Annotated in this window: 98 protein-coding genes and 1 pseudogene (1 of these 99 running past the window's edge); 21 read left to right on the plus strand and 78 right to left on the minus strand. The window is 60.4% G+C overall.

Annotated features, from left to right (window positions below):
• Positions 1-466 precede the first annotated feature (466 nt).
• From tyrS to ACMXX3_RS03590, 11 genes and pseudogenes are all read right to left on the minus strand, one after another.
• Positions 467-1771, minus strand: coding sequence for a tyrosine--tRNA ligase (tyrS, locus tag ACMXX3_RS03540; RefSeq protein ID WP_421083391.1), 1305 nt, complete (start codon positions 1769-1771; stop codon positions 467-469).
• Between the two features lie 194 nt (positions 1772-1965).
• Positions 1966-4266, minus strand: a complete 2301-nt coding sequence (locus ACMXX3_RS03545; RefSeq protein WP_421083392.1) for a HelD family protein — start codon at positions 4264-4266, stop codon at positions 1966-1968.
• 187 nt (positions 4267-4453) lie between these two features.
• Positions 4454-6934, minus strand: a complete 2481-nt coding sequence (locus ACMXX3_RS03550) for a MucBP domain-containing protein (RefSeq protein ID WP_421083580.1) — start codon at positions 6932-6934, stop codon at positions 4454-4456.
• 78 nt (positions 6935-7012) lie between these two features.
• Positions 7013-10312 (minus strand): annotated as a pseudogene (locus tag ACMXX3_RS03555) (MucBP domain-containing protein); the annotation flags it as partial.
• A gap of 1038 nt (positions 10313-11350) precedes the next feature.
• Positions 11351-11608, minus strand: a complete 258-nt coding sequence (locus ACMXX3_RS03560; RefSeq protein WP_421083393.1) for a Txe/YoeB family addiction module toxin — start codon at positions 11606-11608, stop codon at positions 11351-11353.
• A gap of 3 nt (positions 11609-11611) precedes the next feature.
• Complete coding sequence (locus tag ACMXX3_RS03565; RefSeq protein WP_237208296.1) at positions 11612-11866, minus strand: type II toxin-antitoxin system Phd/YefM family antitoxin; 255 nt, start codon at positions 11864-11866, stop codon at positions 11612-11614.
• A gap of 273 nt (positions 11867-12139) precedes the next feature.
• Positions 12140-12562, minus strand: coding sequence for a DUF4870 domain-containing protein (locus ACMXX3_RS03570; protein ID WP_421083394.1), 423 nt, complete (start codon positions 12560-12562; stop codon positions 12140-12142).
• An 8-nt stretch (positions 12563-12570) separates the two neighbouring features.
• Positions 12571-13839, minus strand: a complete 1269-nt coding sequence (locus ACMXX3_RS03575) for a hypothetical protein (RefSeq protein ID WP_421083395.1) — start codon at positions 13837-13839, stop codon at positions 12571-12573.
• A 709-nt stretch (positions 13840-14548) separates the two neighbouring features.
• The gene (locus ACMXX3_RS03580; protein ID WP_237189579.1) at positions 14549-15100 is read right to left on the minus strand and encodes an adenine phosphoribosyltransferase; all 552 of its coding nucleotides are present in this window, start codon (positions 15098-15100) and stop codon (positions 14549-14551) included.
• Between the two features lie 9 nt (positions 15101-15109).
• Complete coding sequence (gene argH, locus ACMXX3_RS03585) at positions 15110-16552, minus strand: argininosuccinate lyase (protein WP_421083396.1); 1443 nt, start codon at positions 16550-16552, stop codon at positions 15110-15112.
• A 121-nt stretch (positions 16553-16673) separates the two neighbouring features.
• The gene (locus tag ACMXX3_RS03590) at positions 16674-17876 is read right to left on the minus strand and encodes an argininosuccinate synthase (RefSeq protein ID WP_421083397.1); all 1203 of its coding nucleotides are present in this window, start codon (positions 17874-17876) and stop codon (positions 16674-16676) included.
• Positions 17877-18099: 223 nt separating this feature from the next.
• Between ACMXX3_RS03590 and ACMXX3_RS03595 the strand changes: the two genes are divergently transcribed.
• From ACMXX3_RS03595 to ACMXX3_RS03615, 5 genes are all read left to right on the plus strand, one after another.
• Positions 18100-18618, plus strand: coding sequence for a hypothetical protein (locus tag ACMXX3_RS03595; RefSeq protein ID WP_421083398.1), 519 nt, complete (start codon positions 18100-18102; stop codon positions 18616-18618).
• Positions 18611-20146 carry a sensor histidine kinase gene (locus ACMXX3_RS03600; protein ID WP_421083399.1) on the plus strand — a complete coding sequence of 512 codons (1536 nt, stop codon included), beginning with the start codon at positions 18611-18613 and terminating at the stop codon, positions 20144-20146. The genes ACMXX3_RS03595 and ACMXX3_RS03600 overlap by 8 nt, the downstream gene beginning before the upstream one ends.
• A 27-nt stretch (positions 20147-20173) precedes the next feature.
• Positions 20174-20836 carry a response regulator transcription factor gene (locus tag ACMXX3_RS03605; RefSeq protein ID WP_421083400.1) on the plus strand — a complete coding sequence of 221 codons (663 nt, stop codon included), beginning with the start codon at positions 20174-20176 and terminating at the stop codon, positions 20834-20836.
• Positions 20833-22350: an SLC13 family permease gene (locus tag ACMXX3_RS03610; RefSeq protein WP_421083401.1), complete on the plus strand. Its 1518-nt coding sequence runs from the start codon at positions 20833-20835 to the stop codon at positions 22348-22350. Before ACMXX3_RS03605 ends, ACMXX3_RS03610 begins: the two co-directional genes overlap by 4 nt.
• A 149-nt stretch (positions 22351-22499) precedes the next feature.
• Entirely contained in the window at positions 22500-23741 is a 1242-nt protein-coding gene (locus tag ACMXX3_RS03615) for a glycerate kinase (RefSeq protein WP_421083402.1), read from the plus strand.
• Positions 23742-23837: 96 nt separating this feature from the next.
• On the opposite strand, the gene ACMXX3_RS03620 is transcribed toward ACMXX3_RS03615, so the two are convergent.
• Positions 23838-25400: an AMP-binding protein gene (locus ACMXX3_RS03620; RefSeq protein ID WP_421083403.1), complete on the minus strand. Its 1563-nt coding sequence runs from the start codon at positions 25398-25400 to the stop codon at positions 23838-23840.
• A 167-nt stretch (positions 25401-25567) separates the two neighbouring features.
• Between ACMXX3_RS03620 and ACMXX3_RS03625 the strand changes: the two genes are divergently transcribed.
• Entirely contained in the window at positions 25568-25966 is a 399-nt protein-coding gene (locus tag ACMXX3_RS03625) for an ankyrin repeat domain-containing protein (protein WP_421083404.1), read from the plus strand.
• Between the two features lie 61 nt (positions 25967-26027).
• On the opposite strand, the gene ACMXX3_RS03630 is transcribed toward ACMXX3_RS03625, so the two are convergent.
• The 12 genes from ACMXX3_RS03630 to ACMXX3_RS03685 all read right to left on the minus strand — a co-directional run bounded on the left by ACMXX3_RS03630 (position 26028) and on the right by ACMXX3_RS03685 (position 39162).
• The gene (locus ACMXX3_RS03630; RefSeq protein ID WP_421083405.1) at positions 26028-26507 is read right to left on the minus strand and encodes an arginine repressor; all 480 of its coding nucleotides are present in this window, start codon (positions 26505-26507) and stop codon (positions 26028-26030) included.
• 56 nt (positions 26508-26563) lie between these two features.
• Positions 26564-27517 (minus strand): ornithine carbamoyltransferase, encoded by a 954-nt coding sequence (argF, locus tag ACMXX3_RS03635; RefSeq protein WP_421083406.1) that lies wholly within the window; start codon positions 27515-27517, stop codon positions 26564-26566.
• 109 nt (positions 27518-27626) lie between these two features.
• Positions 27627-28844, minus strand: a complete 1218-nt coding sequence (locus ACMXX3_RS03640; protein WP_421083407.1) for an acetylornithine transaminase — start codon at positions 28842-28844, stop codon at positions 27627-27629.
• Positions 28845-28853: 9 nt separating this feature from the next.
• Positions 28854-29801 (minus strand): acetylglutamate kinase, encoded by a 948-nt coding sequence (gene argB / locus ACMXX3_RS03645; RefSeq protein WP_421083581.1) that lies wholly within the window; start codon positions 29799-29801, stop codon positions 28854-28856.
• An 84-nt stretch (positions 29802-29885) separates the two neighbouring features.
• Positions 29886-31097, minus strand: a complete 1212-nt coding sequence (gene argJ / locus ACMXX3_RS03650; RefSeq protein ID WP_421083408.1) for a bifunctional glutamate N-acetyltransferase/amino-acid acetyltransferase ArgJ — start codon at positions 31095-31097, stop codon at positions 29886-29888.
• Entirely contained in the window at positions 31094-32137 is a 1044-nt protein-coding gene (argC, locus tag ACMXX3_RS03655; protein ID WP_421083409.1) for an N-acetyl-gamma-glutamyl-phosphate reductase, read from the minus strand. The genes argJ and argC overlap by 4 nt, the downstream gene beginning before the upstream one ends.
• Before the next feature lie 172 nt (positions 32138-32309).
• Positions 32310-32978, minus strand: a complete 669-nt coding sequence (locus ACMXX3_RS03660; RefSeq protein ID WP_421083410.1) for a hypothetical protein — start codon at positions 32976-32978, stop codon at positions 32310-32312.
• Positions 32979-33270: 292 nt separating this feature from the next.
• Entirely contained in the window at positions 33271-35823 is a 2553-nt protein-coding gene (pheT, locus tag ACMXX3_RS03665; RefSeq protein ID WP_421083411.1) for a phenylalanine--tRNA ligase subunit beta, read from the minus strand.
• Between the two features lie 3 nt (positions 35824-35826).
• Positions 35827-36954: a phenylalanine--tRNA ligase subunit alpha gene (pheS, locus tag ACMXX3_RS03670; protein WP_421083412.1), complete on the minus strand. Its 1128-nt coding sequence runs from the start codon at positions 36952-36954 to the stop codon at positions 35827-35829.
• Between the two features lie 214 nt (positions 36955-37168).
• Complete coding sequence (locus tag ACMXX3_RS03675) at positions 37169-37609, minus strand: hypothetical protein (RefSeq protein WP_421083413.1); 441 nt, start codon at positions 37607-37609, stop codon at positions 37169-37171.
• 174 nt (positions 37610-37783) lie between these two features.
• Positions 37784-38227: a (deoxy)nucleoside triphosphate pyrophosphohydrolase gene (locus tag ACMXX3_RS03680; protein ID WP_421083414.1), complete on the minus strand. Its 444-nt coding sequence runs from the start codon at positions 38225-38227 to the stop codon at positions 37784-37786.
• Positions 38227-39162, minus strand: a complete 936-nt coding sequence (locus ACMXX3_RS03685; RefSeq protein WP_421083415.1) for a TrmH family RNA methyltransferase — start codon at positions 39160-39162, stop codon at positions 38227-38229. The genes ACMXX3_RS03680 and ACMXX3_RS03685 overlap by 1 nt, the downstream gene beginning before the upstream one ends.
• A gap of 996 nt (positions 39163-40158) precedes the next feature.
• On the opposite strand from ACMXX3_RS03685, the gene ACMXX3_RS03690 reads away from it, so the two are divergent.
• Positions 40159-40824 (plus strand): NAD(P)H-dependent oxidoreductase, encoded by a 666-nt coding sequence (locus ACMXX3_RS03690; protein ID WP_421083416.1) that lies wholly within the window; start codon positions 40159-40161, stop codon positions 40822-40824.
• Between the two features lie 428 nt (positions 40825-41252).
• On the opposite strand, the gene rplT is transcribed toward ACMXX3_RS03690, so the two are convergent.
• The 3 genes from rplT to infC all read right to left on the minus strand — a co-directional run bounded on the left by rplT (position 41253) and on the right by infC (position 42796).
• Complete coding sequence (gene rplT / locus ACMXX3_RS03695; RefSeq protein WP_135011424.1) at positions 41253-41636, minus strand: 50S ribosomal protein L20; 384 nt, start codon at positions 41634-41636, stop codon at positions 41253-41255.
• Positions 41637-41751: 115 nt separating this feature from the next.
• Positions 41752-41946 carry a 50S ribosomal protein L35 gene (rpmI, locus tag ACMXX3_RS03700; RefSeq protein WP_135011425.1) on the minus strand — a complete coding sequence of 65 codons (195 nt, stop codon included), beginning with the start codon at positions 41944-41946 and terminating at the stop codon, positions 41752-41754.
• A 199-nt stretch (positions 41947-42145) separates the two neighbouring features.
• On the minus strand, positions 42146-42796 hold the full coding sequence (infC, locus tag ACMXX3_RS03705) for a translation initiation factor IF-3 (protein WP_421083582.1): 651 nt from the start codon (positions 42794-42796) through the stop codon (positions 42146-42148).
• Between the two features lie 335 nt (positions 42797-43131).
• Here infC and ACMXX3_RS03710 point away from each other — a divergent pair, with 335 nt between their 5' ends.
• Positions 43132-43557, plus strand: coding sequence for a DUF1844 domain-containing protein (locus ACMXX3_RS03710; protein WP_421083417.1), 426 nt, complete (start codon positions 43132-43134; stop codon positions 43555-43557).
• Between the two features lie 86 nt (positions 43558-43643).
• Here ACMXX3_RS03710 and ACMXX3_RS03715 read toward each other — a convergent pair whose 3' ends face one another.
• The 7 genes from ACMXX3_RS03715 to ACMXX3_RS03745 all read right to left on the minus strand — a co-directional run bounded on the left by ACMXX3_RS03715 (position 43644) and on the right by ACMXX3_RS03745 (position 48430).
• Positions 43644-44564, minus strand: a complete 921-nt coding sequence (locus ACMXX3_RS03715) for an SseB family protein (RefSeq protein ID WP_421083418.1) — start codon at positions 44562-44564, stop codon at positions 43644-43646.
• Positions 44564-45295 carry a bifunctional 1-(5-phosphoribosyl)-5-((5-phosphoribosylamino)methylideneamino)imidazole-4-carboxamide isomerase/phosphoribosylanthranilate isomerase PriA gene (gene priA, locus ACMXX3_RS03720; protein ID WP_421083419.1) on the minus strand — a complete coding sequence of 244 codons (732 nt, stop codon included), beginning with the start codon at positions 45293-45295 and terminating at the stop codon, positions 44564-44566. The genes ACMXX3_RS03715 and priA overlap by 1 nt, the downstream gene beginning before the upstream one ends.
• A 38-nt stretch (positions 45296-45333) precedes the next feature.
• Positions 45334-45507 (minus strand): hypothetical protein, encoded by a 174-nt coding sequence (locus ACMXX3_RS03725; protein WP_421083420.1) that lies wholly within the window; start codon positions 45505-45507, stop codon positions 45334-45336.
• Between the two features lie 6 nt (positions 45508-45513).
• Positions 45514-46191, minus strand: coding sequence for an imidazole glycerol phosphate synthase subunit HisH (hisH, locus tag ACMXX3_RS03730; protein ID WP_421083421.1), 678 nt, complete (start codon positions 46189-46191; stop codon positions 45514-45516).
• Positions 46192-46824, minus strand: coding sequence for an imidazoleglycerol-phosphate dehydratase HisB (gene hisB / locus ACMXX3_RS03735; protein WP_421083422.1), 633 nt, complete (start codon positions 46822-46824; stop codon positions 46192-46194).
• Between the two features lie 49 nt (positions 46825-46873).
• Positions 46874-47983, minus strand: coding sequence for a histidinol-phosphate transaminase (locus ACMXX3_RS03740; RefSeq protein WP_421083423.1), 1110 nt, complete (start codon positions 47981-47983; stop codon positions 46874-46876).
• A gap of 90 nt (positions 47984-48073) precedes the next feature.
• Positions 48074-48430, minus strand: a complete 357-nt coding sequence (locus ACMXX3_RS03745; RefSeq protein ID WP_421083424.1) for a LysM peptidoglycan-binding domain-containing protein — start codon at positions 48428-48430, stop codon at positions 48074-48076.
• A 323-nt stretch (positions 48431-48753) separates the two neighbouring features.
• Here ACMXX3_RS03745 and lexA point away from each other — a divergent pair, with 323 nt between their 5' ends.
• Positions 48754-49467 (plus strand): transcriptional repressor LexA, encoded by a 714-nt coding sequence (lexA, locus tag ACMXX3_RS03750; protein ID WP_421083425.1) that lies wholly within the window; start codon positions 48754-48756, stop codon positions 49465-49467.
• Between the two features lie 112 nt (positions 49468-49579).
• Here lexA and ACMXX3_RS03755 read toward each other — a convergent pair whose 3' ends face one another.
• Both ACMXX3_RS03755 and hflX read right to left on the minus strand, forming a co-directional pair.
• Positions 49580-51616 (minus strand): ATP-dependent DNA helicase, encoded by a 2037-nt coding sequence (locus ACMXX3_RS03755; RefSeq protein WP_421083426.1) that lies wholly within the window; start codon positions 51614-51616, stop codon positions 49580-49582.
• Entirely contained in the window at positions 51613-53217 is a 1605-nt protein-coding gene (hflX, locus tag ACMXX3_RS03760) for a GTPase HflX (RefSeq protein ID WP_421083427.1), read from the minus strand. Before hflX ends, ACMXX3_RS03755 begins: the two co-directional genes overlap by 4 nt.
• An 88-nt stretch (positions 53218-53305) precedes the next feature.
• Between hflX and ACMXX3_RS03765 the strand changes: the two genes are divergently transcribed.
• Positions 53306-53911, plus strand: a complete 606-nt coding sequence (locus ACMXX3_RS03765) for a class I SAM-dependent methyltransferase (protein WP_421083428.1) — start codon at positions 53306-53308, stop codon at positions 53909-53911.
• Between the two features lie 144 nt (positions 53912-54055).
• Here ACMXX3_RS03765 and ACMXX3_RS03770 read toward each other — a convergent pair whose 3' ends face one another.
• From ACMXX3_RS03770 to miaB, 4 genes are read right to left on the minus strand one after another with little or no spacing between them, the layout of a single operon-like run.
• Entirely contained in the window at positions 54056-54691 is a 636-nt protein-coding gene (locus ACMXX3_RS03770) for a class I SAM-dependent methyltransferase (protein ID WP_421083429.1), read from the minus strand.
• Entirely contained in the window at positions 54692-55651 is a 960-nt protein-coding gene (dapF, locus tag ACMXX3_RS03775) for a diaminopimelate epimerase (RefSeq protein WP_421083430.1), read from the minus strand.
• Between the two features lie 35 nt (positions 55652-55686).
• Complete coding sequence (gene miaA / locus ACMXX3_RS03780; protein WP_421083431.1) at positions 55687-56664, minus strand: tRNA (adenosine(37)-N6)-dimethylallyltransferase MiaA; 978 nt, start codon at positions 56662-56664, stop codon at positions 55687-55689.
• 3 nt (positions 56665-56667) lie between these two features.
• Positions 56668-58170: a tRNA (N6-isopentenyl adenosine(37)-C2)-methylthiotransferase MiaB gene (gene miaB / locus ACMXX3_RS03785; RefSeq protein WP_421083583.1), complete on the minus strand. Its 1503-nt coding sequence runs from the start codon at positions 58168-58170 to the stop codon at positions 56668-56670.
• 65 nt (positions 58171-58235) lie between these two features.
• Between miaB and ACMXX3_RS03790 the strand changes: the two genes are divergently transcribed.
• A complete protein-coding gene (locus ACMXX3_RS03790) occupies positions 58236-59369 on the plus strand; it encodes a hypothetical protein (protein ID WP_421083432.1) in 1134 nt (377 codons plus the stop codon).
• A 75-nt stretch (positions 59370-59444) separates the two neighbouring features.
• A complete protein-coding gene (locus ACMXX3_RS03795) occupies positions 59445-60653 on the plus strand; it encodes an aromatic amino acid transport family protein (RefSeq protein WP_421083433.1) in 1209 nt (402 codons plus the stop codon).
• Between the two features lie 97 nt (positions 60654-60750).
• On the opposite strand, the gene ACMXX3_RS03800 is transcribed toward ACMXX3_RS03795, so the two are convergent.
• The 11 genes from ACMXX3_RS03800 to dapB all read right to left on the minus strand — a co-directional run bounded on the left by ACMXX3_RS03800 (position 60751) and on the right by dapB (position 72790).
• Positions 60751-61734: a regulatory protein RecX gene (locus ACMXX3_RS03800; RefSeq protein ID WP_421083434.1), complete on the minus strand. Its 984-nt coding sequence runs from the start codon at positions 61732-61734 to the stop codon at positions 60751-60753.
• 95 nt (positions 61735-61829) lie between these two features.
• Positions 61830-62936 (minus strand): recombinase RecA, encoded by a 1107-nt coding sequence (gene recA, locus ACMXX3_RS03805; protein ID WP_421083435.1) that lies wholly within the window; start codon positions 62934-62936, stop codon positions 61830-61832.
• A 228-nt stretch (positions 62937-63164) separates the two neighbouring features.
• Entirely contained in the window at positions 63165-63392 is a 228-nt protein-coding gene (locus ACMXX3_RS03810) for a DUF3046 domain-containing protein (protein ID WP_421083436.1), read from the minus strand.
• A gap of 65 nt (positions 63393-63457) precedes the next feature.
• Positions 63458-63907, minus strand: coding sequence for a helix-turn-helix domain-containing protein (locus tag ACMXX3_RS03815; protein ID WP_421083437.1), 450 nt, complete (start codon positions 63905-63907; stop codon positions 63458-63460).
• Positions 63908-64123: 216 nt separating this feature from the next.
• Positions 64124-64636, minus strand: a complete 513-nt coding sequence (locus tag ACMXX3_RS03820; protein ID WP_421083438.1) for a CinA family protein — start codon at positions 64634-64636, stop codon at positions 64124-64126.
• Positions 64637-64643: 7 nt separating this feature from the next.
• Positions 64644-65252 carry a CDP-diacylglycerol--glycerol-3-phosphate 3-phosphatidyltransferase gene (gene pgsA, locus ACMXX3_RS03825; protein WP_421083439.1) on the minus strand — a complete coding sequence of 203 codons (609 nt, stop codon included), beginning with the start codon at positions 65250-65252 and terminating at the stop codon, positions 64644-64646.
• Positions 65253-65289: 37 nt separating this feature from the next.
• Positions 65290-68508 (minus strand): DNA translocase FtsK, encoded by a 3219-nt coding sequence (locus ACMXX3_RS03830; RefSeq protein ID WP_421083440.1) that lies wholly within the window; start codon positions 68506-68508, stop codon positions 65290-65292.
• A gap of 81 nt (positions 68509-68589) precedes the next feature.
• Positions 68590-70305, minus strand: coding sequence for a ribonuclease J (locus tag ACMXX3_RS03835; RefSeq protein ID WP_421083441.1), 1716 nt, complete (start codon positions 70303-70305; stop codon positions 68590-68592).
• Positions 70306-70413: 108 nt separating this feature from the next.
• Positions 70414-71346 carry a 4-hydroxy-tetrahydrodipicolinate synthase gene (gene dapA, locus ACMXX3_RS03840; RefSeq protein WP_421083442.1) on the minus strand — a complete coding sequence of 311 codons (933 nt, stop codon included), beginning with the start codon at positions 71344-71346 and terminating at the stop codon, positions 70414-70416.
• Positions 71347-71425: 79 nt separating this feature from the next.
• A complete protein-coding gene (locus tag ACMXX3_RS03845; protein WP_421083443.1) occupies positions 71426-72031 on the minus strand; it encodes a hypothetical protein in 606 nt (201 codons plus the stop codon).
• Between the two features lie 3 nt (positions 72032-72034).
• A complete protein-coding gene (gene dapB / locus ACMXX3_RS03850; protein WP_421083444.1) occupies positions 72035-72790 on the minus strand; it encodes a 4-hydroxy-tetrahydrodipicolinate reductase in 756 nt (251 codons plus the stop codon).
• A 352-nt stretch (positions 72791-73142) separates the two neighbouring features.
• Here dapB and ACMXX3_RS03855 point away from each other — a divergent pair, with 352 nt between their 5' ends.
• Entirely contained in the window at positions 73143-75119 is a 1977-nt protein-coding gene (locus tag ACMXX3_RS03855) for an acyltransferase family protein (protein WP_421083445.1), read from the plus strand.
• Positions 75120-75796: 677 nt separating this feature from the next.
• Here the strand turns inward: ACMXX3_RS03855 and ACMXX3_RS03860 are convergent.
• The 5 genes from ACMXX3_RS03860 to ACMXX3_RS03880 form a co-directional block, all read right to left on the minus strand.
• Entirely contained in the window at positions 75797-76219 is a 423-nt protein-coding gene (locus tag ACMXX3_RS03860; RefSeq protein ID WP_421083446.1) for an endonuclease domain-containing protein, read from the minus strand.
• Positions 76220-77354: 1135 nt separating this feature from the next.
• Positions 77355-78686, minus strand: a complete 1332-nt coding sequence (locus tag ACMXX3_RS03865; RefSeq protein ID WP_421083447.1) for a M16 family metallopeptidase — start codon at positions 78684-78686, stop codon at positions 77355-77357.
• A gap of 109 nt (positions 78687-78795) precedes the next feature.
• Positions 78796-81036: a polyribonucleotide nucleotidyltransferase gene (locus ACMXX3_RS03870; RefSeq protein ID WP_421083448.1), complete on the minus strand. Its 2241-nt coding sequence runs from the start codon at positions 81034-81036 to the stop codon at positions 78796-78798.
• 243 nt (positions 81037-81279) lie between these two features.
• Complete coding sequence (rpsO, locus tag ACMXX3_RS03875; protein WP_421083449.1) at positions 81280-81549, minus strand: 30S ribosomal protein S15; 270 nt, start codon at positions 81547-81549, stop codon at positions 81280-81282.
• Between the two features lie 245 nt (positions 81550-81794).
• On the minus strand, positions 81795-82097 hold the full coding sequence (locus ACMXX3_RS03880; protein ID WP_421083450.1) for a hypothetical protein: 303 nt from the start codon (positions 82095-82097) through the stop codon (positions 81795-81797).
• An 84-nt stretch (positions 82098-82181) separates the two neighbouring features.
• On the opposite strand from ACMXX3_RS03880, the gene ACMXX3_RS03885 reads away from it, so the two are divergent.
• The 3 genes from ACMXX3_RS03885 to ACMXX3_RS03895 all read left to right on the plus strand — a co-directional run bounded on the left by ACMXX3_RS03885 (position 82182) and on the right by ACMXX3_RS03895 (position 84307).
• Positions 82182-82664: an S-ribosylhomocysteine lyase gene (locus tag ACMXX3_RS03885; RefSeq protein WP_421083451.1), complete on the plus strand. Its 483-nt coding sequence runs from the start codon at positions 82182-82184 to the stop codon at positions 82662-82664.
• Positions 82665-83405, plus strand: a complete 741-nt coding sequence (mtnN, locus tag ACMXX3_RS03890; protein ID WP_421083452.1) for a 5'-methylthioadenosine/S-adenosylhomocysteine nucleosidase — start codon at positions 82665-82667, stop codon at positions 83403-83405.
• A gap of 77 nt (positions 83406-83482) precedes the next feature.
• Positions 83483-84307 carry an aldo/keto reductase gene (locus tag ACMXX3_RS03895; protein WP_421083453.1) on the plus strand — a complete coding sequence of 275 codons (825 nt, stop codon included), beginning with the start codon at positions 83483-83485 and terminating at the stop codon, positions 84305-84307.
• Positions 84308-84399: 92 nt separating this feature from the next.
• Here the strand turns inward: ACMXX3_RS03895 and ACMXX3_RS03900 are convergent, their stop codons facing one another.
• From ACMXX3_RS03900 to rimP, 9 genes are all read right to left on the minus strand, one after another.
• Positions 84400-85356, minus strand: a complete 957-nt coding sequence (locus ACMXX3_RS03900) for a bifunctional riboflavin kinase/FAD synthetase (RefSeq protein ID WP_421083454.1) — start codon at positions 85354-85356, stop codon at positions 84400-84402.
• A gap of 29 nt (positions 85357-85385) precedes the next feature.
• Positions 85386-85808, minus strand: coding sequence for a hypothetical protein (locus ACMXX3_RS03905; protein ID WP_421083455.1), 423 nt, complete (start codon positions 85806-85808; stop codon positions 85386-85388).
• A gap of 104 nt (positions 85809-85912) precedes the next feature.
• Positions 85913-86287, minus strand: coding sequence for a hypothetical protein (locus ACMXX3_RS03910; RefSeq protein WP_421083456.1), 375 nt, complete (start codon positions 86285-86287; stop codon positions 85913-85915).
• Between the two features lie 4 nt (positions 86288-86291).
• Positions 86292-87332, minus strand: a complete 1041-nt coding sequence (truB, locus tag ACMXX3_RS03915) for a tRNA pseudouridine(55) synthase TruB (protein ID WP_421083457.1) — start codon at positions 87330-87332, stop codon at positions 86292-86294.
• A 2-nt stretch (positions 87333-87334) separates the two neighbouring features.
• Complete coding sequence (gene rbfA, locus ACMXX3_RS03920; RefSeq protein WP_421083458.1) at positions 87335-87772, minus strand: 30S ribosome-binding factor RbfA; 438 nt, start codon at positions 87770-87772, stop codon at positions 87335-87337.
• 155 nt (positions 87773-87927) lie between these two features.
• Positions 87928-90774 carry a translation initiation factor IF-2 gene (infB, locus tag ACMXX3_RS03925; RefSeq protein WP_421083459.1) on the minus strand — a complete coding sequence of 949 codons (2847 nt, stop codon included), beginning with the start codon at positions 90772-90774 and terminating at the stop codon, positions 87928-87930.
• A gap of 233 nt (positions 90775-91007) precedes the next feature.
• Positions 91008-91283, minus strand: a complete 276-nt coding sequence (locus ACMXX3_RS03930) for a YlxR family protein (RefSeq protein WP_421083584.1) — start codon at positions 91281-91283, stop codon at positions 91008-91010.
• Between the two features lie 110 nt (positions 91284-91393).
• Entirely contained in the window at positions 91394-92422 is a 1029-nt protein-coding gene (gene nusA, locus ACMXX3_RS03935) for a transcription termination factor NusA (protein WP_421083460.1), read from the minus strand.
• Between the two features lie 136 nt (positions 92423-92558).
• Positions 92559-93158: a ribosome maturation factor RimP gene (gene rimP, locus ACMXX3_RS03940; protein ID WP_421083461.1), complete on the minus strand. Its 600-nt coding sequence runs from the start codon at positions 93156-93158 to the stop codon at positions 92559-92561.
• A 167-nt stretch (positions 93159-93325) separates the two neighbouring features.
• Between rimP and ACMXX3_RS03945 the strand changes: the two genes are divergently transcribed.
• Positions 93326-94222, plus strand: a complete 897-nt coding sequence (locus ACMXX3_RS03945; RefSeq protein WP_421083462.1) for a hypothetical protein — start codon at positions 93326-93328, stop codon at positions 94220-94222.
• A 127-nt stretch (positions 94223-94349) separates the two neighbouring features.
• On the opposite strand, the gene ACMXX3_RS03950 is transcribed toward ACMXX3_RS03945, so the two are convergent.
• The 5 genes from ACMXX3_RS03950 to ispG all read right to left on the minus strand — a co-directional run bounded on the left by ACMXX3_RS03950 (position 94350) and on the right by ispG (position 101557).
• Entirely contained in the window at positions 94350-96149 is a 1800-nt protein-coding gene (locus ACMXX3_RS03950) for a proline--tRNA ligase (protein WP_421083463.1), read from the minus strand.
• 196 nt (positions 96150-96345) lie between these two features.
• Positions 96346-97386 (minus strand): hypothetical protein, encoded by a 1041-nt coding sequence (locus tag ACMXX3_RS03955; protein WP_421083464.1) that lies wholly within the window; start codon positions 97384-97386, stop codon positions 96346-96348.
• 123 nt (positions 97387-97509) lie between these two features.
• On the minus strand, positions 97510-99027 hold the full coding sequence (locus tag ACMXX3_RS03960; protein ID WP_421083465.1) for a hypothetical protein: 1518 nt from the start codon (positions 99025-99027) through the stop codon (positions 97510-97512).
• Between the two features lie 187 nt (positions 99028-99214).
• Complete coding sequence (locus ACMXX3_RS03965; protein ID WP_421083466.1) at positions 99215-100369, minus strand: GNAT family N-acetyltransferase; 1155 nt, start codon at positions 100367-100369, stop codon at positions 99215-99217.
• 21 nt (positions 100370-100390) lie between these two features.
• Positions 100391-101557 carry a flavodoxin-dependent (E)-4-hydroxy-3-methylbut-2-enyl-diphosphate synthase gene (ispG, locus tag ACMXX3_RS03970; protein ID WP_421083585.1) on the minus strand — a complete coding sequence of 389 codons (1167 nt, stop codon included), beginning with the start codon at positions 101555-101557 and terminating at the stop codon, positions 100391-100393.
• A 203-nt stretch (positions 101558-101760) separates the two neighbouring features.
• Between ispG and ACMXX3_RS03975 the strand changes: the two genes are divergently transcribed.
• The gene (locus ACMXX3_RS03975; RefSeq protein WP_421083467.1) at positions 101761-102516 is read left to right on the plus strand and encodes a DUF3800 domain-containing protein; all 756 of its coding nucleotides are present in this window, start codon (positions 101761-101763) and stop codon (positions 102514-102516) included.
• Between the two features lie 418 nt (positions 102517-102934).
• Here the strand turns inward: ACMXX3_RS03975 and ACMXX3_RS03980 are convergent, their stop codons facing one another.
• Positions 102935-104245, minus strand: coding sequence for a M50 family metallopeptidase (locus ACMXX3_RS03980; protein ID WP_421083586.1), 1311 nt, complete (start codon positions 104243-104245; stop codon positions 102935-102937).
• Between the two features lie 427 nt (positions 104246-104672).
• Between ACMXX3_RS03980 and ACMXX3_RS03985 the strand changes: the two genes are divergently transcribed.
• From ACMXX3_RS03985 to pflA, 3 genes are all read left to right on the plus strand, one after another.
• Positions 104673-106790, plus strand: coding sequence for a pyruvate formate lyase family protein (locus tag ACMXX3_RS03985; RefSeq protein WP_421083468.1), 2118 nt, complete (start codon positions 104673-104675; stop codon positions 106788-106790).
• 210 nt (positions 106791-107000) lie between these two features.
• Entirely contained in the window at positions 107001-107252 is a 252-nt protein-coding gene (gene grcA2, locus ACMXX3_RS03990) for an autonomous glycyl radical cofactor GrcA2 (protein WP_083093496.1), read from the plus strand.
• Positions 107253-107261: 9 nt separating this feature from the next.
• Positions 107262-108143: a pyruvate formate-lyase-activating protein gene (gene pflA / locus ACMXX3_RS03995; RefSeq protein ID WP_421083469.1), complete on the plus strand. Its 882-nt coding sequence runs from the start codon at positions 107262-107264 to the stop codon at positions 108141-108143.
• 90 nt (positions 108144-108233) lie between these two features.
• On the opposite strand, the gene dxr is transcribed toward pflA, so the two are convergent.
• The 7 genes from dxr to ACMXX3_RS04030 form a co-directional block, all read right to left on the minus strand.
• Positions 108234-109538: a 1-deoxy-D-xylulose-5-phosphate reductoisomerase gene (gene dxr / locus ACMXX3_RS04000; RefSeq protein WP_421083470.1), complete on the minus strand. Its 1305-nt coding sequence runs from the start codon at positions 109536-109538 to the stop codon at positions 108234-108236.
• A gap of 40 nt (positions 109539-109578) precedes the next feature.
• Positions 109579-110595 (minus strand): alpha/beta hydrolase, encoded by a 1017-nt coding sequence (locus ACMXX3_RS04005; protein WP_421083471.1) that lies wholly within the window; start codon positions 110593-110595, stop codon positions 109579-109581.
• A 92-nt stretch (positions 110596-110687) separates the two neighbouring features.
• Positions 110688-112529 (minus strand): ABC transporter ATP-binding protein, encoded by a 1842-nt coding sequence (locus ACMXX3_RS04010; protein ID WP_421083472.1) that lies wholly within the window; start codon positions 112527-112529, stop codon positions 110688-110690.
• Between the two features lie 161 nt (positions 112530-112690).
• On the minus strand, positions 112691-112951 hold the full coding sequence (locus ACMXX3_RS04015) for a GlsB/YeaQ/YmgE family stress response membrane protein (RefSeq protein WP_421083473.1): 261 nt from the start codon (positions 112949-112951) through the stop codon (positions 112691-112693).
• A 202-nt stretch (positions 112952-113153) separates the two neighbouring features.
• The gene (locus tag ACMXX3_RS04020; protein ID WP_421083474.1) at positions 113154-114785 is read right to left on the minus strand and encodes a cation acetate symporter; all 1632 of its coding nucleotides are present in this window, start codon (positions 114783-114785) and stop codon (positions 113154-113156) included.
• 15 nt (positions 114786-114800) lie between these two features.
• The gene (locus tag ACMXX3_RS04025) at positions 114801-115175 is read right to left on the minus strand and encodes a DUF485 domain-containing protein (RefSeq protein WP_421083475.1); all 375 of its coding nucleotides are present in this window, start codon (positions 115173-115175) and stop codon (positions 114801-114803) included.
• A gap of 137 nt (positions 115176-115312) precedes the next feature.
• A protein-coding gene (locus ACMXX3_RS04030; protein ID WP_421083476.1) for a cell division protein DivIVA crosses the window boundary here: on the minus strand, positions 115313-115343 show its 3' portion. Its footprint extends 560 nt past the window's final position; only the last 31 of its 591 coding nucleotides appear in the window; its start codon lies beyond the right edge, outside the window; the stop codon is at positions 115313-115315.

A 115343-nucleotide genomic window follows, 5' to 3' on the forward strand; every position in this document is an offset into this window, starting at 1 on the left:
ATAAACACTGGCCGGTGTTTCGTATCGGTCATTCTCAGTTATCGTCGCCTCGTTTTGGCAACTTGAATATCTTATCTCAGCTTTCCACCGTCTCGCAAGTTATCAGAGCGTGACGATAGCCACAAGCTCTTTTCTTTAGTTTGAAACCTTGTTTCAATCCCCGAAAACCAGTTCATCAGAACTTGGAGCTTACTGCTCAACTTGTGGTGCGCTATTCGATTAGATTGCCTTGGCTTGGTTTCCCTTGCCGCGGCGACTCGTAATACTCTACGCAGGTTTTTATGGGAACGCAAGCCGTTTGGCATCATTTTTCGCTCAAATCCCACCAAAACACAGGTAAAAACCAGTATTTTCCCTAGTGAAAGCCAAGTAAATTTTTTCTAAACTTTTTTCAGATTCCCTGAGAACAGGCGTCCTCCATGGAAAAAGCGCTCCCCCACCACCGTGGGAGAGCGCTTTTTACAAGTTAGGCTACCTCAACAACAGCCATGTTCTTCTTGCCTCGGCGAATCACAGCGTACTTGCCCAACAGCAAGTCAGCCTCAGCCAAGACGGCGTCCTCGCCCTGAACCTTGACATTGTTAATGGCTGCGCCACCCTCCTTCAGGGTGCGGCGGGCCTCAGACTTAGAAGCCGACAGGCCGGTCTCGGTCAGCACGGTCACCATGTCCAGCTGATCCCGGGTGAGTACAGCATGGGGCAGCTCAGCGGTGGCAGCCACTAGGGTCGCTTCGTCCAGGGCAGCAAAGTCACCCTTACCGAAGAGAGCCTCAGACGCAGCAATCACCTTCTCGGTAGCCTCAACACCGTGAACCAAAGAAGTCACCTCGTAGGCCAGGGTCTTCTGGGCAAGGCGCTTGAAGGGTTCTTCTTCTACAGACTTCTGCAGGGCAGCGATCTCATCGCGGGTCTTGAAAGTAAAGACCTTAAGACGGTCCGCCACGTCAGCATCAGCAGTGTTCAACCAGAACTGGTAGAAAGCGTAAGGTGAGCACATCTCAGGATCCAGCCAAATAGCGTTGCCCTCAGACTTACCGAACTTGGTGCCGTCAGAATTAGTAATCAGCGGAGTGCCCAGAGCATGAACGGACTTGCCGGTGACCTTACGGACCAACTCGGTGCCGCTGGTCAGGTTGCCCCACTGATCGGAGCCACCACACTGTAGGGTGACGTTGTGGCGGCGGTTAAGCTCAAGGAAGTCATTGCCCTGCAGAATCTGGTAGGAGAACTCGGTGTAAGAGATACCCTCGTCAGAGTTGAGGCGCTTAGCCACGATCTCTTTCTTAATCATGGTGCCCACGCGGAAGTTCTTACCGATCTCACGCAGAAAATCGATAGCAGACAGCTCACTGGTCCAGTCCAGGTTGTTGACCATCTGGGCCCCGTTCTCGCCCTCAAAGGACAAGAAACGTTCAATCTGGCCACGCAGACGGGTTACCCAGCCCTCCACCACGTCGCGGGAATTCAGCACACGCTCAGAGGTCTGACGAGGATCACCAATCAAACCGGTTGCACCACCGACCAGGCCAAAGGGGCGGTGACCAGCCAACTGCAAACGACGCATGAGCAGCAGCTGCACCAGGTGGCCCAGGTGCAAGGAAGCTGCGGTGGGATCGTAACCGATATAGAAGTTCACAGTCTCTTCAGCCAGCGCCTTTTCAAGGGCCTCTTCATCTGTGCTGACATGGACAAAGCCACGCCACTTCAATTCCTGCCAGATATTCTCAAAGGAATCATCGTTGTGCTGAGCTGCAAGAGTCTCTTCAGACACGGTTACTCCTGGTTAGATACGAACAAATACGGTAAACCAATTACCACCTACAACCGTACCAGCTCCCCTCCACCACACAGATACAAGCCAACCCATGTTCTCTGATTGAGAGATAAGAGAAGGACGCCCCCCTCCCCTACCTGCCAGGAGGCAGGAAAGGAGGGGCGGCGTCCTGACGGATTAGACCCACGAATCTACTCGGTGGGAGTAAGACCGGCCGGAAGCTGACGGGAGGCCAGCAGGTGCAAACGCTGGGTGGGGCGGGTCATGGACACATACAAATCCCCCACCGAACCGTTGGCCGCCTGCACCAGGTCAGCAGGCTCAACGATAATTACGGTGTCAAACTCCAGGCCCTTGGCCTCCCAAGGAGTCAGAATCAGCACCTGGTGCTCCAGGGCAGAGGCCGAAGTACCCAGCTTGCCCCGGTGCTCAGCAGCAATCGCCAGGGCAGTCTGCCGGTAGCGCTCCTCAGACACAATCACACCAATCAAACCGCCGCCAGGGTGGGCCAGCTCCTCGCTGACAGTCTGCACCACAGCCGGGTAGAGGCCGTCCTCACCCACAACACGGACGGACGGCGCCCACTTGCCCTCACGCACCGCGCGGGGGGCAGAAATATCCAGGCCAGCAGCACGGGCAACCGCCACGGCCGCGTCCGAAATCTGGGCGGGGGTACGGTAGTTGACGGTCAGCTCGTCCAGGGTAAACCGCTCCCCCACGAAGGGCTCAAGGGCCTGGGCCCACGACCGGGAAGCAGCAGCCGACGACGCCTGGGCAATATCGCCCACAATCGTAAAGGACTTCATGGGGCAGCGGCGCATGAGCAGCCGCCACTGCATGGGGGAAAGCTCCTGGGCCTCGTCCACCACCACATGCCCGTAAGCCCAGGTACGGTCAGCCTGGGCAGCGCGGGCGGCAGTCATCCGTTCGCCGCGCTCTTCGTTCAGCTCAGCAATCTGCTCAGCCGTCACCACGCCGTCCACACCCATATCAGCCAACTGCTGGTCAACATTTTCCAGGGCCTTGCGGGCGTTCTCCAGATTAGCCTGGTGGTCAGCCTCAGCCCGGGCGGCAGCGGCCGCACCCGCCACCTGGGAAAAATCGCCCAAGAGCTCAGCTGCTTCATCCAGCAGGGGGACGTCCGCCTCGGTAAAGGGCAGGGAGGAAGGACGGGCCAGCAGATCTCGCTCAGCCTCGGACAAAATACCGGCAGTTGCACTCTGCAGGTACTGCGGCTTCGCAAAGAGGGACCGCACCAGGGTTTCCGGGGCCAGGGGCAGCCAGTGCAGGTTCAGGGCGCGGCGGACGTCCAGGGAGGCGCGGACGTCATCCTCCAGGTAGGGGCGATCCACCGGGCGGCCTGCCGCAGCGTCCAGCTTCTCGTTGAGCTGGGCAGTGAGTTCCTTCAAGAGGATCTTCACAAAGGTTTCCCGGGCCTCATTATGGGGTTTGCCCGTTGAACGCGCCGTGTTGCGGGCGTGCTTGACCATGCCGGGGGTCAAGACGATGGGCGTCGATTCAACGTACATCTTAATGGGTTGAGCCGGAATCTTCTGGCGGTCAGCTACAGCCTTTTTGATAACCTCGGCCATGCGTAAATCGCCCTTGACTTTGGCAACGGCGGGGTCGGTCTCGGCAACAGCCTTAATACCGGGGTAAAGCGTAGCCAGGGAAGACATGACCACGCCGGTCTCGCCCAGGGAGGGCAGCACGCGTTCGATGTACCACATGAAGGAGGCCGAAGGGCCCACCACCAGCACACCGGCGTTATTGAGCCGTTCCCGGAAGGTATAGAGCAGGTAGGCGGCCCGGTGCAGGGCCACAGCGGTCTTACCGGTGCCAGGCCCGCCCTGCACGACGCGGACGCCCGCCAAATCAGCGCGGATGATAGCGTCCTGCTCAGCCTGGATGGTAGCCACAATATCGCCCATCCGGCCGGTGCGCTTCCGGTTAAGGGCTGCGAGCAGGGCACCTTCTCCGTGCAGGCTTTCCTCGCCCTCGGTCAGCATGGTTGGATCAAGCACGTCATCCTCAAACCCGGTAACCTCCCGGCGCTCTAGCATGAGGTGGCGACGACGGCGCACCCCCTGCCGGTTAAAGGCGGTGGCCTGGTAGAAGGTGCCAGCCTCGGGGGCCCGCCAGTCAATCAGCAAACGCTCATGGGTCTCAGTGGCCAGGCCGATTCGCCCAATGTAGCGGACGACGTCTCCGTCTAGGTCCAGCCGGCCAAAAGCCAGGCGGTGGTCAACCGCATTGTACTGGGCTAGACGGTCCTCGTAATGCTGGGCGTAGGCGTCCCGCTCAGACCGGTTCTGGTGGCTACCGACAGCCTGGTTCTTGCGGGTACTCTTGAGCTTTTTTTCGTTAATGTCTCTCAGCTCATCCAGGCGGGCATAGAGCCTGCTCACATAGGCCCGTTCACCTGCAAGCTGGGCCTCGTAGACGCTATCAGTTGCGGTCTGGTCGCCGGTTGCGGCTGTGTTCTCGGACAAGAGGGCACCCTTCATCGCGGATAATTCAAGCCCTCTATTCTATACCCCAGGCAGCCCCCGGCGAAAGAAAGAGGCAAACACGACAAAGCCCCCGGTTCCCTCCCCTTCAAGAGGGGAAGAAACCGGGGGCTTCATACGTCACTGGGGCCAGCTAGCTACTAGCTAGGGCTTGCCCTGCGGAATCTGATTACTCAGAATCCTTCTTGCGACGGCCACGACGGGTCAGGACGGCGCCAAGGCCCAGCAGGAGGGCACCAGCACCGGCAAGGGCACCAACCTCAGCACCGGTGTTAGCCAGGCTACCGGAGTTGGCCTTGGGAGCAGGAGTGCTCTTGGTTGAACCGGTTGAGGTGCCGGTTGAACCACCGGTGTTGCCGCCGGTTGAACCAGTTGAACCGCCAGTGTTGCCACCAGTGTTACCGCCGGTTGAACCGCCGGTGTTGCCACCGGTATTACCGCCAGTGTTGCCACCGTTGCCGGGGTTAGCCGGGTCAGAGGGCTGGGCAGGATCGGTAGGATCAGCCGGGGTAATGGGCTGGTTGGGAATACCGGGATCAGCCGGGTTGGTGGGATCAACCGGGGTGGGCTGAGTGGGCTCAGTCGGCTGAGTAGGTTCAGTCGGCTCACCGGGCTCAGACGGATCTACCGGGGTGGGATCCTTGGGGTCATCCTTCACGTAAGGAATCAGGGTATCCACACCGGGGGTGGTAGTGGTCGGCGGGATGTAACCCTTTGAGGGATCCTCAGGATCGACAGGCTTCAGGGGCTCGCCGGTGATGGGATCCTCAGGGGTGTAACCGGGTACATAAGGAATGACCTGGCCGTCACCGGGAACCACAGGCTGACCCGGCTTGGTGGGATCGAAGGGGTAAGGAATCTTGGGCAGGTCCTCGACAGGTACGTCGGGAAGCTGCGGAATCCAGTTAGCAACCTTCTGGTAGACGTAGGTGACTACAGTTTCACCCTCGACAACCTGGCCGTCCTCAGCACCTTCAGTCAGGGAGGGAACCAGGACGTAACGGGTACCGTCTTCCAGGGTTACCTCGGTGACCTTGTGGTCCTTGGTGGAGTAGTCAGTACCGACTACGCCGTCCAGGGTGTCAGTGACGGGGTTCAGGCCGGGGATGGGGTTGCCATCAACGTCCTTGTAGGTCACCTTGACGGTACCGGTCTTGGCATCAGGGGTGCCAGGCTCGTCCTTGACGTAAGGAATGAGGGTGTCCACACCGGGGGTGTTAGTGGTCGGCGGGATGTAACCCTTTGAGGGATCCTCAGGATCGACGGGCTTCAGGGGCTCGCCGGTGTTGGGATCCTCAGGGGTGTAACCGGGAACGTAAGGAATCACGTTGCCGTCACCGGGGACAATAGGTGAATCCGGGTTGGTGGGATCGAAGGGGTAAGGAATCTGGGGCAGCTCATCGGCGGGAACACCGGGGATCTGCGGAATCCAGTTAGCTACCTTCTGGTAGATGTAGGTGATTTCGGTGGTGCCTTCAACAACCTCGCCGGTTTCGTTACCGATGGTCTTAGTGGGGACCAGGACGTAACGGGTACCGTCAGCGGTGATGATTTCCTCGGTCTTGGTGCCGGTGGTGTTGTAGTTACCGCCGACAGGGGACTCAGAAACCAGGGTGGTTGAGGACTTGAGGGTGTTGCCCTCGGTGTCCTGGAAGTGAACCACGACGCTACCGACCTTGACCTCTACCGGGGGCTCCTCATTCTTGACGTAAGGAATGAGGGTATCCACGCCGGGGGTGTTAGTGGTCGGCGGGATGTAACCCTTTGAGGGATCCTCAGGATCGACAGGCTTCAGGGGCTCGCCGGTGTTGGGATCCTCAGGGGTGTAACCGGGAACGTAAGGAATAACGTTGCCGTCACCGGGGACGATGGGGGCATCCGGGTTGGTGGGATCGAAGGGGTAAGGGATCACCGGACGCTCTTCAGCGGGAACATCAGGAATCACGGGGATCCAGTTAGCGACCTTCTGGTAGACGTAGGTGACGGTGGTGGTGCCTTCAACAACGTCACCGGTCTCAGCGCCCTGGGTCTTGGAGGGAACCAGCACGTAGCGGGTACCGTCTGCAAGCATGATGCTTTCGGGCTTGTTATCGGTGGTGTCGTAGGCGGTACCAACAGCAGCGTCAGCGGTATCGGTAACGGTTGCCTTGATGGTCTCACCAGCGGTGTTGACGTACTTGACGACAACTGAGCCCTGCTTCTTCACGTAAGGAATCAGGGTATCCACACCGGGGGTATTAGTGGTCGGCGGGATGTAACCCTTTGAGGGATTCTCAGGATCGACGGGCTTCAGGGGCTCACCGGTATTGGGATCCTCAGGGGTGTAACCGGGAACGTAAGGAATGACCTGGCCGTCACCGGGAACCACAGGCTGATCCGGGGTGGTGGGATCGAAGGGGTAAGGAATCTGAGGCAGCTCATCAGCGGGAACACCGGGGATCTGCGGAATCCAGTTAGCAACCTTCTGGTAGACGTAGGTAACCTCGGTCAGGCCTTCAACAACGTCACCGGTCTCAGCACCCTGGGTCTTGGAGGGCACCAGGACGTACTTGCTGCCATCGGTGGTGATGATGGTTTCAGGCTTGTTGTCGGTGGTGTCGTAGCCGGTACCAACCTCGGCGTTGTTGGTGTCCAGGACGGAGGTCTTGATGGCGTTGCCCTCAGCATCCTGGTAGTGGACCAGGACGTCGCCTGTGGCAACAGCGGGGGTGACCTCACGGTAGACATAGGTGACAACGGTTTCACCGTTGGTGACGGTGCCGGTCTCGTCGCCCTTAGTCAGGTTGGGGACCAGCTCGTAGACCTTACCGTCTGCGGTAGTAATGGTCTGCTTGATCTGGTCGGTGGTGTCGTAGGAGGTACCGGTACGGGTACCTGCTGCGGTATCAACCACAGGGGCAGAGATTTCGTTGCCTTCAAGGTCGGTGTACTTGACGGTAACTGAACCGGTTTCGACCTTGGTGTAGACGTAGGTGACCACGGTTTCACCCTTGACCAGGTTGCCGGTTTCGGCACCGATGGTCTTGGTGGGGACGAGCTCGTAGACGGTTCCATCAGCGGTGGTGATGGTCTCGGGCTTGAGATCGGTGGTGTCGTAGGAGACGGGGTTGCCGTCGGCGTCCAAGACGTCGGTGGTAGCGGTATCGGTGGCAGGTGCCTGAATCTCGATATCGGTATTGGCCTCATCGACGTACTTGACGACGACTGAGCCCTGGTCCTTCACGTAGGTGATGATGGTGTTTTCACCGGGGTTGGAAGGTGTCGGGGGGATGTAACCCTTTGAGGGATCCTCAGGATCGACGGGCTTCAGGGGCTCGCCGGTGTTGGGATCCTCAGGGGTGTAACCGGGAACGTAAGGAATAACGTTGCCGTCACCGGGGACGATGGGGGCATCCGGGTTGGTGGGATCGAAGGGGTAAGGGATCACCGGACGCTCTTCAGCGGGAACATCAGGAATCACGGGGATCCAGTTGGCTACCTTCTGGTAGACGTAGGTGACAGCGGTTTCACCTGCGACAACGGAGCCGGTCTCGGCGCCCTTGGTCTCTGAGGGAACCAGGACGTAGCGGGAGCCGTCTTCAGTAGTGATTTCGGCAGGCTTGTTGTCGGTGGTGTCGTAGCCAGCGCCGGTTTCGGTGCGGGGGGTGTCTTCGACCTGATCCTTGATGACGGTGCCGTTGGTATCGACGTAGTTGACGACGACGGTGCCGTACTCAACCTTTTCGTAGACGTAGGTAACGGAAGTTACGCCTTCGACGACTTCACCGGTTTCAGTACCTTCGGTACGGACCAGGCGGTACTCGGTTTCACTACCGTCAGGGTTGGTCACCTTGATGGTGTCCTGCTTCTGGTCGGTGGTGTCGTAGGGGGTGCCTACGTAGACAGAGTTTTCATCGGTCACGGGGGCCTGGATGATGTTGCCGTTGGTGTCGATGTAGTTGACGACGACTGATCCGCGGTCCTTCTCTACATAGGGAATGTAGGTGTCGTTACCGGGGGTAGTGGTGGTCGGGGGGATGTAGCCCTTGGACTCGTCGTTGGGGTCAACAGGAACGAGGGGCTCGTTGGTGTTGGGGTCAACGGGAGTGTAGCCGGGAACGTAAGGAATGACGTTATCCGGGGTGGGGGTGATGGGCTGATCCGGGTTTTCAGGATCGAAGGGGTACTCAATCTTGGGCTCTTCACCTGCAGGAACACCCGGAATCTGGGGGATCCAGCTGGCTACCTTCTGGTAGACGTAGGTGACCGCGGTGGGATCCTTAACTACGGTGCCTTCTTCGAGGCCTTCCGTCAGGGAGGGCACAAGGACGTACTTGACGCCGTCAACAATAATTTCGTTGGGCTTGTTGTCGTCGGCTGTGTTGTAGCGCGACCCAACAGAAGCATTTTCGGTGTCATAGACGGGGTCCTTGAGGATGTTTCCTTCGGTGTCAATGTAGTTGACTTTGACGGAGGACTTGACTTCCTTGTAGACGTAGGTCAGCTCCTGGACGGTGTTCTGCTGGACGGTGCCGGTCTCGCTGGTTGCAAGAGCGTAGGAGCGACCGTGTTCGTCTTTGCCCTCATTGCCTTCGGTGACAGGACGTAGGCCGTCGGTATCGACCTTTACGTACTCGTAGACCTTGCCGTCAGCTGCAGTGATGAACTGGGGCTTGACGGTGGTGGTGTCGTAGGCGGTGTTGGTGTCGTAGTAGTCAGTCTTGTCGCCAATGGTCAGGTCGCTCTTGGCCTGAATCTCGTTACCCTTTTCATCGACGTAGTAGACGTTGATGTCACCCTTGGGAGCGTACCAGTAGGTGACGTGCTGCTCGTTCAGGGCGTAGGGGTTGTTGATGTTCCATTGCTGCATACCGATTCGGAAATCATCAATCCCAACAGCCTTAGAGGGATTCTGGTCAGTAGCAACCAGAGCGAAATTCGGGTTTGAAGCTAAGCCTTTAGAAGTATCCAGAAGACCGAACTCAGGGGTATTATCGGCGCCACTGACGACTGCTCGATAGCTGTAGTCGACCCCGTTCAGCTTCCAGGAATGAACGATCGGATCTGAGGGCGTAGTATTCCAGTCGCCAGGGGCAAGAGGTTTTGATTCATACATCAAAATCCAGTCAGTACCCAACTCGCCGGCGTTATTATCGGTGGTTTTGTTCAAAGCCGCAGCATTAGGGCTCAACGGATTCAGATAGTAGACCGACATAACCATGGTGCCGTCAGGATCAACAATTGTGCGGTAACGACGGGTGTTATTGACCGTACGAACATCGTTAACACCAAGCTCATAGTCGTTGGCCAAAATTTGATTATCAGAAGAAGAGACCGGAGACTGTACCAGTTCGTATTTATCGAATTCTACAAATCCAGCGATGGAATAGGTATCACCGGTGTAGCCACCCTCCTGGGTGTAACGGGCCAGCAGTTTTTCTGTTCCTACAACCTTGTAGGAGGAGGTCTGGGTTGAAACAACAGGAATATTAATATTGATTTCGTTTGCAGTTCTTCCTGCTGCATTCAGAGAGGTACTGCTGAAAATAATTGTACTGAAGTTGGCTTCAGACTTTGCAGCAGGCTCAAGGAACATAGACGGAGAACCTGCTGTTCCACTAGCATTTGCAGACTTATAAGTAAGCGTGTAGAAATCATTTCCGTACGCTGGGTTAGTAGCATCGGCCAGACCCAGCGAGACAGAATCGCCTTCTTGGAGCGTAAAGGTATTTACAATTTCGTTGGTGTCTTTATTGACAACAGAAGCATAGACAGTACCTGAACCTACAGCGCGGTCAAATGAGTAAAGGACGTAGTAGTTAACGCCATTACGCTCATTGAAGTCAGCGTTATCGTCGTTCAGTTCATCAAGCAGAACAATGCCGAAGGTCTCACGGCCGTCCACTGGGTCAGTGATATACCCTGCAGGAACAACAGTCTCATTGATTTTAACGTAAGCCTGGCCTGCAGCAGCTTCCAGGCGTTCTTTGGTGGTACCTACAGCGCCGGTGTTTTCGGGCAGGTACCAGCTACCGGTGACACCTTCCATCGCCTGGGGGCTGGTGTAATCAATGTTCTCAACGGCATAGGCTTGAGGAACAGTTACGGGCACTGCAGAAATTGAAGCACCCAGGGCAAGACTAAACAGGGCAGCACCAGAAAAAACCTTCTGGCTAGCACGCTTCTTTGAGTTGCTCTTAGTCAAGGGTAAATAAACCTTCTCTAAAATTGATGTCGAGTTAATGCAGGAAGGGGGGACAAGCGAATGAGTTCCCCTAATGGAAAAGACCCCCGAGGGGCTGACCCCGCAGGGGGTCTTCCGGGTTCTGCTGCGACCGCAGAAACCCGACCATTATGATTCGCAAGATACTCCCTGCATGTTTCACCATACAGGTACCCCCCCCCCCCCCGCGGTCAACCCATACATGCAAAACTGCACCGTCAGTTTGACCACACGGTCAGTTAGGATTCCAGCCAGCATTTCCCCAAGAAAAGCACCCCTTGTCCGAACACGCTTAGGCAGGTGAGAAGCCACCCAAAGCCCTCCTCACCTGCCCATTTACCCTCCCCAGGGACGCGTCCGTCCGCCCCAAAAACCACAAAAACGCCCCCACCCACCAGCCCCACAGGAGGGGCAGGTAGACAGGAGCGTCCACAAAAAACCAAGCGCTCCCCAGCTACTAAGGCTGAGTCACGCCGTCAGGTGAAATGGTGAAGCCTGTACCTTTTTCTCCCACACATCGCATAGTGTCTGCCGCCTGAGGCTGACAGGAAAAGAAGAACTTCTCAGGTCATATCTATACCAGATCGTGTCCCACAAGCTAGATTGCCAGTTGTAAGGTCAGAGGACCACGCATAGTAGAAATCAGAATCCTCCTGCCCAACATAAAATGAATGAGGCTCAGCGATATAGCCAGGAATCGGCTCTACACCCAAACGTTCGTGAATATAGCCACCGCTTACCGGGTCAAAACACCTTACCGTCGTGCCGGTAACAGGGCTCATTCGTTCGTTTCCAGTACAGCTAAAGTTCCCAACACTGATAGTCTGCGTCCAGTCAGCATAGAGCCTGACACCGTCAAGCTCCCTAGGAGTAGTGGTATCTACAGGCGGCAATCAAAATGGAGGAATCTGTGATCGCATAAATGAGCCGGTGCTCATCTGTAATCCGCCGCGACCAAAACCCAGACCAATCATGCTTAAGGGCCTCCGGTTTGCCTATGCCCCTATGCCCGTTCCGGGCAATATCTTTAATCAGCAAATTAATACGCTTAAGGATCTTGCGGTCCTGCTGTTGCCACCAGAGGTAATCCTCCCAGGCGTTCTCATCCCACACAATCTTCATGGCTTACTCTTCAATCAGCTGATGCTCCTCCCCCAGCCCAGCCTTAAGTCGTGCAATCGACTCTGAAATTCTACGAGCGTTCTGGGGAGAGCGCGTGAGATAAGCAGCTTCTTTAAGGGACTCGTAATCTTCCAAGGACAGCATGACAACAGGATCATGCCCCACCCTCGTAATGACCACTTCCTCACGGTCATTGATAACAGATTCCATAACCTCTGCATAGCGGGCACGGGATTCTGAGTACGTCATAGTTTTCATACCGCACAACCTTTCTTGTACAACCCATTGTACAACTGGCAGGTCATCTTGAGCACTCAGCATATGGACAGCACACCTCACAGAACCGGACACTCAGATCTCTCATGAGGGCTGACAATCAACAGCCCGCCACAAGGCTTCGGTGAAGATTGCGCAAGGCAAGCTCCAAGTAAGCATCAAAAAAGAGCACAACTCAGCACATCTAAACAAGGCATAAAAATAGCCTGGCCTGGTTTCACAAAAAACCAGGCCAGGGAAACTCAGTATGCGCTTCTAGCTCAATACTGGAATCTTTATCGGAAAAGTTGCAATCATGCCACGCTTAGCCTCAGAGGCAGCCTTAACATAGCGAGTAATCGCAAAAATCCAGAAACCGAGAGCACATATCCATCCAACAAAGGGGATGAAGACAAGTACCGTATTTACGATCACAACAAGCAAAGCAAAGTTGAAAGTATTTGCAGCACTAACTCTCACAAATCCGTATCCAGGCTTATCCTTGTTGGAAAGCCAGTAAAAGAATGCCGGAATAATGCCAAACAAAATTGACAGGTAGTTCATGGTTGATACGCTTGACTTAGCATCAAAAGGAATCTGATTTCCAAAGGCGTCAACCATTGGTTCCTGAAACTGAGGAGCCTGCTGATTGGGATTAGGATGTGACTGAGATGAATTATTTTGATTTTGTTCAGACATAGGTTTCACTACTTTTCGATTGAATACTGATAGATTTCTGACCCACTAATAAAGTATTTAGAGCTTATAAAGCCTGCGCCACGAATTTCTGACGGCAAATCAATTATGGTTCCATCTTTTGTAATAATAACTGGCAAAGATTTACTCCCCTTACGCCCTAGCACCGTTCCATCCTCTGTAACAGCGTCACATACAACATCGCCATAGTCTAGGCTTTCACCAGTCGTTAGGTCATAAACCTTGCCAGCTTGATCGCACCAGTATCCATTCACGTAATCTGGCTGTGCCAAGGAAGTACGATTTCGAGGAATTGGCAATTCGCTCCCTGACGATGGATCTGCATAGTTAGCTTGATTTACCAGAAAATGGGTCAACTTTTTTAAGGTAATGTAGCTATCTTCGCCAACCTGAGTTGAGGAAACCATACCTGGCACCTGAGATTCGCTCGAAAGCGCTACTAAAGTTCCATCAACCAAACCGTGAGGCTGGCTAAACTCAGGTTCCTGAAGGTTCTGGAACCGAGGTTCCTTACCACCTTCAAAGATTGCCACGTTTCCCTGCGCAGCCCCATCCGAGAAATTTAGCTCAGTTGGAACTGTCAAAACGATGGATTCCCCAGGGACGCCTGCAACCCATGGGGCATTACCATAAGAAGGTGAAAGCGGGTTATCCCTAGTAAAGATAGTCTTTCCTACCTGCTTACCATCAGCAGAAAACTGGGCAACAGCGTTGATAAGTTCACCCGAGTTGTATTTATCGGCACCCTCATTTGCTTCGTATCTCAGCACGATGGAATCTCCAACGAACGCAGCGTCTAATATCTGAATTAGCTGATATCCCTCTGGAACTTCGGCATCAGAAATATCTATCTTCTGCTCTTCTGCGCCGCTATCCAAGGAAACCTTTGCTACATACGAAACAGAAGATTTATTATTTAGAATCAATACCTGGTTTTGATTAAAGTCGGTAATAGACCCTGACGCAGAAAATTTCCGCACGGCCCCGTTTGAAAGATTCTCCACTGATTCCACTGCAGTCAGCAAGCTAGACAAATTCCCATTTGAAGCAGTTTGGCCACCACTCGCTCCTGTAGAAGATGGAGACGCAGTACCTTCAGTTGATGAACCACTGGACGGAGAATTAGTGGAAGTAGCGGCTAGGCTAGTTGATGAAGAACTTGATTCTGCGCTGGAATTATTAGATTCCCCAGCTGAACATGAAGTTAATAATACCGCTGCAACAACAGCAGTGGACAATAAAGCCCTATATTGTTTCATAACAAGTTACCCCTCGTACTTTAATTATTTGAGCATAGCAGTCGGTTGAAACGCCAGCTTTTTCCATGTTTCCCCAAAACCATACTCAGCTTCTGAAAAGCCACAGTAATATTTGAATTCAATTATAAAAATCTACCAACCATAACCGAGGAAGCATTCAAAGAAATCATTTTCTTCAGTCGACGTTTTGATTGTTTCCTCTAGCTGAGAGGCGCTATTATTAAACTCAACAATATAATCTTCGCAGGCGATATCATCGAGTTTTCAACAGCACCTTTTCAAAAGGATTGTGGAGACAAAACCACCAGCAACAGAAGAAATATGATTCTGCATTGTTCCTCCAAAGAATACAATAAGCCTCATAGTTCAGCCCATTGGCAGTGCGATGATGTGTGATACTTCCAAATTACCCCCCCCCCCCCCCGACTTTGGCAAGGATATTTTCAGAAAAAATCCAGCGAGTCTACAATCGGAATCTTTTCCACCAACTGGACCGCTACAGAACGTCCTCCTCGCTCATTACTACCCCCTGCCCCGACCCGCATCCGCGAACCTTAAAGGCCCACCAAACCCGCTGTTTGCGCCAAAGACCCAAGGGGAAAACGTAGGGCCTCACGGGCCTGGCCAGCAGAAAAGGACACAAAAAAATCCGCACCGGCGGCAAGCCACCAGTGCGGATTCAGAAAAGATGAGGTAGAAAGGCAGAAACCTACTCAGCGACCAGAGACAGGGCCTCCAGGCGGTGGGGCTCAAGCAGGGCACGGCCACCCAGGCCGTCCAGCTCCAAGAGCACACCAATACCAGCCACCTCAAGGTCAGCCATCTTCATCAAATGGGTAGCCGCCTCCAAGGTGCCACCGGTAGCCAGCAGGTCATCCACCAACAGCACACGAGAACCTGCCGGGATATCGTCCTTATGGATCTCAATCGCAGCCTGGCCATACTCCAGGGAGTATTCCTTCATGTAGGTATCGCGCGGCAGCTTACCAGCCTTGCGCACCGTCATGACGCCGGTACCCGCAATGTAGGCAATCGCCGAAGCCATTAAAAAGCCACGCGCCTCAACGCCAGCGACAATATCGAACTGGCCCTCGAAACGGCGGGCAAGCTCCTCCATGGACGCCCGGAACACCTGCGGATTAGCAAAAAGGGTGGTCACGTCGTAGAAAAGGATGCCCTCCTTGGGGTAGTCCTGAATCTGCGCACAGGCAGCAGGAATCTGCTTCTCAAGGGGCAGGGAAGAATCAACGGGCTTAATCATGCTCTTAGCCTAGCTGATGACCTGGGGGCGGGCTGCGAAAGCACGCGCAGGTTCTAGCTCACTCTTAAGCACCTCCAGCTGGGCTGCAACAGCAGACGGGGCAGTGCCGCCCTGGGCGCTACGAGAATTCAGCGACCCCTCAACGGTGAGCACCTCGCGGACTCCCGCGTGCAGGGCCGGGGAAATGGCCAGGTAGTCTTCGTCGGTCAAATCCCACAGCTCGCAGTCCTTCTCTTCACAGACGCGCACAGCCTCACCGGCCAGCTCGTGGGCCACGCGGAAAGGCACACCCTCGCGCACCAGCCACTCGGCAACGTCCGTCGCCAAGGCAAAGCCCTGGGGGGCCAGCTCAGCCAGGCGGTCTGTGTTGAAGGTCAGGGTAGCAATCATGCCCGAGACTGCGGGCAGCAGGACCTCGAGCTGGTCAATCGCGTCAAAGACCGGTTCCTTATCCTCCTGCAGGTCGCGGTTGTAGGCCAGGGGCAGGGCCTTCAGGGTTGCCAGCAGGCCGGTCAAATCACCGATCAAACGGCCGGCCTTGCCGCGGGCAAGTTCAGCGATATCGGGGTTCTTCTTCTGCGGCATGATCGATGAGCCGGTGGAGAAGGAGTCATGCAGGGTCACGAAGGAGAATTCTTTGGTAGCCCAGAGAATAACCTCTTCAGAGATACGGGAGAGGTCCACCGAGATCATGGCGGCAATCCAGGCGAACTCGGCATAGACGTCGCGGGAGGCGGTGCCGTCAATGGAGTTGTGGGTAGCAGAGTTGAAGCCCAAATCAGCGGCAACGGCTTCGGGATCCAAGCCCAGGGAAGAGCCCGCGAGCGCCCCGGAGCCGTAGGGGGAGACAGCGGCGCGTTTGTCCCAGTCAATCAGGCGGTCAAGGTCGCGGGATAGCGCCCAGGCATGGGCCAGCAGCTGGTGGGAGAGCAGGACGGGCTGGGCGTGCTGCAGGTGGGTACGGCCGGGCATGGGGGCGTAAGGGTGGGCCTCGGACTGGGCGATGAGGGCATCGATCGTGTCCATGACGCCCTGGGCGATAATGGAGGCGTGATCGCGCAGGTACATGCGGCCCAGGGTAGCAATCTGGTCATTGCGGGAACGGCCAGCACGCAGCTTACCGCCCAAATCAGCACCGGCCCGTTCAATGAGGCCCTTTTCCAGAGAGCCGTGGACGTCCTCATCGGATTCAGCCGGGGTGTAGGCACCGGAGCGCACATCGGCTTCGAGCTGGTCAAGGGCTGCAATCATGCCGGTCAGCTCGTCCTCGGTCAGCAAGCCAGCCTTGGCCAAGACACGGGCGTGGGCGCGGGAGCCAGCAATATCGTAGGGGGCTAGACGCCAGTCGAACTGGGTTGATTTAGACAGGGCAGCAAGAGCCTCAGAAGGGCCACCAGCGAAGCGGCCACCCCAGAGGGCGCCATCATTAGTACCGTGATTGTCAGCTGACATAAGAGTTACCTTTGCGGGTTGAAAAAACGGGCGGGATACGGCAAAAGCCGCCCACCGGCGTCCTCCCCCTCAACCTAAGGGGCAGGACGCTCGGGGTTGGGCGGCAAGAGCGGGCTAGGGATTAGAGGCCCAGGCGCTGGTCGCGGGCTGAAGCGACCTTGGAGGACATACCGAAGATTTCGATAAAGCCGCGGGCCATGGACTGGTCGAAGGTGTCACCCTCGTCGTAGGTGGCCAGGTTGAAGTCGTAGAGGGAAGTATCTGACTTACGGCCGGTGACAACAGCGCGGCCACCGTGCAGGTCCATGCGGATATCGCCGTTGACCATCTTCTGGGTGTCGTTGATGAAGGCGTCCAGGGACTTCTTCAGGGGGGAGAACCACTGGCCGTCGTAGACCAGTTCGGTCCAGCGCTGGCCGACCATCTTCTTGAAGCGGGCCTGCTCGCGTTCGATGGTGACGTTTTCGAGTTCCTTGTGGGCTGCCATGAGGGCCATAGCGCCGGGGGCCTCGTAGATTTCACGGGACTTGATGCCCACCAGGCGGTCTTCGACGATGTCGATTCGGCCGATGCCCTGGGCACCGGCGCGGCGGTTCATGATCTCGATAGCTTCAAGGGGGGTGACAGCCTGGCCATCAATGGCAACGGGGATGCCTTCCTTGAAGGAGATGACGACGGTGTCGGGGGTGGGGGCGAAGGTGGGGTCGTCGGTGTAGTCGTAGACGTCCTTGGTGGGAGCATTCCAGATGTCTTCCAGGAAGCCGGTTTCAACCGCACGGCCCCAGACGTTCTGGTCGATAGAGAAGGGGTTCTTCTTGGTGGTGGCGATCGGCAGGTTGTTCTTCTCTGCGTAATCGATAGCCTTCTCGCGGGTCAGGGCCAGGTCGCGGACGGGGGCGATGCACTTGAGCTCGGGACCCAGGGTCTGAATGCCTACCTCGAAACGGACCTGGTCGTTGCCCTTACCGGTGCAACCGTGGGCAACGGTGGTGGCGCCGAACTGCTTGGCGGCAGCTACCAGGTGCTTGGTGATGACGGGGCGGGAGACTGCCGATACCAGGGGGTAGGCGTCCATGTAGAGGGCGTTAGCCTTGAGGGCGGGCATGCAGTAGTCGGTGGCGAACTCGTCGCGGGCATCTGCGACGTAGGCTTCAACAGCGCCGCAGTCGAGGGCTCGCTGGCGGATGGTCTCAAGGTCCTCGCCACCCTGGCCTACGTCTACCGCCACGGCGATAACTTCGGCTCCAGTTGCCTCGCCGATCCAGCCGATAGCAACTGAGGTGTCTAGGCCGCCTGAGTAGGCCAGGACGATGCGCTCTTTCATGGGTCTCCTTGGTGTAGGTTTACGCGGGTGCGAAAGCCGCCCGCACATTCAATAAATAATTATGCACCGACCAACATAATTATGCAAAACGGCCCGGTCGGCACACGTCACATTTCATCTTCCCCCGAAGCAAAACCCGCTTCAAGTAGGCCCCGCCCCCAACATGAAAAAACCTTAATGGAAAACTCACAGAACTTTTAAACACAACTGACAGACTAGAGTCATGCTCAAGAAATACATGTTCGGAATCCTGCTCTTTGCAGCCGTCCTCATCGTCGCAGGTCTCACCCTCATGATGAGTTTCCGGGGCCAGCTCGGCGACAAGGTCGAACCCATCGTCCTTGACCGCACTAGCTCCCCCACCACATCAGCCACCCCCAGCAGCGAACCAAGCTCCGCTGAACCCACCACCGAGGCCACCGCTGAACCCACCGAAGCGCCCGCTGAAGAAGCACCTGCTGAAGAAGCTCCCGCAGAAGAAGCGGCCCCGGTAGAACAGGCCCCCGCCCCTGTTGAGGTAGCCCCGGCACCGGCCCCCGTCGAAGTGGCCCCCGCCCCGGCCCCCGTAGAGGTAGCACCGGCACCGGCTCCGGCCCCCGTCGAAGTAGCTCCGGCCCCGGCGCCTGCCCCCGTCTACGTCCCGCCAGCCCCGGCTCCCGCACCTGCCCCCGTCTACGTCCCCCCGGCAGATGACGACGACGACTGGGACGACGACGGCGGAGATGACGGCAGCGATGATTAACAAGACAGCCGCCCCCCGCGCCCCCAAGCGCAAGGCCCCCAAACAATACTCCGGCTCCGTCCGCCTACGAATCATCGCCTGGATGGTCCTGGTCGTTACCATCATCGTCACCGGCCTCATCTTCGTTGTGCGAGGAATCCTCATCAACGAAGTAGGATCCAACGCCGACGCCAGCATCCAGTCCGAAATCAATGAATTCCGGAACTACTCCGACATCGGCGTTGACCCCGCCACCGCCCAGCCCTTCACCGGCCTCAACGACATGATGACCAGCTTCATCAACAGCCAGGCCACCGGCTACCGCGAAGAAATCATCGGCGTCACCCCCTCCATGGTCATCAGCCGCGATGAGAAAACCTACGCCCACGACGAGGGATACCACCCCAACGAGGACGTCACCCTCATCACCGCAATCACCGACAACCCCGAAACCTCCGGCATTGAACAGACACCGGCTGGCCCCGTCCACTGGGGCAAAGTCGACATCACCCTCAATACCGACGCAGGAACAGAAACCGGCCACCTGATCATTGTCGAATTCATCCAACCAGAACTCGACGCCGCCCAGCACACCATGATCACCATGATCTGGGTAGGCCTAGGAGGACTCGCCGTCAGCTTCGGAATCGCCTGGATCGTCGCCAGCCGCATCACCAAGCCCATCCGTTCCCTCCGCACCGTAGCCCAAGAAATCAACGACAAAAACTTCAGCGGCCGCGTCCACGTCCGCGGAGACGACGACGTTGCAGCCATGGGCCACACCTTCAACCAAATGCTTGACCGACTAGAGGAATCTGCCATGCTCGAACGCCAGTTCATGGACGACGTCAGCCACGAACTGCGCACCCCCATCACCATCGTGCGCGGCCACCTCGAACTCATGGACCGCAACGAAGAACAAGACCAAACCCTCAAACTGGTCGACGACGAACTCGAACGCATGGCCCGCATCGTCTCAGACCTGCTCACCCTGGCAAAATCTGAACGACCCGACTTCGTCACCCCCCACCTCGTAGACGTCGCAGACCTCATGATTACCCTCGACTCAAAGGTCCAAGCCTTCACCAGCCACCACTGGGCCATCTCAGAAATCGCAGAAGGCCAAGCCCAACTCGACGAACAGCGCGTCACCCAAGCCCTCGTCCAACTCTGCGCCAACGCAGCCCAGTACGCGCCCGAAGGAAGCACCGTCTCCCTCGGCTCAAAATTCGAAGGCAAGGGCGACGACCGCGTCCTCAACCTCTGGGTCCGCGACCGAGGCCCCGGCGTCACCCCCGAAGACGCAGCAACCCTCTTCGAACGCTTCAAACGCAACAACAAGAAGAACCCCGCCACCGCCACTAAACACTCCATCGGAGCAGGACTCGGCCTGGCCATCGTCCGATCCATTGCAGAAGCCCATAACGGCTCCGTCTGGATCGCCCAACCCGACGATGAAATCGGCAGCATCTTCGGCCTGACCCTCCCCGCCCCCGAAGGCACCACCAACCCCAAACACGACACCGAAATGAACACCTTCACCGCCTAGCGGCGGCCCACCACCCAAGGAAACATCATGAGCCATATCCTCATCGTCGAAGATGACCCGCGCATCTCATCCTTCATCGTCAAGGGCCTCAAATCCGCTGGCTACACCTCAACCCTCATCGACGACGGCCGCAGCGCCTACACCCTCGCCAAGGTCAGCGACTTCGACCTCATCATCCTCGACGTCGGCCTGCCCTCCATGGACGGATTCACCATCATGAAATCCCTCCGCGCCGATGGAATCACCACCCCCATCATCATGCTCACCGCCCGCGACTCCGTCTCAGACACCCTCGAAGGCCTCGAAAACGGCGCCAACGACTACATGACCAAACCCTTCCAGTTCGCCGAGCTCCTCGCCCGCATCCGCCTGCGCCTGCTCGACACCAACCGTGAAGAAACCTCCGCCAGCGCCCTCACCCACCGCGACCTAGAGCTCAACGTCCTCTCCCGCCAGGTGACCGTCGCCGGCCGCATCGCAGAACTCACCAGCCGCGAATTCGCCCTGCTGGAAACCTTCATGCGCCACAAGAACCAGGTGCTCTCCCGTGAACAGCTCCTCGGCCAGGTCTGGGGCATGGACTTCGACCCCAACTCCAACATCGTCGATGTCTACATTCGCGCCCTCCGCAAGAAAATCGGCGACGACTACATCGTCACCGTCCGAGGGGCAGGATACCGATTCGTATGATGAAAATTCTCTACACCTCCACCGCCCCGGTAGCAGAAGCCCCCGCCCTCTTCGAAGAGCGCGTCGTCACCAAACCCAGCTTCATCACCGGCAAGCTGCTCGTCAGCTTCTTCATCGCCCTCGTACTCATCGCAGGCGCAGCCTACACCGGTATGACCAGCGAAGCCCTCACCCTCGAAGGCGCCCTCACCCTAGCCATCTTCACCCTGGCCATCTGGGCCTGGGTCTTCTCCCCCCTCTCAGACACCTACGTCTCCCTGGCAGCGGCCGTGGCCCTGGTCCTCACCGGAATCATCACCACCGACCAGTTCACCGCCTCCTTCGGCACCAGCGCCGTCTGGCTCCTGGTAGCAGCCGTCGTCATGGCCCAGGCCCTCACCGCCTCCGGCCTCACCCGCCGCCTCACCGCCCGCCTGGTCTCCCTGGCCCGTACCCCGCGCCAGCTAGCCCACCTCTACAACCTGGCCCTCTTCCTCACCGTCTATCTGGTGCCCTCCCCCTCCGGCCGAGCCGCTCTGGCCCTGCCTATCTACCAGGCCATGGCAGAAGCCATGCCTGAACGCACCAAACTCATCAAAGCCCTCGGCCTTCTTGCCCCCTCCACCATCCTGGTCTCAGCAGTCGCTTCCTTCATCGGCGCAGGTGCCCACCTGGTCACCGCTGAAATCCTGGTCGCCTACGGGCTAGAAACCATTGGCTTCCTGGAATGGATGATCCTCGGCTCAGGCCTCGGCTTCGCAGCCTCCCTGCTGGTGACAGAACTGGTCTTCCTCCTCTTCCCCACCCGCGACGGCGACGACAAACGAATCCGAATCACCCTGGCCGACTTCGAAACCGAAGGCACCACCCCGGTGCGAGGCGCCCTCACCCAGGCAGAAAAGAACATCACCCTGACCCTGGCCATCGCCATCGTCCTCTGGTGTACTGAATCCTTCCACGGCCTAGACCCCGTCATTGTCGCTATCCTTGGCGCCCTGGCAGCCTCAGCGCCCGTCTTCGGATCCGTCAAACTCGGCCCCGCCCTGAAAAAGGCCCCCTGGCCCATGCTGGTCTTCATGGCCACCACCCTGGCCATCGGCACCGCCCTCTCAGAATCAGGGGCCGCCACCTGGCTGGCAGAAGCAATCTTCGCCCCGGTCTCAGGGATGGGACGCGGCGGTGCAGCAGCCTTCGTCCTGCTCGTCATTGCCCTCTCCACCGTTGCCCACCTGGTCATCCAGTCCCGCAGCGCCCGATCAGCAGTCCTCGTACCCCTGATCATCACCGCAGCGATCCCCCTGGGCGTCAACCCCGTCGCAGCAGCCTTCATCTCAACCGCAGCCGCAGGCTTCTGCCACACCCTGACCTCCAGCGCCAAGCCGGTCGCCCTCTTCGCCTCCATTGACGGGCAAACCACCTACACCTCAGCAGACCTCCTCAAACTCAGCATCTGGCTAGCGCCCCTGCACTCAGCCCTGATCGCCGGCTTCGCCTTCTACATCTGGCCAGCCATGGGTCTGCCCCTCTACCTCTAAAACTTCCACCTCATACAAAAACCCAAACACCGGGCGTCCTCCCCAAACAGGACCCAGGCTTCCCCTCCTGCACCCAAAAACCGACCCAAACCGGTGAGCAGGACCCCAAACACCGGAAGCGCCCACTTACCTTACAAAGGAGAAAAACCATGTCCATGACCATTCCCCAGCGCATCCTGATCGCCCCCTCCGGCTTCAAGGGCTCCCTCGAGGCAGACGTCGTCGCTGACGCCATCGCCGCCGGTATCCGCCGAGTCACCCCCGGTATCAACACCGTCACCATGCCTATCCCCGACGGCGGCGAAGGCACCGCCAAAATGCTGGCAGGCTCCACCGGCGGCCGCATTATCCGCACCCGCGTCACCGGCCCCGTCGGCCAGGAAGTAGACTCCCACTACGCCCTGCTAGGCGGCGGCCAGGACGGCGTCGCTGTCGTTGAAATGGCAGCAGCAGCAGGCCTCTCCCTCGTCCCCACAGACCTGCGGAACCCCGCAGAAACCACCACCTACGGCGTCGGCCAGCTCATCGCAGAAGCCCTCGACAACCCCGACGTCCACACCGTCCTGGTTGGCTGCGGCGACTCCGGCACCTCCGACGGCGGCGCAGGAGCCCTCGCCGCCCTCGGTGCCCGCATCCTCAACGAAGCAGGCGAAGAAATCCCCCTCGGCGGCGCCCACCTCACCGAAGCGGCCAGCATCGACTACAGCAACCTGCACCCCCGCGCCCGCACCGCCCGCATCGTCCTGGCCCTCAACCAGCACAACATTCTGACCGGCCCCAAGGGCGTCGCCCGGATCTTCGGACCCCAGAAGGGGGCAACCCCCGAGCAGGTCGAACAGCTCGATGCAGCCCTCACCCACTGGGCTAACCTGCTCACCACCACCCACGCCGAAATGACCGGTACCCCCGGCCAGATCGACTTCCACACCGGCGCAGGCACCGGCGCATCCGGCGGCCTGGGTGCAGGCTTGGCCTTCATCGGCGCAGAGCTCACCCCCCGCTTTGAAGCCCTCATCGACTCCGGCCTGGCAGGGATCAACCTGAACGAAGAAATCGCCCACGCCGACCTCATCATCACCGCAGAAGGCGCCATCGACTTCCAGACCCCCAAGGGCAAGGTTCCCGCCGAAATCGCAAGCCGCGCCCGCGCCACCGGCGCCCCCGTCCTGGCCCTGGCAGGTTCCATTGGCAAGAAGGCCTACAAGGTCCACGAAGCAGGCATTGACGCCTTCGCCTCCATCATCCCCCTGCCCATGGACCTGGAAGACGCCCTGGTCAACGGTGAAGAACTCCTCACCGACTCAGCCGAACGTACCTTCCGCATGATCCTGCTCGGTGCCTCCCTGAGCGCCAACATGCAGACCCGCAAGGCCATGGGCAAGGCAGCCTAAAGCCCAGCTTCAGGCCCCCTAGATGTAGTAAGCCCCTGCCGTCACCTTCTTGAGCATACTGGTGACAGGCAGGGGCTTACTCTTTTAATCTGTGCCTTAGGCGTTCAGACTTTCAGCAAGAACCCGCTTCAAGATTTTGCCGGTAGGACCCAGCGGAAGCTCGGTTTTGAGCAGGTAGCGGCGGGGGTACTTATAGGCTGCCAGCTGCTGCTGGGCAAGGCTGTCTAAGGACGCAACCAGCTCAGCTTGGCCCTCAGCGTCCAGCTCCTCGCGGGGCACCACCACAGCCACGACTTCTTCCCCCACCGACTCTGAGGGCTGGCCGATGACCGCCGCTAAACGCACTTGCGGGTGGGTGTAGAGAACATCCTCAATCTCCCGCGGGTAGACGCTATTGCCGTTTCGCAGAATCATGTCCTTGAGGCGGTCAACAATAAAGATATTGCCCTCAGAATCTAAGCGGGCAACGTCCCCGGTAGCGAACCAGTCGCCGTCCATCACGGCAGCAGTAGCCTCGGGGTTACCCCAGTAACCGGCCATGACATTAGGGCCCTTGACCCACAGCTGACCGGGCTCCCCGGCAGGAAGGGGGGTGCCCGCCCTGTCGCGGATCTGCACCTGAACCCCGGGCAAGGGGCGGCCAACAGAACCAATGACCAGGCCAAACTCCGCCTGGTTGAAGCTAACCACCGGCGCTGTTTCACTCAGCCCGTACCCCTCATAAATGGGAAAAGCCGCAAGGTTCTCAATATCAGCATGGACGGAGGCCGGCAGGGCAGCCCCACCGGAGATACCAAACCGGACCTGGCCCCTCAGCTTCTTAGCCAGGGCCGGATCAGTTGCAAGATAGCTGGCCAAGGCACTGTACATGGTCGGAACAGCTGCAAACACCGTCACCCCAGCACTAGCGCACAGCTGGGCAGCCCCACCCGGAGTGAACCGGGGCAAGAGGGCAATAGAAGCACCAGCAGCCACCACCGCATTCATCGACACTGTCTGGCCAAAAGCATGGAAGAGGGGAAGGCCCCCAAAAATCACATCAGAGGAGGAAAAACCAAAAACATCAACGCAGGTTGTAGCGTTAGACAGCATATTGGCGTGGGTCAGGGTCGCCCCCTTGGGGGCCCCGGTCGTCCCCGAGGTGTATAACAAAACAGCAGGGGCGGACGGCTCCACCGCCTCCGGCTGCCAGGGATCAAGGACGGCAGCCCCAAAGTCAGTATCTAGGGCCAGCACCTCAACGGTGGTAGCCTCCCCCACCTCAGCCTGCGCCTGCGGGGCTTCCTCAGCCACGCGCGTACCTGATCCCGCCAGCAGAAGCCGGGCACCGGCGTCCTGAACCTGGTAAGCAACCTCACGGGCAGCCAGCAGGGGGTGCAAAGGCACCGCAACCGCCCCCAAACTCAAGGTCGCATAATAGAGGGCCACCATAGCCGGAACATTTGGCAGGGCCAAAGCCACCCGGTCACCAGATTCCACCCCAGCCCGCTTCAAAAAATCCCGGGCAGAACCGGTCAAGGCAACCAGCTGCCGGTAGCTTAAGCAACCACCAGCCCAAGTCAAAGCAGGATTCTCATCAGCAAACCGGGCAGACAAGACAGCCGCAAGATTATGCTCAGGTGCAGCAGAAACATGTGCACCAGACTCAGAAACAGACATGGGAAAAAGCCTTTTCAACGGGGGAACAACACAGCCCATTGTGCCACACAGGTCACACCCGCACCGCTAGGTGCACAGTACAAATAAGCAAGCGCCACCCTCAAAGCCCACCCCGAAGCCACCCCAAAGGCTTGCTAACAACCGCTCATATCTGAGAAAGTGAAACCATGACAGAAGTACAAACCGGCCTTACCGACCAAGAACTCGACTTTCTCAACTCGGTATTTGACATGGCTCGTGACAACAAGCCAGTAGCCCTCAAATCCCTCTTTGACCAGGGGGTTCCCGTCGATCTGACCAACGCTAAGGGCGATACCCTCCTCATTCTGGCCGCCTACCACGAGCACGCCGACCTCGTGCAGCTTCTCATCAACGAAGGTGCCGACCTCGACCGCCTCAACGAACGCGGCCAAACCGCCCTGGTCTGCGCAACCTTCCGCAACAACCTCCCCATCGCCCGCATGCTCCTGGACGCAGGCGCCGACGAAACCCTCGGCACCCAAACCCCCGCCGACGTCGCCGAATTCTTCAATCTCGACGAGATGAAAGAACTCTTCGCCTCCTAAAACAGGTTGCCCAAAGCCCCCGACCTTCCCTCAGAAGGCCGGGGGCTTTTTCACAGAATTCTTAGGCAGCCCACTCCAAGAAGAGGTGGGCAACCTCCTGACCACCCATGGGATCGCGGGTAATCACCATAACCGTATCGTCACCGGCAATCGACCCCAGAATAGGCTCAATACCGGCCTGGTCAATGGCAGAGGCCAGGAACTGGGCAGCCCCCGGCGGGGTACGCAAAATCACCAGGTTAGCTGAAGCCTCAGCGGTAACCAGCAATTCTTTAAAGAGGGAGACCAGGCGGGCGTCGGGGCCGTCCTGGGAGCTTCGGCGGACCGGATGGTTGGGCACCGCATAAATCAGCCCCGATTTTTCATCCCGTACCCGCTCAGCCCCAATCTCAACCAGGTCCCGGGAGAGGGTCGCCTGGGTGACTTTCAAACCATCGTCCGTCAAAATCTGGGCAAGTTCAGCCTGCGAGCGCACCCGGTGGGTCTGCAGGACCTCAATAATGCGGGCCTGACGCGCGGTCTTTGTCGAAGGAATAGCCATTCTGTTCTCTCAGTTACACGGGGGTGGTGGGGTTCGTGTGGTTCGTTGGGGCCGGTCTAGCGGGCGGTACGTTCGTCGGTGGCCATGCCTGATTCGACCAGGAGGAAGGTGAGCAGGGCTTTTTGGGCGTGGAGGCGGTTTTCGGCTTCGTCGAAGACGACGGAGGCGGGCCCGTCGATGACGGCGGCGGTGACTTCGTAGCCCCGGTAGGCGGGTAGGCAGTGCAGGAAGATTGCTTCGGGGGCGGCCTGGGCCATGGCTTCGGCGTTGACGGTGTAGGGTTTGAAGACTTCTGCTCGGGCTTCTTTTTCGTCTTCTTGGCCCATGGAGATCCAGGTGTCGGTGATGACGACGTCGGCCCCGGCCAGGGCTTGGGCGGGGTCGGTGGTGACCAGGATGGATCCGCCGGTTTCTGCGGCGCGGGCTTCTGCTTCGGCGACGACGGAGTCAGCGGGCAGGTAGTCTGCGGGGCCGGCGACGCGAACGTGCATTCCGGCGGTTGCTCCGCCGAGTAGGTAGGAGTTGGCCATGTTGTTGGCGGCATCTCCCAGGTAGACCATGGTGAGGCCTGCAAGCTGGCCCTTGTGTTCCTGGATGGTTTGGAGGTCGGCTAGGATCTGGCAGGGGTGGTAGTCATCGGAGAGGGCATTGATGACGGGGACGCGGGAGTGTTCTGCCATTTCTTCAAGACCGGCCTGGGCGTAGGTGCGCCAGACAATGGCTGAGACCATGCGGGAGATAACGGCGGCGGTGTCTGAGACGGATTCCTTGTGGCCCAGCTGGGCTTCGCCGGGGTTGACGATGAGGGGGTTGCCGCCGAGGTCAGCGATACCGGCGTGGAAGGAGAAGCGGGTGCGGGTGGAGGTCTTGTCAAAGAGGACGGCGACGGTCTGGGGGCCTGCCAGGGGTTTGAAACCGTAGCGGTCGGCCTTCATGGCGGCGGCCAGATCCAGTACGCGGGCCTGTTCGGCCGGGGTGAGGTCTGTGTCCTTGAGGAAGTGACGGACCATGAGGTCTCCTTTGGTCTCAGGCGGTGGATTACCGCAGAAATCTCATTATATGCATAAGTTTCTGATATTTATGCATTGTGTGGATATGGGGCGCTTCTACCGCTCTCCCCTACTGCTTGCGGGCTTCAGCCAGGATCTGGGGGAAGGCAGCGGTAAACTCGGCAAGCTCGGCATCGGTGATGGTCAGGGCCGGGGCGATGCGGACGGTGCGGGCATCGGGGGCGTTGACGATAAAGCCAGACGACCGGGCGGCGGTGACGAAGGCAGGCGCCAGGGGGGCTCCGGCGTCCGTCGTGTCGCTCTCCAGCACAATGCCAATCAGAAGGCCCGCTCCCCTGGTTTCTGCCACACCGGCTACTTCTTCGATAGCCCGCCGGAAGGTGGCCCCCCGCTCGGTTGCTGCAGCCAGCAGGCCCTCAGTTTCTATGACGTTCAGGGTTGCGTTTGCTGCTGCGGTGGCCAATGGGTTGCCGCCGAAGGTGGTTCCGTGCATACCAGCTTCAAGGGTGCTGGCGTTCTCAGCGCCAACGACGATCATGGCCCCGATGGGGAAACCGCCGCCAAGGCCCTTAGCCAGGGTAATGGCGTCGGGCAGGTTCTCGCCGGTGAGTTCACGGGAGTGCTCAAACCAGCGGCCGGTGCGACCCATGCCGGTCTGGACCTCGTCGATGATGAGGAGGGCACCGTGGGCCCGGGTCAGTTCGCGGGCACGGGTGAGGTAGCCGTCAGGCAGGGGCAGGACGCCGGCCTCCCCCTGGATAGGTTCGATAATGAGGGCGGCGACGTCGTCGGTCAGGTGCTCTTCCAGGGCATCAAGAGTGGCCGGGATGTGTTTGATACCGGTGGGAAGCGGTTCGAAGGGTTCCCGGTAGGCGGGCTTCCAGGTGAGGGACAGGGCCCCCAGGGTGCGGCCGTGAAAGCCGTGGTCTAGGGCCAGGACGGTGCCCTTCCCCCGGGTGTTGCCGTGGCGGCGGGCCAGTTTGTAGGCCGCCTCGTTAGCCTCGGTGCCGGAGTTGCAGAAAAAGACTTTGCCGTCCTCAGCCCCCAGGTAACGCAGGAGCCGCTGGGCCAGGCCCACCTGCTGGGGGGTGGTAAAGAAGTTAGAGACGTGGGCCAGGGTAGCTGCCTGCTCAGCGACAGCCTTCACCCAGGCCGGGTGGGCATGGCCCAGGGCATTGACGGCAATACCGCCCAGAAGATCCAGGTAGACCTTACCGTCAGCGTCCGTCACGCGGGAGCCTGCCCCCTCCACCAAGACCAGGCTGGGGTCGCCAAAGACCCCGAGCAGGTCATTTCTGTAGTCGGTGAGGAAAGATTCTTGGGTCATGGTGGGCTCCTAGTAGGTGACCGGCTTGAGCTGGAAATCAGGGGCCGGGTGGTGCCAGGGGGCGTCGTGGGCGTCGTCAGGGGTTAGCTGGGTACCGATACCCTTATCGGTAAAAATTTCAAGCAGGGGCGAATGGGGCAGGCGGCCATCGACGATCGAGGCGCGAGGAACCCCGTGCTCGACCGCCTGCAGGCAGGCTGTCATTTTGGGGATCATGCCCGAGACCAAGGAGGGCAGCATCTCGCGCAACTCCGAGACGGTCAGGGAGGAAATGAGGGAGTCCTTATCGGGCCAGTTGGCGTAAAGGCCCTCCACGTCGGTCAGGACGACCAGCTTCTCAGCCCCCAGGGCCGCAGCAACAGCGGCGGCGGCAGTATCAGCGTTCACGTTCAGGATTTCGCCGGTGAGGCCTGCTAAACCGTGGGAGTGACCCGGGTACTTTTCGGGGTCGTGCATTTCCGGGGCAACCGAGGAAATCACGGGGATCTTCCCGGCCTCAATCATGGACATAATCGCGGTGGTATTCACCCCAACGACTTCACCGACCAGGCCCAGGTCGACCTCCTGCCCGTCCACCACGGTGCCAATCCGGCGGGCCCTCAGCAGGCCGCCGTCCTCCCCGCTCATGGCCACCGCAAAGGGGCCGTGGGTATTGATGAGGGACACTAGCTCGCGGGCCACCTGGCCGGTCAGCACCATACGGACGACGTCCATCGCCTCCGGGGTGGTGTAGCGCAACCCGCCACGGAACTCGCTCTCAATCCCCAGCTTATCCAGCATGGCAGTGATCTGCGGGCCGCCCCCGTGGACAACCACCGGGCAGATGCCAATCGTCCGCAAAAAGACCATATCTTCTGCGAAAGCCGCGCGTAGCTCGTCCGAAATCATGGCGTTGCCGCCGTACTTGAAGACCATGACCTTGCCCCGGAACTGCTGGATCCAGGGCAGGGCCTCCATGAGGGTTTTAGCCTTTTCTTGGGCGGTATCGAAGCGGGCTTGGGCGTTATTCTGCACTGCCACGGTGGGTCTCTTTCCTTGGGTTTAGCTGGAGTAGGCGGAATTTTCGTGGACGTAGTCGTGGGTGAGGTCGTTGGTCCAGATAGTGGCTTCGTGCTCACCTGCACCTAGATCGATCTCAACCGTGACCTTACGCTGGGCGGCTAGGTCAACCAGGGAGCGATCCTGGCCGATACCGCCGCCGGTGCAGACCTGCACCCCGTTGATCGTGACATTGACCTGCTCGGGTTCAAAGGTAGCGCTGGTGGTGCCCACCTCAGAGAGAATCCGGCCCCAGTTAGGGTCGTTACCGAAAATTGCGGTCTTGAAGAGATTTGAGCGAGCCACCGCGCGGGAGACTTCTTCAGCCTCTAGCTCGGTGGCGGCGTTGAAGGTACGCACATGAACATCGTGGCTTGCCCCCTCAGCATCGCCAATAAGCTGCAGGGCCAAATCCTGGCAGACGGCGGTGAGGGCTTCAGTGAAGGTGCCCAGATCCGGTTCAATGGCTGAAGCACCGGAGCTCATCAGAATCACGGTGTCATTGGTGGACATGCAGCCGTCAGAATCAGCCCGGTTGAAGCTCAGGCGGACGGCCTCCCGCAGGGCGGTATCGAGGTTTTCAGGTGACACCAGGGCGTCAGTGGTTACGACCACCAGCATGGTCGCCAGGCCCGGGGCCAGCATACCTGCCCCCTTGGCCATACCACCGATCAGGTAGGAGCCGCCCTCTTCAATCTCAACCTCAAGGGCAGCCTGCTTTGAGACGGTATCGGTGGTCATAATGGCCTCAGCCGCATCGGTGCTCGCCTCCGGGCTCACCCCCAGGGAAGCAACCGCGCGGGCTGCGCCGTCCTTCAGCTTATCCAGGGGCAGGCGCTGGCCAATCAGGCCGGTGGAGCAGACCAGAACGTCCCCGGCAGAAACATCAAGCAGCTCAGCTACATACTCGACACTCGCGTGGGCGTCCTGGAACCCCGGGGCCCCGGTGCAGGCGTTGGCCCCACCCGAGTTGAGCAGGACGGCATCGGCCCGGCCGTCGGTAATAGCCTGACGGCTCCACAGCACAGGGGCAGCAGCGAAGCGGTTGGTGGTAAAGACGGCAGCGGCGTTCTTGTTCGGGCCGTCATTGACGACAACAGCCACGTCCTTCTTCCCCTCGACAGAGCTGATACCTGCTGCAACACCGGCGGCGCGGAAACCCCGGGGGTAGGTGACGCCGAAGGTTGAGATTCCATCAATATGGTGCTGGGTCACGGTGCAAGTCCTTCCTGTAGCAGACCTGCATGTTCGGGCAGGCCCAGGGCAATGTTCATAGATTGGATGGCACCACCTGCGGTGCCCTTAGCAAGGTTATCGATGACGCTGGTGATAATGACGCGCCCGGCGTGCTCGTCCAAGGCCAGCTGGATCTCGGCGTGGTTGGAGCCCTGCACACTCTTGGTGGCGGGCCACTGCCCCGCAGGGAGCAGGTGGACGTACCTTTCGTCGGCGTAGGCGGCCTGCCAGGCTTCTCGAAGCTGGGCTTCGGTGACGCCAGGACGCACGCGGGCGGTAGCGGTGGCCAGGATCCCCCGGGGCATGGGGGCCAGGGTGGGGGTGAAAGAAATCTGGACCTGTTCACCGGCGACCATGGAGAGCTTTTCTTCGATTTCCGGGGTGTGGCGGTGGGAACCACCGACCCCGTAGGGGCTCATTCCGCCCATGACCTCAGCCGACAAGAGGTGGGGCTTGAGGCTCTTACCTGCCCCGGAGGTGCCGGAGGCGGCAACAATCACAACATCGGTGGGCTCCAACAGGCCAGCAGCAAAGCCGGGGGCTAGTGCCAAAACGGACGCTGTGGGGTAGCAGCCGGGCACAGCAACCCGTTTGGTTCCCACGAGGTTCTGGCGTTGCTTACCTTCGGGCAGGGGCAGTTCGGGCAGGCCGTAGGGCCAAGTGCCGGAATGTTCTGATCCGTAGAACTTAACCCAGGCAGCCCCGTCCTCAAGCCGGTGGTCGGCCCCGGCGTCAATCACCAGGGTGTCCTCGGGCAGTTGGGCTGCGATCTCGGCGCTGGCCCCGTGGGGCAGGGCCATGAAGACGACGTCGTGCCCGCTCAGGGCCTCGGCGGTGGTATCAGCGACGATCAGGTCGGCATAGGCGCGGAGGTGGGGGGCCAGGTCACCCAGACGGGAGCCAGCGGACGAGTGGGCGGCAACGGTTTTCACCTCGACGTCGGGGTGGGTTGCCAGAAGGCGCAGAATCTCACCACCGGCGTATCCGGTGGCACCTGTGACAGCTACGGTAATAGTCATAGCCCTATTTTTGCATGTTTTTACATTGCAGTAAATATTTATGCATAGCGTTTCGTTATATGAACCACATTCCGCTCCCCTGCCCCGCTCAAGAGGAGGTTAAACAGAAAAGACCACCCGGCAGGCGGTCTTTTCTACTCATATCAGCCCTACCAAAAAGAGCCAAGATTGCCTAGAAGTCTGCGGACTTTCGCTTCCGAATCACCATAAAGGTACCCACAACGCCAGCACCAAAAACAAGGATTGCCCCCACCAGGCGGAACATAGCACTGCGCTTCTGGTCCCCTACGGTATCGCTCGTCACCGGAACCAGGGTGCCCTCGGCGCCGGTGCGGGCAACGGTCAGCTCAGATTCCCCCACCTGAACCAGCAGGGCGTCCACCGTCTCGGGGAAGTCTGCCTTGACGGTGCCGGTCTGGCTGCCACGGAACTTCACCGAAGCACCAGGGCTGGCAGCGGCAGGGTCAGCAATGTCAGACACAAAGGTCTTGCCCGCCAGGGCTTCATCCTGGGGAAGGGTGCCGGTGTAAATACCGACGTTTCTATCCGACTGCAGATCGCGGGTTGCTTCTTCAAGGGTGCCGGTCATCACCCAGGAGCGGTTCTCGTAGCCTTCGTTGGCGCGGGCCTCATTGAAGGTACGGACGCCACCGACCAGGAGCACCAGGGCAATGATCGTTGCCACCAGCATCATTCCTGCAGCCGCCAGCTTGGGGCCGAGGGGGCCACGGGGTTCATCATAGATACCCTCTTCATCGCCCTCGGTAAAGGTGAAAAAGTCGTCGGTAGGGACGTCTTCCCCGTTGGGATACTGTTCATCGAGGTGTCGCTGGTCGCTCACGGTGCTTCTCCAGAAGTGGTGGGTTTAGTGCCAAAATCTTGGCCAGAAGACCGCCCTGAAACGGCCCGAGTAGGGCCCTTGCGCTAGAGCCGGTGGAATCTACCGGGGTTTAGTGGGCGGTCTTCCATACTACCGGTTTATCAGGCCTCTGAGTATAGGTTTGAGACAGCAATCAGGAAACCTTCAGGTCATATTACATTTTGCAACAGAACAAGGACGCCGCCCCCACCTCCCCTGCCCCAGGGGCAGGAGGGGTGGGTGGCGGCGTCCTCACCAGATTTAGCCGGGTTACTTAGGCTCGCTGGACTGCCCCGAAGCGTTCGGCGGCGAGCGCGACGCCTGCTTCGCGGGCGGCCGAGGCCTCGTCGGCGGTCAGGGTGCGGTCGGTGGCGCGGAAGCGCAGGGCGAAGGCCATGGACTTCTTACCTTCTTCGATACCGGTGCCGCGGTAGTCGTCGAAAACGCGGACGTCCTCCAGCAGCTCACCGGCGCCCTCAGCCAGGGCGGCGGCAAGGTCAGAAGCCGGGACGGTGGCGTCCACAATCAGGGCGACGTCCTGGTTAGCTGCCGGGTAGCCGGAGATACCGGTAGCCTGAACCGCCTCACCAGCCTGAGCGATGAGGGCGGTGAAGTTGAGTTCGAAGGCGCTGGTGCGCTCGGGCAGGTTCAGCTTGGCCAGTAGCTTGGGGTGCAGTTCACCGGCGTAGGCGATGACCTCACCAGCTGCGTCCTTGAGCACGGCGGTGCGGCCCGGGTGGAAGGCCTGGTGTTCGCCGTTTGCAACGGTGAGCTTCACGCCTGCGGCGTCAGCTACCAGCAGCACAGAGTCCAGGGCGTCGCGCCAATCAAAGGCACGGGCGGTAATGCCCGGGGTTTCCTCATGCTCAGTACCGGCGAAAAGACCGGCGATGTGGCGGGGCTGGTCGGGAATACCGGCGTTCAAATCTGCCAGAACCTCGTCGGCGGGCTTGACGCCCAGACCGGGGATTGAGGCTGACCCCAGCTGGGTGCCGGGGATAAAGACGGAGCCGGTCTCGTAGATGGCCAGGTTCTTGAAGCCGCGGGAGAGGTTGCGGGAGAGCACCTCGGTCAGGCCGGGCAGCAGGGAGCGGCGCATCCAGCCCTGGGCGGACGAGATGGGGTTAGCCAGGCGGATGGAGTCCACCGGCTCACCGGCAACCGGGGAAGCCCAGAGGTTGTTGTCTTCATCGGAGACGAAGGGGTAGGCAAAGACCTCGGTCAGACCTGAAGCTGCCAGGGCGTTGAGAGCCCGGCGGCGCAGGGTCTGCTCAACAGTATAACCGCGGCCGGGAGGGGCCACAGGCAGGGTGGAAGGAATCTGATCGTAGCCAACCAGACGGGCAACTTCCTCGGTCAGATCTTCCTTAGCGCCCAGGTCGGTGCGCCAGGAGGGCACAGTGACCTCGTAGGAGCCCTCAGCAACCTCAACACTGGCACCGATCTGTTCCAGGGAGCCAACAATCTGTTCCTGGGTGTAGTTGATGCCGATACGGCCTGCGGTGTAGTCGGCGGGCAGGGAGATAATGGTGGGGGTAAAGCTGCCACCGGCGTCCGTCACGCCCTCATCGACACTTGCACCGGCTAGCTCAACCAGCAGGTCAACGGCCCGCTGGGCGGCAGCTGCCTGAATCTGGGGGTCAACGCCGCGCTCAAAGCGCTTGGAGGCCTCAGAGGAGAGCTTGTGGCGGCGGGCGGTGCGGGCAATGGATACCTCATCGAAGCGGGCTGCCTCAATCACGATGCGGGTGGTGGAGTCGCTGACCTCGGTGGAGGCCCCTCCCATGACACCGGCCAGGCCGATAGGGCCGGACTCGTCGGTAATCAGCAGGTCTTCGGCGTGAAGCTCGCGTTCCTTCTCATCCAGGGTGGTGAGCTGCTCGCCAGCTTCGGCGCGGCGCACGGTGATGCCGCCGGTCAGCTTATCTGCATCGTAAAAATGCAGGGGCTGGCCGGTTTCGAGCATGACGTAGTTGGAAATATCCACCGGCAGGGAGACCGAGCGGACGCCTGCCAGGCGCAGGCGGGAGGACATCCAGGTGGGCACGGGGGCGGTTGCGTCCACGCCGCTGACCGAGCGGGCAACGAAGCGGGTGGCGCCGTCCTTACCGTGAATGGGGGCAGAGTCGGTCAGGGTGACGGGCAGGCCCGCGCCGTTGGCAGCAGGGGCCTTGGCAGCCAAATCGAGCACAAAGTCATCGAAGTCGTTGCCGGTGGCGTGGCAGTACTCGCGGGCAATACCGCGAATGGAGAAGCCGTAGCCGCGGTCGGGGGTGACGTTGACTTCAGCAGCTTCATCGTAGAGGCCCAGTAGCTCCATGGCGTCGGTGCCGATCTCGGGGTCAAGCCCCAGGGTGGAGAGCACCAGGATGCCGCCGTGGTCCTCACCGATACCCAGTTCCTTGACGGAGGCGATCATGCCGGCTGACTTGTGGCCGTAGGTCTTGCGGGCGGTAATAGCGAAGCCGCCGGGCAGTACAGCGCCGGGCAGGGTCACTACAACCTTGTCGCCGGGCTTGAAGTTGTGGGCGCCGCAGATAATGCCCTGCACGCCGGACTCTTCAATGCCCTTGCCGGTCAGGGTCTGCTTCTGTCCCTCGGGCACAACGCGCACCTGGCACCAGTTAACGGTCTTGCCGTTGGAGTGGGTTTCGGGCTCCATGGAGAGCACCTGACCCACCACGATGGGGCCGGTCAGCTCGTCGGTGGGGCGGTGGACGTCCTCTTCTTCCAGGCCAACTGTGACCAGGGTAGCCATGACATCTTCGGCGCGTGCGTCGGCCGGGACGGGTGCGTATTCACGCAGCCAGGAAAGGGGTACTCGCATGGGTTAGATCTCCATCTTGAACTGCTGTGAGAAACGGACGTCGCCTTCAATCATGTCGCGCATATCCTGCACACCGTTGCGGAACATGAGGGTACGTTCGATGCCCATACCAAAAGCGAAACCTGAGTAAACTTCGGGGTCAACGCCGGCTGCTCGCAGCACATTGGGGTTGACCATGCCGCAGCCGCCCCACTCGATCCAGCGGGGGCCGCCCTTGGCGTCTGGGTGCCAGACGTCCAGCTCAGCGGACGGCTCGGTGAAGGGGAAGTAGTTGGGGCGCAGGCGGATCTTTGCTTCTTCGCCGAACATGGCGCGGGCCATGTGCTCCAGGGTGCCCTTGAGGTCAGCCATGGTCAGGCCCTTATCGACAGCCAGGCCCTCAATCTGGTGGAAGACCGGGGTGTGGGTAGCATCGAGCTCATCGGTGCGGTAGACCTGGCCGGGGCAGACCACGTAGAGGGGCAGGTCGCGGGAGAGCAGGGAGCGCATCTGCACCGGGGAGGTGTGGGTACGCAGCATCAGGTGGGCGCTGGTGGGCTCCACGAAGAAGGTGTCCTGCAGCTCGCGGGCCGGGTGGTCAGGCTTGAAGTTCAGCGAGTCAAAGTTGTACCACTCTGATTCAAGTTCGGGGCCATCGGCAATCTCCCAGCCCATGCCCACGAAGATATCGCACATCTGCTCCTGCAGGACGCTGATGGGGTGGCGGCCGCCAATACGGCGGCGGGGAGTGTGGGCAGTGACGTCCACAGCCTCTTCAACCAGAATACGGGCGTCACGCTCTTCTTCCAGCTGGGCGTTACGGGCCTCAAGAGCCTTGGTCAGGCGTCCGCGCACCTGGCCCATAATCTTGCCGACCTCAGCCTTGTGCTCCTTGCGCAGATCGCGCATCTGCTTATTGGCCAGAGTAAAACCGGCCTTTTCGCCGGTAAAGTCCAGGCGCACACGCTTGAGTTCTTCAAAGTCAGCGGTCTTCTCGGCGATTTCCTTCTGTGCGCGTTCAAACTCGGCGGTGAAGGCTTCGCGGACGGTCGCCAGACCGTTCTCGGGGTCTTTTTCTAGAATGGCGCGAATGTTAGCCAGCACCTGGAAGGGTGTGGGGTTCTCAGGCACCTCGGGCAAAGAATCAGTCATCTGCACTTCTCTTCACAATGTGGGTTTCGGGCGCTTACCGCACCCAGGGCATCAAGACAATAGTTTAGTGCAAATGCCGACCGGGCGCTGAGGCTGTCTAGCTAGTGAACGATGCGAATCTCACCGAACTAGCTTTCTCGAAAGGCTCAACAGGCACTCGCTCGATAGGAACAGAGCGGACGCTGCCCGCAGGTAAGTGACCACTAGTAGGCGCTTAAGGCGCTGGAATAACATCAACCCGTTCAAAGAAGGCACGGGCAACAGGGGTGAAGGTTAGGCCAAGCCAGGTGAGGTTGGCTAAAGACCACGTTAAGAAGCAGGCCATAATTCCCGGGTTTATACCGGAGGGCATAGTCCAGATGAGAGAAATGAGCGAGACAGTGCTGACAACCGTGCAGACAAACCCAAACAGATTAGCAGCTCCTGCTTTTTGCCAGGTGCCGGTGCGGCGGACAACCCAGATATACAGGAAGAAGGTGAGGGCAATTGAAATAACAGCACTCACAACTCCCCGTGCGTCGCTGAAGTCAAGGGAAGTAACCGTTAGCGTCAGGCAGGCGATGCCCGACAGCGCTAAAATGCCCTGCATTACCCGGATAACCGTGGGCACCTCTCCCCTGCTAAAGGCCAGTTGCTGTTTCTCTTTATCTTTCATAAATCATCAGCCTCCTTTCCTTTAGCGTAATGACCAACCGGCCACGGTTCAAGATTGTGAAGCTCGCACAGAAATGGGCCCTCCGGTTCAACCGGAGGGCCCATCACAGCTGGAGAGAAAAGTCAGATACTTTATTTTTCCGTTGGGGTGAGTTCTATGACGCTTCGCCACAGCTTAAGCAGCGCGGACGCCCGCCAGCAGCTCCTCGACGATAGGAAAGTCAGCGGGGATCCAGGGCAGCTCCAGCACCGTGGCATCGAGCGGAACCCAGCGTAACTCGGCGTGATCTTGCAGGGCGGTGGCGCGTCCGTCCGTGATTTCTGCAAACCAAACCCGCATAGCAGCCTTCTCGTTCAGCACCCAGCCCTGGGGGTGGGGGCCAGCGATTTCGGTACCGAGCTGGGCGGTAATGCCCAGCTCTTCGCGCAGTTCACGGAGCAGGGCGCCCTCGCAGGCTTCACCTGGCTCAACCTTGCCGCCGGGAAACTCCCAGAGGCCCGCCAGCGCCGGTGGGGCCGAGCGCTGGCCCACCAGCAGGCGGGTGGGGCTGATCAAAGAATCAACGATAGCTGCCCCGACCACCTGCACCGGGTAGACGGCAGTAGGCTGCTCCCCCACTAGTCGCCCTTGCGGTTCTGGGCCAGGGAGGAGGCGAAGAGGCAGACACCAGCTGCCATGCCGACGTTTAGCGATTCGGCGGCCCCGCGCAGGGGCACGGCCACGCGCAGGGAGGCAGCGGCCTTCTCTTCATCGCTCAGGCCAGCCGCCTCATTGCCGAAGAGCCACATAGTGGGCTTGGCCAGGTCATACTTGACCTTCTTGCGGGGTTCGACGCCGTTACGCAGGGCGAAGGCGGCGTCTTGGAGGTCATCGAGGGAGACCCGGCCATAGCCGTCCGCTGCAAGGACGCCAATGCCCTGGGCTTTGGCGTCCTCGGCGAAATCTTCAAGGTCAATGCCCTGGATCACGGGTACGTGGAAGAGGGAGCCTGCGGTGGAGCGCACTGCCTTGGGGTTGTAGAGGTCAACGGAGCCCTTGGTGGTGACGATCAGGTCAGCACCGGCGGCGTCGGCGGCACGCAGGATAGTGCCGGCGTTGCCCGGGTCTTGCACACGGGCCAGGACGGCGATGAGCTTGGGGTTGATAGCCCCCTCGCCCCAGATGTCGGAGGGGGCGATGTCGTTCTGAAAGGCAACGGCGATAATGCCCTGGGGGCTGACGGATTCGGCCATGGCCGCGAGGACGGGCTCGGTCACCATGCGCATGAAGACCTTACGGCCGGGCTCGGGGGTGGGAGTTCCGTGCACTTCTTCAAGGAGATCGACGATGTCGGGGTGGCGGTCGAAGGCGCGTTCGGTGATGTAGACGGCGTCCAGCAGGGGCTTGATCTGGTGGGCTTTGAGGGCTTCGCGGACGGCCTGCGGCCCCTCTACTAGAAAGTGCCCGGTCTTGGTGCGGGCTGCCCTGGTGGCAAGCTTGGCGATGTCTTTGACGCGGTCTGCCTGGGGGTTTTCCATGACGACGGGGGTGCTGAGGCGTTCTTTGAAGTCCATAGGTTCTATTGTCTCATGATGATGAGCGGGTATTTCCGCGTAGCGAACCAGAAATGCCCGCGAATCGGCTGAGCCTGCGAAGCCGGGCGGACGGGAGCGCGCAACCGTGTAAGAGCGCACCGAATTGGGACAGCCTGTAAGACCCCTTTCTAGCGGTTTGTGGGGAAGGACGCGGTGAGGGGTTGGGGTAGGGCGGACGGCAGGGGGGGTGGTGTGGTCGTGCCGGGTTTGGACCAGCTCGGGCTCAGGGGGCCGGGGTTTGGACCAGCTCGGGCTCAGACGTCCTAGTTTGGACCAGCTCGGACGCAGTCCGGCTAAGATTTGGACCAAAACAGGCTCAGGACGCCTGGGTTTGGACCAGCAACACCTCACCCCACCAGAGTTTGGACCAGCTCGGGCCCCAAAAAGAGGGTTGTTTCCCCGTTTTTTGATCTCGAAGTGGTCCAAACTGTATGAAGGTGCTTTAGAGATGGTCCAAAGTTCACAAACCCGCGACATAGCTAGAGTTCGGACCAGTTTAGAGTCAGGAGAACGGGGGTTTGGACCAACTCGGGCTCAGAGTCCTAGTTTAGACCAGCTCGGACGCAGCCCGGCTAGGATTTGGGCCAAGTCGGGCTCAGGGGGCCGGGGTTTGGACCATAAACACCTCATCCCACCAGAGTTTGGACCAGCTCGGGCCCAAAAAAGAGGGTTGTTTCCCCAATTTTTGATCTTGAAGTGGTCCAATCTTCTTCAAGGTTCCTTGGAAATGGTCCAAAGTTCTCACATATGCGAATCGGTCGAGCCCTTGAAGCCACATATACAGGAGAACACCACCGTGTAAGAGCGCACCGGACTGGGACAGCCTGCAAGGCCTCTTTCTACCTGTTTGTGGGGAAGGACGCGGTGGACTCAATGAACCGTCCTATGCTGAATTTATCCCGGTACACGGAATAAAACTTACGTTTTGTATGTTGATTGGGCGATACCGAAAACCAACTTTCCTAAGAAGGTCCCATGCAGAATCAAGACATCAAGCAGCTCGTCCTCGACGCCGCCCGCCACCGTCGGGCCATCAAGTTCTTTGACCCCGAGAAGAAAATCAGCGACGATGACATCACCTACATCCTCGAAACTGCCCGCCTCTCCCCCAGCTCCGTCGGCGCCCAAGGCTGGCGGTTCGTCGTCCTGCAAAACCCAGAACTCCGCGAAGCCCTCAAACCCTTCAGCTGGGGAGCTGCCCGCCAGCTCGGTGGTGCAAGCCACTTCGTCCTGCTCCTAGCTAAGCGCAACATGCAGCACGACGGCCCCCATATGCAGGCCTCACTTGCCTCCCGCAATCTCTCCCCCGAAGACCACGCCAAAGCCCTCGAAACCTACAAGAGCTTCCAGGTCAACGACATGGGTCTCACCACCGACCGCGCCCTCTTCGACTGGTCCGCCAAGCAAACCTATATCGCCCTGGGCAACATGATGACTGCCGCTGCGCTGATCGGCATTGACTCCTGCCCCATCGAAGGCTTCAACGCCGACAAGGCCAACGCCCTGCTAGCCGACCACGGCATCATCGACCCCGAAACCGAAGGCATCGTCACCATGCTAGCCCTTGGCTACCGTGCTGAAGAGCTACCCTGGCCCCAGACCCGCAAGCCCGCCGAAGAGGTCATCACCTGGGTTGAGTAGCAAAACCCACCCCACCTGCAGCTTCAGGTAGCGCAAAGAGCCCACCCCGCCGCCGTCTGTACCAGGACGGAACCAGGGTGGGCTTTTCTCCACGCAAAAATTTACGACTGGAACACTACTGCTCATTCCTTCTGCGGCCTTGGTCTAGTAGCTCCCACCGCCTCACCCGGACTGTCCACCAAACTCTCGCTGTGCCCGTCAAACGCGTAGACACTGCGAGAGTCTGGTGGGCATTCGCTGTGGGCCCGGCGCCCCAGCCCGGCGCCCCAGCCCCGCTACTCCCGCCCGGCATCCCAGCCCAGCGCCCCAAGCCCCCAGTAAGATCGCAACAAAAAGGACGCCGTCCCCGCTCCCCTGCCCAGGGCAGGAAAGCGGGAGGCGGCGTCCGCACCCCACCTTAAAGTGGGGCAAGACAAACCTAAAAAGACTTAGGCAGCCTTGGGAGCTGAAGTGTCCTCAGGCAGGTTGTTCTTAGCGATTTCAACCAGAGCTGAGAAAGCAGCAGGCTCGTTAACAGCCAGCTCAGCCAGCATACGACGGTCAACCTCAACCTCAGCAGCCTTCAGGCCCTGGATGAAACGGTTGTAGGTCAGGCCCTCAGCGCGAGCAGCTGCGTTGATACGCTGGATCCAGAGACGACGGAAGTCGCCCTTCTTCTTACGACGGTGGTCGTAGCTGTATACCAGTGAGTGAGTAACCTGTTCCTTAGCCTTACGGTAAAGGCGTGAACGCTGGCCACGGTAGCCTGATGCACGATCAAGGATTACTCGGCGCTTCTTGTGCGCGTTAACCGCGCGCTTCACACGTGCCACGTGTGTCTCCTAACGTCTTGTGTCCTACCCAGCTCAAAATCTAACGCTGGTGCAGGAGAGAAAATATCTACTTTTGGTGCGCCCACTTGTGGGCGAAGCTTCAAAAAGAAGGAGCTTACTTGCCCAGCATCTTCTTGATAACCTTAGCCTGACCGCCGGTTACGATCTGGTCAGAAGCCAGACGACGGGTCAGACGGGAGGACTTGTGCTCCAGGTAGTGGCGGCGGTTGGCCTGCTGGCGCTTAACCTTGCCAGTACCGGTGAGCTTGAAGCGCTTCTTAGCACCAGAGTGGGTCTTCTGCTTCGGCATGAGCCGATTCTCCTTATCGTTCTACCCCCACCCCAATCACAGGGTGAGGAACTGAAAAACTAACAACCCTAACAGGTAGGGAAGTTTACAAGGGTGATCTGCCCGCCCCTGTACGTCCTTTCACAAGGACCTACAGGCCACGGACGACGACCAAGCACGCCACCCTACACGAGCAGGTGCCCAATCGCCAAACAGCTCCTTATTCGGCCTGCGCCTGTGCCTTCAACTCAGCCGGCATAGCGTCAGCCAGCGAGTTAGTCACAGGAGTAGCCTCAGTGGTGTTGATGCGTTCGCGACCCTTGCGACCACCCTGCTTCTGGCTCTCACGGCGGGCCTCCTGCTTGCCGCGCAGCGGGGCAAGGACCATCACCATGTTACGACCGTCAACACGAGGGTTGGACTCAACAGTACCAACCTCGGTCAGGTCATTCGCCATACGCTCGAGCAGACGCACACCCATCTCGGGGCGCTGCTGTTCACGACCACGGAACTGAATCATAGCCTTGACCTTGTCACCGCCGGCGAGGAAGCGACGAGCGTGCCCCACCTTGGTTTCGTAGTCATGGGTATCAATCTTGAGGCGGAAACGAATTTCCTTCAAAGAAGCATTAACCTGCTTCTTGCGAGATTCACGTGCCTTCACTGCGGCTTCGTACTTGTACTTACCGAAGTCCATCAGCTTGCACACAGGCGGCTTAGCGTTCGGGGCAACCTCAACCAGGTCGAGGTCAGACTCCTGAGCAAGACGCAGTGCATCTTCTACACGGACAATACCAACCTGTTCACCGCCGGGGCCGACGAGACGGACTTCCGGAACGCGAATTCGGTCGTTGATGCGTGGATCGCTAATGACAAAGCTCCTGTTGCTTTAAAGGGGGTAACCCCCGTGAATTTCTGTGGGAACAAAAAAGTCCCCGGTTGCGGTAAGCAAACGGAGACTCAAAACCCAACCCCAGGGCCAGGGAAAGGACGGGATTACCCGCCGCCCGGCCGTCCGCCCACCTGATTAACCAGGCAGGAGCACTGGGGACAAACCCGACCACCTGGAGCGGTGGAGCAGGTGGGAACAGAAGTTCCGCTTGCATACAGGCCTTAACATTACTGGGTTATGGCCAGATTATCAAGGGTTAATGGCGTGTGACGCCTGATTCACGGTCGCGGGGAAAGGTGTGAGATTCTATACCTATGAGCAAGGAAACCAGCTACCGTTTTGAAGAAACCGCAGGCAACTCCCAGGAGCAGAACCTCCCCGACGGGCTCACCGCTGAGCAGGTCGAAGAAGTCAACGCCCAGATGCGTGATATCGCCGAAGTACCGGCCGTTGAGGTGATCACCACCGCAGCCGTTCACCTCATGAGCGCCGCAGCCGTCAAGTGCGGCCTCGCTGCCGAAGAGAACGCCGATGACCTCAAGGACCTCGATGAGGCCCGCAAGCTCATCACCGCCCTCGCCGGCTTTGTCACCGCAGCCGCCCCTGAGATCGGCTCCCAGCACGCAGCCCCCCTGCGCGACGGCCTGCGCTCCCTCCAGCTGGCCTTCCGCGAGGCCTCCATCATCCCGGACGAGCCCGGCAAGGGCCCCGGCGAAAAGTTCACCGGCCCCGTCTTCTAAGCACTTCCACGAGATAGCAGGACGCCACCTGGCCCGACCGTAACAGCGGTAGGAGGCAGGTGGCGTCCTCGTTTATCAGCAAATCCCTAGGCTGCGGCCAGGGCAATCTGGACCGAATCAATTTGCTCGGCCAGATAGCGGTGCTCGGCCAGGCCCTTTTGCAGGGTTGCAACCGTGCGATCGACCTGCTCCTGGGTCAGGCCGGGCAGCAGCTTCAAGGTGATCTTGAGTTCTGGCCCGTGACCGCCACCGGCAAGGACGCGGCCGTCCTCCGTGCGGCTGAAGACCCCGGCCCCGGGAGCCAACTCAACGGCCACAACCCCGGGCAGGGGCGTCACCAGGTCAGACAGGATCTCAGCTACTTGCGGATTCCGGTAGGAGGGTACCCACTCTTCCCCCTTAGCGATTGCCCAGAAGGCCGGCCGCCGCAGGACAAAGGTCAAAGACGCCCCGGGGTTCAGGACGATCAACTGGTTCTCATCTTCAACCGCAGACAGGGCAGTTTTCCGCATATCGGCGGCCACCGGGCGGGCCAAATCATGCCAGCTGGTCAGGGCATCTACATGGGTAAAGACAGGCAGGGCCTTGCGTCCATCTGGTGCTTGAATAGACACCAGGGCCATATCAGATTCTTTATCAGAGACAAGTCCCTGATCCGTAATTTCAGCCTGCGACAGCTGGGCCACCACAGGGGCAAAAATCCGCACCGAGCGCAGGGCGTCCACCACTGCAACCTCATCAACCTCACCGGCAGCAAAGGCGTCCAGCACCTTCTGCAGGGCAGGATCGGTTGTGCCGTCGTCACCGGGGAACTGGTGGGTGTGGCTGGTGCCCTCCCCCAGGTTACGCCCTTCCCAGGGCTGGCCACCGGTGTCGGTTTTTTGGCCGGCGGACGCCAGCTGGGCAGCAATATGGGCAGGCAGCTCCCGGCGGGGTGCGCTGGGGTTACCGGGGTGGCCATGCCCGTGGGTGTGGGCCCGGTGGACGCGGTCAGAAAAGTCAGTCACTAGGGGCGACCTGCGACGTCCAGGGCCTCACCCAGGGTGAACTTACCGGCGTAGAGAGCCTTACCGGTAATAGCGCCTTCAACGCCAAAGGGAACCATGGTGCGAAGGGCAGCGATATCGTCCAGGGTTGCAATGCCGCCGGAGGCAACAACGGGCTTATCGGTTCGCTCAGCTACCTTCCGCAGCAGATCCAGGTTGGGGCCCTGTAGGGTACCATCCTTGGTGACGTCGGTGACGACGTAGCGGGCGCAGCCGTCCTCGTTGAGACGATCCAGGACCTCCCAAAGGTTACCACCCTCCTGGGTCCAACCACGGGCAGCCAGGGTCTCACCCCGAACGTCCAGCCCCACAGCAATGACATCCCCATACTGGGCAATGACCTTGCGGGTCCACTCAGGGTTTTCCAGGGCTGCAGTACCCAGGTTGATTCGGGCCGGATTCAGGGACAGGGCCCGCTCCAAGGATTCGTCATCCCGGATACCACCGGACATTTCAATCTTGATGGACAGTTCCTGGGCCACCTCGGTCAGAATCTCGATGTTATCGCCCCGGCCAAAGGCAGCGTCCAGGTCAACCAGGTGCAACCACTCAGCACCAGCATTCTGCCACTCCAGGGCAGCCTCAACGGGGGAACCGTAGCTCGTTTCCGAACCAGCCTCACCCTGAACCAGGCGCACTGCCTGGCCGTTTGCGACGTCAACAGCGGGCAAAAGTTCAAGTCGCTGAGTCATGTGTTCTCCTAGGGTTTCAAGTAAATAAAAGGATCAGTTTATGAGCTGTAGTTCATCACTACATACAGGCCGTAGCCGGCAAAGGCTAAACCAACCAGCACGAGCACCAGCTGGGCAGCCCAGGTAATTTTCTGCTTGTAAAAAGAGTAGGCACCGCCAAGAAACATCATGCCCACGGTCATCAGCAGCAAGCCAGAGGTAGTAGCTGACATTCTCCCCTAGCCCTCCTTGTTCAGACGGCCGGTGACGGGCAGGGAGTCAATCCAGTTCCTAAGCAGGCGGATACCGGCTTCACCAGATTTTTCCGGATGGAACTGGGTAGCAGCCAGGGGGCCATTTTCAACAGCAGCAATGAAATCACTACCGTGGTTTGCCCAGGTGACCTGCGGGGGAAGCATGGCTTCATTGTTCTGGTCAAAGGTCCATTCCTGCACCCCGTAGGAGTGAACGAAGTAGAATCGCTCATTCTCAATCCCTTTGAAGAGGGTTGAGCCCTCGGGGACGCGCACCGTATTCCAGCCCATATGGGGCACAACATCGGCCTTGAGCTTCTCTACCGTACCCGGCCATTCACCCAGGCCATCAGCTTCAATTCCGTGTTCAACGCCCTTTTCAAACATGACCTGCAGGCCCACGCAAATGCCCAGGACGGGCCGACCACCGGCGACCCGGCGTCCAATCATGCGAATGGCATCGACTCGGCGGAGCCCGTCCATGACAGCCTTGAAAGCGCCCACGCCCGGAACGAGCAGGCCGTCGGCTCCCAGAACGTCCTCTTCTGCAGATGATAGAACCACACGGGCCCCTGCTTCTTCCAGGGCCCGGACGGCCGAGCGCACGTTGCCAGCCCCGTAGTCAAGGACGGTGACGGTCGGCTTCTGCTGGAGCTCAGCCATTTAGAGGGCCCCCTTGGTGGAGGGGATACCGGCGTGGCGGGGGTCAGGTTCAACAGCCTCGCGCAGGGCCCGGGCCAGGGCCTTGAACTGGGCTTCGGCTATATGGTGGGGGTCGCGCCCGCCCAGCAGGGTAATGTGCAGGCAGATACCGGCGTGGTAGGCAAAGGCCTCAAAGACATGGCGCACCATGGAGCCGGTAAAGTGACCGGCGATCAGGTGGTATTCGAAACCGGCAGGTTCACCGGTGTGCACCAGGTAGGGGCGGCCTGAAATATCAACGACAGCCGAAGCAAGAGCTTCGTCCAAGGGGACGGTTGCGGTGCCGAAGCGGCGGATACCGGCCTTGTCACCCAGGGCCTGGCGCAGGACCTCACCGAGAACGATGCCGGTGTCTTCGACCGTGTGGTGGACGTCGATGTGGGTGTCACCGGAACACTTGATGGTCATGTCAATCAGGGAGTGCTTGGACAGGGCCGTGAGCATGTGGTCGTAGAAGGGAACGCCGGTATCGATGTCTGAGACGCCGGTGCCGTCCAGGTTGATTTCAACGCTGACGGAGGACTCGCTGGTGGTTCGCTCCATCTTGGCGATGCGGGGGCCCAGGCCGGTGGAGCTGGTGGTGGGTACTGCCATGGTTACCTCGTGGGGTCGGTGGGTTGGGTATCAGTCTGATGGGGGCCGGTTAGCGTTCGAACCGGTTGATGTAGGTGGTTAGGTGGTCCAGGAAGGCGGTGGTTTCCTCCCTGGTTCCGGCGGTGACCCGCAGGAAGCCGGGAATACCGTTGTCACGGACGAGGACGCCCTGTTCCAGCAGGTAGGACCAGGCGGCCTTTTCGTTCTTGAGCCCGCCGAAGAAGACGAAATTGGAGTCGGAGACAGCCGGCTCTAGCCCCAGGCTGGTGAGGTGGTCAACGATCCGGTCACGCTGTAAGCGGATGTCATCGACGTTAGCCAGCAGCTGGGTGCGGTGCCTCAGGGCTGCCACAGCGGTGGCCTGGGTGACAGCTGAGAGGTGGTAGGGAAGACGGACCAGGCGGACGGCATCAGCTACAGCCGGGTCTGCTGCGAAGTAGCCCAGGCGAGCACCGGCCAGGGCGAAGGCCTTGGACATGGTGCGGGTAACGATCAGGTGGGGACGGCCCGGGAGCAGGGTCAGGGCGTTCTGAGAACGGTCCTGGGCAAACTCTGCGTAGGCCTCGTCAACAACGACGATACCCCCGTAGGAGAAGACTGCGTCGTAGACAGCTTCAATGACCGCTAGGTCAAGGCCGGTGCCGGTGGGGTTGTTGGGGGAGCAGAGAATGACGATGTTGGGCTGGTGTTCCTGAATCTGCTGGACGGCTGACTCTGCGGTGAGGGAGTAATCCTCGGCCCGGTGCCCTGCGATAAAGGCGGTGTTGGTTCCGTCTGCCAGCAGGGGGTACATGGAGTAGGTGGGCACGAAGCTCATGACCGACCGGCCCGGGCCACCAAAGACCTGCATAATCTGCTGCAGGATCTCGTTGGAGCCGTTGGCTGCCCAGATGTGTTCGGGTGTCAGACCGTGGCCCAGGTAGGAGGCCAGTTCTTCACGCAGGGTGTCGAATTCACGGTCGGGGTAGCGGTTGAGGGTTACAGCCGCTGCTGCCACATCCCGAGTAATGGCGTCAATGACGTCCTGGGGCATGGGATGGGTATTCTCATTGACATTGAGGGTTACCGGAACATCAATCATAGGTGCCCCGTAGGGTGAGCGACCGCGGAGGTCCTCGCGCAGGGGCAGGGCTTCGAGAGTGTAGGAAGATTCAGTCACTCCCTCAGTGTACCGACCGGCCCCACGCTCTGCATTTTTGTTTCAAAGCCTGGCACAGCCTGCACCCCACCTTGGTTTTTTACAGACCTGTTACTTGGTGTAGGCCGGAACCACCAGTTGCTGGCCGGGAACCAGTTTGGCTGAGGTGAGGTCGTTAATCTCCATAATCTGGTTGATGACATCGCGGCTATCCAGGCCGGGGGCAACTTCCTCCGCAATAGTCCAGAGGTTGTCCCCGTGGTAGACCGTGACAGTCTGGCTGCCTGCTGATGAAATATCGAAGTCAGAGCTGGTTGCAGGTGTTGGCATCATAAGGTTCAGTGCCCCAACCACCATGAGGGCAAGAAGGGTGAGGACGGGCAGCCCCCTAAAAACAAAGCGTCCCCGTCGGGTCAATCGGATTCGGCCCCCAAAAGGCTGGGCCGCGCTTGAGGCGATAGCACTCATAGGTCGTTCTCCTGATTCTTGCTCAGACCTTCAACCAGAAGTAGAAAGTCTGTTCTAAAAACTCTTCGTATATATGTTCTATCAGAAAATTCGAACGGAGTCGAGAAAAATTAGAACAAATGTTTGAATAACCTGTCGGTTTGACATAGTCTTAGAAGACCAGAAGATAGTGAAGTCCAGGTGCCTGACACTTTAAGAAAGCCCCTCCTTCACCTTAAGAATCCAGAGGCGCTTTGCCTTAGTTTTCCAGGAAAGCCCGGCAAACCGTCGGTGCTTTTTGAAAACTAAGATTCAAGCCCTCCCCCGAGAAGAGACGAGAAACCGTGAGCGAACGTACTCCGCAGACTCCGGTGAGCCCGCCCACCCGGAGCACTCGCCCCCTAACTGCCCGCCAGCAGAAGATTTTGGACGCCATTTCTACCGCCATTGATGAACACGGCTACCCGCCGTCCATGCGAGAAATTGGTGACCTGGTCGGCCTGGCCTCGCTCTCCTCCGTCACCCACCAGCTCTCCCGCCTCGAAGAGATGGGCTACATCCGCAGGGACCCCAAACGGCCCCGAGCTATCGAAGTCCTCTCTGACTCCGATACTGAAGACCCCCAGCCTGAGACCAACGTCATCCAGCTTCCGGTCGTCCCCCAGTTCGCTCAGACCAACGAAAACCTAGCAACCGTCCCCCTGGTGGGCCGTATTGCCGCAGGCGTCCCCATCTCAGCTGAGCAGGCTGTTGAGGACGTCATGACCCTGCCCCGCCAGCTGGTGGGCCAGGGGGATCTCTTTATGCTCCGCGTCAAGGGCGATTCCATGGTGGATGCTGCCATTTGCGACGGTGACTGGGTTGTCGTCCGGGCCCAGCAGACCGCCCAGAACGGCGATATCGTAGCAGCCCTACTCGATGATGAGGCCACCGTCAAAACCTTCCGACAGCGGGACGGCCACACCTGGCTCCTGCCCCAGAACACCCAGTACGAGCCCATCCTGGGGGACACAGCCACCATCATGGGCAAGGTTGTTTCAGTTCTCCGAAGCCTCTAAGAATCCACTAGGTTCCTCACCACACCTCAGGCAACCCACCCCACCTAAGTCTCTCGTCACAGGCATAAAAATCAGCCCGGCCTTTACAGCCGGGCTGATTTTTTCCCAGTTTTTAGTCCATTGATTGCTTGAGCCTCTCCAGGGCACCGAGAACAACATCGGTGCGGGTGGTCGTCCAGAAGGGTGGCAGGGATTTGACCAGGTAGCTACCGTAGCGCTGGGTTGCAATCCGGGAGTCCAGCACAGCAACCACGCCACGGTCCCCAATAGAGCGCACCAGACGCCCGGCCCCCTGGGCCATGCGGACGGCCGCGTGATAGGCAGAAACAGCCATGAAGCCATTGCCCCCGGCGGCAGCTACCGCCCGCGAACGCGCCTGGGAGAGCGGGTCATCGGGACGGGGGAAGGGGATCCGGTCCATCATCACCAGCCGGCAGGAGTCTCCCGGAACGTCCACGCCCTGCCAGAGGCTCATGGTGCCAAAGAGGCAGGAGTTCGTATCTTCGCTAAATTCCTGGACGAGGGCCCGCAGGGAGGACTCACCCTGCAGCAGAATATTCAGGTCGGTGCGTTCTCGCACATACTCGGCAGCCAGTTCAGCCCCGCGTTTTGAGGAGAAAAGCCCCAGGGCCCCTCCCCCGGAGGCGGTCACCAGTTCAACAATCCGGTCCAGTTGCTCCACAGATACACCCCGGCCGGGTTTGGGCAGGTCAGCTGCCAAGTAGAGCACACCCTGCTTGGGGTAGTCAAAGGGGGAGCCGACATCGATGCCGTCCCAGCGGGGGGCGTCCTTACCCATCAAGCCCAGGGCACCGGCGGCAGCGTCAAAGCTCTCGCCCACCGTCAGCGTTGCGGAGGTGAGGACCACGGTGCGGTTTTCAAAGAGGCCCTCACGCAGGTGGCCTGCCACTGAGATGGGGGCGATGTTGAGGGTGGCCGGGTCGTCGTCTCGGGCTGCAATGTAGCCTTTGCCCGGCTCCCAGGAGCCGGTGCGGGAAACCCAAATCACCTGGTAGAGGGGGTCAGCGGTCAGCATTTTTTCTGACGTTTCGTGGACTTCGGTTAGGGCCGCCCGCGCCATCTGGCGGCCGGCGTCGCCGTCCTTGTCCCCGCCCTTGGTGTCTGTCAAGGCCTGGCGGGCAGCGTCTCTCACCCGTTCCATGGCAGCAGCCACCCGCTCGGGCAGACCCTTGGGCATGAACTCGGCAGGCACGCCATTGAGGGATTCATCAAGAACTAAGGCAGCCTGTTCCAGGGCCTTGTGGTCGGCATCCGTGTGCCGTTTGAGGCTGCGGGCGACCTTGGTGATAGCGGCGGGTGAGAGCGCCCCGGTGACGGCCCCGGTGACGCGGTCAGCCAGTTCGTGGGCTTCATCGATGATGGCGATGTCGTGGTCAGGTAGCACTGCTGCCCCCTCGAAGGCGTTAATAGCCAGCAGGGCATGGTTGGTGATCACGATGTCTGATTCAGCGGCGCGGGTGCGGGCCATTTCGCTGAAGCACTCTTCGACCAGGGGGCATTTTTTGCCCAGGCATTCTGAGGCGTTGACAGAGACCTGCCGCCAGGCCTTATCGCTGACGCCGGGTAGAAGCTCATCGCGGTCGCCGGTGTCGGTGGTATTGGCCCAGTCACGCAGGCGGACCACCTCCTCCCCTAGCTTGCCAGCAGGTCCCACGGAGCCGGTAGCGGCGTCCATATCGAAGAGGGCGTCCCCCTCATCGTCGGGGTAGCCGCCTTCCAGCTTGTGCAGGCAGACGTAGTTATTGCGGCCTTTGAGGATGGCAACGTCTGTCTCGTGTTCGGGCAGATCGCCCAAAGAATCTAGCAGGCGGGGGATGTCTCGATTGACTATCTGGGACTGCAGGGCCAGGGTTGCGGTGGCCACGATGATGGGTTTGTCGCTGGTCTGGGCGGCGTGAATGGCCGGTACCAGATACCCCAGGGATTTACCGGTTCCGGTTCCGGCCTGAACCAGCAGGTGTTTTTGGGTGTCGAGGGCGCGGGCAACGTGGGCGGCCATGGTGCGTTGGCCTTGGCGTTGCTGGCCACCTGATCGTTCAACGACGGTATCGAGCAGGTGCAAAACGGGCTTGGCCCCGGGCAGGGTTTCTAGTTCCTGCCCGGTCGGTGCGGTCACGGGTTGGTTCATGAGCGGACGGTCTCGACGGCCCCTGCTGCGATAGCCTCGTCAATTTCTGGTTGCAGGACTTCTAGGAGTTCATCATCTAGCTGGTACTGGGCCAGTTCGGAGGCCACTTCGTCCCTGACCAGGGCCTGCACATAGGTGCCGTCCTGGACGAAGGCGGTGCGCAGGATTTCTGCGTCCCATTCGTGCAGGCGGGAGACAACGCCACCGGCGGAGAAGGGCACCAGCAGGTTCAGTTCAATGGAGGGACGGGGAATGGTATCCGCGATTTTCTGTTGGAGTTCCTCGATTCCCTCGCCAGTGCGGGCTGAGACAACCACATGGTTGGGCTCTTTCTGGCGCAGGCGCTCAATGACGAAGGGGTCAGCGGCGTCGGCCTTGTTGAGCACGATGATTTCGGGGATGTTCTGAGCGTCAACCTCGGTGATGACCTGGCGGACGGAGTGGATCTGCCCTTCGGGGTCGGGGTGGGAGACATCCACAACGTGAACGATGACGTCCGCGTCGGCCACTTCTTCCAGGGTGGAGCGGAAGGCTTCCACCAGCTGGGTGGGCAGGGCGCGGACGAAGCCGACGGTGTCCGAGAGGGTGTAGCCCACGCCGTCCGGGGTCTGGGCCTTACGGACGGTCGGGTCCAGGGTCGCAAAGAGGGCGTTTTCGACCAGGACGCCGGCGTCGGTCAGGCGGTTGAGCAGGGAGGACTTACCAGCGTTGGTGTAGCCGGCAATGGCGACGGACGGCACCCGGTTACGCTTGCGGTTGAGGCGCTTAGTCTCGCGGGCAGGGGCCATAGCTGCGATTTCTCGCTTGAGCTTGGCCATGCGGGCCCGCAGGCGGCGGCGGTCGAGCTCAATTTTGGTTTCGCCGGGGCCACGGGAGCCGATGCCTTCACCACCGGCGGCCCGGCCACCGGCCTGACGGGAGAGAGAGGCACCCCAGCCACGCAGACGGGGAAGCATGTACTCTAGCTGGGCCAGTTCCACCTGGGCTTTACCCTCGCGGGACTTGGCGTGTTGGGCGAAGATATCCAGGATCAGGGCGGTACGGTCAATGACCTTGACCTTGATGATGTCTTCGATGGCGCGACGCTGGGAGGGGGCCAGTTCGGCGTCCACAATGACGGTATCGGCCCCGCTTGCTTCGACGATGTCCTTAAGTTCAAGGACCTTGCCGGAGCCCAGGTAGGTTCCGGGGTCGGGCTTGAGACGGCGCTGAACCAGACCGTCCAACACCTCAGAACCGGCCGTTTCAGCCAGGGCTGCCAGCTCCCTTAGGGAGTTCTCGGCCTCTTCCAGGGTACCCTCAGACCACACGCCTGCCAGCACAACGCGTTCAAGGCGCAGCTGACGGTATTCGACCTCAGTGACGTCATCGAGTTCGGTAGAGAGCCCGGCGACGCGGCGCAGGGCCCGACGCTCTTCAAGGTCAACCTGGTCGCCGTCGTACTCAGAGTGCTCCTGCTGGTTAGTTGAAAGTTCTCGCGCTCGTTCGTCCAGGAGGCCACCGCCGCTGGTGGCCCGGCCCAGCACTCGATCTACCGTGAGGCGTAGCTGCTCGTCGGAGGGTAGTTTCGGTTCCTGGCTGGGGGTGGGGGTGTCGGTCATAGTACCTTTCAGGTGGTCGCGTTCGTCCCTCTAGTTTACCGGGCTGGCGGGGGTGCGGGTAGGCCTGTATCGCGTAGAATGAACGCTTATGAGTAGCGCGCACTATTTTTCGGAAAACCCCAGCGGAGACTTCAACCCCCAGCCCTTGACCGTTGAGTTAGGTGGCCGCCAGGTTCAGGTGCTGACTGCCCCCGGTATCTTCAGCCCGGGTGGAATCGATAAGGGCACCAAGATTCTGCTGGAGGAGGCCCCCGAGCCGCAGGGGACGCGCCTACTCGATATCGGCTGTGGCTGGGGCCCCATTACCCTGTCCCTAGCCATGGCGGCGCCCGAGGCCCAGGTCTACGGGGTTGAGGTTAACTCCCGATCAGCCAAGCTCACCGAGATGAACGCTGAGCGGCTGGGGCTGGGTAACGTGACGGTATCCTCCCCCGAGGGGCTCGATGAGGCTCTGACCTTTGACACGATCTGGTCTAACCCGCCTATCCGGGTGGGCAAGGACGTCCTGCACGGCATTATGCGCACCTGGCTGCCCCGCCTGGCCCCCGGGGGTGCCGCCTACCTGGTCGTGCAGAAGAACCTGGGCTCCGATTCCCTGCAGAAATGGCTGGCTGAACAGTTCCCTGAGCTAGAGGTAGGCCGATATGCCACTTCCAAGGGCTTCCGTATTCTTGAGGTACGTCGCCCGGAATAGCTTTTCAGCTCGTACACGTAAGAGAGGCAAGGGCATACTTCTGCCCGTCGGCCCTCTCGCAGCTTCGCTCAGTCGCGATTCACGCCAGCCCCAAGCCAACGGGCTGCCAGCATGCCTCTGCCTCTCAGTAGGTCATCTGCTCGGCTAGCCGTTTTTCCTGAGCACCATCACCGCATCGGGTATGGTTGCAGGTTCACCTGCAGGTGAGGTGATATCCCGAGTCCACTCTTCAGCGAGCACAACCTCAATATCGTCACGGCCGTCAGCAAGGACTCGGGCCTCTTCACTGGCCTCTACCATGCGGGCCCTGTGCTTGCGGGCGTCCTCAGGGTCAGCGAAGGAGGGGGCACCGGCGTGGGCCACCGAGATGAGCTCACCGCCGGGGGCCAGCAGATTCAAGGCAGCAGATAGCAGGGGGATCCGATCAAAGTCAGCGTGAGACTGCAAGAAGCTGGTGATAATCAGGTCAAAGCGCTGGTCAGTTGTCCAGTCGGTGAGGTCAGCGTCGATAAAGGTAGCCTCCAGCCCCTCAGTCGCCGCCCGGTCACGGGCCCGCCCTACCGCAACGTCCGAAATGTCAATCCCGGTAGCCTGCCAGCCGCCAGCGGCCAGCCAGAGCACGTCCCCACCTTCACCGCAGCCAAGATCGAGGACGGTGCTGGGCGCCCGATTACCGATGAGGGTGACCAGGGAAGCGTTGGGCTTGCCCGACCACATCTGCTCCCGCTCGGAGTAAATCTCGTTCCACAGTTCCCGGGAGTTTTCTCTTCTTTCAGTCATTTAACCCAGCAGAACCTTGCCGGTCATGGCAGCAGGGCCAGCCAAAACCACGTGTTCAAGGTCGTCAGGGCCGGTCACGAAGGTGACAGCCAGGGTGCCACCGGGAACGTGCACAACCCACTCGTCCGGGGCGGTTGCCCCACCCCAGAAGCGGGTGGCAGCGGCAGCAGCGCAGGCACCGGTACCGCAGGAGAGGGTTTCACCCACACCGCGCTCATGGACGCGCATGCGGATAATCCCAATGTTCTCGGTAGCCGGGTCCCCGTCCTCCGGGGAGATAGTTTCAGGGACGACAAACTCGACGTTGGTGCCGTTCTCCGGCACGGGGGTGACTTCAGGTGCTTCAGTCAGGTTGAGGCCGTCAAGTTTTTCGTCGGTGCCGAGCATGACGACAGTGTGGGGGTTGCCCATGGTGATGGAGAGGGCTTCACGCGGGGTATTGAGCCCGGCGGCAGTTACTTCTGAGTCCGAGTTCTTGGCGCGGGCGTCCTCACCGTGGATAAAGCCCCAGGGGCCCATATCAATGGCGTAGCCGGTATCGGTTCGAGCGACGGTCTTGACCCCGGCGCGGGTGCCAATCTTCAGCAGCTCCCCCTGGTTGAGGGTAATCAGCTGCTCGGTGATGAGGTAGTCAACAAAAGCACGGACCCCGTTGCCGCACATCTCTGCGATAGACCCGTCCCCGTTGCGGTAGTCCATGAACCAGGTAGCTTCGGGGGCTTCGGTAAGCAGGTGGGCGTAGTCGGGCAGGTTCTCGGTCTTGACGGCCCGGATAAAGCCGTCAGCCCCGATACCGAAGTGGCGGTCGGCAACGCGGGCAATGAGCTCTTCGGAGAGGTCGAGAGCGGCGGTGGGGTCGGTGACGAAAATAAAGTCGTTGCCGGTTGCTTGGCCCTTGGTGAGGGTTTTGCCGGTGAGGTCGCCCCAGACGGGGGTAACAGGTTCAGGGTGGACGGCCATGGGGCTCCCTTTCTGCGGTAGGTTTGCTTTTTAGTCTACTGGTCTGAAGCAGCTGGGGTGCTGGTAGAGGTGCTGATGTGGGCAAGGGCCCGGGCGGTAAGGTCCGGGTCTGCCCAGTCGAACCAGGTAACCCGGGGATCTGCCCTAAACCAGGTAAGCTGGCGGCGGGCGAACTGGCGGGTGGCGGTCACGGTATCGTCAACGGCCTGGGCCACAGAATATTCCTGCCCCTCCGGCAGGTGGCCGCGGGTAGCGTCCAGAACCTTGAGGAACTCCCGGTAGCCGATAGCGGCCGGGGCGGTCTTGCCCTCTCTGAGCCCCTGAGCTTCAAGGGCCTCTACCTCGGCTAGCAGACCGGCTTCTTCCATAGCAACTACCCGCTCGTGCAGCCGCTGGTGCAGCTGGGCGCGGTCACCGTTGAGCCCGATTTGCAGGGCAGGCTGGTAGTAGGTGCGGGTGGGCATGAAGGACGAGAAGGGGCGGCCGGTCACCTCAAAGACCTCCAGGGCGCGCACCAGGCGGCGGTCGTCCTTCACCCGCTCGGCAGATTCGGGGTCAACCTCCCGCAGGCGATCCAGCAGGGGGCAGGGGCCGGACGCCGCCAGCTCAGCTTCCAGCCGGGACCGCACAGCCGGGTCGGTGTCGGGAAACTCCAAGACATCCAGGGCGGCACGCACGTAGAGGCCCGAGCCGCCCACCAGAATCGGGTAGTTCCCGCGAGCGCGAATCTCATCGAAGATCTGCCGGGCTTGGGCTTGGAAGGTTGCCACCGAGGCTTCTTCAGTCACATCGAGGGTATCGAGCAGGTGGTGGGGTACCCCGCGCATTTCCTCGGCGGTGACCTTGGCGGTACCGATATTCATGCCCCGGTAGAACTGCATGGAGTCGGCGTTGACGCACTCCCCGCCTAGAGCCAGCGCCAGCTCAATGGCCAGGGCACTCTTGCCTGAGCCGGTGGGGCCCACCACGGCAATAATGGGCAGGGGGCTGCTGCCGGCGTCCTTCTCAACCACAGCTTAGAGGGCGGGCTTGAAGGTGGGGAAACCCAGGGATACGGGGCTGCCGGGCACCTGGGTGGTGCCTGTGCCGCAGGAGTCAGCCTGGGCACGGTCCCAGGCGTCACCGGCGCGGGAGCGGCGTACCGAGTACTGGTCTGCCGTGGGATCGGAGATCAGGTGGAAGGAGCCAGCTTCGGTAATGGGCAGGGTGACCAGGTCGCCGGGGCGGGGCACCTCGCAGCCTTCAGGCACGGTGAAGTGGACCAGGCGCTGGTCGCGGGCCCGGCCCGACAGGCGGCCGGTTTCTTCAGCCTTGCGGCCAGATTCTGCGGTGACCATCAGCTCCACGGTCTTACCCAGTTGCTTGCGGTTCTCTTCACCGGCAATGCGGTCTTGTAAGGCAATCAGGCGCTCGTAACGCTCCTGCACCACAGCCTTAGGCACCTGGTTGGGCATGGTAGCTGCCGGGGTGCCGGGGCGGATCGAGTACTGGAAGGTAAAGGCCGATGAGAAGCGGGCTTCTTCGACCACCCGCAGGGTCTCTTGGAAGTCCTCCTCAGTCTCGCCGGGGAAGCCCACGATGATATCGGTGGTGATGACGGCCTCGGGAATACGCTCGCGTACCTTTTCCAGAATGCCCAGGAACTTCTTGGAGCGGTAGGACCGCTTCATGTCTTTAAGCACCTTGTCAGAGCCGGACTGCAGGGGCATGTGCAGCACGGGCATGACGTTGGGGGTCTCGGCCATAGCGTCAATGACGTCGTCGGTGAACATGGCCGGGTGGGGGGAGGTGAAGCGGACGCGTTCTAGCCCCTCAATCTCACCGCAGGCCCGCAGTAGCTTGGAGAAGGCCTGGCGGTCGCCAAAGGCCACCCCGTAGGAGTTGACGTTTTGGCCCAGCAGGGTCACCTCAATCGCGCCGTCGTCCACCAGGGCCTGCACTTCTGCCAGGATCTCGCCGGGGCGGCGGTCGTTTTCCTTACCGCGCAGGGAGGGCACGATACAGAAGGTACAGGTATTGTTGCAGCCCACCGAGATAGAGACCCACCCCGAGTAGACGTGGTCACGCTTGGTCGGCAGGGTGGAGGGGAAGACCTCCAGCGATTCTAGGAGTTCGGCCTGGGCTTCATGGTTGTGACGGGCCCGCTCCAGCAGGGCAGGGAGGGAACCGATGTTGTGGGTACCGAAAACCACATCAACCCAGGGAGCCTTCTTCAAGATGGTGTCCTGGTCTTTCTGCGCCAGGCAGCCACCTACAGCGATCTGCATGCCCTCGTTCTCGCGCTTGACCGGGGCAAGCTGGCCCAGGTTGCCGTAGAGCTTATTATCGGCGTTCTCGCGCACAGCACAGGTGTTGAAGACCACCAGGTCGGGGGTGGAGCCTTCTTCAGCAGGCACATAGCCATTCGCTTCAAGCAGGCCACTCATGCGCTCTGAATCGTGGACGTTCATCTGGCAGCCGAAGGTACGCACCTCGTAGGTGCGCTGGGGGCCAGATTCAGGAGCTTCTGCTTCTGCGATGGTAGGGGCTTGGGTTTCGGGGTTCACGTCAATACTCACCCCACTAGATTACTAGATAGGCGATAATGGGGCACATGCCCTCTGACCTTTCTTCTCCCCTGGCCGAGCTGGCCCAGCAGGCGGCCTCTTCCTATAGGGCCAAGCCCACTGATCAGCCGGTGATGTCCCCGGCCTTCTTGCGGCTCTTGACCCATGTGTTACATCAGGCTTCCTTGCAGGCAGGACGCCAGGTTGCAGCCGCTGAGGTTCTTTCAGCCGGTATGCGGTCGGTGGTGGTCAGGGTCACCTGGGCAGGACCTGCCCTGCCAGCACCCCGGGGGCGGACGGCCGTCCTCAAGTATTTTCGACGCAGGGACTCTGCGACCAACTCTGGAGGCTTTGGCTACCTGCGGGAAAAGCACGGCTTGCCCGCCCTAGCGGAGCTTATGCCAGGGCTCTACCCTCAGCTTCTCACAGCAGATGATGAGCACCGACTCCTCATCCTTGAGGACGTCTCCGGCAGCCCCTCCCCTGTCAGCTTGGGAGATCTGATGCTCTCTACCGGGGCGGACGCCACCCCCCACCAGGCCCTGACCGCTTGGGCAGATACCTGGGCTAGTATTCTCAGCTCACCTGCCCAGGCAACCACCCAGGCCTCTTTCTCAGCTGAGCTTGCACGTGCCGATGCCCGGGCGTCCGCCCCGGGCTCTCTGCCCTCACCCCAACTGGCCTTTAAGGGCCTGCACCTGCTGGCTGAGCGGCAAGGAGTTGCGGTGGGCTCGGCGGAATTCGCGCACATGGAGCGGGCCGTGGCGAGTATCATCTATCCGGCACCGAGTGAGAGGGTGCTGTCGTCCGGCGATTTTTCTCCGGCTAACCTGCTCGTTACCCTCCCGACCCCACCCCCAGGAGCCGGGGCGGGGCCGTCCTTACCCCTGCCGGTTCGGGGAATCGACGCCGAAGGGACCTGCCTCCACCACTGGGCCCTGCCCCTTGCAGAAATGCTCCTAGGCTTTCCCTCCTGGCCAGAAGGACCCCTACCACCAGCCACCGCTCAAAGCCCCAGCTGGCGCGGGGTGGCCCAAGAGCTCTACCGGCGTATCTGCCCCACTCCTCAGGCAGATATGGACGCAGACCCCCGCCTTGCCGCCGCCTACCTCACCATCCGCGCGATTCTGGCCGAGCAAACAGCAGGCCAAGGCCCCCAAGCCCACCCGTAACAAATCATTACCCTGCTGACAGGGGCGTACAATCAAGGGCGGTAATCAAACACACCACACTCAAGAAAGACCTCCATGTCAACCACGACCCCCTACCAGCGCCCAGCCCCGACGCTCAGCGTCATGCAGGGTATCGCCCTGATCTTCGGCACCAACATCGGTGCCGGCATCCTCAGCCTGCCCTACGCAGCCCGCAACGGCGGCTTTCTAGCCCTCGCCATCGCCCTGACCATCGCTGGTCTTCTCACCACCTTCTCCATGATGTACATTGCAGAAGTCTCCCAGCGCACCAAAGAACCCCTGCAGCTCTCCGGCCTAGCTGAAAAATACCTGGGCCAGGCCGGCCGCTGGGTAATCTTCGCCGCCATCATGGTCAACTCCATCGGCGCCCTCATCGCCTACGCAGCAGGCTCCGGTTCCCTCCTCAGCAACCTCCTCGGCCTCCCGCCCCTTGCCGGCACCCTCATCTTCTTCTTCCTCGGCTCCTTCATCATGTTCAAGGGCCTGCACGCCACCGGCATGGTTGAAGGCCTCATCACCGCAGGCATGGCAGCCATTATCCTGGCCCTATCCCTTTGGACCATCCTCGGCCCAGGCATCACCTTTGAGAACCTACTCATCCTGCACCCCTTCTTCATCATCCCCATCATGAACCTGGCCGTCTTCACCTTCATGGCCCAGTACGTTGTCCCCGAACTCGTGCGCGGACTGGGAGACACCAACCCCAAGGCCATCCCCACCGCCCTCGTCGGCGGTATGGCAGCCACCGGCTTCACCCTGGCCCTGGTCCCCTTCGTCGCCCTGGGCCTTCTCGGCGACCAGGTCTCAGAAGTTGTCACCCTCTCCTGGGGTGAGGCCCTGGGCCCCGCCGCCTACTACCTGGCCAACATCTTCGCTCTACTTGCCATGTTCACTTCTTTTGTGGCTATTGGCTACACCGCCATGCGGAACATTCTCGATATCACCCGCTGGGAAGAACACGGGCCCCTGCGACTAGCAGCCGTGGGCCTGACCGTCCTTCCCCCGCTGATCATCTCTATCGCTGGCCTTGGTGGCTTCGTCTCAGCGCTCTCTTACGCCGGTGGCTTTGCCGGGGCAGCCATGTCCATCCTGCCCGTTCTCATGCTCCGTGCAGCCCGCACAAAGGGCGAGCTGGAGCCGGTGTGGAAGGTCAGCTGGCAGGCCCACCCGGTCATTCAGGGCCTGCTGATTCTCACCTATGTGGTGGCCTTCATCTACTCCCTGGCAGCCATTTTCGGCCTGCTACCCACCGGCTGGGCCTAATCTGCCAGCAGGCTCAATCACGCTAACCTTGCCACAGAAAAGGGGCGCCCCATCCACTTCTTAAAGTGGAAGGGGCGCCCCTTTGGTTCCTGCCTTGCTAGTCGAAATAGCTGGCCTCTGAGCTAATGCCCAACTCAGCAGCGTAGGCCTCAACCTCCTCGCGCACCACGCTAAAGGCCAGGCCGCCCGGGTACCCCTTGCGGCCCAACATGGCCACCAGACGGCGCATGATCTTTTCCTTTTCAGTACGGTCAGCCAGGTTCATGGAGGGGCGCAATTTCTTTCGGACCAGCTCGTGGGCGTCAGCCCGCTCATCGTCCTCCGTCCGCTGTTCCAGGGCAAGCTCGGCCTCTTCCCCCTCCACTCCCTTGGCCTTGAGCTCCCGGCGAATAGCTGAGCGGGACAGTTTCTTCACATTCATGCGGGTCCGCACGAAAACCTCAGCAAATTCGGCGTCATTGATGAGGTTGACCGCCTCGAAGCGGGCCAGGATATCTTCGATGACCTCGGGAGAGATGTCCTTCTCAACCAGCTTCTTCTCCAGCATGGCCCTGGACTTGGGTGAGGCTGCCAGCTGGTTGAGCACAATGTTTTTTGCCCGCGTGAATTCGCTTTCTGGCTCTTTTCCGCCCCGGCCCCGTTTCTCGGGCAGGGGGGTGACTCCCTGCACCAGCATTTCTTCATCAGTAATTGGCTCGTTGAGGGCTGAGCCCTCCCGGAAGATGGGCTGGGAGCGCTTGCGCTGCGGGGGTTCATGTTCGGGTGCTGACGCCCCAATTGCAGGGGCAAAGGGGGAACTGGCCGCGTACCGGGCAGGGGGCCGACGGAAGCCCTTTTTCAGGTTGGGGTTCCGGCGGCGGGTGTATTTGCCCTGCCGGTCAGGGGCACCGGTGCTTGATGCCTGCCCGGGGCTGCTGGAGGCACTTGCTTCAGCTTGGCCGGTGTAGGGAGTAGCTACCCTGTCATTCGCGTACGCCCCAGTTTCCCCGGGTAGGTCTTCAGCTAGCCCCTGGGCTGCGGGGTGCCAGGCCGGGTATTCCTCAGGAGAAAGAAAATCGGTTGGTGGCAGGTCGCGGCTCATACTCCCCCTCATCGATTTATTGTCTGTGTCATGGCCAAAGCCGCCACCGCCGGGAATCCTTCCCGGTTGTGGCGGCTCTTCGCTAGCGGCAGTGACTAGAAGTTCTCAGAGATATCGTCGAGCGGATCAACTGAGGTGCTGGGCTCAACCTCATCGGCTTCCTCTTCGTCAGCTTCGATAATGCCAAGCTTAACCATGGTCTTGTACTTGATTTCTTCGGTCAGCTCAGGGTTGTCCTTCATGAAGCGACGGACATTTTCCTTGCCCTGGCCCAGCTGGTCCCCCTCGTAGGTGAACCAGGCACCGGACTTCTTGACCACATTGTGCTCAACGGCCAGATCAAGAATGCCGCCTTCAACAGAGATACCTTCACCGTAGAGGATGTCGAATTCTGCCTGCTTGAAGGGGGGAGCCATCTTGTTCTTGACCACCTTGGCCCGGGTACGGTTGCCAATGGGGTTAGCGCCGTCCTTCAGGGTTTCAATACGGCGGATGTCGATACGCACTGAGGCGTAGAACTTCAGGGCCTTACCACCGGTGGTGGTTTCGGGAGAGCCGAAGAAGACACCGATCTTTTCGCGCAGCTGGTTGATGAAGATAGCGGTGGTATTGGTTGCTGACAGGCGGCCGGTGATCTTGCGCAGGGCCTGGGACATCAGGCGGGCCTGCAGACCAACGTGGGAATCGCCCATTTCGCCTTCAATTTCAGCGCGGGGCACCAGGGCGGCCACGGAGTCAACCACAATGAGGTCAATGGAGCCTGACCCTACCAGCATGTCCATGATTTCCAGGGCCTGCTCACCGGTATCAGGCTGAGAGACCAGGAGGGAGTCGGTATCGACGCCGAGCTTGGCCGCGTAGACGGGGTCAAGCGCGTGTTCAGCGTCGATGAAGGCTGCAATACCGCCAGCCTTCTGGACGTTTGCAACAGCGTGCAGGGCAACAGTGGTTTTACCTGAGGATTCAGGGCCGTAAATCTCTACGACGCGGCCGCGGGGCAGGCCACCGATACCGAGGGCTGCATCCAGGGCCAGGGCACCGGTTGAGATAGTTTCTACCTGGGCTGCCTCACGGTCACCCAGACGCATCACTGAGCCCTTGCCGTAGTTCTTGTCAATCTGGGCCAGTACAGCCTCAAGGGCTTTTTCGCGGCCCTCAGCCGGGACCTGACCTACGGACTGCATGCGAGTCTTCGCTGCCATTTACGTTCCTCATTTCTTATCGCGACGGCGAGTTCTTTTCTCTGCCTACCACGGTAATACGGGTGCCTGACACTTTAAGCATTCGGCGCACCACAGCTGAAAATCTGTGGATAACCGCCCTGTGTGACAGGCGGCCGCTCTTATTTATCCACAATCCTACCGCAATTCGAACACATTTTCTATTAACTAGGAAAGATTTTCTAACCCAGGGACAGCGGCCACCAGCCCCTACCCCCTCGGCTCAAGATCCGGGCCCAACTGCCTCTCTCGCGGAACGTCCTGAACCCGACAAACAGCAAGCCAAACACTTCGCACATCGATCCCGGCGTCCAGGGCCTCTTGCACCGTCAGGTCACCAAAATCCCCAGGAACCAAATCCCGGGCCAAGTGCCGGGCATAGACGGCACCAAACTCATGCTCCATCGCGAACCAAAATTCACTCAGCTTCACCGGCACTCCTCATCCACAACAAAAGGAGCCGGGCTGCACCAGCCCAGCTCCCTCTCAAAAATTAGTCACCCTTAGCGGGCAGCAGCAGCCTCTTCAAGACCGGGAATGTCACGGCTTGAGGTTGCCGCAATACCGTATTCACGCTTGAACTGCTCTGAAAATTCAGCGGGCACAGTATCGGGAACAGAGAAGCCCTCTTCAACAGCCATCCGGCCCGAAACTTCAGCCAGCATGGCTGACAGAGTAATATTCAGGGCCTGGCAGATGGAGGCCAGAAGCTCAGAAGAAGCCTCTTTCTGACCGCGCTCAACTTCGCTCAGATACCCCAGGGACACGCGGGCAGAATGTGAAACCTCACGAAGGGTACGACCCTGGCGCTGACGGACATCACGCAGCACTTCACCAATTGCGTGGCGAAGAAGCAGGACCTTGCCGGTGTCTTGGGTGGGGGCAGCATTTTCAGTCTGACCCACATCCTTCCAACGGACGACACCGTTCACGGATACGGGCTGCTTAGTCATTGTTATACCAATCTCCTTGGTGCTTGTGCCCTGGATAGAATCAGGGCTCTTGGCTCCTAGCCTAGCCTATCTTTTAGCAGTCGTCAGCTAAGAGTGCGAAATAAGTCGTTTACTGACGTTTTTCACGTTACGTCTATCTAAACCTACCTAGCTGTGTTTTCATTCCCGAGAACCTGAAAAATTCATCTGAATATTTTCTGGGAGTTTTCCGGGCACCTAGCAGGCTTTTCCCTCCAGCACGTCAGCCAGAAGAATCAGGGCATCACGGGCAGCCTGGGCCCGGATTTCTGCCCGACTCCCCCGGTAGTTTTTCTCCAGGACGACCTGCCCCCGGATCCCGCTCACCGCAAGATAGACCCTGCCCACCGGCTTCCCGTCTGCAGGCTCAGGCCCCGCCGCCCCGGTTGTTGCCACCCCGTAATCAGCCCCGCAGACCCGGGCTGCACCAGCAGCCATAGCCAAGGCGACATCGGGATCAACAGCCCCCCGCTCAGCAAGTAGGTCAGCATCAACGCCCAGCACAGAAGCCTTGACCTCGGTGGCGTAGGAGATTACCCCACCCCGGTAGACAGCCGAAGCACCCGGTACAGAACACAGCAGGGAACCCACCATGCCGCCGGTCAGCGATTCAGCAGTGGCCAGCAGGGCCGCCTGCCCAGCCCCCCGGTGGTCTAGGGCCACGGCAAGGAGACGGGCAGCAGCGTCCTGCCCCTGCTTTTCGAAACTCACGGGCAACCTACCTTTCACCGGCACCAGTCTGGGCCAGGTAGGTGCGGCGGAGCTGGCCGGCCTTGATCACATAGTCAACACCGGTCACTAGGGTCACCACCACAACAGCTGCCATGAGCACGAAGCCCGGCCACAGGGCCCAGGAACCCAGCTGCCCGAGCGGCAGAATCATCAGCACCAGGGCCACGGTCTGCAAAACAGTCTTGAGCTTACCGCCCTTAGAAGCAGCCATTACCCCGTACTTGATAACAAACAAGCGCATAATCGTAATGCCCCACTCGCGCACCAGAATCACGATGGTCACCCACCACCACAGCTCCCCCAACATGGACAGCACCACAAAAGCTGCCCCGGTGAGGAACTTATCAGCGATAGGGTCAGCGATTTTACCGAAGCTGGTAATCAGGTTGTTTTTACGGGCCAGGTATCCATCGAGCCAGTCGGTAATCATCGCCACCACAAAGACACCAGCTGCCAGCCAGCGCAGGGCCAAATCCACCCCACCGTAGGCACCGCCAGCCCACAGGGCCCAGATGAAGAAGGGCACCATGAGAATGCGCAGGGCAGTCAGTGCGTTGGGTAGGTTCCAGTTAGATGCGGTGGTCTGCTCGGCCATGTCTACTCCTTGGGGTGGGGATGGGCTGGGGCGGGGTTTAGCGGCCGGTGAGGCTCCAGGCGTCCTCGCTGCCTTCGTCGGAGTCGTCGTCGTAGTAATCAACGGCTTCAGGGACGTCAGCGTGCATGGAGGCTACCGGGTCCCCACCGTAGGGGTCGGGGTCGGGCGCAGGTGGCGGCTCTTGGCCTCGGATCTTGGCCAGGACAGCGGGCAGGTCATCGGGCTGGACGAGCACGTCACGGGCTTTGGACCCCTCTGAGGGGCCAACGACTTCGCGGGATTCGAGCAGGTCCATGAGGCGGCCAGCCTTAGCAAAGCCCACGCGCAGCTTGCGCTGCAGCATGGAGGTAGAACCAAACTGAGTGTTGACCACCAGTTCAGCTGCCCGCAGCAGATCATCCAGGTCATCGCCGATGTCGTCGTCAATTTTCTTGGCCTGGGTGGTGGCTACAACGTCATCGCGGTAGACCGCCGGGGCCTGCTTCTTGACGTGTTCTACGACCTCGTGAATCTCAGATTCGCCTACCCAGGCACCCTGAACACGCATGGGCTTAGAAGCGCCCATGGGTAGGAAGAGGGCGTCACCCTGGCCAATCAGTTTTTCAGCCCCGGGCTGGTCAAGGACCACGCGGGAATCGGTAACAGATGAGGTGGCAAAAGCCATGCGGGAGGGCACATTGGCCTTAATCAGGCCGGTGACCACATCGACGGACGGACGCTGGGTTGCCAGCACCAGGTGGATACCGGCAGCACGCGCCAGCTGGGTAATACGGACGATGGACTCTTCCACATCGCGCGGGGCCACCATCATGAGGTCGGCGAGCTCGTCCACAATCACCAGCAGGTAGGGGTAGGGCTTGACCGTGCGCTGGGAACCGGGCTCCGGCTGGACCTTACCGGCCTTGACCGCCTTGTTGAAGTCGTCCACATGCTTGTAGCCATAGTGGGCCAGGTCATCGTAGCGGGCGTCCATTTCCCGTACCACCCATTGCAGGGCTTCGGCAGCCTTCTTGGGGTTGGTGATAATGGGGGTAATCAGGTGGGGAATACCCTCATAGGCGGTCAGTTCCACGCGCTTGGGGTCAACCATAATCAGGCGCACCTGGTCGGGGGTCGAGCGCATGAGGATCGAGGTGATCATTGAGTTGACGAAGGAGGACTTACCGGCACCGGTTGCACCTGCCACCAGCATGTGGGGCATCTTGGCTAGATTGGCAATCACAAAGCCGCCCTCGACGTCCTTACCGACGCCCATGACCATGGGGTGGTCGGTGGCGTGGGCCTTGGCTGAGCGCAGCACATCACCCAGCACCACGATTTCACGGTCGGTGTTAGGGATTTCGATACCGATTGCGCTCTTGCCCGGAATGGGCGACAGGATACGGACGTCGGCAGAGGCCACGGCGTAGGCGATGTTCTTGGATAGGGCGGTGACACGCTCCACCTTGGTGCCGGGGCCCAGCTCGATTTCGTAGCGGGTGACGGTCGGGCCGCGGGAGAAGCCGGTGACCTCAGCGTCCACATTGAACTGTTCGAGGACGTTGGTGAGGGCAGCGACCACCTGCTCGTTGGCTTCGGAGCTTTCCTTAGCCGGCGGGCCCGCTTCCAGCATGGACTCGGTGGGTAGGGTGTAGGTGCCGGTGGAAGATTCTACGACCATCTCCCCCCGGGGCTGCTCGGCAGTTTCAGCCACGGTGTTGTTTTGCAGACGGGGAGCCGGACGGGCAGCGGGGGCAGGGGTAGCCGGGGCGCCAGGCTTGGGAGCAGCCGCACTGGCTGCTGCCCCGGTGAGGGCAGCTCCCAGGTGTGCTGAGGTAGACGAGGGGGCAGGACGGGTTCCTGCGGCCTCGCGGGTGTCTGCCCAGCTGCGGCTGGGGGACGGTTCAACCGGCTGAAGGTCATCGAAGCTCTCGATGTCTTGGTCGAGGACATCCTCAGGAGTCTCAGGTTCCGCCTGAGATTCAGGGGAATAGCCCTGGTCAGAAGCAAGTTTCCGGGCCTGTTCAAGGCGCTGGGCCGGGGCGTCTGAGGAGCTTTCTTCCTCCCAAGCCCCCTGGTCAAAGAGGGTGCCCTGTTTCTTGGCAGCCTGCTCAGCTGCCTTCTTCTGACGCCGGGTCTGCTTGCGAGGAGCCTCTACGTCAAAGGCCTCAGCCGGTCGGGCTGAACGGGCAGGACGGGCCGGGGTAGGCTCCACCCGGTCTAGCTGGGTGGTCTCAGGAGCAGGATCGTGGACCACCGGGCTCTGGTAGGCCTCATCAGCTTCGTAGCTATCCAAGCGGCTATCGCTTGCTTCCCGGGAACCTGACCCGAATCCTAACCAGCCCAGCAGGCCACCGCGGGCCCGCCGGGGAGACGGGGAGGGCTCGTCCTCATCGTCATAGAGGTAGGAGCGGTCGTGTTCGTCCTCGATGACGCGGGTTTCAGCCTCGTCCTGCGCCCGGGCTTTCCTGGCCCGGGAGGGACGGCCGGCGTCCTGGACGCTACCGTCAGGCCGCTCCCCCAGCAGTAGACCAAAAATGTAGACCAGCTTAGGCCCAATCTGGCGCAGGGGGGTGTCGGTTGCCCACAGCAGGCCCCCGCAGAAGACCAGGGCAATCATGACCCATTCCAGGGCTGAAACCCCACCGACAATCCGGCTCATGGGGGTACCCAGGAGGACGCCGATGGTACCGCCGCCGCCCCAGAATTCTTCAAAGGAGCTTGAGAAAGTGGGGTATCCGGCCACTTTTGCGCCCATGAGGGAAGCCGAGACCGTCATAGCGGTAAAACCAACAGCAATGCGGTTGTTGGAGCGGATATCAAGCGGGTGCCGGAAGATCCGGATGGAAAAAATCAGGCAGAGGATAGGAATCAGCAGGGCACCCTGGCCAAAGAGACCGCCCACAGCCACATGCCACCAGTGCAGGGGCAGTTCATACCAGCGCAGGGTGGCCGGATCGGCCCTCCAGCCCCACCATTCAACAGCTGCGGTCAAGATACCGATGGCCAGCACCAGCAGGGCACCACCGTCGCGGCGCTCGTGCAGTTCAATATCGGTGCGGAGCTCACCCATTCGGCGCACAGCCCCGCCCACGATATAGGCCAGGGACTGCCAGGCACCAACGATAGCCCGAATCAGAACGTTACTTTCCTGGGGCACGGCAGCCTTTTGAGAGGTGCCTTTCCGGCGGGCGGGTGCAGCTGAGCGACCCCCCGAGGCACGGGGAGCTGACCGGGCGGCAGAAGATTTCTTTGGTGCAGACTTTCTCGGAGCCATTCTTCCCAATACTGATTTAGTGGAGCGATTCGTTAAATAGCTTACCCGGCGGCAGAATGAACTGCCGCCGGGTAGGTTGTGCTAGTTGCCGTCGGCTTCGGGGGTGTGGGTTTCAATCACCACGGGCACGATCATGGGCTTCCGGCGCAGGCGGCGGGCTACCCAGGCCCCCATGGTGCGGCGGACGATCTGCTGCAGTTGGTGGGTGGTGTGGACCCGCTCGGGTGCCCGGTGTAGGGCGTCCTCCAGGGCTGCTGTGATCTTGGGGGTGATGTCATCGAAGACGGAATCGTTCTCGGCAATACCGCGGGCGTGAATATCCGGGCCGGTGACCACGCGCTTGGTGGCACGGTCCACCACGGTGACGATAGAGACGAAGCCCTCTTCGCCCAGAACCCGGCGGTCCTTGAGGTCGTCCTCGGTGACGTGGCCGACAGACTTGCCATCAACGTAGACGTACTCGCAGGGAACCTGGCCAACGATGTCAGCCCGGCCGTTGCGCAGGTCTACAACAGTGCCAGAATCGCCGATGAGGACGCGGTTGGGGTTGATACCGGTCTCAATGGCCAGCTTGCCGGAGGCCAGCAGGTGACGGACTTCGCCGTGGACGGGCATGACGTTCTTGGGCTGCAGGATGTTGTAGCAGTAGAGCAATTCACCGGCAGCTGCGTGTCCAGAAACGTGGACCTTGGCATTTCCCTTATGGACGACGTTGGCGCCCAGCTTCATGAGGCCGTTAATGACGCGGTAGACGGAGGTTTCATTACCGGGAATCAGAGAGGAGGCCAGGATGATAGTGTCACCCTTTTCCACCTGGATCTTGTGGTCACCGTTCGCCATGCGGGAGAGGGCTGCCATAGGCTCGCCCTGGGAGCCGGTACACATCATGACGATCTGCTCGGGGCGGTAGTCATCGACCTTCTTGAGGTCAACCAGGATACCGGCGGGCACCTTCAGGTAGCCCAGCTTCTCGGCGATCGTCATGTTGCGGACCATGGAGCGACCCACCAGCACAACCTTGCGGCCGCGCTCTTCGGCGGCGTCCAGGACCTGCTGGACGCGGTGGACGTGGGAGGAGAAGGAAGCGACAATCACGCGGCGCTTAGCGTCGCGCATGACGTTGGAGATCACCGGGCCGATATTCTTTTCGGTCGGGGTGAAGCCGGGGACTTCAGCGTTCGTGGAGTCCGGCAGGAAGAGGTCGATGCCCTCTTCACCCAGGCGGGCGAAGTGGCGCAGGTCGGTCAGGCGGCCGTCCAGGGGCAGCTGGTCCATCTTGAAGTCACCGGTGTGCAGGACCTTGCCGGCCTTGGTGCGGATAAAGACGGCCAGGGCGTCCGGAATGGAGTGGTTGACGGCTACGAACTCGCATTCGAAGGGGCCAAAGCGCTCTACCTGGCCTTCAACGACGTCCATGGTGTAGGGCTTGATCCGGTGTTCCTGCAGCTTGGCCTCAACCAGGGCCAGGGTCAGCTGGGAGCCCACCAGGGGGATGTCGGGGCGCATACGGAGCAGGTAGGGGACGGCGCCAATGTGGTCTTCGTGGCCGTGGGTGAGCACAATCGCCACGATGTCCTGCAGGCGGTCCTTGATGTAGTTGAGGTCAGGCAGGATCAGATCCACGCCGGGCTGGGATTCTTCGGGGAAGAGCACACCGCAGTCCACCACCAGGAGCTTGCCGTTGATTTCGTAGACGGTCATGTTACGGCCAACTTCGCCGAGGCCGCCCAGGGGCACCACGCGGAGGGTGTCTTTCTTGAGCTTGGGAGGAAGATGGGGTGAGGTCACTGTTTGCATGTGGTCCCTTTTCTGTAGATAGTGTTTTTACTCAATACGGGCAAGCGGGCTGTCCCAAAATCAGCGTGGATTTTGGGATCAGCCCGCAGGGTACCCGCGATAAATTCTTTACTTGGCCAGGGTTTCAGCGATGACTGAATCAGCCAGGTCTGCCCGCATGAGGGCGGCTTCGTCTGCGGTGGCCTCGACGTGGGGCAGGCGGACGGCTGCCGAGTCGAGGATTCCCTGCCAGGTGAGGATCTGCTTGGCGGCAACACAACCGGGGACGCGGCTCATGGTGGCGCGGACGACGGGGGCCAAATCCAGGTGCAGTTTCTGGGCGCTTGCAAGGTCCCCGGCTACCACAGCGTCAATGAGCTTGCGGAAAAGTTCGGGGGCAACATGGGAGGTAACGCCTACAAGGCCGGCAGCGCCCATGGCCATCCAAGGCAGGGTGAGGCCGTCGTCGCCGGAGTAGTAGGCCAGGTCGGTGGTTTCCATGACCTCGGTGGCTGCGGTGAAGTCAGCCTTGGCGTCCTTCACGGCCACTACGTTCTCGTGGCTGGCCAGGTTGCGGTAGACCGCAGGGGTGATGGGGATGCCAGCTCGGCCGGGGATGTCGTAGAGCATGACGGGGGTCTTGACCGCGTCAGCGACAGTGCGGAAGTGGGCTTCTAGGCCGGTCTGGGTGGGCTTGTTGTAGTAGGGGGTGACCACCAGCAGGCCGTCGACGCCTACCGCTTCGGCCCGGGAGGCCAAATGCAGGGTGTGGGCGGTGTCGTTAGAACCAACGCCAGCAACAATCTTGGCCCGGTCACCGACAGCGTCCTTGACGATGCGGAAAACCCGCTCGTTTTCTTCGTCGGTCATGGTGGAGTATTCACCGGTGGTGCCGCACACAATCAGGCCGTCATGGCCCCGGTCTACCAGGTTGGTGGCAAGAGCTGCGGTTGCGGCTTCATCGACGTCGCCGGTAGCGGTGAAGGGGGTGACCATGGCGGTCAGCAGACGCCCGAAGATGGGTTCTGCGGTGGGTACGGTGGTCTGTGCGGTCTGAGACATATCTACTACGTTACCTTATCTGCGTTGGAGGATTAGGGTGAGCTACCTCAAAATAGGTGGTGAAAGATGGCCTGGGGCCCTAGATACTGGCCTTGGTCAGGGGTTTACCCCGGTGGAGGGCGATAGCTGTTCGCATCGCCTTGCGGGCCCGTTTTCGGTCCCCGGAGGCGTCATAGGCTAAAGAAAGCCGGAACCAGTTTTTCCAGTTGTCGGGTTCTTCTTCTGCGGCCTGGGCATAGGCGGCAAACTGGGCGTCTGCAGCAGCGCGGTCGATCCGCCCGGATGCGGACCGGGGCAGGTTATCTTCTGGTAATTCACCGGTAGCTGCAAGCTCAGAGCCCAGGGCCTGGGTGCGGGATCCAAAAATGATTTCCCGAATCATGGCCCAGGCACCCAGGATGGGCAGGACGATAAGGGCCAGGCCAAGCACCATACCAACGAGTCCAGCTTCCTGCATGATGAGGACGCCCCGCTGGGCCGTCAGCGCTAAATAAAGGGCCAGGGCGACGGTCACCAGCCCGGCAAAGATCCTGCCGCGGCCCCCTGCGTCCACAGCGATAAAAACCGCGCAGAACACCCCAACAGCCAGGAGGAAGAGGCGGGTTCCCAAGGGCAGGGGCAGGATCAGCACCGTCAAGACAGCCAGGGTGATGGCAGCCGCTACAAAAAGACGCAGGGAGGACATGGGCTAGGAGAGATCCAGGTAGTTATCAAGACCGACTGTCAGCCCCGGGTGGGCAGCCACCTGGCGCACGCCCAGCAGGACGCCGGGCATGAAGCTGCTGCGGTCGAAGGAATCGTGGCGGATTACCAGCTGCTGACCGGCATCGCCCAGCAGGATTTCTTGGTGGGCAGTCAAACCGCGCAGGCGCACAGCATGGACGTTCACCCCGGCGACCTTAGCCCCGCGGGAGCCACCCTCATCCGTTTCCGTTGCATCAGGAGACTCAGGAACACCAGCAGCAGCCCGGGCCTCCCCAATCTTCTTGGCAGTATGGACGGCAGTGCCCGAGGGCGCATCAACCTTATTGGGATGGTGCATCTCAATCACCTCAACCGACTCAAAGAACCGGGCGGCCTTGGCAGCGAACTCCGTTGCCAGCAAAGAACCAATCGCAAAGTTGGGGGCAATCAAAACACCAACCTCCGGGTGCTCAGCCAAGGTAGCCTCCAGGGCAGCTAGCCGTTCCTCATTCCAGCCGGTTGTACCCACCACAGCGTGGATACCGTTCTCCACCGCAAAACGCACATTCGCCTCGGTAGCGGCCGGGACAGTCAAATCAATCATGACCTCAGCCCCGTAGTCAACCAGCAAATCCAGAGAATCCCCATTGCCCAGGGCAACCACCAAATCCATATCGGCGGCGGTATTCACAGCCTTCACAGCCTCAGATCCCATCCGGCCGGCAGCACCGACAACAGCTACTTTCCACACCTTACTCAAGGTTCCACAACCCTTCACGGTCTCAAATCTGTAGGACGCTGCCCAACTATTCCCAGCTGGACGGGCACCTGGCGGGGCGAAACTCGTGGCGGCCACCGCCTGCGCCACTTCCCCCTACTCTAGCCAAAACCCAGCAGGTGACGCATGCCAAACCCACCGCGTCCGCGTCCGCCCCCGTCATACAGGGCCAAACATTCCACCATACGAAATACACGCGGGGACGTTCCGCCCTACCCGGGTGCCAGCCCTCACCAGAACAGCAGTAGGTAGTGCCACCATAAAATCAGCAATTCCCCCTAAACTATTAGGGGACCACCCGGCACCTTCCACCTACTCCACCCCCGAAGGACCCATGAAAGACGACCACGTTTTTTACTCCGCTGTTCACCCCCACGAGGGCCAACGGCGCTATACCCTCCGGGGGCTAGACGGTATCCGCGCCATCGCGGTGCTCCTTGTGCTGGTCTACCATTTCTGGCCCCAGCATCTACCCGGTGGCATGATCGGTGTCGATATCTTCTTCGTCATCTCCGGCTACCTCATCACCGCCCTGCTCCTGCGCGAAGGGGCCTACACCGGCAAGATGGACATCATCTCCTTCTGGGTGCGCCGTCTACGCCGCCTGGTACCGGCCTTCGCCCTCCTCACCCTGGTGGTTGCCCCCCTGGCCCTTATCGTCGGCGGGGACGCCCACGTTGATCTCGGCCGTCAGATACTCGGTGTCTTCACCTACTCCTCCAACTGGTTGCTCGTCCTTGCCGGGAACGACTACTTCGCCCAAACCACCCCAGAACTCATGACCAACTTCTGGTCCCTGGCGGTAGAAGAACAGTTCTACTTCTTCTGGCCAGTGGTGATGGTCTTCGTCTTCATGTTCACCTCCCAGTGGTCGCGCCGGGCCCTCGTACCGGCAGCTATCGGGCTAGTCTCAGTCTTGCTGGCGGTCATCATGGACCTGCTCGGGGCCTCCTCAACCCGCCTCTACTACGGCACCGACACCCACCTCTTCGGCCTCATGCTGGGCGTCCTGCTAGCCATGCTGCTTCCCTGGTCCATGTACCCGCCCACCGACGACCGCCTCTATCCTATCGTCGGCTATGGCCACGGGCCCCTCGGCTTCTTCCGCCAAGTAACCGGCTGGGCCAGCCTCATCGCCGTCATCCCCCTGGCCCTACTCCTCTCAGACCACACCCCCTGGCTCATGCCCTGGGGACTGTTGCTCGGCTCCCTCCTAGGCTTCGGCATGATCCAAGCCCTCCTGCCCGACGTCCGCGGCCCCCTAGCCAACATCTACCGGGACCTCCTCTCCCTCGGCCCCCTCGTCTGGATCGGCCAACGATCCTACGGCATCTACCTCTGGCACTGGCCCCTAGCCGTCCTTGCCCACTACATCTTCGGAGCCAACCGCTCCCCCTGGATCAATGCCGGGGTCATGCTCCTGACCTTCATCATCGCCGGGCTCTCCTACATGTTCGTAGAACAGCCCGTGCGACGCCTCGGCTTCCGCGGGGCCCTGACCGCCTGGTTCAACGCCATCATCGCCCCCACCGGACGGGCCTTCCCCATTGCTGCTGCCGCCCTAGCCGGTATCACCCTCATCACCACAGTTTTCGCCATCCGCACCGCCCCCAGCATGACCCAGGCTGAAGCCGTCGTCGCAGCCGGTGCGGCCGCCGTCCAACCCAGCCCGACACCGACCGAAGAAGCTACCGCAGGTGACGCTACTCCCACAGCTGAAGCCAGCCCCGGCCCCACAGCCACCGAAACAGCTACCCCCAGCGACCAGGAACCGGTAGCCAGCGCTACAGCCAGTGCACCGGCTGCCCCTAGCTACCCCGCAACCGCCAGCGACCAGGTCACCATCGTGGGCGACTCCGTCACCCTTGCCTCTTCCATCGCCCTGGCAGAAGCAATGCCCCAGGCCATCGTCAACGCTGAAGTTTCCCGCAACAGCTCAGCTGCCCTGCCCATCGTCGCCCAGCTTGAGGCCAGCGGGGACCTGCGCGAGGTGCTGGTACTGTCAGTGACCGCCAACTCCACCTTCTCAGCAGGCCAGCTTGAAGAGCTCAAGAAGACTGTAGGCGAGCGCAAGATTGTGCTGGTCACCGGTGTTGGCCCGGCCAACCTCACCTGGATCGAGCCTTCCAACCAGATGATCCGTAGCTTCGCAGCCCAGAACCCAGACCAGGTCTTCGTAGCCGACTGGCAGGCCGCAGCCAAGGGCCACCCCGAATACCTCGTCTCTGACGGCGTCCACCCCCACAATGAGGGCCTCACCGTCTACGCCCGCGTAGTAGCCGAAGCCGTAGCGAAGGCCCAAGGAAAGTAAGCCCGCACGGGTAAGTGGGCCCGGGCAAAGCCTCGGGTAAGTGGGCCCGGACGGGTAAGTGAGCCCGGGCAAAGCCTCGGGTAGGGGCTCGAGGAATTGCCTGGGAGATTTCGTGACTCATCAGGTGAGGTAGGGCTGCTCGTCAGGAACAGGTTCGATCGGTGCTCCCGGGCAACGGCCAGGGATGAGAACTAGCCCAGGTAAGTCCCTGGACGAGAACTAGCCTAGATAGGGCAAAAGAGGTGGGAGGCACCGGATAGGCCCCCGTTGCTCACCGCCTGACCCCACCCACCTTTGGACCGCCCCCCAGCTCACCCCGTCCACCTTTGGACCGTCTCCAGCTCACCTCAACCACTTTTGGACCATCCCCAGCTCACCCCGTCCACCTTTGGACCGTCTCCAGCTCAAAAACGCCCCTAGAACCACAAGGAAATGAGCAAAATCAGGTCCAAAGTCAATACCAACGACCCGTTTACGGTCCAAACGGATGAAGGCGCTGGCACTACGTCCGTTTGGACCAACCTCAAACCACTCAACATGACTTTGGACCGTCCCGAACCCAATTTGCATCTCAAAATCAGAGCAAAATGATTTCAGAACGGTCCAAAGTACATCCAGGTAAGCTCAACCCGGTCTATATTTCAATGCCCTTGCACCACAGACAAGGCAAAACTCCGCTAAATCCCCAGCATCTGTCTCTGGCGAGAAAGAGTGGTTGCGATAGTACGCATAACTTCGGCCGGCTGTTTTCTTACCTGATGCCAGTTAAAACGAAGCACGATCCAACCCTGATTCTGAATCAGTTTTTCTCGGCTTCTTTCTGCTACAACAACTTGCTGGGCAGGTCCGTACTCAGAATATTTCTTCACCCCATCGAACTCAATAATGATTCGCTCACGCTCGTACGAGAAGTCTGGCCTATAAATATTTCCATCTACCGTTAGCTCCACCTGTTGCGACGGTTTTGGCAAATCGGATTCTAAAATCGCAAACAGGAGCAAGCTTTCTCCAGGGCTTTCGCAATCTTTGCTGAGGTAAGAGGTTATGGAGCGGGCCCGTCCTGCCCCTCTACCCTTCAATTTGTTTAGCCTTTCCTGCACTACTTCGGGGCTAGTTAGCCCGCGGTTCAGTGCAGAGTTGATAATGCATACGCTTTCATCGCGTGGCAGGTATCGTGCGCAATCATCGAGGGTTTGGAGAATTCCAGTCGCATTTATCCCGCCGGGGAACTGCACTGTGTGGGTGGCTGGACGTGTGGTGTAGTGCTTGGTGACGTTGGCTGGCCGGCCTCTAGTGGTTGGGTGTACAAGTACGTCCACGGGCGCCAATGGTTCTAAGATACTTAGACCGTGTAGCCACGCTGCACTTCGGTGGCAAAAGATCGCATGTGGGTTTTGCTTATGGTAGGCCACTATTTCACACGGGTACCTGTCGTAGAAGGGTAATTGTGCGTATATTTCTGTTGGGCAGTAGACCCCGCGACGTAGCGTGGTCAGCTCTCCCCGTTGTGCTTTCCGGGTGATTGTTGACTTGCTCGGGCCGGTTGCTTGGAGCTCTGCGGCTGTTCGAACGATTGAGAGGGTTTGGGTGATGTCCATGGGGTGAGTATGCCCAGAACAGCTTCAGGACGGTAGAGCACAGGTTCGCTGTGGAAAAAGGTTTATCGACTTTCACCTAGTCACAGGATTTCAAGTTTCAAAATTGGTGTAGCCATTTCCAAATATGTCAGCCCTATTTCGCAGTGGTGTTGCCCCCCCTGCAGCCGGAAGGCTTTGGACCGTTTCAAACTCATTCAGTTTTACTTTGGACCATATCAAAATCATTTTTTCGCCTAAAACCAGGGTATTTTGAGCCCAGGACGGTCCAAAGCTAGACAAAGCGGGGCCGTCATGGTCCAAACCCAGCTAGCCTGAACCCGTCACGGTCCAAACCCAGCTAGCCTGAACCCGTCACGGTCCAAAGCCGCCTGCTCTGACCCCGGCACGGTCCAAAGCTAGGCAAGGCGGGGCCGTCATGGTCCAAACCCAGCTAGCCTGAACCCGTCACGGTCCAAAGCTAGGCAAGGCGGGGCCATCATGGTCCAAACCCAGCTAGCCTGAACCCGGTACGGCCCAAACCCGCCTGCTCTGACCCCAGCACGGTCCAAACCCGCCTGCCACGAGCCCAGCACGGTCCAAAGTCCTGAGAGGGTAAAGAAAAAGGACGGACGCGGCGGGGGCCGGTCCGTCCTTTCACCTACTTAACGATGGTTGTGACCCACTCCTGGTCTGCCAGGTAACGGGCCAACTCATTGACCTGCTCCAGGGTCACCGAGCGGACCCCCTCAAGCAGCTCATCAATCGACAAGAACTTACCCGAATCCAGCTCAGCCCGGCCCAGGCGGCTCATGCGGGAGCCAGCGTCCTCACTGCCCAGCACCGTTGAGCCACCCAGCTGGCCAACGACCTTCTCCAGCTCCTCCTGGGTCAGGCCCTTCTCAGCTAACTCAGCAAAGGTAGAGCGCATCAGCTCCTGCACCTGCTCAGCCTTAGCCGGAAGGCAACCCGCGTACATACCAAAGTAGCCAGCATCAGAATAAGAACCGGTGAAGCTAAAGGTCGAATAAGCCAGGCCCCGCTTCTCCCGAATCTCCTGGAAGAGCCGGGACGACATGCCCCCACCCAAAGCAGAATTAAGAACACTCATGGCATAGCGGCGGTCATCCCCAGCAATCAGACCCGGGCAGCCCATCACAATGTTGGTCTGTTCAAAGCCCTTCTCCAGGGTCTTTTCGCGGGCGCCGGGCACGATCTCACTTGCCGATCGGACGCGACGGGCCGCCGGGGCGACGCCCTCGGTGAGGTCCCAGCCCCGGTTGGCCAGTGATTCAAGCACCAGGTTCACGATCTCAGCATGATTCAAACTGCCCGCCGCCGAAATCACCAAACGGTCAGGGGTATAAAACTGCTTGTAGTGCTCCCACACCTTATCGCGGGCCACCTCCGTAATCTCCTGCGGGGTGCCCCCAATAGGCCGGCCCAGAGGATTAGCCCCCATCAGTTGCTCAATAAAGGACTCAAAGGCAACGTCAGTGGGGTCGTCCTGATCCATGGCCAGTTCTTCCAAGATTACCCCGCGCTCCTGCTCCAGCAGGTCGGGGTCAAGCACAGCACCGGTCACCATATCGGCGATCACATCAATCGCCATTGCGGTGTCATCATCCAGCACCCGGGCGTAGTAGCAGGTATGCTCCTTCGCTGTCAGGGCATTGGACTCGCCGCCCACCCGGTCAAATGAATTCGCAATATCCAAGGCAGAGCGGGATTCGGTCCCCTTGAAAAGCAGGTGCTCCAAAAAGTGGGTAGAGCCCAGCATTCCGGGCTGCTCATCCCGGGAGCCAACCCCCACCCAGAAGCCCAAAGACACAGACCGTTGCGAGGGCATCCGCTCAGTAATCACGCGCACGCCACCGGGCAACACCGACCGGCGAACCTCGTTACCTCCCCCACCGGCATAAATCAGGCGGCCAGTACGGTACTCAAGCTCATCGGTGAGCTCATCAAGTTCAATCGGGAGCAGAACAGGCATAGGGGCCTTTCACAAAAACTAACAATAACTACAGAAAAACAGAAGGGGGCAGACACGGTGTGGTGTCTGCCCCCTCACTGAGAAAGGCTAGCATCTAGCCGGGCAGAGCTTACTCTTCGTCTGCGCCGTCCTCGTCGCCAGCTTCGCCTTCAGCGACGACGGGAACCAGGGAGAGCTTGCCGCGGTCGTCGATCTTGGAAATCTCGACCTGGACCTTCTGGCCAACACCGACGACGTCCTCAACGTCATCGACGCGCTTGCCGCCGTTGAGCTTGCGCAGCTCGGAGATATGCAGCAGGCCGTCCTTGCCGGGGGTCAGGGAGACGAAGGCACCGAAGGTGGTGGTCTTCACAACGGTACCCAGGTAGCGCTCGCCGACCTCGGGAACCTGCGGGTTAGCAATCGCGTTGATGGCTGCGCGGGCTGCCTCTGCGGAGGGGCCGTCAGTAGCGCCGATGTAGACGGTGCCGTCGTCCTCGATGGAGATGTCGGTGCCGGTGTCTTCCTGGATCTGGTTGATCATCTTGCCCTTGGGGCCGATAACCTCACCGATCTTGGCAACGGGTACCTGGACGGAGATCACGCGGGGTGCGTAGTCGCTCATCTCATCGGGGGCGTCAATGGCGGCATTGATGACCTCAAGGATGTGCAGGCGGGCTTCACGGGCCTGGGTCAGGGCGCCGGCCAGGACAGAGGCGGGGATACCGTCGAGCTTGGTGTCCAGCTGGATAGCGGTGACGAACTCGGAGGTACCTGCGACCTTAAAGTCCATATCGCCCAGGGCGTCCTCAGCACCGAGAATGTCGGTCAGGGCTGCGTAGCGGGTTTCGCCGTTGACCTCGTCGGAAACAAGGCCCATGGCGATACCGGCGACGGGGGCGCGCAGGGGCACACCGGCGTTCAGCAGGGAGAGGGTTGAGGCACAAACGGAACCCATGGAGGTTGAACCGTTGGAGCCCAGGGCCTCTGAGACCTGGCGGATTGCGTAGGGGAATTCCTCGCGGGAGGGCAGGATCGGGGTGATCGCACGCTCAGCAAGGGCACCGTGGCCGATTTCACGACGCTTGGGTGAGCCTACGCGGCCGGTTTCACCGGTGGAGTAGGGCGGGAAGTTGTAGTGGTGGATGTATCGCTTGGACTTGACCGGGTAGAGGGAGTCAAGCTGCTGTTCCATCTTGAGCATGTTGAGGGTGGTGACGCCCATGATCTGGGTTTCGCCACGCTCGAAGATAGCGGAGCCGTGGACGCGGGGCAGGACCTCAACCTCAGCGGTGAGCTGGCGGATGTCGGTCAGGCCGCGGCCGTCGATACGGACCTGCTCGGTGAGGATACGCTGGCGGACAACGTGCTTGGTCAGGGCGTTGAAGGCTGCGTTGACTTCGTCCTCGCGGCCCTCGAATTCCTTGCCTTCAGCGGCCAGGGCTTCAACGATTTCCTGCTGCAGGGCAGCTGAGGCGTCCTCGCGGTCCTGCTTACCGGCGATGGAGTAGACCTCGACGATCTTGGGCTCGAAGGCCTTGACTGCGTCGTCGATTTCTGCGGCACGTTCGCCGAAGATGGGCAGGTCCAGGGCGGGCTTGCCAGCGCGGGCGGCCAGGTCAGCCTGGGCCTTGCAGAGGGCAGCGATGAAGGGCTTAGCTGCTTCCAGGCCCTCAGCGACGATTTCTTCGGTGGGGGCGGTGGCGCCGTCTTCCTTGATGAGCTTCCAGGAGTTATCGGTGGCCTCTGCCTCAACCATCATGATAGCTACGTCTTCGCTACCGTCAGCCTTGGTGACGATACGGCCGGCAACAGCCATGTCGAAGACGGCGTTCTCCAGCTGGGAGAACTTGGGGAAAGCTACCCACTGGCCGTCGATCAGGGCAACACGGACACCGCCGACGGGGCCAGCGAAGGGGGCGCCGGAGAGGGTGGTGGAGCAGGAGGCTGCGTTGATGGCGACGGTGTTGTAGATTTCGTCGGGCTCGATGGTCAGGACGGTGACGACGACCTGCACCTCGTTGCGGATACCCTTCTTGAAGGCAGGACGCAGGGGGCGGTCGATCAGACGCGCAGCCAGGATTGCTTCGGTTGAGGGGCGGCCTTCACGGCGGAAGAAGGAGCCGGGAATCTTACCGGCTGCATACATGCGCTCTTCAACGTCTACGGTCAGGGGGAAGAAGTCAAAGCCGTCGCGGGGGGACTTGCCAATGGCGGTAGCTGAGAGCAGGGTGGTTTCGTCGTCGATAGTGACGAGGGCGCTACCTGCAGCCTGCTGGGCGAGGCGGCCGGTTTCAAAGCGGACTACGCGCTTGCCGAACTTGCCGTTGTCGATGATTGCTTCTGCAAACTGAATTTCGGGACCTTCCAAGGTTCCTCCATTTCTGTGTTCTGCGCCGCGACTTCGGTCTTCGATTGAGGCCCACAGACACCGCCGTAAGGGGCTTGCTTCTGTAAACCGCTACCGAGGACCGTCAAAGTCCGCGGCGACTTGTTCTATATGGGGGGGTGCCGGGTGTGGGTGAGGGCGTCTCCCTGACCCCGTCCGTCTTTGCCCCGGGCGGGGAAAGGTGCGGACGGGACGGGTTACGCCCTCACGCTCACAAACCTGGTGTTATCGGCGGATACCGAGACGCTCGATGAGGGCGCGGTAACGCTCGATGTCGACGCTCTTGAGGTAGCCGAGCAGGTTGCGACGGCGACCAACGAGGATCATCAGACCACGACGTGAGTGGTGGTCGTGCTTGTGGGACTTGAGGTGTTCGGTCAGGTCGGTGATACGACGAGTCAGAACTGCAACCTGAACCTCGGGTGAACCGGTGTCACCTTCGTGGGTTGCGTATTCCTTCATGATTTCCTGCTTGATCTTGGGATCAAGAGCCATGGTTTAACTCCTAGAGTTAGTGCCGTGTGCGGCCCGGTCAACATTTTTGCTGCCGGGTTGAGGGCCAAGGACGCCGGTGGGCGGCTTGGCCGCTGCAGGTAACTGCCACGGACTGCAGTCACATACAGTCTCAACTCTACCGCAGACCCCGCTAGAGGCGGAAGAGGCAGGGCGGTGGTAGTTTGCTCACCCCGCCTTCTGCCCCTAGCTGGAGGGGCTCCCTTCACCGGCCCCTTACCTATGGGTTACTTCTTGGCGCGGCCAAAGGCCAAGGAGGCGAGCGCGGTAGCGCCGGTGACAGCGCAGACGGCGGGCCAGGGGCCAATTTTCTTGTGCAGGGCGTGGGAGTAACCGAAGGCCCCCAGGTAGACGGCGGTCAGGGCAGCGGCGGTGCCGGTTCCGGCGTTCTTCTGCCAACCGGCAAAGGCGGCGGCACCGCCGGCGGCTAGGGCTACACCGCCGAGGGCACGGACGTTAGTAACGCGGGCAACCTTGTAACCGCCCATGAGGCCGGCTGAGGCAGCAGCGGTTGGGATGAGTACATTCATGTCAACACCTTTGTCTTGGGTACAGATAACTCTAGGTTACTCCGCAGGTAGCGCTTGTGCCTGGAGCCTGGGAGAATGGGAACCATGCAAAAGCCTGAAAATTTTGAGAAGCAGAAGACAAATGTCGAGTCCTTCGACCTGGACCACACCGCTGTTGCCGCCCCCTATGTGCGGGTAGCTGACCGCAAGACCCTGCCGGGCGGGGACGTCCTGGTGAAGTACGACGTCCGTTTTACCCAGCCCAATAAGGGCCATCTGGGCATGAAGGCCATTCACTCCATTGAGCATATGACCGCCCACCACATGCGCAACCACACCGACGCCCTGATTGATTTTTCCCCTATGGGCTGCCAGACCGGTTTCTACGCCCTGACCCTGGGTGTAGAGCCTGATGATTTCATGCAGATTTTGGCGGTCACTATGCAGGATCTGCTGGACGCTACTGAAGTTCCTGCTGCCAATGAGGTCCAGTGCGGCTGGGGCGCCAACCATTCCCTGGAGGAGGCCCAGGCGGCCGTCCGTGACTTCTTGGCCCGCAAGGACGAGTGGGCTCAGGTGATGGCATAGATGGCAGCTTTTACTCTTCCTGCAGGCTTTGAGAATGCCGCTATCGTCCAGGTCGCTATGGACGTTGAGGCTGCCCCCTTCCTGGAGCGGACCCGGGCGGTGGGCGATGCCTTTGCCCTGGGTGAGGCTGAGTTCTACCCGCGGGTGCTGGCTACTGCCTCTGATGAGATCACCATTCTGCTGGTGCGCTCGAAAATTGGCCTGGTCAATGCCGCTAGTGCCCTGACAGTTGCCCTGTCGCTGGTGCCCGCCCCGCGCGTCATTGTCTCTGCCGGTACCGCAGGTGGCCTGCGCGCCGATGTTAATGTGGGGGATTTGGCGGTAGGCACTGAGTACACCTACACGGACGCGGACGCCACAGCTTTCGGCTACGAGTTTGGGCAGGTGCCGGGCATGCCCGCCACCTATGCAACCGAGCCTGCTCTGCTGGAAAAAGCCCAGGCAGCTGCAGCAGCATATACCGGTGAAGGTACTCCCCTGCTGGGGCAGATGCTGGCCGGTGGTTCCTTTGTGACCGCCAAGAATGTGAAGGATACCCGCGAGATTTTCCCGCAGGCTATCTCCACGGACATGGAGACCACCGCCCTCGCCCAAATCTGTGCCAGCCGTGCGCTTCCTTTCATAGCCGTCCGCGGTATCTCAGACCTCTGCGGCCCGGCAGCTGACCAGGACTTCCACATGGACGCCCCCATCGTCGCCGAACGAAGCGCCACCCTGGTCACTGCCCTCTTGGCCCTCTAGCCCCACCCCTACCTCACTTTTCGCTCAGCGGGCGAGCCCATCGTCCGCCCCCATCCTCGCACCCAAGGAGAACCTTTATGCACCAGCACACCCTACGCGACGGCAACGCAATCCCAGCCCTGGGTTTGGGTACCTACCCCCTCTCGAACGTCGAGGCGGAGGTTACCGTTGCCGAAGCCATTAATCGTGGCTACCGCCTGGTGGATACTGCCGTCAACTACGAGAACGAAAAGGGCGTTGGCAAGGGCGTTCTCCGCTCCGGCGTGAAGCGCGATGAGATTTTTGTTCAATCCAAACTGCCCGGACGCGACCACGGAGCCCAGAAGGTGCGACCTTCCCTCGAAGCCACCCTGGAGCGCATGGGGCTGGACTATCTGGACGCCTACCTGATTCACTGGCCTAACCCTTCCCAGGGCCTCTACCTTGAAACCTGGCAGGCCATGGTGGAGCTGCAGGAGCAGGGTTTGGTGAAGTCCATCGGTGTCAGCAACTTCCTGCCTGAGCACATCGACCGTTTGATTGCTGAAACCGGGGTTACCCCGGCCATCAACCAGATTGAGCTCCACCCCTACTCGCAAAAATCAAGCTGGGTTGACTACAACTTCAGCAAGGCTATCCTGACCCAGTGCTGGTCCCCGCTGGGGCGGAAGACCTCCCTGCTCAAGGACGCAACCCTGGTAGCCCTGGCCCGGGAGCTGGGCAAGACCCCCGCCCAGATCATCCTGCGCTGGCAGGTGCAGAAGAACTATGTGCCCCTGCCCAAGTCCTCCTCCACGAGCCGTTTGGAAGAAAACCTGGCGATCTTCGACTGGGAACTCTCAGAGGCCCAGGTGGCCCGGATTGATGCCCTTGAAGCAGGCGTCGGTCGTGGCTTTGACCCCAATACCCACGAAGAGATGTAGCAGAAAACAGGCTGGGCTGGCGCTTACGTTAGCACCAACAGAAAAGTTCCCGGAATAAGTGTTCTTATTCCGGGAACTTCTGTATCTAGGTACTAGCTGATGCCAAGGATAGTTTTTGCTTTCTCAACATCGGCGTGCATCTGCTCGATCAGGGCTTCGACGCCGGTGTAGGCGACCATACCGCGCAGGTACTCCACGAACTCCAGGGTGACCTGCTGGCCGTAGAGGTTGAAGTCTTCCACCTTTTCCTGGGGGCGCCCCACCACATGGGCCTCCACCTGCCGAACGGTGATGCCCTCAAAGGTTGGGTTGGTACCAACGGAAACAGCAACCGGGTGGCGGGTGCCTGCCTCATCGACCAACCAGCCAGCGTAGACGCCGTCCCCGGGGACGAGACCGTCCGAATCAACCGCCATATTGGCCGTCGGGAAGCCCAGCTCCCGGCCCCTGGCTGCCCCGTGCACCACTTCGCCTCTCATGTAGTGGGGGCGGCCCAAAATCTCAGCGGCCTCCCCGACCTTCCCCTCAGCAAGCAGCTGACGGATTGAGGTTGAGGAGCATCGGGATTGGTCTGCGGCTAAAAGGTCGGCAACCACAAGCACCTGGAAGCCGTATTTTTCTCCCAGCTGCTGCATGGTCGTCAGGTCCCCTGAGTTGTCCTTGCCGAAACGGACGTCATCTCCAATGACAACGTACTGGGCCTTCAGTCCCTCGACAAAAGTCCGCTGCACGAACTCTTCGGGACTCTGGGCGGCAAATTCAAGGGTGTAGTTCAGTAGCAGGTAGCAGTCAACCCCAAGCTGGGCCATGGTAGCCTGGCGGGCTTCCTGGCTCATGATGTCCAGGTGTTTCCCGTCAGGGTTGTGGACGGCCGCCGGGTGGGGGTCGAAAGAGACAGCTACTGAGCGGAGCCCGTGGGTGCGGGCGGTGGCAACCAGGGTCGTGAGCACCTTTTGGTGGCCAACGTGAACCCCATCAAAGTTACCGATGGTAACGACGGTGGGCCCGAAGTCGGCGGGGATCTGGGTGAGATCGGTATAGCGCTTCACTGTGCTCCTTGGGGTATTGGTGCTCGTGTCTAGTCTACGCGGTGGGGGCGGGTTTTACTCAACCACCACAGGCCCACCATGGGCAGGACCAGGGGAATGTACCCGTAGCCGGAGCCAAAATGCGACCAAACCGAGGCCAGCTCAAAATGCTGGGGCTGCAGGTAGGAGTAGACACCGATCAGGAGGACACCGGCCATTTCGATACCGACGGCGGCCAGGGAAAGCTTCCAGGCCCCCTCCCCCTTCTTAGCCAGGGCGATGGTAGCAACCAGGTAGATCAGGGCTGAGAGGGCAGAGAGGGTAATGGAAAGCGGTGCTTCCTCGAACTTACGGATGACCTGGTAGAGGGCCCGGGCCCCCGCCGAGAGGGTAAAGACCCCGTAAATCACAACCAGGAGGCGGCCAAAGCCGCTATTTTTCGTAGCGGCAGCTTTGTTCTGTGTTTGCTCCATTGTCTTCTTCCATCTCCCATGCAATGTTGATGCTGCTCTTATTGGCGTTTCTGGCCTTGAGCGCAGAGCGGGCGCTTATTCGTGTACTGCTCCAGCGCATCGACCTAATAGTAGTACCAGAGCATGTTCATCCGGTGGACCATGATGATCAGCACCGGGCCGGTCAGGCCCAGCACCAGGGTGGACCAGTGGGTGCGTTCGGCCAGGGACCAGATGAAGGTGCCGACCGGAATAATCATGGCAGTTAGCAGGTAGCCGTAGTATTCGAGCCAGTCGCCGGAGGGCCCGTCCGTGAGCACCTGCATGATAATGGAGCCCACCAGGTAGATGATCAGGAAGGCTTCAAGGGCTATAACGGAGCCCTGGGACCAGTCGTCGGGGGCAGCCCCGCGCAGAAAGCGGGTGAGACAGATGAGGAAGGAGGCAACACCGAGGACGGTGCAGATCCAGAACCAGAGGTCGAGGCCGGCAATCATCATGGGGTTAGTCCTTGAAGGTTGTTCCTGATTCGAAGACGAGCACGGGGGCGGCGACGTTTTCGCGGCGGAATCGGGTGTTCTCAATGATAGCGACGAGGGTGCCGTTGGGGGCGAATGCAGCGGTGAGGCCGTCGGTGGTGGGTTTGTCGTGCCCGCCAACAGACCCGCCCTTAGGCTTGGTTGTCTCCCCCTGCCCCTGGGTGGGGGTGATACGACGGCCGTTGGCTAGGTCGGTTGCTTCAGCCGCAGTCAGGGTGCGGACGGCAAACAAGCGGCGGGCTGCCTCCTCGATGGGCAGCAGCGGGGCAGGCTCTTCTGCTTCACGCCCGGCAATGAGATCGTCGAGGGTGTAGGCGTCCTCTGCCCGGATGTCGCCAATGGCGGTGCGGCGCAGGGCTGTGAGGTGGCCGCCTATGCCCAGGGCAGCACCCAGGTCGCGGGCCAGGGCCCGAATGTAGGTTCCTGCCGAGCAGACCACAGTGACGTCTAGATCAAGCACATCGCCGCTCACCTCTTCCCCCTCAATTGGGTAGGAGGCGGTGGCCGTCCTCTTCTCATGGACGGTGAAGGAATGGACGGTAACAGGCCGGGCATGAAGGTCTACTTCTTCACCGGCTCGCACGCGGGCGTAGGAGCGCACCCCATCAACCTTAATAGCTGAAACGGCTGAGGGTACCTGCTGGATATCGCCGGTGAGCTTGGCAATCTCAGCCTCGAGTGCGGCATCAGTGACAGAAGCGACCGTACCGGGGGCAGCGAAGCCGACAGCCTCGCCGTCCGCGTCGTCGGTGAGGGTTGAGACGCCCAGGCGGATCGTGGCGGTGTAGGTTTTGGTCTCCCCCACCACATAGGTCAGCAGGCGGGTTGCCTTGTTAACCCCAAGAATGAGCACCCCGGTGGCCATGGGGTCAAGGGTGCCGGCGTGCCCTACCTTGCGGGTACCAGCAATCCACCTCATTTTTGACACGACGTCGTGGCTGGTCAGCCCGGCAGGCTTATCGACAACAATGAGCCCAGAAGGGCCAAGGGGTGCTTTTTTAGCCATGCTTAGGCTTCGTCTTCCTCGGTGTCTGCGGTCTTGTAAGCGTCTGCCCCACCGGCGTACTCAGCACCCTCACGGGCAGCAGCAATCTCAGCGTCACGTTCCTTGGTCTTGCGGAGCAGATCTTCAATATGCGCTGCATTGACAGGCACCTCGTCGGGGACGAAGGTGAGGGTGGGGGTCAGGCGGGCGGTGATGTTCTTACCGACCTCTGACCGCAAGATCCCCTTAGCTGATTCCAGGGCAGCCTTGGTGGAGGCCTGCTCTTCTTCAGAACCAAAAACGGTGTAGTAGATGGTGGCGTGCTGCAGGTCGTTGGTGACGCGGGCATCGGTGACGGTAATGAAGCCCAGGCGGGGGTCCTTAATGCGGCGTTCAAGGGCCTGTGCAACAATCACCTTAATGCGGTCGGCGAGGCGGGCGGCGCGTGCCGGATCAGCCATGGTGTTCTCCTTCTAATCTTTCTCTTCGTTAAGTGTAGTAGGGGGTGGGGCAGCTCCTTGAGCCGCCCCACCCCGGGGCACCCGGCCAACCTTTCTTCGATCAGTCGGGTGCTGTGCGTCCTTACCCTTCCCCTAGCGGGTGAGGGGGTTAGAACCTAGACGCGAGGCTTTTCCTGCATCTCCCAGGTCTCAATGACGTCGCCTTCCTTGATGTCATTGAAAGAGCCCAGGCCGATACCACACTCGTAGCCCTCGCGGACCTCGGTGGCGTCGTCCTTGAAGCGGCGCAGGGATTCGATGGTGAGGTTGTCAGCCACCACTGCACCGTCGCGCACCAGGCGGGCCTTGGAGTTGCGCTTGATGAGGCCGGACTTGACGATAGAACCTGCAATGTTGCCCCACTTGGAGGAGCGGAAGACTTCGCGGATCTCGGCGGTACCGAGCTCAACCTCTTCGTATTCAGGCTTGAGCATACCCTTGACGGCAGCTTCGACCTCTTCGATAGCGCGGTAGATGACGGAGTAGAACTTCATTTCTACGCCCTCACGGTCGGCGTAGTCAGCGACGCGCTCGGCGGGGCGGACGTTGAAGCCGATGATGATTGCGTTATCGACGGTTGCCAGGTTGACGTCGTTCTGGGTGATAGCACCAACACCGCGGTGGATGACTCGAATCTGGACCTCGTCCCCACCTGCTTCAATCTTCATGAGGGACTCTTCCAGAGCTTCAACAGCACCGGAGACGTCACCCTTGATGATGAGGTTGAGGGTGTCCATCTTGCCTTCGGCAACAGCAGCGTCGAAGGATTCGAGGGTGACGCGCTTGCGACGCTTGGCCAGCTGGGCGTTGCGGTCAGCTGCTTCACGCTTTTCAGCGATCTGGCGGGCGGTGCGCTCTTCTTCGGTGGAGAGGAAGGTGTCACCTGCACGAGGCACGGTGTTGAGGCCGAGCACCTGGACGGGGCGGGAGGGGCCGGCTTCTTCGACATTGTGGCCGTTTTCGTCGAACATGGCGCGGACGCGGCCGTAAGCTGAACCTGCGACGATAGCGTCACCGACGCGGAGGGTGCCGGACTGAACCAGGACGGTTGCAACGGCACCGCGGCCCTTATCGAGGTTAGCTTCGATGGCGACGCCGCGGGCTTCCTTGTTGGGGTTAGCCTTCAGTTCCAGGGCGCCGTCGGCGGTCAGGGTGACTGCTGCGAGCAGCTCGTCGATGTTCTTACCCTGGCGGGCTGAAACGTCAACGAACATGGTTTGGCCACCATATTCTTCGGGAATCAGGCCGTACTCGGTGAGCTGCCCACGGATCTTATCGGGGTTAGCGCCTTCCTTATCAATCTTGTTGACGGCGACCACGATCGGCACTTCTGCGGCCTGGGCGTGGTTGAGCGCTTCAACGGTCTGGGGCATAACGCCGTCGTCGGCGGCAACGACCAGGATGGCGATGTCGGTGACCTTGGCACCGCGGGCACGCATGGCGGTGAAGGCCTCGTGACCGGGGGTGTCAATGAAGGTCAGGTAGCGTTCTTCGCCTTCAACCTCGGTGTGGATCTGGTAAGCACCGATGTGCTGGGTAATACCGCCAGCTTCACCGTCAATGACGTTGGTGTTGCGGATGGCGTCCAGCAGGCGGGTCTTACCGTGGTCGACGTGACCCATGACGGTGACGACAGGCGGGCGGACTTCCAGAACCTCGTCGTCTTCAGCTTCGGCTTCGGCGGTGAGGTTGATGTCGAAGGATTCGAGCAGTTCACGCTCTTCGTCCTCGGGGGAGACGATCTTGACGACGTAGCCCAGTTCGGCGCCCAGCAGTTCGAAGGTTTCCTCATCGAGGGACTGGGTCTGGGTTGCCATTTCGCCCAGGTGAATCAGGACGGTGACCAGGGCTGCGGCGTTTGCGCCAATCTTTTCAGCGAAGTCCATGAGGGAGGCACCGCGGCGCATACGGATCTCGGTGGTACCGTCGCCGTGGGGTACGGCTACGCCACCGATGGTCGGCTGCCGCAGCTGCTCTTCCCGGCGCAGGGCTGACTTGGTCTTGCCCTTCTTCTTCTTTCCGCCACCGCGACCGAAAGCGCCCTGGGCGTTACCGCGACCGCCACCGGGGCCACCGCGACCGGGGCCGCGGTTGAAGCCGCCGCCACCGTTACCGCCGCCGGGGCCACCAGCGCCGCCACGGCGGGGACCGCCGCCACCGTTACCGGCAGGGGCGCCGACGTTGCCGCTCATCTTGGTGGGCATCATGTTGGGTGAGGGGCGGTTGCCGCCACCTGCGGGGCGGGGAGCGCCACCGGCAGGACGGGGACCAGCTGCACCGGCACCGGCTGCGGGGCGGGGGGCGTTGTTACGGCCACCAGCAGGACGGGGGCCGCCAGCACCTGCGCCTGCGGGGCGGGGACCACCGTTGCGGCCACCTGCAGGACGGGGGCCACCTGAGCGGCCGCCTTCACCGCGTTCGGGGCGCTCGGAGCGCTTGCCCATGCCCTGGGAGGGGGCAAAGGGGTTGTTGCCGGGGCGGGGACCGGGCTTAGCGCCGGGCTTAGCCGCTGCGGGCTTGGGCGCTGCAGGCTTGGGAGCACCGGGCTTGGGCGCTGCCATGCCCTGGGTGGTTGAGAAGGGGTTGTTGCCGGGGCGGGGACCAGCAGGCTTGGCGGTCTCTGCCTTGTCTGCGGCGGGGCCGGGCTGGGCGGCTACGGGCTTGGGGCTTGCTTCTTCAGTCTTCTGAGTAGCCTTAGGGCTTGCAGCAGGCTTTACGGCTGCGGGCTTGGGAGCTGCGGCCTGGGGGCTGGCAGGCTTGGGGGTTGCCGGCTTAGCCTCGGCAGCAGGTGCTTCTGCAGCTGCAGCCTGGGGGAAGGCGGCGCGGAGTTTCTTTACTACCGGGGGTTCGAGGGTTGAGGATGCACCCTTGACGAACTCGCCGAGTTCCTGAAGCTTTGCGACAGCTTCTTTTGAGGGGATTCCGAGTTCTTTTGCGATCTCGTGAACGCGGGGCTTTGCCACTTTTCTCCTGTTCTGGTTCGCACCAGAACGGGGCGAACCTTCAGTTTGTATGAGGGGTTAGCTTCAAGGAAGCTGGGTTTTTGCCGGTGGGTGAGCACAGGTAAGCACTCATTGCGCGGCACTCATTGGTTTTCCATCAGTTTTCTGACTCGCTTTCTTACAAGTTAAGTCGTCAAACTCGTTGACTTGTTGGTTCGCCTGCTCGGTGATGAGCATTGAACCGGGTCGCAGCCTTATGCTGTGATCACCAGTTCGGTGGCTTCTACCCTGGTTTTGAAGGCGCGGGCTAGGGCATTCTTTTTGAGTGCACTAGCCAGGCAGGCTTCTGTGGGGTGGAGCCAGGCTCCACGGCCGGGTAGGGTTTTGGCCGCATCGAAGACAGCACGCTGGGGTGGGGTTCCGATGAGGGCAATTCTGATGAGGTCGGTTTGAGGTGCGGTGGTACGACAGCCTATGCAGGTGCGGACGGGGGTGGGCAGAATCCTGCTCCCTTCTGTCGGTGTGCGTATGCTGGCTTAAGCCGGGCAGGTGGCCCGGCCCTAGACCGCTGTTCTTTAACCTCTATAGACCAGTTTAGCCCCCTTGCGGGGGCTAACGGTAAATATGTTAGTCAGCTCTCTTATTCAGAGTCGGCTTCACCTGCTGCTGCGGCTGCTTCTTCAGCTGCAGCGATGGCTGCCTTGTACTTTGATTCGGAGATGATGTCGATGCGCCAGCCGGTGAGCTTAGCGGCCAGGCGGGCGTTCTGACCTTCCTTGCCGATTGCGAGGGAGAGCTGGTCGTCGGGAACGATCGCGCGGGCTGAGTAAGTCTTGCGGTCAATGACGGTGACTTCACGAACCTTGGCCGGTGACAGGGCTGCGGTGATGAATTCTTCGGGGGCATCTGAGTGGTCAACGATGTCAATCTTCTCGTTGTTCAGCTCGCCCATGACGGCGCGGACGCGGGAGCCCATTTCACCGATGCAGGAGCCCTTGGGATTAATCCCGGGCTTGGTGGCCCGAACAGCAATCTTGGTGCGGTGGCCTGCCTCACGGGCAACTGCCATGATTTCAACGGAGCCATCTGCGATTTCGGGGACTTCGTGCTCAAAGAGGCGACGGACCAGGTTGGGGTGGGAGCGGGAGAGCACGATTGAGGGGCCCTTGGGGCCGCGGCGGGCTTCAAGGACGTAGGCCCGGATTCGGGTGTTGTGGCTGTAGCGTTCGCCGGGAACCTGCTCGGCGGTAGGCAGGACAGCTTCAAGGGTGCCGAGATCAACGTGGATCATGCGGGGGTTAGGGCCCTGCTGGATGACGCCGGAGATCAGCTGGCCTTCGCGGTCCTTGAATTCACCGAGGACGGCTGAATCCTGGGCATCGCGCAGACGCTGCTGAATGACCTGGCGGGCAGTGGAGGCTGCGATCCGGCCAAAGTTATTGGGGGTATCGTCAAACTCGCCGATGACTTCGTCGTTTTCATCCAGTTCGGGGGCGAAGATAGCGACCTTACCGGTGGTGCGGTCAAGCTCTGCGCGGGCGCCACGAATAGCACCGGGCTGCTTCTGGTAGGCCAGCAGGATCGCGCTTTCGATCATCGGGATCAGGGTGTCGATCGAGATGTCGCGCTCTTTTTCGAGCAGGCGAAGGTTGCCCAAATCAATGTCCATGGTGGCCCCTTTTCGTGTAGTACGGTGCCGGGGTCTGAGGTACCCCGGCACCGTTGTGGTGTATATGTGCACCCTCTGCAGGGTGCTACTTATCGCGCTGATAAGTTGGTCTGGTTCCTATTCTAGCGAGTACTTGCTAGCGGTTGAATTCAATTTCAACCTTAGCGGAAGAAATTGTGGCCCACTCCAGGGTAACGGCATCGCGGTAGCTCTCGGGCTGGCCCTTCTTGGTTTCTTTTTTCCGGCGGACGACAGGGCCGTCCTCGGTGACGAAGTCGAGACGGGCCAGGTACTGGTCTCCCCCGGTCTCCGTAATTTCAATCAGGCGGTCAATGGAGCGCTTCCAGTGGCGGGTTTCGGTCAGGGGGCTGGTGACACCGCGGGAGGAGACTTCAAGAGAGTAGGGTACTTCACCGTCATCTACCTGATCCAGGGCAGCAGATAGGGCCTGGGATACCTCAGCGATGGTGTCCAGGGACAGGGCGTCGGTGCGGTCTTCGGGGTAGTCAACCACAATTTCCAGGGTGCGGTTCGCCCCGCTACCCTTGGCGGTCAGCTTCTCCAGCACCAGCTTGAACTCCTGCTCCACCACCTGGTTGACGGCCTCGCGCACGCCTTCGACGCTCACAAAGCTCCCTGCGGGAGCCTTCTGGGTGATTCCCTGCTCAGCGCGGGCAGCGGCCCGGCGTTCGCGGGCGTTGGGGGCGTCCTTTTTGCTGGCTTTGGGTGATGCCATCGGGCGTAACTCCTGAAGTGTGAGGGGCAAGTAAACTCCTTCAAGCCTAACACCTGCCTCTGGCCCGGCCGCCGAAAAATCGCTAGGGGCGGGCGGAGGCGCGGACTTTTTGGCACAATGGGAGGTGGGCTCATGGCCCGTCTGTGTAGTGTGGAAGGTTTCTCCCGATGAATCGCTCTGTCCGTCTGGCCCCGGTTTTCCTGGCGCTTCTTTTCGCTGGCCTCCTGGTAGCCCTCCTTGCTGTGGGCTTTCTGTCGCAGCGCAAAACGGAGCAGGTACGGGCTGACCTTCTTGACCAGAGCACGATGGCCGCCCAGCTAACGGCCCTGCACTTGGCTGCCGATGAAGCTGGTCAGGCTGAGCTCAGCCAGGCTGCCCAGGGCGCTCTGGAGTCTCTTGCCACTGCAGCCCAGGAGGTGACGGTGACGGAGTTTGAGCCGGTTGAGCAGCAATTACAGAGCACAGCCTCCGCCCTGCTTGAGGTAGGTTTTTCAACCCAGGACGCCGGGGATCGGGCCCGCGCCCTCACCGCCGTCATCGACCTATGGCAGGCTGCCCACCAGGGCGGTCTTACCGAGCAGGCCTACCCCGATGCCCTCTCCGATGAGGTAGAGAGAATCAGAAACTTCAGCTGTAGCAGTGAGAAGCTCCCCCTCGAAGAAACTACCTCAGCAGCCGGTGAGCAGGTCGCCCAACCTGCCTCCCTCCTTCCCTTCCAGCAGAGCATCTACCAGCTCAACTACGTCAGCGAAGTGTATGCTGCCCGGGCAGACCAGGGCTATGCGGACGTCGCAGCCCAGGCCGGTCAGTTAGCAGAGGCTACGACCGCTATGGAGCACCTGGCCACCCCCCTCTTCACCTGCTACGGGGTGCTTGAGGCGCCGGCAGCGTCCTACCCTGTCGAAGACGCAGCGAGCGCCTCCCAGCAGATCTCTGAGTTCACCGCGGCTCTTGAGGCAAACGCGCGGGCTGTTCTGGCAGACCAGGCTCTTGCCCCTGCAGCAGATGATCTTGAGGCCCTGGCCCTCATTCTGGCACTCGATGTCCAGCAGCTCCCCCGCTAGAAGGTGCCCAGTTTATCGGACCCCAGTTTGCTGACGAGTGCGGTTAAAGCAGAAGGTACCACCTAAGTCGGAAAAGACCAGCTAGTTCGTGGTCTTTTTTGACTCAGATGGTACCTACCCGGGGTGCTTAGCGCTGAACTTCAGCCAGCAGCTCGGCTACGGCGTCCTCAAGGGCAACCTCGCGGGCCTCACCGCTGCGGCGGTCCTTAATTTCGACCAAGCCGTTGGCAAAGCCTCGGCCAACCACCACAATAGTGGGCACACCCAGCAATTCGGCATCGCCGAACTTCACACCGGGAGAGACCTTGGGGCGGTCATCGAACATGACGTCCAGACCGGCTGCTTCAAGATCAGCAACCAGCTTCTCGGCGCCCTCTGCAACCTCATCGCCCTTACCGGTCATCACCACATGGACGTCAGCCGGGGCCAGGTTACGGGGCCAGATCAGGCCCTTATCGTCGTGGTTGCCTTCAGCAATTGCAGCCATAGCGCGGGTCACGCCAATACCGTAAGAGCCCATTGTGACGGTCTGCAGCTTGCCGTTCTGGTCCAGGACCTTTAGCCCTAAGGCTTCTGCGTACTTGCGACCCAGGGCGAAGATGTGGCCCATCTCGATACCACGGGCAGCGATCAGGGGGCCGGAGCCGTCCGGGGCCGGATCGCCCTCGCGCACCTCGCAGGCCTCAATCACGCCGTCAGCTTCAAAGTCGCGGCCCAGTACCAGGTCGTAGACGTGCTTCTGGTCCTCGTTAGCGCCGGTAATCCAGGCGGAGCCTTCAACCACGCGGGGATCAACAAAGTAAGGGATGCCGGTGGCTGATTCGGTGCCAAGGAGCTTCTCGCTCAGGGTCAGGCCGGGGCCAATGTAGCCCTTGACCAGCTGCGGGAACTTCTTGAAGTCCTCTTCACTGGCAGCTTCAACCTCAACTTCGCCACCAACACCCAGCAGGGCACCAACATTGACCTCAACGCGGCCCAAATCAACAGCGCGGTCGCCGGGTACACCGATAGCAACCAGCTGGCGGGTGCCGTCGGGAAGGATGACAGCCAGCACCACGTTCTTGAGGGTGTCAGCTGCGGTCCAGGGCGCACCCTCGCGCGGGTGCAGGGCATTGGACTGGTCAACCAGGGTTTCGATAGTCGGTGAGTCGGGGGTCAGCTCGACACGAGCAGCCGGGGTGGACGAAGCGTCCACGGGCTCGGGCACCACGGTGGTCACAGCCTCAACGTTGGCAGCGTACCCGCCCTCAGAGCGCACAAAGGTGTCTTCGCCGACGGGGGTGGGGTGCAGGAACTCTTCGGAGCGGGAGCCACCCATAGCACCTGACTGGGCCTGGACGATAGCGATCTCAAGGCCCAGGCGCTCGAAGATCTTGATATAGGCGGCGCGGTGGGCCTGGTAGGCCTCCTCCAGACCCTCATCGTCTACGTTGAAGGAGTAGGAGTCCTTCATGATGAACTCGCGGCCGCGCAGCAGGCCCGCACGGGGGCGGGCCTCGTCGCGGTACTTGGTCTGAATCTGGTAGAGGTAGACCGGCAGGTCCTTGTAGGAGGTGTAGAGGTCCTTCACCAGGAGGGTAAACATTTCCTCGTGGGTGGGGGCCAGCAGCATGTCTGCGCCCTTGCGGTCCTGGAGACGGAAGAGGTTATCGCCGTATTCATTCCAGCGGTTGGTCGCTTCGTAGGGTTCACGGGGCAGCAGGGCCGGGAAGTGGACTTCCTGGGCACCGATAGCGTTCATTTCTTCACGAACGATGTTCTCGATCTTGCCCAGGACCTTCAGGCCCAGGGGCAGCCAAGTGTAGACGCCAGGAGCTGCGCGGCGGATATAGCCTGCACGCACCAGGAGTTTGTGGCTGGCGACTTCGGCGTCGACGGGGTCTTCGCGCAGGGTACGCAGGAACAAGGTAGATAGACGCTGAACCAAGGGGTTTCTCGCTTCTTGTGTGGTGAGGACGGACCCGCCCGTTGCAGGTGCACAACAGGTGGGCATACTTGTAGTCCAGTTTAGCGCCTCTTGAGCCTACCCGGTGGGTCTGGAGCAAGCGGTCGGTAGGCGATTAAAACAACAGGACCGCCCTGCGGAGTAGTCCGGGGCGGTCCTTCGTGCGAGCTGGAAGGTTTTAGTGCTGGGGTAGCACCTGGTTCTGGCGGTAGGTGCGCATAGAGCAGGCGTCCCCGCCTTCACTGGTCAGGCCGCGGGTGTAGAAGGTCTCGTCGATACCAAAGTCACCGGGTGAGCTCATGAGGGTCGCCCCCCGTTGGAGCACGCCCCAGCGGGTGGCCATCAGGCAGCTCAGGGGCTGGGTTTCAGAAAAGATAGCCTGGATTCGGACGTCGCCGGTTGCCTCATTCACGGGGTATTCGTTTGAGGTTGCAATCAGGCCGTATTTGGCAGGAGATTCCATGTAGAGGCCCAGGGCGTCGGTGTTCACGACAATGGCTGCGGGCTGGCCCAGGGTGTAGATGGCTGAGACGTTATTGCCGAAGTCCTGGGCAATGCTGTTGTAGGTTGCCCAGTAGGGGCGGCTATCGACGTCAGGTTCAGGGGCAATGATGCCGTGGGCAACGGCGTCCTGGCGGGCAGCTTCCATCTTCTCTTCAGCGTCCCCAATGTTGGCGATGGTGCGGGAGGTACCGACCTGGAGGTGGGCGTCCCGGGAGAAGCAGGCCCCGGTGGCCTCCCGTTCAGCCTGCCAGGTGAGGGCAGCGTCCGAACGGAGGTTGATGTAGGTGCCCGGCTGGGTCTCAGGATCGAGGATAATCAGCCAGCGGGTACGGCCGTTGTGGGTGGTGATGGCCTGGCCACAGAAGCTGTGGGGGAAGGGCTCTGATTCAGCGTTGCCGAACTTCATGGCGCCACCGGCTTCGATGAAAGCGGCACCGAGGTCACCGGGGATCACCTGGATACCTCCGTACCGGCCAAAGGTGACTACTGCCTTGCTAAAGACCTGTTCAGAGGCCCCGTTATCGTACTTGACGTAGTTGGTAACGGGTTCGCCCAGTTCGTCCTGGTGGTCTTGCCAGTAGGAACCGATGGGGTTGCTGACCTCTACGGTCGGCTCGCCTGCGGCGGGCTGGGTGGTGGTTGCTCCAGCTGGAGTCAGGCCCAGGAGCAGACAGGCGATAGCTGCCAGCTTGAGGGGAGCGCTCAGGCGTTTCATAAGGTCCTTTGCGTAAGGTCTGTGATTGTGGTTGTGGTGGGACAATCCTACAGGGACTGAGCCCTAAATAAGCAGGTGCCCCCCACCACAGGAGAAGTGGTGAGGGGCACCTTCTTTGGTGTCTTAGATACCAAGTCCCTTGTACCAGGCGAGCTTGGCCTGGCCGAGTTCGTTGAGTTCAGCGTTCATGTAGGGGGTTCCCTTGGTCCAGACCAGGGTTCCGCCTTCGAAGGCCTGGGTGACGATGGTGGTTCCGTTGGCGGTGGACTCAGTGGCTGCTGCAACAGGAGCGCCCAGCATGGTCATTTCGCTCCAGATGTTCCAGTTGCCACCGGTGGCCCAGTCGTTGTAAGAGGAGAAGCGACCCCGGTCAGCCAGGTTCAGGGCCTGGGTCAGGGCTGAAGATTCAACGGGCTTGGCACCTGCCAGGGGCTTTCCTGCTTCATCAGCCTTGATGTAGACCACCTTGTTGGTGTCAACCCGCAGTTCAAGTACCTGCTGCAGGGGGATGAACTTAGCGGTGGACCAGTCGTAGCTGGCATCGATTTCAGTACCCTGGGCGGTGCGGTCTAGCATACCTTCTGCCCAGGAGACGGGGGACGCGGTGACCTGGCTTTCGTAGTTGATGCAGGTTCCGAAATCGTCGAACTGGACGTAGTACTGGGACATGACGGCCTTGCCGTCGTTAGTTGCGTAGAGGGCATACCCGTGGTCGTCCCAGGTTTCGGGGGTTGAGCACTGGGTGGCTGCGGTGTTGTAGAAGAGGGCCCGCAGTTCGGTTGCGCCGGTGGCCCGGTTCTCTACGAACTCGTTCATGTAGAGGTAGGAGCCGTAGGCAGCAGGCTTGGTCAGGTAGACCTTGAGGGCGTTGGTGTTAACCAGCAGGGCGCGGTCCTGGCCCTTGCTGTAGAGGCCTGAGATGTTGTTGCCAAAATCCTGGGCAACCAGGTCTTCGGTAACCTCGCGGGGGGCCTGGCCCTGTTCGGCAACCTGGATACCGTTGGCAACAGCAATGGCGCGGGCATCAGCAATCTTGTGGGCTGCTGCGGTGATGTGGGCGGGGGTCTGTTCAACGGGAGTGGTGCCGTCACGCAGTTCGGGGGTGACGGGCTGTTCAACAACCGGAGCTACATCGTCCAGCTGGGCATTGTTGGCGAAGCAGGAGCGGGTCTTGGAGCGTTCTGTCTGCCACTTCTTACCTTCGGCTGAGCGCAGGTCGATGTAGGAACCAGCCTGGGTCTTTTCGTCGAGAACGACCAGCCAGCGGGTCTTGGAGTCGTGGGTGGTCAGGGACAGGCCGCAGTAGCCGTGCTTCCAGGGGGCTGATTCAGCGTTACCGAACTTCTCGGCGCCACCAGCCTTGAGGAAGGTTTCAGCAGCCTGGCCGGTGATGGCCTGGGCGCCGCCCCACTTACCGGAGGTAATGACACCGCTTTCGAAGACCTGCTGCTTTGAACCGTTGGCGAAGGTCTGCTCTGCGCTTACGGGTGCGCCGAGAACGTCCTTGTTCTGCTCCCAGTAGGCACCAATGGCGGTTGAGGTGTCAACGGGGGTAGCGTCCTGAGCGACAGCAGCGGGTACTGCTGCCATTGAAAGACCGACGAGGGTGGTAACTCCGAGAGGCGTGCGAAGGCTCTTCAAAATATTCCCTAATGTGTGGTTGGTATATCTGCTCCCCGTCAGTGCGGTGAATCGGGTTGGATAAGCAGAGTTAAAAGTGTGCCTTAAAAAACTATCAGGTAATCCCCTCCAGCCGCACCACCCATTAGGGGGACATTTAACCCCACAAAACTGCACTTTAGGGGACAAGCCCCGGACTGGTTAGCCCCTACAACAAAATAGTTGCGAAGGTACCAACACGCTGCCAGCCGGTCGCTTGGTAGAGGGCCCGGGCCGGGGCGTTGTAGTCATTGACGTAGAGGGTCAGGTGGGGGAAGCGCTGCCGGATCAGCTGGCAGGCTTGGGCCAATAGAACTGTAGCGAGCTTCTGCCCCCGGTAGGCAGGGTGCAACCAGACCCCTTGGAGCTGGCAGATGGTTTCGTGGGCTAGTCCGATATCGGTCTTAAAAATGACGATATTTTCTGAGTTGACGGCAACGACGGTCCGGCCAGTTCGGATCAGCTCGTCGATCCGGCGGGAGTATCCTGCCGGGTCGCGGGTCATCGGATCGTAGCCAACTTCTTCGGTAAACATGGCAACGGAGGCCCGCATCAGGCTGGGTCGATCGTCGGTGCGGGCCCAGCGCACCGGTTCCAGAATGGGGGGAGCACCGAGATTCGGGCGGACCAGCGGGGCGGAGGCAAGCGGGGCTAAATCTACCTGGGCAGGTAGTTCGAGCAGGGGCTGGGTATCGCGGACGTCAAAGGCTGGGTTCATGCGCGGGGCCAGATGTTCCCAGATGCCCATGACAGCTTCTTGAGCGCCGAAGATAGAGCCGATACGGCGGTTGTGTTTGCGGATGTAGATAGCTACCTGCCGGTAGTAGGCCGCTGGCAGACTGATGGGGACGCAATTGGCTCCGAGCCAGAAAGCGCCGACGAGGGTGTAGCGGGTATCTGACCGCCGGTAACCCGGTGTGCTGGTGAGGGTTTCGGGCAGGCCGGGGAGGGCAGGCTCGGCGAAGTGGGCTCCGGCTGCCTTGCCGGTGAGGACGCTGGTTTTGGTGAGGAGGGTATCGACGGTGCTTCGGATCCGGGCGGGGAGCTGGTCTCTGCGAGAAGCCGGGTCGGGTCCGTCCTGCCCGCTCTCCCCTACCGGCTGGGTGCCTGCGGGAGCGAAGATGCCCATAAAGCCGTGCGGGGCTTTGAGTCCGGCCAGGGTGCTGGTGGCAGGTAGGCCGAAGTGGTGGAGGTGCTCAGCTGCATAGAGTAAGCCCACCGGGTCTGCGCTGATCATGGTTTCTAGCTCGGCCCGGTCATCGAGGGTGAGCGGGCGAATCAGGGCATCTTCTGCCCCGCGCGAGAAACGGTTGAGCACGGACACGGTGGGCTTTCTGAGGTGGGCTTAGCCGGCGACGGTGACGGTGGGTTCACCGGAGAGATCGATTTCGCCGCGTTCTTCCATTTCGCGGGCGATCCGGTTGGCCTCTTCAATCAGGGTTTGCACGATGTCTTCTTCGGGGACGGTCTTGATGACCTCGCCCTTGACGAAGATCTGGCCCTTACCGTTGCCTGATGCTACACCCAGGTCGGCCTCGCGGGCTTCGCCGGGGCCGTTGACGACGCAGCCCATGACGGCTACGCGCAGGGGCACCTTCATGCCCTCCAGGCCCTTGGTGACGTTTTCTGCCAGTTCCCACACGTTCACCTGGGCGCGGCCGCAGGAGGGGCAGGAAACAATATCGAGCTTGCGGGGGCGCAGGTTCAGGGACTCAAGAATCTGGGAACCGACCTTCACCTCTTCCACCGGAGGAGCGGAGAGGGAGACGCGAATGGTATCGCCAATACCCTCTGAGAGCAGGGCACCGAAGGCGGTAGCTGACTTGATGGTGCCCTGGAAGGCAGGGCCTGCTTCGGTGACGCCCAGGTGCAGGGGCCAATCCCCGGCAGCAGCTAGCTGGCGGTAGGCCTCAACCATGATGACGGGGTCATTGTGCTTGACCGAAATCTTGAAGTCCTGGAAACCGTGCTCTTCAAAGAGGGAGGCTTCCCAGACAGCTGACTCAACCAGGGCCTCAGGGGTGGCCTTGCCGTACTTTTCCAGCAGGCGCTTATCGAGGGATCCGGCGTTCACGCCAATACGGATGGAGGTGCCGTGGTCCTTAGCGGCAGCTGCGATTTCCTTGACCTGGTCGTCGAACTTGCGGATATTGCCGGGGTTCACGCGCACAGCCCCGCAGCCTGCTTCGATAGCGGCAAAGACGTACTTGGGCTGGAAGTGGATGTCAGCGATGACGGGAATCTGGGACTGCTTGGCGATAATGGGCAGGGCTTCTGCGTCCTTATCGGTGGGGCAGGCAACGCGCACGATATCGCAGCCGGCGGCGGTGAGCTCAGCGATTTGCTGGAGGGTGGCGCCGATGTCATGGGTTTTGGTGGTGGTCATGGACTGCACCGAGATGGGGGATTCTGATCCGACTCCCACGGAGCCTACCGTGAATTGGCGGGTCTTGCGTCGGGGGGCAAGGACGGGGGGCGGAGCGGCGGGCATTCCAAGGGCGACCGAGGTCAAAACTTCCTCCAAGGGTTCTTCTTGGTGCGGTGATCGCGCACCTCTTCACCTATCTATTGTGCCACGCTTCAGCTCAAAGAGCGGTTGAGGTAAAGCGCACAGCTAGAGAGACGGCACATGCGTAAGAGCGGCAGGGAGGTCGCTCCCAGTTGGAATCATGTTCTAGAAAGCAAACCATATTATTCGAACACAAGTTCTAATGTATGGTAGTGCAAGATATATCTTTGATTTTTGATGGAGGTGCTTTGCACGCTGGATCTGAGACGAAAATGATATATATCGACGACTCTGGGCGCCCACAGTCTGGGTTGGTTGTATATGGCTGGATCGAGTTTCCACAGCATGAGTGGCGTGCTGTGATGAGGGCCTGGTTGGACTTTAGAAAACGTCTTTGGCGTCAGTACAAGATTCCTGTAGATAAGGAACTCCACACCACTGAATTCGCTAACGGTCGTGGTGACCTATCGAAAAAGTTTCCCGACGAGTTTCGGGGACCTGATGGAACCCCCTACAAAAAAGACTTCGGAAAGTTCATTGCTCAAGAATGTCTGCAACAAATTTCTAGCATCCGCGGCATTCGCGTAGGAGCGTGTTATCAGCAAGGGAACCCAGAAGATTTTGCCCAAACTAGAACTGAACTGTACAGACTACTTGTGGCAGACATTGATAGTCAGCTAAAGATTGGTAATTCACTTGGGCAAATCTACCTAGATGGTGAAGATGATATGTATCGCCACATACATAGAGAGCTGAAGCTCCAGGAAAGAAACATCATCGAAGATCCAGTAATGCTGAGCTCCAAGGACTCTCAACTGATTCAGATGGCTGACCTAGTAGCCTGGAGTGCGTACAGCGCTATCAACCGGCATAAAAGTCAAGAGTTTGCCTGGAACTGGTATCAAGACTATTTAGCGGTAAGAGACCCAAGAAGATCCCCTGTCCATTGGCCAAAGCATTAAACAGCTAGATCCCCTGATTCTCCACGTACGGGAGAGGGGATCCGCACTACCAACTGTATGTCGCGCGGTCATTTTTTTCAAGTGCGAGCGCCGAGGGCTGAATCCGACTGAACATTCCCACACCCAGCAGGTTCCGAAAAGTCACCGTGAATTACATGAACAAGTGGTGGGGCAGGTATGCCCCCTGAAAGCCGACTGGATCGGATGAGCGAGGGGTTCCGCGTAGCGAAAAGAAACCCTCGGGAATCAGCCGAGCTTGCGAGGCTGGCGTCAAGATACCGCGAGCCCCCAGCCGAGGAGCAAGTGCGGTTGTCGGTGAAGGGGGCATTCTGCCCACCCCACCCATGTCTTTCTCGCTGCCTTGCCCGCCGCCCTGCCCCGGGCGTCCGGCCTAGTTTTACGGGCGTCCGGCCTGGTTTTACAAGACGCTCACCGGCTTGAAGATATCAGCAGCCACCAGAATCACGGTCATCAGCAAGAAAGCACCGGCGACCAGGTAGGTCAGGGGCAGGAGCTTGACGGGGTCGAAGGGGCCGGGGTCGGGTCGTCCGAGTAGCTTGGCGGTCTTGCGGCGGAAGCCCTCCCACAGGGCCCCCAGCACGTGCCCACCGTCCAGGGGCAGCAGGGGAATCAGGTTGAAGGCAAAAAGCATGAGGTTCATCTGGGCCACCAGGGACACCAAGGTTGCGGCCTTATCGCGCAGAATAATCTCATCATGGGCTGCAATCTCACCGGCAATCCGGCCCACACCCACCACAGAAACCGGGCTGTCGACGTCCCTCTCCCCGTTGGTAATCAGGGTTTCAGCGACCCCGTAAACCCGCACTGGCAGCTTCACCAGGGTCGCCCCAATACGTTCGAGGGACTGGCCAACCGTTGGCAGCACCTCCCCCACCGTACCCGGGGTAAGTTCGGTGGTGGGGCTGATCCCGATAAAGCCGACTTCCTGGGTCTGGTAGGAGCCGTCCTCGTTCTTAACATAGGTGCCGGTAAGTTCGTCGTAGACGGGGCGCACCGTCAGCATGGGGGTGATGGTGAGGTCAAGGTTCAGGCCGTTGCGTTCGACGGTCAGGGGAACCTCGGTATCAGCATTCGCGCGGATGAGTTCGGTGAGCTGGTCCCAGCCGGTAACGGCCTGCCCGGCAAAGGAGATGATGGTGTCGCCCGGCTGCAGCCCGGCTAGGTTAGCCGGGGCCTGGGGGTCTTCTGCCCCGCATTCGGTGGAGTTGGCGGTGTCAGCGTTGGTTGCGTCCACCACCTGCACGCACTGGGAAACACTCTGGACGCTGGCTGTTGGCTGGTAGGTGCCAAAGCCCAGCAGGAGCACAGCGGTAGCAACCACACCAATCAGCAGGTTCATGGCCGGGCCACCCAGCATAATGATGATGCGCTTATAGACCGGCAACTGGTAGAAAAGCCTGCCCCGATCGGCCTCAGTGATCCGTTCAGCATCCGCTGCCCGGGCCTCCCTCGCCAGCTGCTGCAAGGGGCTGGTGCCGCCCGCGCGTCCGTCCGCACCATCTTTGCCGGGTGGGTACATGCCAATCATGGAGATGTAGCCCCCCAGCGGCAGAGCCTTGAAGCCGTACTCGGTTTCGCCGCGCCTCCAGGAGAACAGGGTCTTGCCAAAGCCAATCATGTACTGGGGCACGCGCACCCCAAAGAGCTTAGCGGGCACCAGGTGGCCCAGCTCGTGCAGGGCAATTGAAAAGGCAATAGCGAGCGCCATGAAGGCAACACCGAGTATGAAAAGTAGGACGGTCACGAGGCTGGTTTCCCCCTGGTTTTGGTCTGATTCCCCCGTGGTGAGGGGGCAGGACGGTCTTATGCCAGGGTACGCGAAGAACCTGAATCCTTGCTGGGGTTAGGGGTGCTTCGCACCCTAACTTTTAGGTCAGGAGGGCCCTAACGTCATAGTTGCGTCATGTTGGAACTTTTTTCTTTCTCTTTCAGTCACACCCTGGTGTGCCTACGTCACTGTCAGACCCACCGGTTCCGTGAATTTTCGGGGTTAACCCGAAGGTGACAGGCCCAAAAACCTCTTTCAGCCTGACGGTTGCGACCTTTCTTTTTGGCGGTGGCAGGAGAAAAATAAAAGACAAGAGCGGGCCGCCCCTCCGACGGCCCCGTCCGTACCCCACAAGGAGAACACAGCCATGACAGTACAGGCCCCCGCCCCAGCAACCGGCGTTTTCGTCAACGAACACTCAGCAGCTGCTTGGGAAGGGTTTGCCCCTGGCCCCTGGCAAGATTCCATCGACGTGCGCGGCTTCGTCCTCGCCAACTTCACCCCCTACGAAGGTGACGCAGCCTTCCTCGCAGGTCCCACCGACAAGACCCTGCGCGTCTGGGATCATCTCGAAAAGAACTACCTCTCCGTCGAACGCAAGCAGCGGGTCTACGACGTCGACACCCACACCCCCGCCGAAATCGACGCCTTCCCCGCAGGCTACATCTCAGAGGACGACAACGTCATCGTCGGCCTGCAGACCGACGTGCCCCTCAAGCGCGCCATGATGCCCAACGGCGGTTGGCGTATGGTCGAAACCGCCATCCGTGAAGCCGGTAAAGAACCCGATGAAAACATCAAGAAAATCTTCACCGAATACCGCAAAACCCACAACGACGCCGTCTTCGACATCTACACCCCCCGCATCCGCGCAGCCCGCTCCTCCCACATCATCACCGGCCTACCCGATGCCTACGGTCGCGGCCGCATCATCGGCGACTACCGCCGCGTAGCCCTCTACGGCGTCGACAACCTCATCGCCGATAAGGAACGCGCCAAGCACGCCGTAGGCGACCAGGGCTTCTCAGAGCACTGGGCCCGCTTCCGCGAAGAGCACTCAGAACAGATTAAGGCCCTCAAGCGCCTCAAGAAGATGGCAGCCCTCTACGGCTTTGACATCTCCCACCCCGCCCGCACCGCCCAAGAAGCCGTGCAGTGGACCTACTTCGCCTACCTGGCCTCGGTCAAGTCCCAGGACGGTGCCGCCATGTCCATCGGCCGTCTCTCCGGCTTCCTCGACGTCTACTTCGAACGCGACCTGGCCGCCGGCCTCATCACCGAAACCGACGCCCAGGAAATGATTGACGCCCTCGTCATCAAACTCCGCATCGTCCGTTTCCTGCGCACCATCGACTACGACCAGATCTTCTCCGGCGACCCCTACTGGGCCACCTGGTCAGACGGTGGCTTCGCCGACGACGGCCGCACCCTGGTCACCAAAACCTCCTTCCGCCTCCTGCAGACCCTCCGCAACCTTGGCCCCGCCCCCGAACCCAACATCACCATCTTCTGGGACGAAAACCTCCCCACCGGTTACAAGGAATTCTGCTCCGCCATCTCCATTGAGACCTCCTCCATCCAGTACGAATCCGACCCCCAGATTCGTGAACAGTGGGGCGACGACGTCGCTATCGCCTGCTGCGTCTCCCCCATGAAAATCGGCAAGCAGATGCAGTTCTTCGGCGCCCGCGTCAACGCCGCCAAAGCCCTGCTCTACGCCATGAACGGTGGACGCGACGAAATGACCGGCAAGCAGATTGTCGAAGGCTACGAACCCATCAAGGGCGACGGCCCCCTCGACTTCGACGAAGTCTGGCTCAAGTACGAAGAGATGCTCGACTGGGTCATCGCCACCTACGTCGAAGCCCTCAACATCATCCACTACTGCCACGACAAGTACGCCTACGAGTCCATCGAAATGGCCCTGCACGACTCCGACATTATCCGGGCCATGGGCTGCGGCATCGCCGGCCTTTCCATCGTCGCCGACTCCCTCTCAGCCATCAAGTACGCCAAGGTAACCCCCGTCCGCGACGAAACTGGCCTCATCGTTGACTACATCACCGAAGGCGACTTCCCCGCCTACGGCAACGACGACGACCGCGCCGACGACATCGCCGCCACCATCGTCCACACCGTCATGGAGAAAATCAAGGCTATCCCCCTCTACCGCGACGCCATCCCCACCCAGTCCGTGCTTACCATCACCTCCAATGTGGTCTACGGCAAGGCAACCGGTAACTTCCCCTCCGGCCACCGCGCAGGCACCCCCTTCTCCCCCGGCGCCAACCCCGAAAACGGCATGGACACCCACGGCATGGTCGCCTCCATGCTCTCGGTCGGCAAACTGGACTACGAAGACGCCCTCGACGGCATCTCCCTGACCAACACCATCACCCCCACCGCCCTCGGCCGCACCAAGGAAGAACAGATCACCAACCTGGTCGGAATCTTGGACGCAGGATTTATTCCTGAAGAGGACTAAAACTACAAAACGGCTCCCCAGGCTCGCGCTCGCTGCCGCCCCTCTCGACTGGTTCGCTTCGCTTACAAGGCGATTCACGCCCCGCCTAGCGGCGGATTCCGTTCGCTCTTGCGTGCTGGCGCACCCGCTCACTTTATCCGAGCCAGCAGCTTCGCTGCGAGCCTGGGTTGCCGCCCTATTTCAATCAACTCACCACTGAAGGAGAACATCATGGCCGTCAAGACCTACGAAGAGCGCCTCGCATCCATGAAGGCAAACCGCGCCAACAAGACCGCACCCAAGGGCCTCTACCACGCCAACATCAACGTCCTCAACCGAGAAACCCTTGAGGACGCCATGGAGAACCCCGACAAGTACCCCAACCTGACCGTCCGCGTCTCAGGCTACGCCGTCAACTTCGTGCGCCTGACCCGCGAACAGCAGCTGGACGTACTCTCCCGCACCTTCCACCACGGAGCCTAGTGATTCTTCATGTCACTTGATATCTCTCACGAGATAACCGATACCGCCGGCGAGCTAGCATTTGCTCCGCCGGCGGACCGGCATTCCGGGGCCGGAACCTGGGGCCTGGGTGAGCTAACAGAACTCGAACGCAGCGCCCAGCTCAAACTCATGCGCGAAGGCCAGCTAGGGTCTGTGCACTCCTGGGAGCTCGTGACAGCCGTCGATGGGCCGGGCACCCGCATGACCATCTTCATGAACGGCTGCCCGTTGCGCTGCCTCTACTGCCACAACCCCGATACCTTCAACATGAAGGACGGCAAGCCCGTCATGGCTGCCGACCTCATCAAAAAGATCAAGCGCATGCGTAAGGTCTTTAAAGCCACCGGCGGCGGTATCACCATCTCAGGCGGAGAAGTGCTCATGCAACGGGCTTTCGCCGAGAATGTCCTCATGAGCGCCAAGTCGCTGGGGATTCACACCTGCATTGACACCTCAGGTTTTCTCGGGGCCCATGCCTCCGATGAGTTCCTCGACAACGTTGATTTGGTGCTACTCGATGTGAAGTCAGGGTCTGAAGAGGTCTACCGGGAACTCACCGGCCGCGCCCTACAACCCACCATCGACTTTGGCGACAGGCTCTCAGCCCTGGGCAAGAAGATTTGGATCCGCTTTGTGCTGGTGCCCGGCTACACCGATGACCCCGACAATATCGAAAAGGTAGCCGATATCGTCTGCCGCTGGCGCAATGTGGTTGAACGCGTTGAGGTGCTCCCCTTCCACCAGATGGGCACCGACAAGTGGGAGTCCCTGGGCTACGACTACAAGCTCAAGGACGTCCACCCGCCCAGCAAGGAGGCCACCGAAGCTGCCCGCGAGATCTTCCGGGCCCGCGGCCTCACCGTCTTCTAGGTTCTGATCAGACAAAGGACGCCCCCTCCCGCTTTTCTGCCGTGCGGCAGGGAGCCGGGGTGGGGCGTCCTTATTGTGCTTACTGAGAGGCTAGGCCTGCCCTAGAATCTGGTTGGCGCGGGTACGGGCCCAGGCTTCAGCCTCCAGCACCGCGTCCAAGGTCAGGGAGCCAGACTCAGCCAGGGCCGAAGAACTAGCGTGCTCATCGAGCACCCGGCCGGTTGACTCAATCATGTCGGTAAACCGAATAGCCCCGGCGTGGAAGGCAGCTACCGCCTCCTCATTCGCCGCGTTGAAGACGGCCGGGAAGGTGCCACCCCGGCGGCCAGCTGCCTTAATCATCTCCACCGCAGGGAAGGCCTTGTTATCCAGGGGTTCGAAGGTCCACTCGCTGGCCTGCGACCAGTCACAGGGCTGCGCGATCCCCGGAATCCGGTGGGGCCAGGTTAGCCCTAGGGCAATGGGCAGCAGCATGGTGGGCGGGGAGGCCTGTGCCAGGGTGGAGCCGTCCACAAACTGCACCATAGAGTGAACCACCGACTGGCGGTGGACGGTGACGTCAATACGGTCCAAATCAATGCCGAAGAGGTGGTGGGCCTCCAAGACTTCCAAAGCCTTATTGACCATTGAAGCCGAGTTGGTGGTCACCACCAGGCCCATATCCCAGGTGGGGTGGGCCAGGGCCTGGGCCGGGGTGACCTCCCGCAGCTGCTCATAGGTCATACCCCTAAAGGGCCCGCCCGAGGCGGTGAGCACCAGCCGGTCAATCTCCCGGTCGGTGCCCGAGGCCAGGGCCTGGGCCAGGGCCGAGTGCTCAGAATCCACCGGAATCATGGGCTGCTCCAAGGCAGAGGCGTCCACGGCAGCCTTGACCAGCTCACCACCGGCAATCAGGGATTCCTTGTTGGCCAGGGCCACCTGGGAACCGGCCTGCAGGGCAGCCAGGGTAGGTTCCAGGCCGATAGAGCCGGTAATGCCGTTGAGGACGACGTCCGCCCCGGCCCGGGCAGCTGCAGCAGCTGCGTCCGTCCCCCACTCAATCTGGGGACTGTAGCCCGGTGCTAGCTCAGCCAAGAGGGAGCGGAGGGTGGTTGCGTCCGCCTCAGTGCCGCTGGTGGCAACCAGCTGCGGACGCAGGCGGGCAGCCTGCTCTGCCAGAAGCGGCAGGGAGCGGGACCCGGCTGAGAGGGCAAGGACGCGCACGGGAGCGTCCTTGCTACCGGTTACTGCCCCGGCCAGGGAGTTGAGGTGGTCGATGACCTGCACCCCCTGGGTGCCAATAGAACCGGTGGAGCCGAGCAGGGTAACCGTCCGCCCATCTTTCAGGAAGTCTGCTAGCTGGTCGGTCAGTTGATCGCGGGAGGCGCCAAAGCGCTGAGTTGAGCCAAATCGCATACACCTATTTTCTCACAGCTCTGCCAGCTGGCTTCGCCTCTTATTCCTCAAAGAAGGCCCGCAGGGCTGAGCGTTGGGCCTCCTTGAAGTCCCTGATGACGGGGGCTTGGGGTTTGAGGGAGGGGGCAGCATGGTACATACCGGGAACCTCGTAGAAGGTCGATTCGACCCCGGCTGCCAGCAGGCGCTGGTGGTAGGAGTGGTCCTCAGAATAGAAGAGGTCAATATCGCCCACCCCGATCCAGGCCGCAGGCAGGCCCTGAAGATTTTGCCTGCGGGCGGGGGCGGCGTAATCGGGCAGGGAAGCTGCGCCCGCCCGTCCGCCCAGGTAGTCTGACCAGGCCAGCTTGTTATCGAGGGCCGTCCAGAGCCAGCGGCCCTGCCCTGCTTGGGCGGGGCGGTCGGTGCGGTCATCGAGCATGGGGTAGACCAGCAGCTGGAAGCCCACCGGGTGGCCGGTATCCAGGGCTTTTTGCACCAGGGAGGCAGCCAGGCCCCCACCAGCGCTGGAACCAGCTACCGCAATTTTGGCGGGGTTGATTCCGTAGCCCTCGGCCTGGGTTTGGAGCCAGCGCAGGGCAGCGTAGCAGTCGTCCAGGTCAGCGGGGAAGGGGGCTTCACCGGCATTGCGGTACTCCACCGACAGGACGGGCACGCCCAGGTCAGCTGCCAGTTGTGAGACTTTGGTCTGGTCGGGACCAGCCGAACCGAGCACATGCCCGCCCCCGTGGATCCAGAGCACCGCCCCGTCGTACTGGCGCTGCTCGGGCAGGTTGAGGAAGCAGGGCAGGCCCCCGGGCAGGTCGGGTTGGGCAACGTCGACTACCTCGACGCGGACGCCCGGGGCCGGGGGCGCAACCGGCTCAAAGGCACGACGGGGCTCGCGCGAGTAGCGTCCTTTCAAGGCCATGTAGCCGGGGCGGGGGGCAATGAAGAGGCGCCAGTGGTAAAGCTCCGGGTGGACGTACTTATACTGCTGGTAGCCCCAAAAGGCGAAATGGCCAGCGGTGGCCGCGGCCAAGCCAGCAGCCAGGGTGGTGAGGGTGGTTTTCTTCATACCTTTAAGTTTTACACCCCGGTAGGTACCATCTCAGTGCGAAAAACCCACCTAGTTGGTGGTCATTTCTTATTTAGATGGTACCTACCTGCTTAGCCGACAATATCGAAGCTCTGCAGCTTCTTCTTGTTAGCCTTACCGCCCTCAGTCTGCAGACCCAACAGTTCAGCGTAAATACCGCCCGAGGCCGCCAGCTCAGCCGGGCTGCCTACCTCGTCAATCTGGCCCTCCTTGAGGGTAACAATGCGGTCAACGGTGGCAATAGTTGAAAGACGGTGGGCAATAATCAGGGAGGTGCGGTTTTCCATCAGTTCTTCCAGCCCCTTCTGCACCGCCCGCTCAGCCTTGGTGTCCAGGGCACTGGTCGCCTCGTCAAGAATCAGAATCGGGGCGTCCTTGAGCATAGCCCGCGCAATCGCAATGCGCTGCTTCTGACCACCTGAAAGTTTCAGACCGCGCTCACCGATCAGAGACTCGTAGCCGTCAGCAAACTTCGAGATAAAGTCATGGGCGTTGGCCTTCTTCGCGGCCTCGATGACCTGCTCCCGGGTAGCCTCGGGGCGGCCGTAAGCGATGTTCTCAGCAATGGTGCCCGAGAAGAGTGAGGCGTCCTGGAAGACCATGCCGATCAGCGAGCGCACCTTAGCTAGGTCACTACCGGCGATGTCCATACCGTCCACTAGCACCCGGCCCTCGCCTGGGTCATAGAGCCCTTCAAGCAGGGCCATGAGGGTGGATTTACCGCCGCCGGACTCACCCACAAAGGCGATCCGCTCCCCGCGCTGAATCGTCAAATCGATCCCGTGCAGCACATCGGCCTCCCCCTCGTAGCCAAAGGTTACACCCTCAAAACGGACGAGGGCTTCCCCGGGCTGGGCTGCCAGCTTCACAGGTGCCTGGCCCCCGGTCGCAGAGGCAGGACGTCCCGCCCCGGCCCCGGCGGTCAAGGCCAGGGCGCGGGCGTCCGCCTGGCGTTCCATGACCTCGAAGTAATCCTTGGACCCGGTAATTGCCCGCTGGGCGGTATCAACAATCCAGGAGAGGGAGTTAATGGGGGCAACGGCCATAGCCAGCAGCTGAATGAGAAGAACCATGTCGCCGATAGTGAAGTCCCCGGTCAGGGTCTTGAGGAAAATCAGCAAATAAAGGGCGAAGAAAATCAGGTTGAGGAAGGAGAGGCGGGCAACGTCCATAGAATGCCAGAACTTGGACTGGGCCCGGGTGAGCCCGATAGTTTTCTCAAAGCGGGTGCCGAAGTCGCTAAGTTCCCGGCGCTCGCGACCAAAGGATTTAACCACGCGAATCTGGCCGATCACCTCAGCAAAGCGGCCCGAGGCGATATCGATGTTCTCGTTCTTCTCCCCTTCCCAGACCTGCCATTTTTCGCTGGTCTTGCTGGTGAGCCAGAAGTAGACGGGGAAGATAATGATAAGTAGGAGCCCCAAGGGCCAGTAGTAGAGGGAGCTAATCACGATCACCGACACGGTGGTGAGCACCAGGGAGATAAAGGTGTTGCTCATGGTTTTGACGAAGTTGGTGACTTCGGTGATTGAGCGGTTGAGACGGGCGATAATGGTGCCGGTGAGCTCGGTGTCGAAATAGGACAGCGGCAGGGAGAGCAGTTTTTCGTAGTAGCGCACCGACAGAATAGTACGCATGCGCTGGCTCATCACATCGCCGATATAGCCGCCGATGTTGGTGGTCAGCACGCTCACCAGCTGGGCAGCTAGGTAGGCCAGGGCGAACCAGGCTATGGTGGCCCCGGTGGTGGGGGCACTGCCATTGAGATGGTTGACCACAGTGTCGGCGGCACCGGAGATGATAAAGGGGGCTAGCAGGGAGGTTGCGCTGGTGAGCACCGCGCAGATGATGATTCCGATGAAGTAGGGCCACAGTTCCCTGGTGGCTTTGATGATTCTGGCGATGCTTTGCATGGTGTCCTTGCCTGCTGCTGTTCTGGTGGTGCCCCACTACCCTACCGCCGACGTCCGCCCACCTGCTTGAGGCACCGGTGTACTTTTACCCACGGAGGGTAGGGACGAAAAACCCCGGCCCCTCTCTGTAGAGTGAGGGGCCGGGGTCATGGCTGGGGGTCTTACTTATTAGCGGTGACCTTGCCGTAGATGAAGAGGACAATCAGGGAGCCAATAATAGCGGTAACTAAACTGGTGAAGTTGATGCCGTCGATGACACTGCCATTAATACCGAGCAGACCACCGAGGAAGCCACCGAGCATAGCGCCGACGATGCCGAGCACCATGGTGACGAGGATGCCGCCGCCCTGCTTGCCGGGCATGATGAGCTTGGCGAGGGCACCTGCGATAATGCCGAGGACAATCCAACCGATGATTGACATATATTTCCTTTGTGTTGTGAGTGGGCCGTCCCTAGTAGGCCCATTTATTCAGTGGACTTCCAGTATAGCTAAATAATGAGACGATAGTAAGCAATCTTTTAGTGCTCCTACTTACTTTTTTGATGTTAAAAACTTCAGGGTGGCCCCTCCAACTCAGAAGGGCCACCCTGAAGGTCTAGACATTCGCCAGAGATTCTAGGCTCTAGTGGTCAATTGCCCCTTCAGCACCAACGCCGGTCAGGGAGCGAACTTCCATCTCAGCCTGCTTGATTTCATCTTCCGAATCTCCACCGAGGGAGCCCAGGAAGCCGAGCAGGAAGGCTGCAGGAATAGTCACAATACCGGGGTTAGCCAGGGGGAACCAGGCAAAGTCCATGCTAGGAATCATTGAGGTTTCTGCCCCGGACATAACCGGGGAGAAGATAATCAGCAGGACAGACAGGCCAAGACCGCCATACATAGACCAGAGGGCACCGCGGGTCTTGAAGCCCTTCCAGAAGAGGGAGTAGACGATCGTGGGAAGGTTAGCCGAGGCAGCAACCGCAAAGGCCAGGGCCACCAGGAAGGCAACGTTCTGCCCCTGGGCTCCGATACCGCCAGCAATAGACAGCAGGCCAATGACGACCACGGTGGTTTTTGCAACGCGGATTTCCTTGGCGGGGTCAGCATTGCCCTTGCAGATGACGCTGGTGTAGATGTCATGGGCAAAGGAGGCTGAGGCAGTGATCGCCAGACCCGCAACCACTGCCAGAATGGTTGCAAAGGCAACGGCGGCGATAATGCCCATCAAGAGGGATCCACCCAGTTCAAAGGCCAGCAGGGGGGCTGCCGAGTTGACCCCGCCGGGGGCTGCCTTGATAGCTTCAGGGCCAACCAGGGCGGCCGCACCGAAGCCGAGCACCAGGGTGAAGAGGTAGAAAAGGCCAATGAGGACGATTGCCCACACCACTGACTTGCGGGCTTCCTTGGCGGTGGGAACGGTGTAGAAGCGCATGAGGACGTGGGGCAGGCCAGCAGCGCCGAAAACCAGGGCCAGGGACAGGGAGATAAAGTCCAGTTTGGTGAGGTCATTCAGACCGTACCTGAGGCCGGGTTCCAGAATCTTCTCGTTCCCGCCGGAGGTTTCAACAGCCGCTCCGAGCACGGCGGAGAAGTTGAAGCCGTAGAGGGCAAGGATCCATACGGTCATAATTGCTACGCCGGAGACCAACAGAACTGCCTTGATGATCTGCACCCAGGTCGTCCCCTTCATGCCACCGATCAAAACGTAGACGATCATAAGTACACCCACGATGATAATGACCAGGGACTGGCCAGCCTTAGAGCTAATACCCATGAGCAGGGAGACCAGCGCACCGGCGCCAGCCATCTGGGCCAGCAGGTAGAAGAGGGTGACTGCCAGGGTTGAGATACAGGCGGCGATACGGACGGGCCGCTGGCGCAGGCGGAAGGAAAGGACGTCCGCCATGGTGAATTTACCGGTGTTCCGCAGGGGTTCTGCCACCAGGAGCAGGGCCACCAGCCAGGCTACAAGGAAGCCAATGGAGTAGAGGAAGCCGTCATAACCTTGCAGGGCAATAGCGCCAACGATACCCAAGAAGGAGGCCGCCGAGAGGTAGTCACCCGCAATGGCCAGGCCATTTTGGGTGCCACTGAAAGAGCGGCCACCTGCGTAGTAGTCTGCGGCGGTCTTGTTATTTTTAGAGGCCCTGAGAACCACCACCATGGTGGCCAGGACGAAGGCGCCGAAAACAGCCATGTTCACCCAGGGGGTGCCTACTGTTTCAGGGGTGGATTCGGCAGCCAGTAGCTGTGCGGTAGACAGTGTATTCATTATTTGACCCCTTCCCTAGTTACCCTGCCGGTGGGCGTAAGCGCCAGATTCAATAGCGTTGCGCAACCCCTCAGCTCGGGGGTCTAGCTTGCGGTTTGCAAAGGCGACGTACCAGCCGGTAATGGTAAAGGTGGTCACGAACTGAAGTAGACCGAAAATAATACCGACGTTGACGTCACCTAAGACCTTGGTGGCCATGAAGCCCGGTGCGTAGACAGCCAGCACCACATACAGCAGGTACCAGACGAGGAAGGCCAGGGTCATGGGAAAGACGAAGGACCGGTGGGTTGTGCGAAGTTCTTTGAAGTCGTCGCTGACCTGGGCTGCACGGAAATCTACATGCTCCGCGTCGATGGGAAGCGACTGAGATTCAGGTGATGTGTGTGCCATCACTACCTCCTTTGTGTAATAAGACACACCCTATACCGTTATCTAAGTCATAGACAAGTAAATGTACGGAAAAAGCGGGCTATCTGGAAATAATCCAGATAACCCGCTTTTGACAAGGTGAAATATAGGTGTAATTATTACGCCGTGTCCTGGAGGTACTCGATGCAC

The organism is Rothia nasimurium (assembly GCF_049068285.1).
GTDB classification, from domain to species: domain Bacteria; phylum Actinomycetota; class Actinomycetes; order Actinomycetales; family Micrococcaceae; genus Rothia; species Rothia nasimurium_I.

Excerpts from the sequence above, each read along its gene's own strand:
- ACMXX3_RS03885 (WP_421083451.1), top strand. The coding sequence starts at position 82,182 with ATGCAAAAGCCTGAAAATTTTGAGAAGCAGAAGACAAATGTCGAGTCC.
- ACMXX3_RS03605 (WP_421083400.1), top strand. The coding sequence starts at position 20,174 with ATGAGCCATATCCTCATCGTCGAAGATGACCCGCGCATCTCATCCTTC.
- ACMXX3_RS03865 (WP_421083447.1), bottom strand. The coding sequence starts at position 78,686 with ATGCCTGTTCTGCTCCCGATTGAACTTGATGAGCTCACCGATGAGCTT.
- ACMXX3_RS04010 (WP_421083472.1), bottom strand. The coding sequence starts at position 112,529 with ATGCAAAGCATCGCCAGAATCATCAAAGCCACCAGGGAACTGTGGCCC.
- ACMXX3_RS03690 (WP_421083416.1), top strand. The coding sequence starts at position 40,159 with ATGCAGAATCAAGACATCAAGCAGCTCGTCCTCGACGCCGCCCGCCAC.
- ACMXX3_RS03675 (WP_421083413.1), bottom strand. The coding sequence starts at position 37,609 with ATGAAAGATAAAGAGAAACAGCAACTGGCCTTTAGCAGGGGAGAGGTG.
- pheT (WP_421083411.1), bottom strand. The coding sequence starts at position 35,823 with ATGCGAGTACCCCTTTCCTGGCTGCGTGAATACGCACCCGTCCCGGCC.
- ACMXX3_RS03725 (WP_421083420.1), bottom strand. The coding sequence starts at position 45,507 with ATGTCAGCTACTACCTCTGGCTTGCTGCTGATGACCGTGGGCATGATG.
- ACMXX3_RS03910 (WP_421083456.1), bottom strand. The coding sequence starts at position 86,287 with ATGATGATTGCCGGCCTCGACCTCTGGTTCTGGATCTGCACCGTCCTC.
- ACMXX3_RS03625 (WP_421083404.1), top strand. The coding sequence starts at position 25,568 with ATGACAGAAGTACAAACCGGCCTTACCGACCAAGAACTCGACTTTCTC.
- truB (WP_421083457.1), bottom strand. The coding sequence starts at position 87,332 with ATGGCTAAAAAAGCACCCCTTGGCCCTTCTGGGCTCATTGTTGTCGAT.
- ACMXX3_RS03845 (WP_421083443.1), bottom strand. The coding sequence starts at position 72,031 with ATGTCCTCCCTGCGTCTTTTTGTAGCGGCTGCCATCACCCTGGCTGTC.
- pheS (WP_421083412.1), bottom strand. The coding sequence starts at position 36,954 with ATGACTGATTCTTTGCCCGAGGTGCCTGAGAACCCCACACCCTTCCAG.
- ACMXX3_RS03595 (WP_421083398.1), top strand. The coding sequence starts at position 18,100 with ATGCTCAAGAAATACATGTTCGGAATCCTGCTCTTTGCAGCCGTCCTC.
- ACMXX3_RS03830 (WP_421083440.1), bottom strand. The coding sequence starts at position 68,508 with ATGGCTCCGAGAAAGTCTGCACCAAAGAAATCTTCTGCCGCCCGGTCA.
- dxr (WP_421083470.1), bottom strand. The coding sequence starts at position 109,538 with ATGCGATTTGGCTCAACTCAGCGCTTTGGCGCCTCCCGCGATCAACTG.
- ACMXX3_RS03895 (WP_421083453.1), top strand. The coding sequence starts at position 83,483 with ATGCACCAGCACACCCTACGCGACGGCAACGCAATCCCAGCCCTGGGT.
- ACMXX3_RS03600 (WP_421083399.1), top strand. The coding sequence starts at position 18,611 with ATGATTAACAAGACAGCCGCCCCCCGCGCCCCCAAGCGCAAGGCCCCC.
- priA (WP_421083419.1), bottom strand. The coding sequence starts at position 45,295 with ATGACTCAGCGACTTGAACTTTTGCCCGCTGTTGACGTCGCAAACGGC.
- argH (WP_421083396.1), bottom strand. The coding sequence starts at position 16,552 with ATGTCAGCTGACAATCACGGTACTAATGATGGCGCCCTCTGGGGTGGC.
- ACMXX3_RS03770 (WP_421083429.1), bottom strand. The coding sequence starts at position 54,691 with ATGACTGAAAGAAGAGAAAACTCCCGGGAACTGTGGAACGAGATTTAC.
- ACMXX3_RS03745 (WP_421083424.1), bottom strand. The coding sequence starts at position 48,430 with ATGAGTGCTATCGCCTCAAGCGCGGCCCAGCCTTTTGGGGGCCGAATC.
- rbfA (WP_421083458.1), bottom strand. The coding sequence starts at position 87,772 with ATGGCTGATCCGGCACGCGCCGCCCGCCTCGCCGACCGCATTAAGGTG.
- ACMXX3_RS03795 (WP_421083433.1), top strand. The coding sequence starts at position 59,445 with ATGTCAACCACGACCCCCTACCAGCGCCCAGCCCCGACGCTCAGCGTC.
- ACMXX3_RS04025 (WP_421083475.1), bottom strand. The coding sequence starts at position 115,175 with ATGGCACACACATCACCTGAATCTCAGTCGCTTCCCATCGACGCGGAG.
- hisB (WP_421083422.1), bottom strand. The coding sequence starts at position 46,824 with ATGGCAGTACCCACCACCAGCTCCACCGGCCTGGGCCCCCGCATCGCC.
- ACMXX3_RS03985 (WP_421083468.1), top strand. The coding sequence starts at position 104,673 with ATGACAGTACAGGCCCCCGCCCCAGCAACCGGCGTTTTCGTCAACGAA.
- argB (WP_421083581.1), bottom strand. The coding sequence starts at position 29,801 with ATGGAGGCCCTGCCCTGGATCCAGCAGTTCCGGGGCAAGGTCATGGTC.
- hisH (WP_421083421.1), bottom strand. The coding sequence starts at position 46,191 with ATGGCTGAGCTCCAGCAGAAGCCGACCGTCACCGTCCTTGACTACGGG.
- ACMXX3_RS03630 (WP_421083405.1), bottom strand. The coding sequence starts at position 26,507 with ATGGCTATTCCTTCGACAAAGACCGCGCGTCAGGCCCGCATTATTGAG.
- ACMXX3_RS03565 (WP_237208296.1), bottom strand. The coding sequence starts at position 11,866 with ATGAAAACTATGACGTACTCAGAATCCCGTGCCCGCTATGCAGAGGTT.
- ACMXX3_RS03975 (WP_421083467.1), top strand. The coding sequence starts at position 101,761 with ATGGTAGTGCAAGATATATCTTTGATTTTTGATGGAGGTGCTTTGCAC.
- ACMXX3_RS03710 (WP_421083417.1), top strand. The coding sequence starts at position 43,132 with ATGAGCAAGGAAACCAGCTACCGTTTTGAAGAAACCGCAGGCAACTCC.
- ACMXX3_RS03855 (WP_421083445.1), top strand. The coding sequence starts at position 73,143 with ATGAAAGACGACCACGTTTTTTACTCCGCTGTTCACCCCCACGAGGGC.
- argC (WP_421083409.1), bottom strand. The coding sequence starts at position 32,137 with ATGACTATTACCGTAGCTGTCACAGGTGCCACCGGATACGCCGGTGGT.
- ACMXX3_RS03955 (WP_421083464.1), bottom strand. The coding sequence starts at position 97,386 with ATGAAACGCCTGAGCGCTCCCCTCAAGCTGGCAGCTATCGCCTGTCTG.
- grcA2 (WP_083093496.1), top strand. The coding sequence starts at position 107,001 with ATGGCCGTCAAGACCTACGAAGAGCGCCTCGCATCCATGAAGGCAAAC.
- ACMXX3_RS03880 (WP_421083450.1), bottom strand. The coding sequence starts at position 82,097 with ATGAATGTACTCATCCCAACCGCTGCTGCCTCAGCCGGCCTCATGGGC.
- hflX (WP_421083427.1), bottom strand. The coding sequence starts at position 53,217 with ATGACCGACACCCCCACCCCCAGCCAGGAACCGAAACTACCCTCCGAC.
- ACMXX3_RS04015 (WP_421083473.1), bottom strand. The coding sequence starts at position 112,951 with ATGTCAATCATCGGTTGGATTGTCCTCGGCATTATCGCAGGTGCCCTC.
- ACMXX3_RS03570 (WP_421083394.1), bottom strand. The coding sequence starts at position 12,562 with ATGTCTGAACAAAATCAAAATAATTCATCTCAGTCACATCCTAATCCC.
- ACMXX3_RS03590 (WP_421083397.1), bottom strand. The coding sequence starts at position 17,876 with ATGAAAGAGCGCATCGTCCTGGCCTACTCAGGCGGCCTAGACACCTCA.
- pgsA (WP_421083439.1), bottom strand. The coding sequence starts at position 65,252 with ATGGCCGAGCAGACCACCGCATCTAACTGGAACCTACCCAACGCACTG.
- rpmI (WP_135011425.1), bottom strand. The coding sequence starts at position 41,946 with ATGCCGAAGCAGAAGACCCACTCTGGTGCTAAGAAGCGCTTCAAGCTC.
- ACMXX3_RS03815 (WP_421083437.1), bottom strand. The coding sequence starts at position 63,907 with ATGACTAAGCAGCCCGTATCCGTGAACGGTGTCGTCCGTTGGAAGGAT.
- rpsO (WP_421083449.1), bottom strand. The coding sequence starts at position 81,549 with ATGGCTCTTGATCCCAAGATCAAGCAGGAAATCATGAAGGAATACGCA.
- pflA (WP_421083469.1), top strand. The coding sequence starts at position 107,262 with ATGTCACTTGATATCTCTCACGAGATAACCGATACCGCCGGCGAGCTA.
- ACMXX3_RS03835 (WP_421083441.1), bottom strand. The coding sequence starts at position 70,305 with ATGCAAACAGTGACCTCACCCCATCTTCCTCCCAAGCTCAAGAAAGAC.
- ACMXX3_RS04005 (WP_421083471.1), bottom strand. The coding sequence starts at position 110,595 with ATGAAGAAAACCACCCTCACCACCCTGGCTGCTGGCTTGGCCGCGGCC.
- dapA (WP_421083442.1), bottom strand. The coding sequence starts at position 71,346 with ATGTCTCAGACCGCACAGACCACCGTACCCACCGCAGAACCCATCTTC.
- ACMXX3_RS03685 (WP_421083415.1), bottom strand. The coding sequence starts at position 39,162 with ATGGACTTCAAAGAACGCCTCAGCACCCCCGTCGTCATGGAAAACCCC.
- ACMXX3_RS03560 (WP_421083393.1), bottom strand. The coding sequence starts at position 11,608 with ATGAAGATTGTGTGGGATGAGAACGCCTGGGAGGATTACCTCTGGTGG.
- argF (WP_421083406.1), bottom strand. The coding sequence starts at position 27,517 with ATGGTCCGTCACTTCCTCAAGGACACAGACCTCACCCCGGCCGAACAG.
- rimP (WP_421083461.1), bottom strand. The coding sequence starts at position 93,158 with ATGGCATCACCCAAAGCCAGCAAAAAGGACGCCCCCAACGCCCGCGAA.
- dapF (WP_421083430.1), bottom strand. The coding sequence starts at position 55,651 with ATGGCCGTCCACCCTGAACCTGTTACCCCCGTCTGGGGCGACCTCACC.
- nusA (WP_421083460.1), bottom strand. The coding sequence starts at position 92,422 with ATGGACATTGATTTGGGCAACCTTCGCCTGCTCGAAAAAGAGCGCGAC.
- ACMXX3_RS03640 (WP_421083407.1), bottom strand. The coding sequence starts at position 28,844 with ATGACCCAAGAATCTTTCCTCACCGACTACAGAAATGACCTGCTCGGG.
- recA (WP_421083435.1), bottom strand. The coding sequence starts at position 62,936 with ATGGCAGCGAAGACTCGCATGCAGTCCGTAGGTCAGGTCCCGGCTGAG.
- ACMXX3_RS03980 (WP_421083586.1), bottom strand. The coding sequence starts at position 104,245 with ATGGCGCTCGCTATTGCCTTTTCAATTGCCCTGCACGAGCTGGGCCAC.
- mtnN (WP_421083452.1), top strand. The coding sequence starts at position 82,665 with ATGGCAGCTTTTACTCTTCCTGCAGGCTTTGAGAATGCCGCTATCGTC.
- ACMXX3_RS03580 (WP_237189579.1), bottom strand. The coding sequence starts at position 15,100 with ATGATTAAGCCCGTTGATTCTTCCCTGCCCCTTGAGAAGCAGATTCCT.
- ACMXX3_RS03905 (WP_421083455.1), bottom strand. The coding sequence starts at position 85,808 with ATGGAGCAAACACAGAACAAAGCTGCCGCTACGAAAAATAGCGGCTTT.
- ACMXX3_RS03610 (WP_421083401.1), top strand. The coding sequence starts at position 20,833 with ATGATGAAAATTCTCTACACCTCCACCGCCCCGGTAGCAGAAGCCCCC.
- ACMXX3_RS03755 (WP_421083426.1), bottom strand. The coding sequence starts at position 51,616 with ATGAACCAACCCGTGACCGCACCGACCGGGCAGGAACTAGAAACCCTG.
- ACMXX3_RS03575 (WP_421083395.1), bottom strand. The coding sequence starts at position 13,839 with ATGAAACAATATAGGGCTTTATTGTCCACTGCTGTTGTTGCAGCGGTA.
- ACMXX3_RS03800 (WP_421083434.1), bottom strand. The coding sequence starts at position 61,734 with ATGAGCCGCGACCTGCCACCAACCGATTTTCTTTCTCCTGAGGAATAC.
- ACMXX3_RS03790 (WP_421083432.1), top strand. The coding sequence starts at position 58,236 with ATGGGGCACATGCCCTCTGACCTTTCTTCTCCCCTGGCCGAGCTGGCC.
- ACMXX3_RS03945 (WP_421083462.1), top strand. The coding sequence starts at position 93,326 with ATGAATCGCTCTGTCCGTCTGGCCCCGGTTTTCCTGGCGCTTCTTTTC.
- ACMXX3_RS03765 (WP_421083428.1), top strand. The coding sequence starts at position 53,306 with ATGAGTAGCGCGCACTATTTTTCGGAAAACCCCAGCGGAGACTTCAAC.
- ACMXX3_RS04020 (WP_421083474.1), bottom strand. The coding sequence starts at position 114,785 with ATGAATACACTGTCTACCGCACAGCTACTGGCTGCCGAATCCACCCCT.
- ACMXX3_RS03615 (WP_421083402.1), top strand. The coding sequence starts at position 22,500 with ATGTCCATGACCATTCCCCAGCGCATCCTGATCGCCCCCTCCGGCTTC.
- ACMXX3_RS03620 (WP_421083403.1), bottom strand. The coding sequence starts at position 25,400 with ATGTCTGTTTCTGAGTCTGGTGCACATGTTTCTGCTGCACCTGAGCAT.